Source organism: Yoonia sp. SDW83-1 (genome assembly GCF_046762885.1).
In the GTDB taxonomy this organism is placed as follows: domain Bacteria; phylum Pseudomonadota; class Alphaproteobacteria; order Rhodobacterales; family Rhodobacteraceae; genus Yoonia.
This window is the reverse complement of record NZ_JBKQXO010000016.1, coordinates 1-81,341: the sequence shown is the minus strand read 5'-3', so window position 1 is coordinate 81,341 and position 81,341 is coordinate 1. Positions and strand designations below refer to the sequence as shown.

The 81,341-nt window shown below is 59.2% G+C and carries 88 protein-coding genes, 3 tRNA genes and 2 pseudogenes; 50 read left to right on the top strand and 43 right to left on the bottom strand.

Annotated elements, in window-relative coordinates; translation table 11 throughout:
* Positions 1-77 (bottom strand) — tRNA-Asp (locus ACFWW4_RS18540).
* 281 nt (positions 78-358) lie between these two features.
* Here ACFWW4_RS18540 and ACFWW4_RS18535 point away from each other — a divergent pair.
* A complete protein-coding gene (locus ACFWW4_RS18535; RefSeq protein ID WP_411892216.1) occupies positions 359-1,198 on the top strand; it encodes a LytTR family DNA-binding domain-containing protein in 840 nt (279 codons plus the stop codon).
* Here the strand turns inward: ACFWW4_RS18535 and ACFWW4_RS18530 are convergent, their stop codons facing one another.
* The 6 genes from ACFWW4_RS18530 to lon form a co-directional block, all read right to left on the bottom strand.
* Entirely contained in the window at positions 1,199-2,137 is a 939-nt protein-coding gene (locus ACFWW4_RS18530) for a pirin family protein (RefSeq protein ID WP_411892215.1), read from the bottom strand. It abuts the gene before it with no gap.
* Between the two features lie 98 nt (positions 2,138-2,235).
* Positions 2,236-2,311, bottom strand: a tRNA-Val gene (locus tag ACFWW4_RS18525).
* A 42-nt stretch (positions 2,312-2,353) separates the two neighbouring features.
* Entirely contained in the window at positions 2,354-2,914 is a 561-nt protein-coding gene (locus tag ACFWW4_RS18520) for a histidine phosphatase family protein (protein ID WP_411892214.1), read from the bottom strand.
* Between the two features lie 52 nt (positions 2,915-2,966).
* A tRNA-Val gene (locus ACFWW4_RS18515) sits at positions 2,967-3,041 on the bottom strand.
* A 13-nt stretch (positions 3,042-3,054) separates the two neighbouring features.
* Positions 3,055-3,399, bottom strand: coding sequence for an HU family DNA-binding protein (locus ACFWW4_RS18510; protein WP_411892213.1), 345 nt, complete (start codon positions 3,397-3,399; stop codon positions 3,055-3,057).
* 132 nt (positions 3,400-3,531) lie between these two features.
* Entirely contained in the window at positions 3,532-5,937 is a 2,406-nt protein-coding gene (gene lon, locus ACFWW4_RS18505; RefSeq protein ID WP_411892212.1) for an endopeptidase La, read from the bottom strand.
* A gap of 411 nt (positions 5,938-6,348) precedes the next feature.
* On the opposite strand from lon, the gene ACFWW4_RS18500 reads away from it, so the two are divergent.
* Complete coding sequence (locus ACFWW4_RS18500; protein ID WP_411892211.1) at positions 6,349-7,287, top strand: hypothetical protein; 939 nt, start codon at positions 6,349-6,351, stop codon at positions 7,285-7,287.
* Here ACFWW4_RS18500 and tgt read toward each other — a convergent pair.
* The gene (gene tgt, locus ACFWW4_RS18495) at positions 7,248-8,378 is read right to left on the bottom strand and encodes a tRNA guanosine(34) transglycosylase Tgt (RefSeq protein WP_411892210.1); all 1,131 of its coding nucleotides are present in this window, start codon (positions 8,376-8,378) and stop codon (positions 7,248-7,250) included. The two genes, ACFWW4_RS18500 and tgt, sit on opposite strands and share 40 nt — an antisense overlap.
* A 109-nt stretch (positions 8,379-8,487) precedes the next feature.
* Between tgt and ACFWW4_RS18490 the strand changes: the two genes are divergently transcribed.
* Entirely contained in the window at positions 8,488-9,417 is a 930-nt protein-coding gene (locus ACFWW4_RS18490; protein ID WP_411892209.1) for a hypothetical protein, read from the top strand.
* A gap of 36 nt (positions 9,418-9,453) precedes the next feature.
* Here ACFWW4_RS18490 and ACFWW4_RS18485 read toward each other — a convergent pair whose 3' ends face one another.
* Complete coding sequence (locus ACFWW4_RS18485; RefSeq protein ID WP_411892208.1) at positions 9,454-10,290, bottom strand: CPBP family intramembrane glutamic endopeptidase; 837 nt, start codon at positions 10,288-10,290, stop codon at positions 9,454-9,456.
* A gap of 116 nt (positions 10,291-10,406) precedes the next feature.
* Here ACFWW4_RS18485 and ACFWW4_RS18480 point away from each other — a divergent pair, with 116 nt between their 5' ends.
* From ACFWW4_RS18480 to tpiA, 9 genes are all read left to right on the top strand, one after another.
* Positions 10,407-12,665: a pentapeptide repeat-containing protein gene (locus ACFWW4_RS18480; protein WP_411892207.1), complete on the top strand. Its 2,259-nt coding sequence runs from the start codon at positions 10,407-10,409 to the stop codon at positions 12,663-12,665.
* Between the two features lie 153 nt (positions 12,666-12,818).
* On the top strand, positions 12,819-13,181 hold the full coding sequence (locus tag ACFWW4_RS18475; RefSeq protein ID WP_393926131.1) for an SUF system Fe-S cluster assembly protein: 363 nt from the start codon (positions 12,819-12,821) through the stop codon (positions 13,179-13,181).
* 33 nt (positions 13,182-13,214) lie between these two features.
* Positions 13,215-13,742, top strand: coding sequence for a sugar O-acetyltransferase (locus tag ACFWW4_RS18470; protein ID WP_411892206.1), 528 nt, complete (start codon positions 13,215-13,217; stop codon positions 13,740-13,742).
* Between the two features lie 98 nt (positions 13,743-13,840).
* The gene (locus tag ACFWW4_RS18465; RefSeq protein WP_411892205.1) at positions 13,841-15,043 is read left to right on the top strand and encodes a glycerophosphodiester phosphodiesterase family protein; all 1,203 of its coding nucleotides are present in this window, start codon (positions 13,841-13,843) and stop codon (positions 15,041-15,043) included.
* Positions 15,044-15,171: 128 nt separating this feature from the next.
* A complete protein-coding gene (locus ACFWW4_RS18460) occupies positions 15,172-15,828 on the top strand; it encodes a hypothetical protein (protein WP_411892204.1) in 657 nt (218 codons plus the stop codon).
* A gap of 52 nt (positions 15,829-15,880) precedes the next feature.
* The gene (locus tag ACFWW4_RS18455) at positions 15,881-16,582 is read left to right on the top strand and encodes a DUF3307 domain-containing protein (protein WP_411892203.1); all 702 of its coding nucleotides are present in this window, start codon (positions 15,881-15,883) and stop codon (positions 16,580-16,582) included.
* A gap of 45 nt (positions 16,583-16,627) precedes the next feature.
* Entirely contained in the window at positions 16,628-16,990 is a 363-nt protein-coding gene (locus tag ACFWW4_RS18450; protein WP_393926125.1) for a HesB/IscA family protein, read from the top strand.
* Positions 16,990-17,286: a TfoX/Sxy family protein gene (locus ACFWW4_RS18445; protein WP_411892202.1), complete on the top strand. Its 297-nt coding sequence runs from the start codon at positions 16,990-16,992 to the stop codon at positions 17,284-17,286. Before ACFWW4_RS18450 ends, ACFWW4_RS18445 begins: the two co-directional genes overlap by 1 nt.
* A gap of 11 nt (positions 17,287-17,297) precedes the next feature.
* Positions 17,298-18,029 carry a triose-phosphate isomerase gene (tpiA, locus tag ACFWW4_RS18440; RefSeq protein WP_411892201.1) on the top strand — a complete coding sequence of 244 codons (732 nt, stop codon included), beginning with the start codon at positions 17,298-17,300 and terminating at the stop codon, positions 18,027-18,029.
* Between the two features lie 83 nt (positions 18,030-18,112).
* Here the strand turns inward: tpiA and ACFWW4_RS18435 are convergent, their stop codons facing one another.
* The 6 genes from ACFWW4_RS18435 to ACFWW4_RS18410 form a co-directional block, all read right to left on the bottom strand.
* Positions 18,113-19,591 (bottom strand): TRAP transporter large permease, encoded by a 1,479-nt coding sequence (locus tag ACFWW4_RS18435; RefSeq protein ID WP_411892200.1) that lies wholly within the window; start codon positions 19,589-19,591, stop codon positions 18,113-18,115.
* 4 nt (positions 19,592-19,595) lie between these two features.
* A complete protein-coding gene (locus ACFWW4_RS18430; RefSeq protein ID WP_393926117.1) occupies positions 19,596-20,282 on the bottom strand; it encodes a TRAP transporter small permease in 687 nt (228 codons plus the stop codon).
* 63 nt (positions 20,283-20,345) lie between these two features.
* Positions 20,346-21,362, bottom strand: coding sequence for a DctP family TRAP transporter solute-binding subunit (locus ACFWW4_RS18425; protein ID WP_393926115.1), 1,017 nt, complete (start codon positions 21,360-21,362; stop codon positions 20,346-20,348).
* 219 nt (positions 21,363-21,581) lie between these two features.
* Entirely contained in the window at positions 21,582-22,412 is an 831-nt protein-coding gene (locus ACFWW4_RS18420) for a B12-binding domain-containing protein (protein WP_411892199.1), read from the bottom strand.
* A gap of 131 nt (positions 22,413-22,543) precedes the next feature.
* Positions 22,544-23,773, bottom strand: a complete 1,230-nt coding sequence (locus tag ACFWW4_RS18415) for a sigma-54-dependent transcriptional regulator (RefSeq protein WP_411892198.1) — start codon at positions 23,771-23,773, stop codon at positions 22,544-22,546.
* Positions 23,770-25,539 carry an ATP-binding protein gene (locus ACFWW4_RS18410; protein ID WP_411892197.1) on the bottom strand — a complete coding sequence of 590 codons (1,770 nt, stop codon included), beginning with the start codon at positions 25,537-25,539 and terminating at the stop codon, positions 23,770-23,772. The genes ACFWW4_RS18415 and ACFWW4_RS18410 overlap by 4 nt, the downstream gene beginning before the upstream one ends.
* Before the next feature lie 59 nt (positions 25,540-25,598).
* Between ACFWW4_RS18410 and ACFWW4_RS18405 the strand changes: the two genes are divergently transcribed.
* Complete coding sequence (locus tag ACFWW4_RS18405) at positions 25,599-26,765, top strand: cytochrome P450 (protein WP_411892196.1); 1,167 nt, start codon at positions 25,599-25,601, stop codon at positions 26,763-26,765.
* On the opposite strand, the gene ACFWW4_RS18400 is transcribed toward ACFWW4_RS18405, so the two are convergent.
* On the bottom strand, positions 26,762-27,703 hold the full coding sequence (locus tag ACFWW4_RS18400; protein WP_411892195.1) for a helix-turn-helix transcriptional regulator: 942 nt from the start codon (positions 27,701-27,703) through the stop codon (positions 26,762-26,764). The genes ACFWW4_RS18405 and ACFWW4_RS18400 overlap by 4 nt on opposite strands.
* A gap of 134 nt (positions 27,704-27,837) precedes the next feature.
* Here ACFWW4_RS18400 and ACFWW4_RS18395 point away from each other — a divergent pair, with 134 nt between their 5' ends.
* Both ACFWW4_RS18395 and ACFWW4_RS18390 read left to right on the top strand, forming a co-directional pair.
* On the top strand, positions 27,838-28,296 hold the full coding sequence (locus ACFWW4_RS18395; RefSeq protein WP_411892194.1) for a hypothetical protein: 459 nt from the start codon (positions 27,838-27,840) through the stop codon (positions 28,294-28,296).
* A 237-nt stretch (positions 28,297-28,533) separates the two neighbouring features.
* Complete coding sequence (locus ACFWW4_RS18390) at positions 28,534-28,797, top strand: hypothetical protein (RefSeq protein ID WP_411892193.1); 264 nt, start codon at positions 28,534-28,536, stop codon at positions 28,795-28,797.
* Between the two features lie 6 nt (positions 28,798-28,803).
* On the opposite strand, the gene ACFWW4_RS18385 is transcribed toward ACFWW4_RS18390, so the two are convergent.
* Positions 28,804-29,526, bottom strand: coding sequence for a L,D-transpeptidase (locus ACFWW4_RS18385; RefSeq protein ID WP_411892192.1), 723 nt, complete (start codon positions 29,524-29,526; stop codon positions 28,804-28,806).
* A 248-nt stretch (positions 29,527-29,774) separates the two neighbouring features.
* Here ACFWW4_RS18385 and ACFWW4_RS18380 point away from each other — a divergent pair, with 248 nt between their 5' ends.
* Both ACFWW4_RS18380 and ACFWW4_RS18375 read left to right on the top strand, forming a co-directional pair.
* Complete coding sequence (locus tag ACFWW4_RS18380) at positions 29,775-30,263, top strand: twin-arginine translocation pathway signal (protein WP_411892191.1); 489 nt, start codon at positions 29,775-29,777, stop codon at positions 30,261-30,263.
* A gap of 69 nt (positions 30,264-30,332) precedes the next feature.
* Complete coding sequence (locus tag ACFWW4_RS18375) at positions 30,333-30,881, top strand: ferric reductase-like transmembrane domain-containing protein (RefSeq protein ID WP_411892190.1); 549 nt, start codon at positions 30,333-30,335, stop codon at positions 30,879-30,881.
* Here the strand turns inward: ACFWW4_RS18375 and ACFWW4_RS18370 are convergent.
* From ACFWW4_RS18370 to ACFWW4_RS18360, 3 genes are all read right to left on the bottom strand, one after another.
* Positions 30,878-31,684, bottom strand: a complete 807-nt coding sequence (locus ACFWW4_RS18370) for a DUF2145 domain-containing protein (protein ID WP_411892189.1) — start codon at positions 31,682-31,684, stop codon at positions 30,878-30,880. The two genes, ACFWW4_RS18375 and ACFWW4_RS18370, sit on opposite strands and share 4 nt — an antisense overlap.
* Positions 31,685-31,698: 14 nt before the next feature.
* Positions 31,699-32,052, bottom strand: coding sequence for a hypothetical protein (locus tag ACFWW4_RS18365; protein ID WP_411892188.1), 354 nt, complete (start codon positions 32,050-32,052; stop codon positions 31,699-31,701).
* 302 nt (positions 32,053-32,354) lie between these two features.
* Positions 32,355-32,816: an Lrp/AsnC family transcriptional regulator gene (locus tag ACFWW4_RS18360; RefSeq protein WP_393926093.1), complete on the bottom strand. Its 462-nt coding sequence runs from the start codon at positions 32,814-32,816 to the stop codon at positions 32,355-32,357.
* 135 nt (positions 32,817-32,951) lie between these two features.
* On the opposite strand from ACFWW4_RS18360, the gene cysG reads away from it, so the two are divergent.
* From cysG to ACFWW4_RS18330, 6 genes are all read left to right on the top strand, one after another.
* Entirely contained in the window at positions 32,952-34,343 is a 1,392-nt protein-coding gene (gene cysG, locus ACFWW4_RS18355) for a siroheme synthase CysG (RefSeq protein WP_411892187.1), read from the top strand.
* Complete coding sequence (locus ACFWW4_RS18350; RefSeq protein ID WP_411892186.1) at positions 34,343-34,639, top strand: DUF2849 domain-containing protein; 297 nt, start codon at positions 34,343-34,345, stop codon at positions 34,637-34,639. The genes cysG and ACFWW4_RS18350 overlap by 1 nt, the downstream gene beginning before the upstream one ends.
* A gap of 66 nt (positions 34,640-34,705) precedes the next feature.
* The gene (locus tag ACFWW4_RS18345; protein ID WP_411892185.1) at positions 34,706-36,376 is read left to right on the top strand and encodes a nitrite/sulfite reductase; all 1,671 of its coding nucleotides are present in this window, start codon (positions 34,706-34,708) and stop codon (positions 36,374-36,376) included.
* Positions 36,366-37,085, top strand: a complete 720-nt coding sequence (locus ACFWW4_RS18340; RefSeq protein ID WP_411892184.1) for a phosphoadenylyl-sulfate reductase — start codon at positions 36,366-36,368, stop codon at positions 37,083-37,085. The genes ACFWW4_RS18345 and ACFWW4_RS18340 overlap by 11 nt, the downstream gene beginning before the upstream one ends.
* Positions 37,082-37,492, top strand: coding sequence for a DUF934 domain-containing protein (locus tag ACFWW4_RS18335; RefSeq protein WP_411892183.1), 411 nt, complete (start codon positions 37,082-37,084; stop codon positions 37,490-37,492). Before ACFWW4_RS18340 ends, ACFWW4_RS18335 begins: the two co-directional genes overlap by 4 nt.
* A gap of 76 nt (positions 37,493-37,568) precedes the next feature.
* Complete coding sequence (locus tag ACFWW4_RS18330) at positions 37,569-38,417, top strand: ferredoxin--NADP reductase (protein ID WP_411892219.1); 849 nt, start codon at positions 37,569-37,571, stop codon at positions 38,415-38,417.
* Between the two features lie 74 nt (positions 38,418-38,491).
* Here ACFWW4_RS18330 and ACFWW4_RS18325 read toward each other — a convergent pair whose 3' ends face one another.
* Positions 38,492-39,151, bottom strand: a complete 660-nt coding sequence (locus ACFWW4_RS18325) for a hypothetical protein (protein ID WP_411892182.1) — start codon at positions 39,149-39,151, stop codon at positions 38,492-38,494.
* A gap of 194 nt (positions 39,152-39,345) precedes the next feature.
* Between ACFWW4_RS18325 and infC the strand changes: the two genes are divergently transcribed.
* Entirely contained in the window at positions 39,346-39,891 is a 546-nt protein-coding gene (gene infC, locus ACFWW4_RS18320) for a translation initiation factor IF-3 (RefSeq protein WP_411892218.1), read from the top strand.
* A 70-nt stretch (positions 39,892-39,961) separates the two neighbouring features.
* Here infC and ACFWW4_RS18315 read toward each other — a convergent pair whose 3' ends face one another.
* The 9 genes from ACFWW4_RS18315 to ACFWW4_RS18275 form a co-directional block, all read right to left on the bottom strand.
* A complete protein-coding gene (locus ACFWW4_RS18315) occupies positions 39,962-41,704 on the bottom strand; it encodes an OmpA family protein (RefSeq protein WP_411892181.1) in 1,743 nt (580 codons plus the stop codon).
* Positions 41,705-41,830: 126 nt separating this feature from the next.
* Positions 41,831-42,622 carry an FAD binding domain-containing protein gene (locus ACFWW4_RS18310; protein WP_411892180.1) on the bottom strand — a complete coding sequence of 264 codons (792 nt, stop codon included), beginning with the start codon at positions 42,620-42,622 and terminating at the stop codon, positions 41,831-41,833.
* Between the two features lie 12 nt (positions 42,623-42,634).
* Positions 42,635-45,001 (bottom strand): xanthine dehydrogenase family protein molybdopterin-binding subunit, encoded by a 2,367-nt coding sequence (locus ACFWW4_RS18305; protein ID WP_411892179.1) that lies wholly within the window; start codon positions 44,999-45,001, stop codon positions 42,635-42,637.
* A 71-nt stretch (positions 45,002-45,072) separates the two neighbouring features.
* Positions 45,073-45,558 carry a (2Fe-2S)-binding protein gene (locus tag ACFWW4_RS18300; protein ID WP_411892178.1) on the bottom strand — a complete coding sequence of 162 codons (486 nt, stop codon included), beginning with the start codon at positions 45,556-45,558 and terminating at the stop codon, positions 45,073-45,075.
* Between the two features lie 102 nt (positions 45,559-45,660).
* Entirely contained in the window at positions 45,661-46,644 is a 984-nt protein-coding gene (locus ACFWW4_RS18295; RefSeq protein WP_411892177.1) for a molybdopterin-binding protein, read from the bottom strand.
* A complete protein-coding gene (locus ACFWW4_RS18290) occupies positions 46,641-47,612 on the bottom strand; it encodes an XdhC family protein (protein ID WP_411892176.1) in 972 nt (323 codons plus the stop codon). The genes ACFWW4_RS18295 and ACFWW4_RS18290 overlap by 4 nt, the downstream gene beginning before the upstream one ends.
* The gene (locus tag ACFWW4_RS18285; RefSeq protein ID WP_411892175.1) at positions 47,609-48,079 is read right to left on the bottom strand and encodes a DUF1203 domain-containing protein; all 471 of its coding nucleotides are present in this window, start codon (positions 48,077-48,079) and stop codon (positions 47,609-47,611) included. The genes ACFWW4_RS18290 and ACFWW4_RS18285 overlap by 4 nt, the downstream gene beginning before the upstream one ends.
* A 74-nt stretch (positions 48,080-48,153) precedes the next feature.
* Positions 48,154-49,407 (bottom strand): vWA domain-containing protein, encoded by a 1,254-nt coding sequence (locus ACFWW4_RS18280; RefSeq protein ID WP_411892174.1) that lies wholly within the window; start codon positions 49,405-49,407, stop codon positions 48,154-48,156.
* Between the two features lie 69 nt (positions 49,408-49,476).
* Positions 49,477-50,382 (bottom strand): AAA family ATPase, encoded by a 906-nt coding sequence (locus ACFWW4_RS18275; RefSeq protein ID WP_393926065.1) that lies wholly within the window; start codon positions 50,380-50,382, stop codon positions 49,477-49,479.
* Between the two features lie 113 nt (positions 50,383-50,495).
* On the opposite strand from ACFWW4_RS18275, the gene ACFWW4_RS18270 reads away from it, so the two are divergent.
* Positions 50,496-51,719, top strand: coding sequence for an acyl-CoA dehydrogenase (locus ACFWW4_RS18270; RefSeq protein ID WP_411892173.1), 1,224 nt, complete (start codon positions 50,496-50,498; stop codon positions 51,717-51,719).
* 105 nt (positions 51,720-51,824) lie between these two features.
* Positions 51,825-52,754 (top strand): phosphoadenosine phosphosulfate reductase, encoded by a 930-nt coding sequence (locus ACFWW4_RS18265; RefSeq protein WP_411892172.1) that lies wholly within the window; start codon positions 51,825-51,827, stop codon positions 52,752-52,754.
* On the opposite strand, the gene ACFWW4_RS18260 is transcribed toward ACFWW4_RS18265, so the two are convergent.
* A complete protein-coding gene (locus ACFWW4_RS18260) occupies positions 52,751-53,038 on the bottom strand; it encodes a hypothetical protein (RefSeq protein ID WP_411892171.1) in 288 nt (95 codons plus the stop codon). The two genes, ACFWW4_RS18265 and ACFWW4_RS18260, sit on opposite strands and share 4 nt — an antisense overlap.
* A gap of 118 nt (positions 53,039-53,156) precedes the next feature.
* Between ACFWW4_RS18260 and pyrC the strand changes: the two genes are divergently transcribed.
* The 4 genes from pyrC (at position 53,157) to ACFWW4_RS18240 (ending at position 57,230) form a co-directional block, all read left to right on the top strand.
* Positions 53,157-54,209 carry a dihydroorotase gene (gene pyrC, locus ACFWW4_RS18255; RefSeq protein ID WP_411892170.1) on the top strand — a complete coding sequence of 351 codons (1,053 nt, stop codon included), beginning with the start codon at positions 53,157-53,159 and terminating at the stop codon, positions 54,207-54,209.
* A 16-nt stretch (positions 54,210-54,225) separates the two neighbouring features.
* Positions 54,226-54,894 (top strand): orotate phosphoribosyltransferase, encoded by a 669-nt coding sequence (locus ACFWW4_RS18250; protein WP_411892169.1) that lies wholly within the window; start codon positions 54,226-54,228, stop codon positions 54,892-54,894.
* A 230-nt stretch (positions 54,895-55,124) separates the two neighbouring features.
* Positions 55,125-56,618 carry a replicative DNA helicase gene (locus tag ACFWW4_RS18245; protein ID WP_411892168.1) on the top strand — a complete coding sequence of 498 codons (1,494 nt, stop codon included), beginning with the start codon at positions 55,125-55,127 and terminating at the stop codon, positions 56,616-56,618.
* An 84-nt stretch (positions 56,619-56,702) separates the two neighbouring features.
* On the top strand, positions 56,703-57,230 hold the full coding sequence (locus ACFWW4_RS18240; RefSeq protein ID WP_411892167.1) for a hypothetical protein: 528 nt from the start codon (positions 56,703-56,705) through the stop codon (positions 57,228-57,230).
* Between the two features lie 480 nt (positions 57,231-57,710).
* Here ACFWW4_RS18240 and ACFWW4_RS18235 read toward each other — a convergent pair whose 3' ends face one another.
* Positions 57,711-58,748, bottom strand: coding sequence for a hypothetical protein (locus ACFWW4_RS18235; RefSeq protein ID WP_411892166.1), 1,038 nt, complete (start codon positions 58,746-58,748; stop codon positions 57,711-57,713).
* 179 nt (positions 58,749-58,927) lie between these two features.
* Between ACFWW4_RS18235 and ACFWW4_RS18230 the strand changes: the two genes are divergently transcribed.
* Positions 58,928-59,305, top strand: a complete 378-nt coding sequence (locus ACFWW4_RS18230) for a MerR family transcriptional regulator (RefSeq protein ID WP_393926049.1) — start codon at positions 58,928-58,930, stop codon at positions 59,303-59,305.
* Positions 59,298-60,290 (top strand): aldo/keto reductase, encoded by a 993-nt coding sequence (locus ACFWW4_RS18225; RefSeq protein WP_411892165.1) that lies wholly within the window; start codon positions 59,298-59,300, stop codon positions 60,288-60,290. The genes ACFWW4_RS18230 and ACFWW4_RS18225 overlap by 8 nt, the downstream gene beginning before the upstream one ends.
* An 89-nt stretch (positions 60,291-60,379) precedes the next feature.
* On the opposite strand, the gene ACFWW4_RS18220 is transcribed toward ACFWW4_RS18225, so the two are convergent.
* Positions 60,380-61,531, bottom strand: a complete 1,152-nt coding sequence (locus tag ACFWW4_RS18220) for a sterol desaturase family protein (protein ID WP_411892164.1) — start codon at positions 61,529-61,531, stop codon at positions 60,380-60,382.
* Between the two features lie 282 nt (positions 61,532-61,813).
* On the opposite strand from ACFWW4_RS18220, the gene alr reads away from it, so the two are divergent.
* From alr to ACFWW4_RS18170, 10 genes are all read left to right on the top strand, one after another.
* Complete coding sequence (alr, locus tag ACFWW4_RS18215; protein WP_411892163.1) at positions 61,814-62,851, top strand: alanine racemase; 1,038 nt, start codon at positions 61,814-61,816, stop codon at positions 62,849-62,851.
* A gap of 45 nt (positions 62,852-62,896) precedes the next feature.
* Complete coding sequence (locus ACFWW4_RS18210) at positions 62,897-63,334, top strand: paraquat-inducible protein A (RefSeq protein WP_411892162.1); 438 nt, start codon at positions 62,897-62,899, stop codon at positions 63,332-63,334.
* A gap of 58 nt (positions 63,335-63,392) precedes the next feature.
* Complete coding sequence (radA, locus tag ACFWW4_RS18205) at positions 63,393-64,757, top strand: DNA repair protein RadA (RefSeq protein WP_411892161.1); 1,365 nt, start codon at positions 63,393-63,395, stop codon at positions 64,755-64,757.
* Between the two features lie 22 nt (positions 64,758-64,779).
* Positions 64,780-65,358, top strand: coding sequence for a CvpA family protein (locus tag ACFWW4_RS18200; protein WP_411892160.1), 579 nt, complete (start codon positions 64,780-64,782; stop codon positions 65,356-65,358).
* 382 nt (positions 65,359-65,740) lie between these two features.
* A complete protein-coding gene (locus ACFWW4_RS18195; protein WP_411892159.1) occupies positions 65,741-65,995 on the top strand; it encodes a LytTR family DNA-binding domain-containing protein in 255 nt (84 codons plus the stop codon).
* A gap of 136 nt (positions 65,996-66,131) precedes the next feature.
* The gene (gene purF / locus ACFWW4_RS18190) at positions 66,132-67,592 is read left to right on the top strand and encodes an amidophosphoribosyltransferase (protein ID WP_411892217.1); all 1,461 of its coding nucleotides are present in this window, start codon (positions 66,132-66,134) and stop codon (positions 67,590-67,592) included.
* Positions 67,589-67,996, top strand: coding sequence for an arsenate reductase (glutaredoxin) (gene arsC, locus ACFWW4_RS18185; RefSeq protein WP_411892158.1), 408 nt, complete (start codon positions 67,589-67,591; stop codon positions 67,994-67,996). Before purF ends, arsC begins: the two co-directional genes overlap by 4 nt.
* Positions 67,997-68,115: 119 nt before the next feature.
* Entirely contained in the window at positions 68,116-68,376 is a 261-nt protein-coding gene (locus ACFWW4_RS18180) for a hypothetical protein (RefSeq protein ID WP_411892157.1), read from the top strand.
* Positions 68,377-68,407: 31 nt separating this feature from the next.
* Positions 68,408-69,049, top strand: a complete 642-nt coding sequence (locus ACFWW4_RS18175; protein ID WP_411892156.1) for an SDR family NAD(P)-dependent oxidoreductase — start codon at positions 68,408-68,410, stop codon at positions 69,047-69,049.
* Entirely contained in the window at positions 69,046-69,603 is a 558-nt protein-coding gene (locus ACFWW4_RS18170; RefSeq protein WP_411892155.1) for a uridine kinase, read from the top strand. Before ACFWW4_RS18175 ends, ACFWW4_RS18170 begins: the two co-directional genes overlap by 4 nt.
* Positions 69,604-69,607: 4 nt before the next feature.
* Here the strand turns inward: ACFWW4_RS18170 and ACFWW4_RS18165 are convergent, their stop codons facing one another.
* On the bottom strand, positions 69,608-70,168 hold the full coding sequence (locus ACFWW4_RS18165; protein ID WP_411892154.1) for a TetR/AcrR family transcriptional regulator: 561 nt from the start codon (positions 70,166-70,168) through the stop codon (positions 69,608-69,610).
* A 78-nt stretch (positions 70,169-70,246) separates the two neighbouring features.
* Here ACFWW4_RS18165 and ACFWW4_RS18160 point away from each other — a divergent pair, with 78 nt between their 5' ends.
* The 4 genes from ACFWW4_RS18160 (at position 70,247) to ACFWW4_RS18145 (ending at position 73,376) form a co-directional block, all read left to right on the top strand.
* Positions 70,247-70,633 carry a hypothetical protein gene (locus tag ACFWW4_RS18160; RefSeq protein ID WP_411892153.1) on the top strand — a complete coding sequence of 129 codons (387 nt, stop codon included), beginning with the start codon at positions 70,247-70,249 and terminating at the stop codon, positions 70,631-70,633.
* A gap of 54 nt (positions 70,634-70,687) precedes the next feature.
* Positions 70,688-71,473, top strand: coding sequence for a 5'/3'-nucleotidase SurE (surE, locus tag ACFWW4_RS18155; protein ID WP_411892152.1), 786 nt, complete (start codon positions 70,688-70,690; stop codon positions 71,471-71,473).
* A complete protein-coding gene (locus ACFWW4_RS18150; RefSeq protein ID WP_411892151.1) occupies positions 71,470-72,111 on the top strand; it encodes a protein-L-isoaspartate(D-aspartate) O-methyltransferase in 642 nt (213 codons plus the stop codon). Before surE ends, ACFWW4_RS18150 begins: the two co-directional genes overlap by 4 nt.
* Positions 72,112-72,173: 62 nt before the next feature.
* Positions 72,174-73,376: a peptidoglycan DD-metalloendopeptidase family protein gene (locus tag ACFWW4_RS18145; protein WP_411892150.1), complete on the top strand. Its 1,203-nt coding sequence runs from the start codon at positions 72,174-72,176 to the stop codon at positions 73,374-73,376.
* Positions 73,377-73,411: 35 nt separating this feature from the next.
* Here ACFWW4_RS18145 and ACFWW4_RS18140 read toward each other — a convergent pair whose 3' ends face one another.
* The 4 genes from ACFWW4_RS18140 to ACFWW4_RS18125 are packed head-to-tail and all read right to left on the bottom strand — an operon-like array spanning position 73,412 to position 75,757.
* Positions 73,412-74,254: an ATP-binding protein gene (locus ACFWW4_RS18140; protein WP_411892149.1), complete on the bottom strand. Its 843-nt coding sequence runs from the start codon at positions 74,252-74,254 to the stop codon at positions 73,412-73,414.
* The gene (tatC, locus tag ACFWW4_RS18135; protein WP_393926015.1) at positions 74,251-75,120 is read right to left on the bottom strand and encodes a twin-arginine translocase subunit TatC; all 870 of its coding nucleotides are present in this window, start codon (positions 75,118-75,120) and stop codon (positions 74,251-74,253) included. Before tatC ends, ACFWW4_RS18140 begins: the two co-directional genes overlap by 4 nt.
* A complete protein-coding gene (gene tatB, locus ACFWW4_RS18130; protein WP_411892148.1) occupies positions 75,117-75,521 on the bottom strand; it encodes a Sec-independent protein translocase protein TatB in 405 nt (134 codons plus the stop codon). Before tatB ends, tatC begins: the two co-directional genes overlap by 4 nt.
* 23 nt (positions 75,522-75,544) lie before the next feature.
* Entirely contained in the window at positions 75,545-75,757 is a 213-nt protein-coding gene (locus ACFWW4_RS18125) for a twin-arginine translocase TatA/TatE family subunit (RefSeq protein ID WP_411892147.1), read from the bottom strand.
* Positions 75,758-75,961: 204 nt separating this feature from the next.
* Here ACFWW4_RS18125 and ACFWW4_RS18120 point away from each other — a divergent pair, with 204 nt between their 5' ends.
* On the top strand, positions 75,962-76,648 hold the full coding sequence (locus tag ACFWW4_RS18120; protein WP_411892146.1) for a helix-turn-helix transcriptional regulator: 687 nt from the start codon (positions 75,962-75,964) through the stop codon (positions 76,646-76,648).
* Here the strand turns inward: ACFWW4_RS18120 and ACFWW4_RS18115 are convergent.
* From ACFWW4_RS18115 to dusA, 3 genes are read right to left on the bottom strand one after another with little or no spacing between them, the layout of a single operon-like run.
* Complete coding sequence (locus ACFWW4_RS18115) at positions 76,623-77,360, bottom strand: hypothetical protein (protein WP_411892145.1); 738 nt, start codon at positions 77,358-77,360, stop codon at positions 76,623-76,625. The two genes, ACFWW4_RS18120 and ACFWW4_RS18115, sit on opposite strands and share 26 nt — an antisense overlap.
* Complete coding sequence (locus tag ACFWW4_RS18110) at positions 77,357-78,175, bottom strand: sulfite exporter TauE/SafE family protein (protein WP_411892144.1); 819 nt, start codon at positions 78,173-78,175, stop codon at positions 77,357-77,359. Before ACFWW4_RS18110 ends, ACFWW4_RS18115 begins: the two co-directional genes overlap by 4 nt.
* A gap of 12 nt (positions 78,176-78,187) precedes the next feature.
* Positions 78,188-79,174, bottom strand: coding sequence for a tRNA dihydrouridine(20/20a) synthase DusA (gene dusA, locus ACFWW4_RS18105; RefSeq protein ID WP_411892143.1), 987 nt, complete (start codon positions 79,172-79,174; stop codon positions 78,188-78,190).
* 372 nt (positions 79,175-79,546) lie between these two features.
* On the opposite strand from dusA, the gene ACFWW4_RS18100 reads away from it, so the two are divergent.
* From ACFWW4_RS18100 to ACFWW4_RS18090, 3 genes and pseudogenes are all read left to right on the top strand, one after another.
* Positions 79,547-80,050: a hypothetical protein gene (locus ACFWW4_RS18100; protein WP_411892142.1), complete on the top strand. Its 504-nt coding sequence runs from the start codon at positions 79,547-79,549 to the stop codon at positions 80,048-80,050.
* A gap of 111 nt (positions 80,051-80,161) precedes the next feature.
* A complete protein-coding gene (locus ACFWW4_RS18095) occupies positions 80,162-80,368 on the top strand; it encodes a tyrosine-type recombinase/integrase (RefSeq protein ID WP_411892141.1) in 207 nt (68 codons plus the stop codon).
* 100 nt (positions 80,369-80,468) lie between these two features.
* Positions 80,469-80,648: pseudogene (locus ACFWW4_RS18090) on the top strand (DUF932 domain-containing protein); the annotation flags it as partial.
* A gap of 11 nt (positions 80,649-80,659) precedes the next feature.
* On the opposite strand, the pseudogene ACFWW4_RS18085 reads toward ACFWW4_RS18090, so the two are convergent.
* A pseudogene (locus ACFWW4_RS18085) lies at positions 80,660-80,941 on the bottom strand (TRAP transporter small permease subunit); the annotation flags it as partial.
* 15 nt (positions 80,942-80,956) lie between these two features.
* Positions 80,957-81,124 carry a hypothetical protein gene (locus tag ACFWW4_RS18080; protein WP_411892140.1) on the bottom strand — a complete coding sequence of 56 codons (168 nt, stop codon included), beginning with the start codon at positions 81,122-81,124 and terminating at the stop codon, positions 80,957-80,959.
* Positions 81,125-81,341: the final 217 nt, after the last annotated feature.

Sequence of the window (81,341 nt, the reverse complement as noted above, 5' to 3'; positions counted from 1 at the left end):
TGGCGCGGTTGACGGGGCTCGAACCCGCGACCCCCGGCGTGACAGGCCGGTACTCTAACCAACTGAGCTACAACCGCGCATCTGTTCGCCCGGCCACAGGGCCGGAATACCCTGCTTCTAGGTGGCGGACCGGATCAGGTCAAGCGCTCAAAACAGCAAAAAGCTGACGTTAGGGCAACCTGCAGCATTGCCACAATTCAACACCATTATGTCGCAAAAAATGCGGCAAGGGCGCACAAATTAACCACGTTACCCGATCAAACTGCCCCTGCCGCAGACCATTACAGTCTTTTTGTTACCTATTGATTATCACCACGCGGAACGCAGACAGAAACCAATAAATAATGCAGGCCCATCTTTGACACGACCCCACGCGATTGCCGAAGCCTTTTGTCATGAAGTGACCATATATGACGTGTTTTTCGGCAAATTCACCCTCAGTCTTTCACGCTTCGTGAAAATGATCACCGATCCAAGGGGCCTTGTTTTTCTGGCGCTGGGATGTGTGCTGCTGTTTGCGGCCGATCCCAATAATGTGCGCGTCAATCTGGGGCCGATACTCGCCCTGCTGATCTGGATCGGATCTGTCGCGCTTTATGTCAGCACGATTTTTGCGATGATCGCGCTGTTTTCGTTCACACAGCACCATTTCGGCCCCTACCCGATCTACACGCCGGTCACATCGACGATCGGCCTGCTGCTGGTCTTCATCTGTGCAAGGGCCGCCATTTCTTTCATCACCGGTGATCCACCGCCCGATAACGCGGCGCCCTTGTTTTTTAACCTTCTGATCGCGGGCATGATGCTCGAGACATTGTTCATTCGCTTTGCCATGCCGGGCATATTTGCGGATGAAAACAAGCCGCGCCACGGCCCCGATGTGATCCGGATCGGTGACCAGCAGTTTCCGGTCCAACGGATCAGGCACATGGCCGCGCAAGAGCATTATATCAACATCGCCGGACCGACAGGTACGGTGCTGGTCCGGGCGCGGCTCAGGGATGCGGTGGCGCAAACAACGCCCGAACAGGGCCTGCAGCCGCACCGGTCATGGTGGGTGTCAACAGCAGCCAAACCCAAGCTGGGCCACCAAAACGGCAAGCCCGTCCTACAATTGGACGACGACACGATTGTACCCATCGCCAAAGCGCGGATGGATGATGTACAACGCTGGATCAACCTGCATGGCGACTGGTAACTACCTGTCGGGCAACGGAATAAATTCGGCATCATCATTGGGCGGCAACTGGAACCGGCCATTCTGCCAGTCGCCCGCGCGCCAGGCCTCCTTGGCTTCCTCGATCCGCTCCTTGCTTGAAGCGACGAAGTTCCACCAGATATACCGCTCACCTTCCAGCGTCGCCCCGCCCAGCAGCATGACACGCGCCCCTTGCGGTCCGGCCTTCATGCTGACGCGGTCGCCGGGGCGAAATACCATCATCCGGCCTGCGTCGTAATCCTCGCCCGCGATCGTCACGCTGCCTTCCAACACGTAAGCGCCGCGATCCTCGTGATTGTCGGGCATGGGCAGGGCCGCCCCAGGCTCCAGGATCGCATCAAGATAAAACATCTCCGACGGTGTCTCGACCGGCGCGCGACTGCCATAGGCATCGCCAATGATCAGGCGCACCTGCTTGCCTTCACCATCCATCAACGGCAGATCGGCCTTGGGCGCATGGATAAACGCGGCCTCGCGATCCTCGGCCCCTTTGGGCAGGGCAATCCATGTCTGGATGCCGAACAGGCTTTGTGGTTTTTGGCGCGCCTCACCATCCATACGTTCGGAATGGGTGATCCCGTGACCGGCAATCATCAGATTCATCGCCCCCGGCTCGATCCACTGATCGGTGCCAAGGCTATCGCGGTGATGGATCGCACCGCGATGCAGATAGGTCACCGTCGCCAGCCCAATATGCGGATGCGGGCGCACATCAATCCCCTGCCCGGTCACAAACTCCGCCGGTCCCATCTGGTCAAAGAAGATGAACGGGCCGACCATCTGGCGACGCGGGGCCGGCAAGGCACGGCGCACCTCGAACCCGCCCAGATCACGGGCGCGGGGAACGATTACGGTCTCAATGGCATCCACGGCATCTTCGGTCGGGCAATGCGGGTCGAGGGCTGGATTCCAACTCATCAGGACTCTCCTTTCAGGGTTATCGAAAAGATAAGGCAGCAGCACAGCAATGAAAGCCAAAGCCGCGCACATCACATCTGCATGAAAAGAGAGAGGAGTGGTGGGTGATGAGAGGCTCGAACTCCCGACATCTTCCGTGTAAAGGAAGCGCTCTACCAACTGAGCTAATCACCCGATCCCGCGTCGTTTAGACCAGCCGCGCAGGCAGTGCAAGTGTCATTCCAACAAGGTCTGAACACCATCTTTCAAATGGTAAACGCAGCCCTGACCGCCACCCAGCGTGGACACGCTCAAGGCAGGATCGCGGGTCACCAGCGACCGGATCATGCGGCTCGTGATCCCATGGGTGACCAGCACGGCAGGCTCGTCCAGATCGGCCAGAAACGCGCGGCAGCGGGCCTCAAGCCGGGCAAACCCCTCGCCATTGGGGGCGATATCGTATTGCGCCAAAAACGGGTCCAGGGCCTCAGGCGTCGGCAAACTGTCACGCAACAAGCCGGACCAGTCACCAACGCCAATCTCGCGCAACCGGTCATCAGTGCGGACATGGCGCGCCACACGGGCCAGCGCAATACCGGCCGTCTGCACGGCACGGCCCTGCGGACTGGTCAGAAACACGAACCCTGTCAGATCGCGCCATTGCAGGATTTCACCCTGCCGGGCGGCGTCCATCTCACCTTTGGGGGTCAATGGCGAATTCAACTCGCCCTGCATCCGGTTCTCGGCATTCCACTCGGTCTCGCCGTGGCGCAGCACGTAAAGCTCTGGATGTGACATCGGGGACCCCCGCCAAGGAAAAGCGCGCCACAATGGGCGCGCCGGGAAATAGTGGTGGGTGATAAGAGATTTGAACTCCTGACATCTTCGATGTGAACGAAGCGCTCTACCACTGAGCTAATCACCCGTTGAGGGATGATTTAGTCGCCATCGTCCGTTGCTGCAAGCCCAGATTGCGCGGCACGTGTGGCATCTTTCTGGGTCCGCAGCTTGAGCGTCATGACCTGCGCCCCACCGTCCAGATCCTTGCTGCGCACCACCCGCAGCTTGCCCAGGGGCGGCAGGTTTACATCCTCTCCTGCGGCGAGCGCTTCACCCAGCACCGCAAGTGCTGTTTCGATGGCCGGTTTGGCATCGCGCTTCTTCACATCGGTCCGGGCAATGACGCGCTCCAGAAACTCCGGCTTTTTCAACTGGTCCGCTGCCGGTTTCTCGGTGGCGGCGGGTGCCGTGGCACCACCCTTTGCTTTGCTTTTCAATGCCATCACAAATCCTCGCTTTGTTGCAGCCTAGCGGGTCGGCAGCAGTGTTCCCACAGCTAAATGCGATCCGGCAGCATCAGAATCAAAAAGGCGCGCCCGGATCGGACGCGCCTTCTTGCGATTATATTCGGGGGCTTAATGCGCCCGCGCCGCCTCACCTTCCGAACCGGATTTCAGGGCAGCCGCCGCCGCTTCTTCTGCGGCCTCGTCCCATTCAATCGACTCTGGTTTGCGGACCAGCGCATGTTCCAGCACCTCTGACACGTGCTTGACAGGGATGATCGTCAGCCCCTCTTTCACGTTATCCGGAATTTCCGGCAGGTCCTTGGCGTTGTCCTGCGGGATCAGCACGGTCGTGATTCCACCCCGCAATGCGGCCAGCAGTTTCTCCTTCAAACCACCAATCGGCATCGCATTCCCGCGCAACGACACTTCGCCCGTCATGGCGATATCCTTGCGGACCGGGATCTGCGTCAGCACCGACACAATGGATGTGACCATCGCCAGACCAGCCGACGGCCCATCCTTCGGTGTCGCCCCATCCGGCACGTGGACGTGAATATCCAGCGTGTCGAATTTCGGCGGCTTCACCCCGATCTCCGGTGCAATCGAACGGACGTAAGAAGACGCCGCATCAATCGACTCCTTCATCACATCGCCCAGCTTACCCGTGGTCTTCATCCGGCCTTTGCCCGGCAGACGCAGCGCCTCAATGTTGAGCAACTCACCACCGACCGATGTCCAGGCCAGACCGGTGACAACACCAACCTGATCCTCTTCCTCGGCCAGACCAAAGCGATGCTTTTCCACGCCAAGGAAGTCAGACAGGTTTTCCGCATTCACTTCAATGCGTTCCGCCTCTTTCTTCACAAGTTTGGTCACCGCCTTGCGGGCCACCTTGGCCAGCTCGCGCTCCATGTTCCGGACGCCAGCCTCGCGGGTATAGACCTGCACAATCGCGGTCAGCGCATCATCGGCAACGCTGAACTCCTTGTCGCGAAGCCCGTGGTTTTTCATGACCTTGGGCAGTAGGTGCTGCTTAGCAATCTCGACCTTTTCATCCTCGGTGTAACCCGACAGCGAAATGATCTCCATCCGGTCCAGCAAAGGCCCCGGCATGTTGTAGCTGTTCGCCGTGGTCAGGAACATCACGTTCGACAGGTCATATTCGACCTCCAGATAGTGATCGACGAATGTCGAATTCTGTTCCGGATCCAGCACTTCGAGCATCGCCGACGCCGGGTCGCCCCGGAAATCCTGACCCATCTTGTCGATCTCATCGAGAAGGATCAGGGGGTTCGTCGTCTTTGCCTTTTTCAGCGCCTGAATGATCTTGCCGGGCATCGACCCGATATAGGTCCGACGGTGACCGCGGATCTCGCTTTCATCACGCACACCACCAAGGGAAATGCGGATGAACTCGCGCCCCGTCGCCTTGGCAACAGATTTGCCCAACGATGTCTTACCAACCCCCGGAGGGCCGACAAGGCACATGATCGGGCCTTTCAGTTTGCGCGAACGCTGCTGCACGGCCAGATATTCGACGATCCGTTCCTTGACCTTTTCAAGCCCGTAATGGTCGTTGTCCAATACCTCCTGCGCATTGGCGAGGTTCTTTTTGGTGCGCGATTTCACGCCCCACGGAACCCCCAGAACCCAATCCAGATAGTTGCGCACAACCGTTGCCTCGGCGGACATGGGCGACATGTTCTTGAGCTTCTTCAACTCCGCATCGACCTTTTCGTGGGCTTCCTTGGACAGCTTGGTCTCAGCAATCTTGGCTTCCAGTTCGGCGACCTCGTTCTGGCCTTCCTCACCATCACCCAATTCCTTCTGAATGGCCTTCATCTGCTCATTCAGATAATATTCGCGCTGGGTCCGCTCCATCTGTGTTTTCACACGGGTCTTGATCTTCTTCTCGACCTGCAGCACAGACATTTCGCCCTGCATCAAGCCAAACACTTTTTCCAAACGCTCGGACACAGACAGGGTTTCAAGCAGGCCCTGCTTCTGGTCTACCTCAATGCCCAGATGCCCGGCCACAAGGTCGGCCAGTTTCGCAGGCTCGGTCGCCTCACCCACGGCGGCCATCGCCTCTTCGGGGATGTTTTTCTTGATCTTGGCGTAACGCTCAAACTCGGCTGATACGTTCCGCACCAGCGCCTCAACCTCGGTACCCTCGCCGGGGATTTCGGTCAGATATTCGGCGGAGGCTTCAAAGAACTGGTCATTCTCGATGAACTTGGTGATGCGCACACGGCTGCGACCCTCGACCAGCACCTTGACGGTGCCATCGGGCAGTTTCAGCAGTTGCAGCACATTGGCCAGCACACCAGCCTTATAGATACCTTCCTGATCAGGATCGTCCTGACCGGGGTCAACCTGGCTCGACAGCAGGATCTGCTTGTCGTCCTGCATCACCTCTTCAAGCGCGCGGACAGACTTTTCCCGGCCCACAAACAGCGGCACGATCATATGTGGAAACACCACGATATCGCGCAACGGTAGGACGGGATATGATGAACTCAACGGTTCTTGCATGCTCTTTTCCTTTTTTGGCAAGACGCACCGGTCCCGCTTGGCGGCAACATGGGGCATCTCCTCTTGGCATCAACATGTGGGGTTGATTGAAATACGTTTCAACCAGACATGCGCGTGGCGTTTTGCGCAGAGTGCCTGCCCTTCGTCTGCTCCGCAAGTAAACAAACATCAAAAGGTGAACGTTTGGCTGAAATCGGGACGGTTTATCGCAGGGATTTGACGAAAACCCAAAGAATTGAGGCGGCCAGCATAGCACCAACCGCCCCATATCGTTGAAAATAACAGCTACTCAACACACCGTTACACGTGAGTGATAATGCATTGACCATGCGTCAGGCGGCTGCAAAACGTTAGGTCAGGAAATCCTGACCACGCCCAAATTCTTGCACAATCCAGAGGTATGCGCAGGGCATGTCCGAACTGATCTATCGCCAAAGGCGGCGGTTCATCCTGATCGCCCTGCTCACCTGCCTGCCAATGACGGGCATGGTGATCTACTCGGCCTATCTGTCAATGCAGTTCGTATCATTCTCCTACTTTCTGTCCGAACCCGTAATGCTTTTGTGGATGTATCTGTTCTATGCGTTGATGATCAGCGTGATGAACGCAGCGATCCTGTTTTTTCCCGCGCTGCTGATCGTCTTTGCCCCGCGTTGGCGCGGCATTATAGAAGGGGCCACTTTCGGCATCGGCCTTGCCTTGCTGATCGCTTGGATCGTCGACCTCATTGACCATAATTCGCTTTTGGCTCAATCCAGATGGCTGCTTACATGGGTCATATTCCTTGCCGCAATGTATTTTCGCGTGCATGACCGCATCCTGCCAAAACTCCGCTACAAGGCGCGCGTCAGCTATCGCTCCAGAAAACCGATCACGCAGCTATGGTCGGAACTGGTCCCAATCCCCGAACATACCGACCAACATTGGAATGTGGCCTTGGTCGACATCACCGCCGATCCCGACGATCCGACAAAGCTACACGCTGTCTATGACCTGCCGAAATGCCAACTGCACCAGACCATGCAGATCAGGCAAAGCAACGCTCCTGTTCATTTCGCCTATCGTTATGAAAACGCCTCGATCAAAAATGCACACGCAACAGCTGGCAATTACGCAATCAGCATCGAAGATCTGGACTTCACCCGCAAGGTCACGCTTGAATTGATCACCGACAAACTGCCCTTCAGCCAATGGATGGGGCATTGGTTCGGCGACGTTCTGGGGGATCAGGCCGATTATCTGGTGACGCAAGAAACCGGCAAGCGCGACTACACCACCACCGGGGCCATCATGCGCAAAGCCGCAGGCCGTCAAACCGGTTCAATATCGCCCAGCGCACGCGCGGCGTGAAAATCCGCCTCCCACTCCGCAAACCGGCCCGCCCCAATGGCCTCCCGCATCCCCTGCATGATTTCCTGAAAATAATGCAGGTTATGCCATGTCAGCAACATGCCCGAGATCATTTCCTGCGCGCGGAACACATGATGCAGATAGGCGCGGGAATAGCTGGCACAGGCCGGACATGTGCAAGCCTCATCCAGTGGCCGGGGGTCATCGGCATGGCGCGCATTCTTGATATTGACCACACCGCGCCGGGTAAACACCTGCCCCGTCCGGCCAGAGCGTGAGGGCAGCACGCAATCCATCATATCAATGCCGCGCTTGACCGCCCCCACGATATCGTCAGGCTTGCCCACCCCCATCAGGTAACGGGGCTTGTCCACGGGCAACTGATCAGGCGCAAAATCCAGACAGCCAAACATCGCCTCCTGCCCTTCACCCACGGCCAGACCACCAATCGCATAGCCGTCAAACTCAATCGCCCGCAGCGCCTCGGCGGATTGCGCGCGCAGATCCTCCTCAAGGCCCCCCTGCTGAATTCCGAACAAGGCATGGCCGGGGCGATCACCAAACGCATCCCGCGACCGCTGCGCCCAGCGCATCGACAACTCCATGCTTTCGGCGATGCGCTTGCGATCGGCAGGCAGCGCCGGACATTCATCAAAACACATCACAATATCAGCCCCCAGCAAACGCTGGATCTCCATCGACCGTTCCGGCGTCAGATGGTGGCGCGACCCGTCGATATGGGATTTGAAGGTCACCCCTTCCTCGGTCAGCTTGCGCAGATCGGACAGGCTCATCACCTGAAACCCGCCACTATCGGTCAGAATCGGTTTGTCCCAGTTCATGAACCTGTGCAGGCCGCCCAACCGGTCAATCCGCTCCGCCGTGGGGCGCAGCATCAGATGATAGGTATTGCCCAGCAGAATATCGGCACCCGTCGCCGCCACACTCTCCGGCAGCATCGCCTTGACCGTGGCAGCAGTCCCCACAGGCATGAAGGCAGGCGTGCGAATATCGCCACGCGGCGTCGAAATCACCCCGGTGCGGGCCTTGCCATCAGTGGCTTTGAGTTTGAAAGAAAATCGGTTCTCCATGCGGTTCTCTTCGTCGATTAGACACGGATTGCCAAGAGGTGAACCGTATCATTGCATACGCCACGGCACGCCATTACCAACTTAGACATCTCACCAGGAAAGTTTTTCCATGCAAAAGACATTTGTAGTTTTCGCACTCTTACTCTTGTGCACCAGCGCCTACGCAAAACCATGGGACGAGGTCATCAGCGACGTGAAGGCGCGCACGGCTGTCCTGCAACAGGAAGGCAGCCGCCTGAACATGCCTGACCCCGGCAATCATTCAATCGATGTTATCGGGCTGCGGCACACATGCGCCATTCTGGGCCGCATGCTCGGCCAGGCAGACAAAATTACACCGCTCGAGGCGTTGGCAGTCCCCGAACCACGCAATCAGATGACTGACGAACAACTTCTTGATCTCAGCGAAGGGATAAAATCGCTCTATATCTGGATCAATGTGGCCGAAAACATGGTTGATCTGACAACCGCGGAACGAAAGGTCCGCTGGAACAGCGATTGCGCAGGACAGACGGTTTTGACCGAAACGGGCAGCGGCATCCTGATTTCTCCTGACGCTGCTTTCCAGCTCCCCGATCAGACCAAGGTGGCGCTATTGTCCGAGTGTATCGACAGCAACATCGCGCTTGGGACAAATCCGACCGACTCCTGCGCAGGTCTCATCTACCAGATCTGCACTCGCGAAACGGCCGGTCGCGCATCGGGATGCAACGCCGCAGAAAACGATGCATGGTATGCAACGATGGACCAGATCTACGCGGATCAGCGCGACATTGCGAAACTACTGGACGATCGCAAGCTTGATCCGGAAACCGATTACGAAGCGGCTTTTCTGGATGGCAATTTGAAATATCTGGACTTGGTGCGTGACAGTCAAAGCGCGTGGGAGGCCTACAAGGATGCCCTTTGCAGAAAGGCACAGTTCAATGGACGATTGGGCAACCTTGGTTTTGAAGAAAGCCGCATGACCTGCGAACGCCACCAATTGATTTTGCGCGTTGAAGCACTCTTGCTCTACGCCTTTGAACGTCCAAAATAGGCTGACGGCACGACGGCCATCGTAACGGACAGCCATTCATTCCTTCGCGGGCAAAGGCAAAGGGATCACCACCGTCACCCCTTGCCCGCGCGTAAACATCGTCGCACGGTTCAGCCAGACCACCACAACCGCAGCCAACGCAAAGAACCACGTGTCATAAGGCTGCGCATCCGGCCACAGCGGATTATTCAGCTGGAAATGAAACAGCAGTGGCAACAGGATACTGCCCCGCGCGGCGTTGAACATCGGCGTGATGATGAGGCTTAGCGACACGGCCCCGATAATGAACGGGGTAAAGCTCCAGGCGCTTTGCGGCGTGCCCGATAAGAGGAAGGCAGGCAGATGCCACACACCCCAGACAATGCCCAACAGCACCCCGGCCCAGATCGGAGCCATCCGGCGCTGCAACAAAGGTAAGGCCAGACCGCGCCAGCCGATCTCCTCCATCGGACCAAGGATCAGCATGAAGCCCATCGCCACCAGAAACGGGGCCACACCATCAAATGGAAACTCCCAGGTCGCACCTTTCACCGCAGCCCCGGCGGCAAATAGCAGCGGAATGGCCAGCAGCAAAAACGCATACCACCACACCGAACACCGCCACAGGAACAGACGAGACAGGAACCGGCCCAGCCCTGCCAACCCGCCACGGATCACAACCAGCAGCATGGCCGCAATCGCTGGGGCATAAACCGCCAGAATAAACAGCGGATGTGCCGCGCTCACCTCGCCAAAGATCCGCACCATGGCGTCTGTGTAAACCAAAAGAAGACCAACAGCGCCCCATGCCAAACCAAAGGCGATCAGCAGGAACGGCAACAGCGCCTCGAACGGCACAGCGGGCGCGGTGTCGGTTGAACGAACAGGCATCATGACATGCATCTCCCCTCATGTTTTCGCCATGCATCTTACCCGAACCGCAACCGGACCGGTTGAGGCAAATCAACCGCGCCCGTCCGTTGAAACCCCACGGCGGCAGGACACAACGCTTGCCAAAACCATGCCGGCAGGTCAGCCTCACCAGCATGAACAGCCCATCGCCAGCCGACACACAGGTCAGCGCTGATGATGCCGTCAAACGGATCGGCGAACTGACCAGAAACACCAGAACCACGTGGTTTTCACTGCTGGGTGTGCTGCTTTTCGTGGGCATCACCCTGCTGGGTTTCCAGCATATCGATTTCTACGGCTACGGGCGGCAGACAAACCTGCCGCTGATCGGGGTGTCGGTCCCAACCCGGTTCTTCTTTCTGACTGCGCCCTTACTGGTGGCGGCCAATTTCATCTACTTCCACCTCTACCTGATCAGGCTTTGGGACGCGCTGGGGGACGCACCGGCAAAAGTGGACGGTATGCCCTTGGGCCGGGCCATTCCACCTTGGTTGATCACCGATGCCGCACTCTGGCTGCGCAACCGGATACGGCAGGACGGCTGCATAGACGCCCGCCCGCTCGAAGGGGTGACAGCGATCCTGAACTTTGCCCTGACATGGGGGTTAGGGCTGCTTGTCGGGGCCATGTCATGGTGGCTGTCGGCCGTCGCACGCGACGGCATGATGACCGGGCTTGCGGCGCTTGCCCTGTCGGGGATGATCCTGACGGCGATGACAAGCCTTGTGGCCCTGTGGCACCGAATGGTCAGCAACCGGGCACCGGGGCAGCCATTGCTGGCCACCGCAATGGCCGTGGTGACCGTGGCCTGTCTGGCAGCACCCAGCTATTTCCGGACGGTCGAACCAGCACCCTGGACCGCAGAAACCGAATGGCTGAGTGTCTGGAACGAAGAAACCGGACGGATGGAACAGCAACAAATCGCGGTCCCTGAATTCGCCGACAGGGACACCGATCTGTGGGAACGGTTCTGGACGCTCGCGGAAATCAACCTCGAAGGGGAAAACATCGTCGAACGCCCCGCCAACTGGCTGCCCTACGATCTGGTGCGCACTGATTACGAACGGCAATGGTGCGCCCGCGAGGCGATCAGCAACTGCGATCTGACCGGCGACGATCTGGACCGGCTCAGCGATGAATTCTGGGATAGGCAGGATTCAGCAATGGCGTTGCTGCAACGCCCGGACTGGCATCTTCCCGGACGCAAAAAGCCCGATTTCCGCGGCGCAAACCTGCGCGAAACCTTTCTAGCCGACATCGATCTTGCAGGGGCACGGCTGCAAGGCGCCGACCTCAGCGAAGCAGACCTGCGGGGGGCCGACCTCAGCGGCGCCAACCTGCAATGGGCCGAACTGGAAGAGGCTGAAATGCAAGGCACCGACCTGGAAGAAGCAGCGTTACAATGGGCCGGCCTCGGCGAAGCCAAATTGCAGGAGGCGAACATTGAACAAGCAAAGCTACAGATGGCCTCGCTGCAGGGGGCATCCCTGCAAGGCGCTTCGCTAAAGGCTGCGACCGCGCAAATGGCAAACCTGAGGGGCGCAAACCTTCAGAGGGCAGACTTCACCGGCGCTGAACTGCAAGCAACAGATTTTCGCGACGCCGCAATGCAAGATACAGAACTTGGCTTGGCCAAATTGCTGGGCGCAAATCTCAGCAAAGCGGGGTTGGAAGGGGCCAACCTCGCTCTGACGGGTCTGCAATTGGCCAATTTGGACGGGGCCAATCTGCAACATGCAGACCTTTACGCGGCGAACATGGCTGGCGCGCAGCTGGTGACCGCATTGCTTCAAGACGCCAATCTCAGTGGTGCCAAGCTGACGGATGCAAATCTTGATCGCGCCCAATTCGAAAACACAAAACTGGACGGGTCAACCATGTCAGGCGCGAATTTAAGTTACTCATTCATTCAAGGCGTTTCCATTAAACCTTTTGATATCTTGCGTTCAGAATTCGGCATTGGGTGGCCGCAAACAGACATCCTGCAGCATTTCCATTCCTTCAATGGCACGATCAACAACGGGGGCGCTGTCAGGGATGTTGATTTGACGCAAGACACGGTTGTGTCCCAACTTGATTGGCGAAACGCCTTTTTGGATGCCAGCGTTGTCGGGCAAGAAGGCTTGTTGGACGCCATGAAACTGACGTCCCCGCCGTGCCAATGGGCAGATGAAAAACTGGACGACGTTGCCTTTTACGGCCGCTGGCGCGGATGGCTTGATCTGAACCCGGACCCGGCAAGTGAAATTGTGTACCATTGGACGGGGCTGGTTCCGACAGCGTGGAAAGACGTGACCCCAATTCCACCTCCACCCGGCTGCGTCTGGGCCACTGGCACGCTGCCATCAAACCCCTAACAATACCCTAATACGCGCCGCGTTGGGGTCCGACGTTTTGCCGACGCATATCCGACGCGATGCCGACCGCCATTTTCTGCGACATCCACAACCCTTTACGCCATTCATTCCAAACCCTATATGTTTGCTCAGGAATAAGGGAAAGCGGATGCCATGACCAATACGAATGCCCAGCTTGAAGGCGCGCCGATGATTGCGCCATCGACCACAGATCATCCGCTTTACGAAGATGTCGTGAAGGCCTGTCAATCCGTCTATGATCCCGAAATTCCGGTCAATATCTACGATCTCGGCCTGATCTACACCATTGATATCAAAGACGATAATGCCGTGAACGTGATCATGACACTGACCGCGCCCGGCTGCCCCGTGGCAGGCGAAATGCCCGGCTGGGTGGCTGACGCCATCGAACCCCTGCCCGGTGTTAAACAGGTCGACGTGGAAATGACGTTCGAACCGCAATGGGGCATGGACATGATGTCGGACGAAGCGCGGCTCGAACTGGGCTTTATGTAGCCCTCCGTGGCGCCCACCACCCAAAAACAACGCATGATCGCTGGTGATCTTTACGACGCGGGCGATCCCGAACTGGTGGCCGACCGCAAGCGGGCGCAGCGGCTGATGCGGGACTACAACGCAACCGTTTATGGTCAGGATGAAGAACGGCATCGCATCCTCGCCGATCTTCTGGGCAGTAATGGCGGCGCGGTAATCAGACCGCCCTTCTATGTGGATTACGGGAGCAACATCCACCTCGCCAAGGACGTTTTCCTCAACTACGGCTGCGTGCTGCTGGATGTTTGTCCGATCCGCATCGGTGCCGACACCCAGATCGGACCGGGCACGCAGATCCTGACAGCCGACCACCCGCGCGACCCGGCGGTCCGCGTCCAAGGGCTGGAAATGGGGCGGCCCATCAGTATCGGGTCCAATGTCTGGATCGGGGGCGGCGCGCTCTTGTTACCCGGCGTTACCGTCGGCGATGATGCCGTAATCGGCGCTGGGGCGGTCGTGACTCGCGACGTGGCGGCTGGCAGCACCGTCGTCGGCAATCCGGCGCGGCCTGTTGGACGCTGACCACTTTCTGCGCCATGTCGTGTCTTCGTCATTAATCTGTTAGCCTGTCGTTACAAACACCGCGCATCTCCGCCTCATAATCATATGATAGAGCACCCATGACACGGCTTTCCCTGACCCTCGCAACTATCCTTGCAGCCAGCCCGGCCTTTGCTGATGGGCACCTGACCTATGGCCCACGCCCCGCTTTCCTGATCGGCCAGATGGATGACAGCCCCCTGAAAGACAGACTGCAGTCCTGTCTGGGTCAAGCACCGGCCCGGTCCGATTTCTCCATCGGACACCGGGGCGCGCCGCTGATGTTTCCCGAACACACGGTCGAATCCAATGTGGCGGCGGCCCAGATGGGCGCCGGTATCCTTGAATGCGACGTGACCTTTACTGCGGATCATGAACTGGTCTGCCGACACGCCCAGAACGACCTGCACACGACGACCAACATTGTCGTCAGTAATCTGGCAGACAAATGCACAACACCGTTTTCGCCCGCCTCAGGCAACACACCCGCCAGCGCGGAATGCCGCACAAGCGATCTCACCCTGGCGGAATTCATGACACTTGAACCCAAAATGGATGCCGCCGACACCGGCGCGACGACGCCCGAGGAATATCTCGGCGGCACCGCCAACTGGCGCACCGACCTCTATGTCGACAACACCACGCTGATGACGCACGCAGAGTCGATCACCCTCTTCCGCGATCTGGGTGCGAAATTCACACCGGAACTCAAAGCCCCGTCGGTCGAGATGCCCCATAACGGGTTCAGTCTGGCGGATTATGCCCAGAAACTGGTGGATGAATACAAGGCCGCAGATGTGCCAGCATCCGATGTCTGGTTGCAGTCCTTCAACCTCGACGATGTGCTGTACTGGACTGAAAACGAACCGGAATTTGGCGCGCAGGCGGTCTATCTGATGGATGAATACGATATCGACGGCTATTCACCGCAAGACCCCGCCACATGGCCCAACACGATGGAGGAGCTCAAGGCGATGGGCATCAACTATGTCGCCCCGCCGCTTTGGATGCTGATCACGCTGGAAAATGGCGAAATGGTGCCATCTGCTCTGGCCGTTGCCGCGAAAGCGGCCAATCTCAATATCATCACCTGGACGCTTGAACGGTCTGGCCCTCTGGCGGGCGGTGGCGGCTGGTACTACCAGACCGTGACCGAAGCCATTGATAATGATGGCGATTATTTCGAGGTGCTGCACATTCTTGCCCAGGATGTCGGCGTGGTGGGTGTCTTTTCCGACTGGCCAGCCACCACCACATATTATGCAAACTGCATGGGGCTGTGACCCTGCACACCCCAGGCGGCAAAACAGCCGCCTCGGGTTTTATTGAATAAAGCAAGACAATACACCGTCTTTGACATAAGCAAATAAATATCATTGCTTTTAACCAAAGCAAGCTTTAACACTTGCTTATGCACAACCTACACCTCCATGCCGTTCTCACCGGGGACCTGATCAAATCAAGGCAGGCCAGCACGGCTGCCGTCGATGCGACGTTGAATGCGCTGAGCGATGCGGCGGCGACCTTCGGCACCGTCTGGGGGCTGGACCTGCGTTTCACGCGCTTCCGTGGCGACGGCTGGCAGGTCGTGCTCTCCAATCCCGGGCTGTTGCTGGATGCGGCACTTTATTTCATTGCGCGCCTGCGGGCGGGCCAGACAGGTATCGCCACACGCATATCTATCGGCGTCGGCCCGATTGAAAGCCTTGGCTCTCACGACCTTGCAGATGCCACAGGGCCAGCCTTTTTCATCTCCGGCGATCACCTTGGGCATATGGGGCGCAATCGCATGATCACCCTCTCCGGAACGGGGATCGGTGCCGCACAGGTCGCAATCATCGACCTCGCAGAATGCATCGCCACCGGCTGGACCGCAACGCAGGCCGAAGCAGTCGCCCTGCATCTCGAAGGGGACGTGCCGCGGCACGAAGATATCGCAGCAAAGCTCGGCGTCACCCGACAGGCGATACAAAGCCGGCTGTCCGGGGCGGGGCTACCCTATTTCGACACCGCGCTCTACGCTATGCGCAACCACGATTTCTCGCTACCGGTTCAAGGCCCGCCATGATGGAAATAATCTCAGTCAACACCATCGCTGAACGGCAGACAGACGGTAACCCATGCTGACCACCGCCCTCGCCCTTGTTCTGGCCCATCTGCTGGCCGACTACCCATTCCAGAACCGTTGGATCGTCGCCAACAAGAAAAAGCCAGAGGCGATGGCCGCCCATATCGGTGTGGTTTTCCTGCTGACGCTGCTCGCCCTGCGCGGCGAAATCGCCCCGGCGCTGACGATCACCGCCATCCATCTGGCCATCGACCTGATCAAAACCCATCTCGCCCCGGAACGGCTCTGGGCTTATACGTCCGATCAACTCGCCCATTTTGCCACCATTGCCGGGGTTCTGTGGTTCTGGCCTGACCTGGCCCTGCTCTGGCCAGAGGCTACGCCATGGGCGCAATACCTGCTCGCTGTCAGCGCGGGCCTGATCCTCTGCGTGCAGGCAGGCGGGCCAGCCGTTGGCCTGCTGATGTCCGATTTTGAGGAAATTCAGCATGTGGGCCTGCCCGCCGCGGGCCGGACGATCGGGCTGCTGGAACGTGCGCTGATCTATCTGATGGTACTGGCAGGCCAACCCGCAGGCATCGGGTTCCTGATTGCGGCCAAATCCATCCTGCGCTTCGACACCGTTTCAAAGGACCAGCGCACCAGCGAATACGTGATCATCGGCACGCTGGCCTCGTTCGGCTGGGCGCTTCTGGTCAGCTATGCGACATTGTCACTCATCACAATCACCGGCATCGACCCCACCCCATCTTGAGCGGCCGACACATCTGCCCTACATGTGTAATCAAAGGAGCAATTCATGTTCGGTATTCCAGGCAAACAGGCGGTTACGATCACTGACAAGGCGGCTGCACAAATCGCCAAGCTGATGACCAAAGACGGGCATCAGGGGCTGCGCATCGGCGTCAAGAAAGGCGGCTGCGCGGGGATGGAATACACCATGGACTACGTGACCGAGGTCGACCCCCATGACGAGGTCGTCGAACTGGGCGGCGCGCGGGTCATGATCGCCCCCATGGCGCAGATGTTCCTGTTCGGAACCGAGATCGACTATGAAACCTCGCTGCTCGAATCCGGCTTCAAGTTCCGCAACCCCAACGTGGTTGATGCCTGTGGATGTGGCGAGTCGATCAAGTTCGACGACAGCATCGCGGCCAAGTGATGGCGGTCGGCGACGCCGATATCGCCTTCGCCACCGACCTCTTCTCTGATCTTGGGCAATTGACCACCCGCAAGATGTTCGGGGGCATGTGCCTTTACTATCAGGGGATCGTCTTTGCGCTTCTCAGCAGCGAAGGGCGGCTTTACCTCAAGGTCAAGGGCGATCTGGCCCGCGAACTGGCCGATGGCGGCAGCGCCCAGTTTCACAACATGCCCTACTGGTCGGTCCCCGAACAGGCCCTTGACGACGCTGACGAGGCCTGCACATTGGCACGACGTACCCTCGCCATGTTGTAAAAGGATCCGCCATGCCCCGTAAACTCGCCGCCGGCAACTGGAAGATGAACGGGCTGCGCGCCAATCTGGCAGAGTTGGAGACGCTGGAAGCACGGCACGGGGATGCAGGCGTTGATATCCTGATCTGCCCACCGGCGACCCTGATCAGCGCCTGCGAGGACACGCCGTTTGATATCGGCGGACAGGATTGCCACGTGAGCGAATCCGGCGCCCATACCGGCGATATCAGCGCCGAAATGCTGGCCGATGCCGGGGCCAGCTACGTGCTGACCGGCCATTCCGAGCGACGCACCGATCACGGCGAAACCGACGCCATGGTCGCTACCAAAACGCAGGCCGCCTATGATGCGGGGCTGATCGCAGTCATCTGCATCGGTGAAACCCTCACCGAACGCGAGGGTGGCACGACACTCACCGTCATCGACACCCAGCTCAACGGATCGATCCCCGACGGAGCCAATGCCGAAAACACGGTCATTGCCTATGAACCAGTCTGGGCCATCGGCACCGGCAAGGTCCCGACGCTGGAACAAATCGGTGAGGTGCATGCCCATATCCGCGATCAACTGGCCAATCGCTTCAGCGACGGGGCAGAGATGCGCATCCTCTATGGCGGTTCCGTCAAAGGCAGCAACGCGGCCGAAATTTTCAGCGTCGCCCATGTCGACGGCGCACTTGTCGGCGGGGCCAGCCTCAAGGCGGATGATTTCTCACCCATCATCACCGCGCTGGAAAACAGCTAGAGCCTCAGCGCAAAGTCTTCGTCACGAAGACTTTGCCAACGCGCAGACTTTTCGTCACGAAAAGTCTGCCGCCGCACATACCGTCATTTCACCACAATCTCCGGCCCCATAAAGTAGGTCGGCAGGAATGTGGATATGGCCGGGATATAAGTCACCATAATCAGGAAGATGAACAGCACGCCCAGGAATGGCAGGGCGGCGCGCACAACAGCCATCATCGGCATACCGGCAACCCCGGACGTGACAAACAGGTTCAGTCCCACCGGCGGCGTGATCATCCCGATCTCCATATTCACCACCATGATGATGCCAAGGTGAATGGGGTCGATGCCCAATTCAATCGCGATGGGAAACACCAACGGGGCCACGATCACGATCAGGCCTGACGGCTCCATAAACTGACCGCCGATCAGCAGGATCACATTGACCATGATCAGGAATGTGACTGGGCCCAACCCTGCATCCAGCATCGCCCCGGCAATATGCTGCGGGATCTGCTCATCGGTCAGCACATGTTTCAACAACAGCGCGTTGGCGATGATGAACATCAGCGTGATGGTCAGCTTGCCGCCTTCAAACAGCGTGTGGCGGGTGTCCTTGTGGAAAAACGCCGTGACCAGCGCCCATGGTTTCTGCAACAGGCTGAACTTCTGCGGCACCACAGCAGCCGACAGGCTGACGGCCTGACCCTGAAACAGGTTGCCTTCGCTGTCGCGGGCAGCCAACGGACCCATATCGCGATAGATAAAGGTCGCCACGATAAAGGCATAGACGGCTGCAACCGCCGCAGCCTCGGTCGGTGTAAAGGCGCCCCCTTTCCAATAGATCAGGCTCAGCCCTTCCTCGAACCGGACCCATGGATGGCCATAGATACCGCCCATGATAATCAGGATCAGCAGCAACCCCCAAAGCGCATCGCGGAAACTGTCGAAAATCTCGCCCCAGCCGCGCCACTCGCCTTTCGGCATGTTTTTGATCCGGGCAATGATGTAGATTGTGATCATCAGCATCACACCGGCCATGATCCCCGGAATGACGCCCGCCAGAAACATCCGGCCCACAGATACATCCGTGGCCGATGCATAGACCACCATCACGATGGACGGCGGGATCAGGATACCCAGCGTGCCCGCATTACAGATCACGCCAGCGGCAAATTCCTTGGTATAGCCAACTTGCGTCATTGCCGCGATCACAATGGTCCCGATGGCCACCACGGTGGCCGGTGACGACCCCGACAGGGCCGCAAACATCATGCAGGCAAACACACCCGCAATCGCCAGCCCACCCTGCAAATGGCCGACACAGGCAATGGCAAAACGGATGATCCGCTTGGCCACACCACCCGTGGACATGAAGGACGACGCCAGCACAAAAAACGGAATGGCCAGCAACGTGTAATGCCCCGCCATCGCCAGATAAAGCGACTGGGCGACAGCCGCCAGCGACGTGTCGGAAAACGCCAGTTGAAAAACGATCGAACTGACACCCAGTGCGACCGCAATCGGCACGCCCAGCAAAAGAAGCCCGATGATCATCAGGAACAGAAATGCAACTTCCATGGCCTCAAGCCTCCTTCTTCAGCTTGCTGGCGGCTTCTTCGACCGCTTCTTCGGCTTCATGGCTGACGATCAGGCTCTCGGCCTCATCGGTCCAGACACGCCAGACGGCCTGACAGATGCGAAACAGGATCAGCACAGCGGCAATCGGCAGGATGGTATAGGGGATCATACGGGGCATCTTGGAATAGCGATCACCGTAATTGATCCAGTCCTCCAGAAACCGCAGCCATTCAGGCATCGGGATCTGGTCGGTTTCGAAAAAGCTACGCCCGCGCGCGTCAAAATCAAATCCGGTCGGAAACCACTTACCGGTGGTAGGCGGCAGATCAGCAAAAGGCGCCCATTGATCCCATGCGCCTTTCAACAGCATCACGCCATAGAAAATCGTGACCGCTCCGGCGATCAGGGCAATCACCTTGCGCGGTCGTGGGGGCAGCAGGTTCGTAATGGCATCGACACCCAGATGGGCGGTCACCTTGAACCCGTAAGCCACACCAAACAGGACCAGCCATGCAAACAGGACCAGCACAACCTCAAGGCTCCAGATGATCGAACTGTTGAACCCATATCGCAACACCACATTGGCGAATGTCAGCATGGTCATCAGACCCAGCAGCACAGCGATAACATTTTCCTCAAACCCGTGAACGGCACGGCCCACCGGCCCCTTGGGCGTATACTTGCTGCTCATTGTCCCCTCCCCCGGGATGGCAGAAAGGCGGCCCGGATGCCCGGACCGCCCAGATCGTGTGACTTACATCGAGTCGTTGATCGCCTGTGCGGCGTCGATGTTTTCCTGACCCACTTCGTCAGCAAACTGCGCCCAGACAGGTTTCATCGCTTCAACCCATGCGGTGCGCTGCTCTGGCGTCAGCTGGCGCACTTCGCCGCCGGCATCAATGATCGCCTGCTTGGCTTCGGCGTTCACGCGGGCGGATTCACCGTTCCGGGTCTGGGTGACCTCGTCAAGGATGGTCAGGAACTGGTCGCGCACTTCTGGCTCAAGGCTGTCCAGCCAGTCCACAGATGCAACAACCAGATAGTCGATGATACCGTGATTGGTCTCGGTAATACCGTCCTGCACCTCAAAGAACTTCTGGCCATAGATGTTCGACCATGTGTTCTCTTGGCCATCCACAACGCCTGTCTGCAGCGCGCCGTACACTTCCGAGAATGACATCGGCTGCGGGGACGCGCCCAGCGCTTCCATCTGGGCCACCAGCACATCGGATGGCTGGACACGGAACTTCAGGCCATTGGCATCGGTTGGCGCTTCCAGCGGTACATTGGCGCTGATCTGCTTCATGCCATTGTGCCAGAATTGCAGGCCCTGCAAACCACGACGCTGCATCGCATCCTTCATCGCCTGACCGGCATCAGATGCCTGGAACGCATCCACAGCTTCGATGTTTTCAAACATGAAGGGCAGATCGAACAGACGATAAGCCTTGGTGATCGACTCAAACAGCGACAGCGACGGTGCTGCCAGTTGCACGTCACCGCGCAGCATCGCCTCGATCACCTGCTCGTCGGTGTAAAGGGTCGAGTTGGGGAACACTTCCATGCACATGGTGCCGTTCATCTCGGCATTCACGCGCTCTGCCAGAAGGCTCGCCGCAATCCCCTTGGGGTGACGGTCGGTATTGGTGACGTGGCTGAACTTGACGACGATTTCACCATCATCGCAGCCAGCGCCATGCGCATCAGCCAGCGCCGATGTCGCCATGACAGAGATTGCAGCCATTGCGGCTGCCGCTTTCAAAAAGGTCATAATTTTTCCTCCCTCGAGAATCTTGCCGCCTGTTTTCAGGCGCACACCCAGATCAAATGCAGCGGCGGGGATTGGCGCAAGCACCATGATGAGCTATAAAGATCGCCTCACAAACCACTGAAAACAAAAGGTTCAAAGGAAAACCCAATTTTCGTGAAATCGCAACCGGGCGGAAAACCACACAGTCTGCAGCGCTAACAGTGCGAAAATCCGCACATCCTAGGATGCATCGCTTTCCAGAACGGTACGCACGGTTTCGGTGGCCGTTTCGATATCCTTGACCACAGCATCGGCGCCAACCAGATCCTTGATATCGGGGAAATGCGTCAAGATGTTCCCGGCCACCAGAACATGCGCCAGCGGCTGACTGATACGCAAGGCCAGGATCATGCGGGCAAGCGGCTCAATCATCCGGTCGGAATGGGCGACCAGGACAATCGCCTGATACTGATGGGTTTCACTGCGTTGCACGATCTCATCATGGCTCTGGCCGACAGCCAGATCGACCTCCCAGCCTTCGCGACGGAACAGATCGGTCGCCATCTCGATACTCAGCGTATGGGTCTCGCCCGGTACCAGCGCAAACAGGGCCGGATATTGCTGCCGGTCCTCGCCAAGGGTACGGGCCACCACATGGCGCAATCCGCGAATGACGCGGTACAACCGGCCCGAGGCCAGGGTCACCTCGACAAACGACACACAGTCGTCTTCCCACATCTCACCCAGTTGGCGCGCGGCACCAGCGACGTAACCCAGATAGATCGTATCGATGGTCACACCGTCGCGGCGGGCCGACAGAATGATCTTGTCCGCGGCCTGTTCATCCGAAGACAACAGGGCAGCACACAGCAAATCAATCTCTGACGGTGTGGGCAGATCTTCTTTTCTGACAGTGCGCGGCATTCGAAAGGCCAATCGTCTCACGACTTCTTGCGCAATGGCCTCTACGGCCGTTGCGGGTAACTTTTGCTCCGCCAATCGGAATTGCTGATCAGCTCTGTCATATTCGGAGCGGTCGAATGCTCCAGCGTCCATTGGCGCGCGGGCCATGAACGTCCCTCCCTTGCTGGCATATCAGACGCCATCCCAACGCTTGCGTGGTCAGGTTTTTGGTGTCCAATCGCATGCAGATTAGCATAGGGGCGCATTGACTCGGGCGCGGCAGAACGTCGCGGTAGCAGCTATTGATTGCGGAAATCCTCGGCGCGCAACCCATGCTTGTTCAACTTGTCGTAGAACGTCTTGCGTGGCAGCTGCAGATCACGGGCCACTTCGGTCGCCCGGCCATTGTGACGCTGCAAAGCCGCGACCAGCAATGACCGTTCAACCTGCGCCATCTGGGCTGACAGACCCAGCCCTGCACTCACATCCCGCTCGTCCAGCCCCATGGCAAACCGCATGGCCACATTCATCAGCGCGCGTGCATTGCCGGGCCAATCCTGCGCCATCAGACGGGCCGTGTGATCCGCCGTGATGATCGGCATCGGCAGGTTCGCCTGTTCGCAAGCTTGCGCGACATAGTGCTGAAACAACACCGGAATATCCTCGGGGCGTTCGCGCAGCGTCGGGATGCGCACCCGCATCAGATCAAGCCGGTAAAACAGCTCCGCACTCAAATCCCCCGCACTCATCGCCTCTTTCAGATCACGGGTCGATCCGGCCAGCACGCGGGCCACACCGCCCGCCTCCAACCGGTCCAGCAGATGCAACTGTGCAGCAGGGCCAAGGCCAGCCACCTCATCCAGATACACTGTCCCGTCCAGCGCCTCTGCGAGGGCCGCGTCAAGCCCGGCCGCGTCCAGCGAAGACGCCGCGCATTTGACAAAGGGCCGGGATGCCGCCGCCGACACCAGATGGATCACCTCGGCCACCTTCGATGTGCCGGACCCCGGCTCACCCACAATCAGGGCCTCGGTGCCCGCCCGCGCCACCGCACGGGCCTGCTGGCGCAGATCCTCGGCCAGCCGCGACTGACCAAACAGCATCCGCGATGCGGCATCGCCGGCTTCCAGCTCTGATTTCAGGCGACGGTTTTCCAACACCAGCGCCCGCGCCTTCAGCGCCCGTTCAATCACCGCCACAAAAGCCTGCGGCGCGCAGGGCTTTTCCAGAAAATCATAAGCCCCCGCCGACATGGCCCGCACGGCCATCGGGATATCCGCCTCACCGGTCAGCAGGATCACAGGCAGTTCCGGGTCAGTTTCCCTTACAAAATCAAGCAGATAGAACCCGTCCCGCCCCGGCATCCGGATATCGGACACCACGACCCCCTGAAACGCGGGCGTCAGATGATCCTTGGCCTCAACAAAAGACCCGGCAACAGTCGGCGCCAGATCCGCCAATTCCAGCGTCTGGCCCAGCGCCTCGCGGATATCGCGATCATCATCCACCAGCAGCACACGGGTCGTCATGCGGCAACCTCCCGCGCGACCGCGTCCAGTTCAACGGTAAACACCGCCCCGCCATCTGGATGATTGCGTCCCCGGATCGCGCCGCCAAAGCTTTGCACCAACCCATAGGAAATCGACAGGCCCAGCCCCATGCCTTCCGCCGCGCCGACCGCCTTGGTGGAATAGAACGGATCGAATATCTTTTCAGGCTCCGCAATCCCCGGCCCTGTATCACGGACCGACACCGTGGTGCGGCTACCTGCATGCCCTACCGCAATCGTTACGACCTTCGGATCACTCTCTTCCATCGCGTCCATGCCATTCGACACCAGATTCAGGATCACCTGCTGCAAACGCACCTCGCCTCCGCGCACGATCACGGGCGTCGCCGGTGCGTCCCATTCCAGCGCGATCCCGTCCCGGGCGGCGCGCGGCGCGACAATCTCCAGCACGGCATCAATCACCGCAATCAGATCGACATTCTTGGGCGGTTCGTCCTCCTGCCGGGCAAAGGCGCGCAGATTGCGGATGATCCGGCCCATCCGGCGGGCCATCTCGGATATACGGCCCAGATTCTGCGCCGCAATCTCCGGCTTGCCCCGGTCCAGAAACCCTTGCGCATTCTCGGCAAAAGACCGGATCGCGGTCAGCGGCTGGTTCAATTCGTGGCTAATACCCGCTGACATCTGGCCAAGGGCCGACAGCTTGCCCGCCTGCACCAGATCATCCTGCGCCTTTTGCAATCGCGCCTCGGCGGCGGTCCGTTCAGCCACCTCGCGGCGTAGATCCTGGTTCAACGCCGACAACTCCGCCGTGCGGTCGCGCACCCGGCGTTCCAGCCTTGCATTCAACGCAGCCAGCGTGCGGCGGCGCTGGGTCGCAACAAACAACAGCATCCCGAACACCAGACAAACCGCCGCCACCACAGCCGCCTGCAACGCAGCCAACTGGCGCGCCGGGGCCACATCTACCAAAACCTCACCCGTCATCCCGATCACCGGCAAATCCAGCGCCAGATGCAAGGCGCGTTCCGGCAGATAGCGGCCCCCATCCACATCCCAAATCTCGTACCCGCTGACCAGTCCTTCGGTATAGCGCACAAACGGGGCCACCCGGTCAGCCGGATACTCCGCCTGCGGCAACGGATCACCCAACCGGGACCGAAACACCAGTTCCGACCGGTTCGACAAAAAGATCACGCCACTGCGGTCGGCAAAATAGACCGCCGGGCGGGCACCCCGCCACGCCGCCTCGACCTGCTCCACATCGGCATAAACGACCAGGGCACCGGTCACAGGGCCAGCCTCGGAAAACACGGGCGCTGCAAAGACAAACGCACGCCGCCCGTAAGCCTCGCTGTAAAGATGCGAAAACCCAAGGGCGCCATCCATCGCCCGCTCAAAATAGGCGCGTCCCTGATGATCGACATTGGGCGCATCAACGGTCGCCACAATCACCGCGCCACCCGGATCAACCAGCATGATATCAAGCGCGCCAGTCTTGTCGGCAATCTCCTGAAGGACGGGGCGCACCGTCTCTGCCGTTGTCTCACCTGCCATCAACGGGCGCAGATGGGGATGATCCGCCGTCAACACCGCCAATTCACGATAGCGGCGCAATTCGCTCGTCAAACTGTCCGACGCAAGGGCAAGGTCGGTCCGTGCCCGCTGATCCAGCTGGGCCAGCGCCGCTACATAACCATACCACCACACCCCCCCGGCAAAGGCTGTAACAGCCGCCAGAAACGAGACAATAACCAACAGGCGGGGACGAAGCAGAACGCGCATGACCGTCAACTTACCCAGCCTCACTTGCATTGACCAGATGGCTGCGCCAAACCTGCCAAATGCAACGCTTTTCCCAGTCCCCGACCGACCCCGGCTTCGTCCAGAATCCCTACCCGTTCTACGACCGGGCGCGCGGCGCGGGCGATTTCTTCTGGTGGGACGATTACAACCTGCCCTGCGCCGTCAGCCACAAATCCGTGCACGCGGTCCTGCGCGACAAACGCATGGGGCGCGAATGCCCACCAGAACTGGCCCCCGATATCCCCGCCCATCTGCGGCCCTTCTACGCGGTCGAGGCGCATTCCATGCTCGAACTCGAACCACCCCGGCACACGCGGCTGCGGTCGCTGGTGCTGCGGGCCTTCACCAGCCGGACCATCAGCGCTCTCACCCCCGATATGACCCGGCTTTGCCATGACCTGATCGACCGGTTTCCCGACGCACCCTTCGATCTGCTCGACGCCTATGCGCGGCCCGTACCGGTGATCATCATCTGCCGTCTGCTCGGCGTGCCCGAATCCCACGCCGATGACCTGCTGCGCTGGTCCAACGCCATGGTCGCCATGTATACCGCCGGTCGGACCCGGGCGATCGAGGATGCCGCCGCCACCGCCGCGGGCGATTTCACCGGTTTCATGCGCGACTACATCAACCAGCGGCGCAAGACACCAGGCGACGACCTGATCTCGACCCTGATTGCGGCCGAAGAACAGGGCGAAAAACTCAGCGAAGACGAACTGATCACCACATGCATCCTGCTTCTGAATGCAGGGCACGAGGCGACAGTGCACACACTCGGCAACGGCGTCAAAACCCTGCTCGATCACAATGTGCGCGACATCACCGATGTAGGGGTCGAGGAAATCATCCGCTACGACCCGCCCCTGCACATGTTCACCCGCTGGGTCTACGAAGACGTGACCATGGGCGACCACAGCTTCAAACGGGGCGACCAGATCGCCTGCCTGCTCGGCGCCGCCAATCGCGACCCAGCGGCCTACGCCAACCCCAACCAGTTCGACCCGGCCCGCAAGGGGCCGCAAAACACCAGCTTCGGTGGCGGCATCCATTTCTGCGTCGGGGCACCACTGGCACGGCTGGAACTGCGGATCGCACTGGAAACCCTCCTCACCCGCTGCCCCGAGCTACACATCAGCGAAAGCCCCAACTACGGCAACGTCTACCACTTCCACGGGTTGGAACGGCTGATGGTGGACATATCCTAATCATTGGCAAGATGTGGACGCAGTTCAGCAAGATGCATCTGGATGTAAGCCAGCGCGCGCCGTCGCTTTTCCGGCCCACGACGAACGGAATTGCCTTCGGGACTTGCAGATTGCAGCACGTCCGGCACCCGGGCATCCATCCGGCCATAGATCACCTGCCAATACTGCTTCACAGCGTCACGCGAAATGCCGATGCGCCCGGCAACCTCCACATCAGTCAGTCCTGACAACGCGAGGGTGCAAATCTGCTGCTCGCGTGGCAATAAACCCAAAATGGGTGGCACATAATGCAAAACCACGTTGGCATGTCCGGTGATGTTGTGCCTGTCAATCATCCGGCGCGACAGGCCAAACATTGCACGAGGTCCGTGTCCGGCGGCCGACATGCTGAATGGATGTTGAATCACAAGGTCACAAAGTTTCTGGTTTCCACCGGAATACTGCACATTAGCGTATTTCAGTTCGGTCTCATGCAAATGACGCTTGACGTTGAAGCCATCATGAACCCGATGATAGGCCGGTATGATTGCGTTTATCAGATCATAATCAATAATCTCGTGCCCGGTTTTAGTGTTGCCGCAACCTTCCAGGATCAATAGCTCAAGACCGTCGCCACTGTTGCCGCTGGCTTGCCCCTCACGATCCAAAAACATTGATTTGTCACCGTCTTTCCATCGCCTCAAGAGTCGGTCATTCAGGTACGGCTCAGCTTCAGCCATGAACGCTTCAGCAATGTGATCGGGTATGAATGCGCTTAAACCAAAGCCGGCACTTATCCCGGCATCCAGAACCATCGCCCCCCGGAATACTCCGTCTTCACAACCCGCGTCGATGACCTCAGCCAACCACGCACGACGATTTGGGTCAGGCGGCAGATATGGCTCCCATATCTCTGCTGCGATCTGACCATCACCGGGTTTCAACTCGCGGGCAAACATTGGCAAGCCATCACGCCTCAGACTGTTCTGCTCCCCAAAAAGGGGATCAGAATCTCATGCTACAACCGTTATGCTCAACTCATAAATACTGAATTCTAAGAACCAACCATCATTTTGCAGCATAGGAATTACGAATGGCACAGAAAACGTCTGAAAATACACACGGTCCCTCTCACTACGAACTCATGCCAGTGAAGACCATCATTGGCTATATATTTGGCTTTATTGCTCTTGTGCTTGTCGGGAACGTCATTTCCAATGACCCGGCACAGGAACTCGTCCTTCTCATCGCAGTGGCCTCTGGATTGGGCGGTTGGATCACCGGTATCCTGTTGTCACCCCGGCCAAGCGAACGGCCCGAATTTGCCAAGATGCGTGCCGCGATCGTGACTTTCGCAAGCGGCTATGGCTTGGCAAAGCTGGATATCGTCATCCAGATGCTGCTAAGCCCCGAGAATTTCACCGATATGAATTTCTTACGTCGCCTGCTGATTGCCATCATCATGGTCCTGCTGGGCTTTCTGTTTACCTTCATTGGCCGCCGTTCCGGCAGATTGCGCAAACCACGCGGCGAAACCCAGAAAACTGCCTAGCCGAGCAACCGGCCTCAGGTATCATCAGCACCGCAAGCCTGATCACTAACGACTGATCGTCCGTCGCCCCCGCGCAGGGGGCGACATTCGGCGTGTCCGGATCAAAGGTCCTCTCCAACAAACGGGGAAACGGGACATCAGGCGACACTCGCCCAAAAAATGTGCCCGGTACGGCACAGCGTATTGCCAGACCGGCGTCGAAATGCTTTGGGGACCCCGCGAACAGGGAGAATTATCATGAGTATCCGCGCCAGCCTTGCCCCATTGGCCTTACTTGCGCTAGCCGCATGCGACATCCAGACCACCCCGCCCCTGCCCGAAGGCGTGGCGGCCATGGCCGCCCCCTATCAGGACCTGCAAACCGCCGTCCTGCTGCCCGAGGATAACTGCTACTGGTACAGCCACGCAGGACCGGTCGAAACCACCCTGCTGCCGCTTAGAACAACCCAAGGGCGGCCGATCTGCCTGCAAGCCGCCGAAACCGCCCCCGCGACCCAGTAACCCGGGTCAGCTGCGGGCGGTAATCGCATCCTCGGCAGGATACAGGATCGCCGACGATCCGGTCTCAACCTGATCATAAAGCCCGATGATATGGGCCATTACCATGCGCACGCAGCCGGAACTGGCGCGGCCACCGATGGACCGGGGCGACGGGGTGCCATGGATACGCAGATACGTGTCACGGCGACCCACATAAAGATACAGCGCGCGTGATCCCAGCGGATTGCTCGGGCCGCCATCCATACCATCCTTGAACCGCTCGAAAGAGCCCGGATCGCGCTCGATCATCGCATCGGTCGGGCGCCATGTGGGCCAGCGGGCCTTGCGGCGGATCGTATAGGTACCCGGTTCGTACAGTTTGCCGGTGGCAATCGCCACGCCATAGCGCATCGCGGTGCCATCAGCGCGGATGTGATAAAGATAGCGGGCTATCGCATCGACATGGATATCACCGGGGCGCAGGTTCGGGTTCGCCTCAACGATGGTGGGCAGAAACCGAGGGTGAAAACCCCAGGGGTTCGACGTGAACGGATCATAGTCGCGCGGCGTGACGCGGCGGTCCCATCCGGGCCAACGTGACGGGGGCGATACCGGCGGGCGCGGCGGCACAACCTCTTCGACCGGGGACAGCACGGCGTCGGTCTCGACCTCCTGAGCCAGTGCGGCACCTGCGATGGGTGGCGAAAACAACGCCGCCGTTGTCATGATGAAATGACGTCTGCTTAACATGGTCCGGCCTCTCCGCCCTCAATCAACAGCAAAAACAAGAAATTTCGGGTTAGGCGAAAAACAGCCTTACGGCAAGGGGAGTGACGGTTCAGGCGGCTCACATCCCTGTGCGGTGCGGCGATAACGCACCAAAACGGGCACCTCACGCATCTGTGAGCCGTCTTTACCGCTCAATTACCATCGCCAATTCGGATTTCTGCGCAGATGCGCTACAATCTCAAAAACCACGGCCAAAGGGAGACCGCGACATGACTGACAAGCGCACCAACCGGCGCACGCTTCTTGCCACTGCCGGGGCCGTCATGGCCACCGGGCTGTCGGGTCTTATCGTCCCTGCGCAGGCTCAAGGGCTGACCCCCACCACATCCATGCGCGGTGGGTCCAACAATTACCGGCCTGGCGCACCAATCGTTGACCGGATCGGCGGCGGTGGGTTCTGGATGACCGGCACGGTGCGGCGGGCAGGTGATGGTCAACCACTCGAAGGGCAGCGGATCCAGATCTGGGCGCACACGACCGAAGGGCATGAACGCGACCCGCAAAGCCATGGCGCCATATTAACCGACGCCAACGGCATGTTCCGGCTTGAAATGCCGCAGATTGTGCCAGCCTTCGGGCAACCCCACGGGCACCTCGCCTATGACAGTGGGGATTTCGAAACGGTCTTTCTGCGCCCCGTCATGGCAAGCGCCAGCGATACCACACTTCACGCGGATTTCGTGTTGCAACCGGCCTGATCCAGGATGGGGCCGAACCGGGCGACACGCGCGCGGGGCGCTCTGATCTGGGGCGGCCTGATCGCAGCCATGGCTATACCCATCGCCGCCGCCGCCGCCAGCCCTCTGCTGGCATGGCGCGAGCCAGTCTATATTCTGGCAGGCTTTGCCGGGATCATCGGAATGGCTCTGATGTTGCTACAGCCGCTTTTGGCGGGTGGACGCCTGCCGGGGCTGCGGGCCATGCGCGGGCGACAGGTGCATCGCTGGATCGGTGGCATTCTGGTGACCGCGGTAATCATCCATGTGGCCGCCCTCTGGGTTACCAGCCCGCCGGACGTGATCGACGCGCTGCTTCTCGCCTCCCCCACCCCTTTTTCAATCTGGGGTGTGGTCGCCATGTGGGCGATCTTTGCCACCGCTCTTCTCGCAGCGCTCCGACGGCGGCTGTCCCCACGGACATGGCGGCGGGCGCACACCGCGCTGGCACTGGTGATCGTAAGTGGCACCGTGATCCACGCCTTGCTGATCGAAGGAACCATGGAAACCATCACAAAGGCCCTCCTTTGCGCCTTTGTGATGGGTGCGACCATCAAGGTTGTGATCGACCTGAAAACATGGGCACGCCGCCCGCGTTAACCCGCGAACCCGACCACACGGTCCGGTGTGACGCGATACACCTGCGACGCCAGATCATTGGCGCGCATGAACCGGGCAATCGACCCAAACGTCGCCGTTTTCACCTGCGCACCATGGTCCGCCGTGGTCAGCGCCTGCGACGCGGCAGGGGCAAACAGGCGTTGCAACCCGTTCAGGCGCACATTTTGCGGTTCAAAATAGGCCGCGATATTGGCCTTGATCCGGCGGGGATCGCGCGTGTCGTAAAGCGCGGCCATCAACACATCCAGCGTATGCTCGGTACAGTTCTGGAATTGTGACGATCCGGGGTTGGCCAGCACCGAATAGGTCGGATTATGCAGGGCCGCATAGGTGGGGCTGGCGATCACCTCCAGCAGTTTGCGCTGCAATCGGGGGTCAGGAATGATCACCCCCGCATCCAGCACCTGCGCACCCGCAAAGAAATCAGCCGGACTGTCCTGGATCAACTCGCTACGGGTCAGATTTCCCTGCTCCTGATAAAGGTTGTAAACCCGATACCCCATTCCGGTACTGCCATCAGCACGCGTAATCCGGGAATAGACCCAGAAACCCACATGGGTATAGCGAATGCCATCTGGCAGCATGGACGGATCACGACCCACCCGGGCCACAATTGCCACACTGGCCCCGCGTGCGGCCAGATCCTGCTGCACACGGTTGGCGAATGTGGCCACTTCGGCCACGGGCAATAGCGACTTGCCCGCCGCACTGCTGCCTGCACCTGCCTGCAAGGGCAGACATGCGACCAGCATCAGCATGATCAGCGATATCAAACGTTTCATGATCTCACTCCTGATCAGTTCAGCCGCGGCGGACCATCGGGGGTCACACAGTCCGGCTGTCGCGGCGTTGTCCCGCAGGTGGCAGGCGGACGTGCGCCAATACCGGCCTCAAACACCTCAACCCCTGCATTCAATGACCCGGTGCCCACCTCTTCAATCGCGGCACCTGTGACGGCCAGAACCGACCCTGCCGCCATCACCGGCACCGCGCTGACCGTCGCCGCACCAGAGGCGACGGCGCTGACCCCATGGCCCGTGGCCTGCGCACTGTGATCGGCGGATTGGGTGGCGTGTTGAACACTGGGGCTCGCACAGGCACCAACAAGGAAAAGGGCCGCAAACCCGGCTGTAAGCTCTACAAATCGCATGACATCTCTCCATTCATGAACAATGCTCACGTTCGTAGATCGCCACTTCACATCGGTCAACCAATTAATGAACTACGTTCACAAATGGTAGGGAAAACCCGACCAAAGTATGAAGATCATCTTCACCTTTTAACCGCACGCCGCATTAATCGGCCCAACCGTGCGGTGGGGTCCGACGAAACGCCGACGCAATGCCGACGCATCGCCGACAGGCCAAATCGCCTTGCCGCCTTGCGTTAACTGATGATTCGCGGGGTCTCGCGCGCCGACCACAGCGCGCACCCCACCGAACGTTGCGTCCGTCACAGCGGCAACGCCACCGTCGACTTGATCTCTTCCATGGACAAAAGCGCGGTAACGTTATGCACCTTCACCTCTGAAATCAGCGCTTGATAAAAGGTGTCATAGGCCCGCGCATTCTGCACCCGCACCTTCAGGATATAATCGATATCCCCCGCCAGCCGATGCGCCTCCTGCACTTCCGGTCGTGATTTCAATGCCTTAAGGAACCGTCCTTGCCAGTCCGCATCATGCTCCGACGTGCGGATCAGAACGAAAAAACACGCCTCGAACCCCAACGCCTCGGCATCCAGCAAAACGGTCTGCTGCCCAATGATCCCGGCCTCGCGCATCTTGCGAATCCGGTTCCATACAGGGGTCTTGGACGACCCGATATTCTTGGCAATTTCGTCCAGCGACTGCGCCGCATCCGCCTGTAAAGCCGCCAAAATCTTCCGATCCGTCGCATCAATCCGCACCGACATTCTCAATTCTCCATTTTGGCAGGACAGACGGTCCAAATTCATCTCGACTTGGAACAAGCGTCCTTAACTACCTTCTAGGGGAGGCAAATAGCAGAACGATATTCTATATTGAACCCAAGAAATTCGAGGGTCATCATGAAGCACTTCCCCATCTTCCTCGCCGTCGCAGGCCGCCGCATCGTCGTCTCAGGCGGTGGTGACGCCGCCATGGCCAAGCTGCGGCTTCTGATGAAAACAGAGGCGCATCTGACTGTAATTGCTTCCGAAATCGCCCCCGATATCCAGAAATGGGCGGCGCAAGACAAGCTGACAATCATCAATCGCGCCATGGAACCCGGGGACGCGCTCTGCGCTGCCCTGTTCTATGCCGCCAACGAAGATGACGCCGAAGACGCGCGCGCCGCCGCCATCGCCAACGCCGAAGGTGTGCTCGTAAATATCGTTGATAATCTGGCAGATAGCCAGTTCATCACCCCCGCCATCGTGGACCGCGACCCGGTCACCGTCGCCATCGGCACCGAAGGCGCGGCACCGGTCCTTGCCCGCACGATCAAGGCCGATCTGGAAGAACGGCTGCCCACCTCGCTCGGCATCCTCGCCCGCATCGGCAAAACCTTCCGCCACGCCGCCGATGTGCTGCCCATGGGCCGCAAACGGCGCGATTTCTGGTCTGCCTTCTATTTCAATACCGGCCCCAAAGCCATTGAAGACGCTGGCGAAAACGGCGTGCTCCCCGCACTCGAAACCCTGCTCGACACCCACATCATGACCAAGGCGCGGGAAGGCCATGTCGACCTTGTCGGCGCTGGCCCCGGCGATCCGGAACTGCTCACGCTCAAGGCGCGCAACGCGCTCGACACCGCCGATGTAGTAATCCACGACCGGCTGGTCACCCCCGAAATCCTCGAACTCGCCCGGCGCGAGGCGATCATCATCGACGCCGGCAAAACCGGCTTCGGCCCGTCGATGAAGCAGGAAGATATCGACGCCCTAATCGTGCAGCACGCCCAGGACGGCCACCATGTGGTCCGGCTGAAGGCGGGCGATCCAACTATCTTCGGGCGGCTTGACGAAGAAATCGAAGCCCTTGAAAACGCGGGCATTTCCTATCGGATTATCCCCGGCATCACCGCCGCCTCCGCCGCTGTCGCCAATATCGGGCAAAGCCTGACCCGGCGGCAGCGCAACTCCTCCGTCCGCCTGATCACCGGGCATGACACCAAAGGCTATGCCGATCACGACTGGCGTGCGCTGGCGCGGGCCGGTGAGGTTGCGGCGATCTACATGGGCAAGAAATCCGCCCGTTTCATCCAGGGCCGCCTGCTGATGCACGGCGCCGATCCCGCCACCCCCGTGACCATCATCGAAAATGTCAGTCGGCCCGACCAGCGCATCATCGCAACGACATTGGCCGAGATGGAACCGACCATGACCAACGCGAACCTGACCGGCCCCGCCATCACATTCTACGGCCTCGCCCCGCGCGACGCACAGGCCAACGCTTTGAAACTAAGGGAGTTTGCATAATGGCACGAAGCTTCACACCCAAAGTCGTCACCGCCAACGCCCTGCTGGAAGGTGACGCCGTTTGGCTGACCGAGGACAACAGCTGGACCCGCGACATCCACGAGGCCGAACTGATCACCGACGAGGCCCACGGTGACTTGCGCCTGCTCGAAGCGATGGCGCATGCCGACCTGATCGCCGGCGCCTATCTAGCCGACGCCAAGGAAGGCCCGGACGGCCCCGAACCCACCCATTTCCGCGAGGCGTTCCGCACGCGCGGCCCCTCCAACTATTTCCACGGCAAACAGGCAGAGTGACCCCCAAGACTTTTCGAAAAGTCTTGGCAAAATCCTTCAAAGGATTTTGCGGCGAAAGGAAAAAAGATGTACCAATACAATGACTTCGATGAGGCTTTCGTGCGCGCCCGCGTGGCCCAATTCCGTGGCCAGGTCGAACGCCGCATCGATGGATCGCTGACCGAGGATGAATTCAAGCCCCTCCGCCTGATGAACGGGCTTTACCTGCAACTGCACGCCTACATGCTGCGCGTCGCCGTCCCCTACGGCACGCTGAACAGCGCCCAGATGCGCCAACTGGCCTATATCGCCGACCGCTGGGACAAGGGTTATGGCCATTTCACGACCCGCCAGAACATCCAGTATAACTGGCCGAAACTGCAAGACGTGCCCGATATGCTCGACGCGCTCGCCGATGTGGGCATGCACGCGATCCAGACCTCCGGCAACACGATCCGCAACGTGACCGCCGACCATTTCGCCGGTGCGGCGTCCGATGAAATCGAAGACCCACGCCCTATCGCGGAACTGCTGCGCCAGTGGTCCACCGACCACCCGGAATTTCAGTTCCTGCCGCGCAAGTTCAAGATCGCCGTGACCGGGGCCGAAGAGGACCGCGCCGTCACCCGCGCCCACGATATCGGCCTGCGCATGGTCCGCAACGCCGCTGGCGAACCGGGGTTCGAAGTCATCGTCGGTGGCGGTCTTGGCCGCACCCCCATGGTGGGCAAGGTCCTGCGGGATTTCCTGCCAAAGGCGGACCTGCTGCCTTATGTCGAGGCGATTGTCAGCGTCTACAATCTGCTGGGCCGCCGCGACAACAAATACAAGGCACGGATCAAGATCACGGTCCACGAAAACGGCCTGGAAAAAATCCAGCAACTGGTCGAGGATCGGTTTACAGCCATCCGCGCCGGCTTCTCCGGCCACGATCAAGCACTGCTGGCCCAGATCGAAACCGCCTTCGCCCCACCTGCCTTTGTGACCAAATCCACTGACGGTTACGAGGCCGCGCGCCTCGCCAACCCCGCCTTCCGGTCATGGACCGACACGAACCTCGCCGAGCACAAGGCCCACGGCTACGCCATCGTCTCGATCAGCATCAAGAAACACGGGTCTACCCCCGGCGATGCGACATCCGACCAGATGCGCATCATGGCGGACCTTGCCGAAACCTATGGCCACAACGAATTGCGGATCAGCCACGAACAGAACGTGATCCTGCCACATGTGCATAAATCCGACCTGCCAGCGGTCTATCAGGCGCTGCGCGCGGCCGATCTTGCCACTGCCAATATCGGGCTGGCCTCTGACATCATCGCCTGCCCCGGCATGGATTACTGCGCGCTGGCCACGGCCCGCTCGATCCCCATCGCACAGGAAATCGCAACGCGGTTCGATGAGCTGAAGATCGAACACGATATCGGCCAGCTGAAAATCAAGATCTCCGGATGCATCAACGCCTGCGGGCACCATCATGTGGGTCATATCGGCATCCTCGGCCTCGACCGGGCGGGCGTCGAAAACTACCAGATCACGCTGGGCGGTGACGGCACCGAAACCACCACCATCGGCGAACGCGCCGGCCCCGGCTTCAGCGCTGATGAGATCGTGCCCGCCATTGAAAGGCTGGTCACGGGCTACATGGACCTGCGTGCGGACGAAAACGAAACCTTCCTTCAGGCCTATCGCCGTCTCGGCATGGAGCCGTTCAAAGCCATCCTTTATCCAGTCGAGGACAAAGCCAATGCCGCTTAAAGAGCTCGCCGAACGTCGCAACATCCTGCACCGGAAATCCGACGCCCAGACCATCCTGCGCCACGCGCTTGACGATGTGCAGATCGGGCCGATTGCGCTGGTGTCATCCTTTGGCGCCGAAAGCGTCGTGCTGCTGCACATGGTGGCCCAGATCGACCCCGCGACACCGGTGATCTTTCTGGACACCGAAATGCTGTTCCCCGAAACCCTGACCTACCAGCGCGAGGTCAGCGAACAGCTTGGCCTGACCGATCTGCGGGTGATCACCCCCGACAGAAACGCGGTGCTGGTCGAGGACGTGGACGGCATCCTGCATCAGGCCGATACCGACGCTTGCTGCGACCTGCGCAAGACACGGCCACTGGAAAACGCGCTGCGCGATTTCGGCGGCTGGATCACCGGGCGCAAGCGGTTCCAGGGTGGGCAGCGCGCAGCCCTCCCGCTGTTCGAAAAGGAAGGCCGCAAGATCAAGATCAACCCGCTTGCCGACTGGACCCCGCAAGACATCTCCACCTACATGGATCAGCACGCTCTGCCCCGGCATCCGCTGGTCGCCCAAGGTTATCCCTCCATCGGCTGCATGCCCTGCACCACACGCGTTAGCGCGCATGAGGACCCCCGGGCCGGCCGCTGGCGCGACAGCGATAAAACCGAATGCGGAATTCACTTTGAAGACGGCAAGGCCGTCAGACCGGGAAAAGCAGCATGAGTGTGATTGTAAACGATAGCGGCTTTGTCGCGGATGATTTCGCATGCGGGTTCGTCGCCCATGATGCTGCCGCTGCAAATGACTGCGACTACGGCATCGACCTGCCGTCCGATACAGCGCCCGAGGCGCTGGCTGGGTTGAATAACGCACCCATGATCCGGATCGACTTTCCGTCATCCGCCGACGGGCGCGGCTTCACCCTCGCCGCCATGCTGCGGCGCGCGGGCTACAAGGGACGGCTGCGCGCGCGCGGCCATGTCCTTGCCGATCAATACGCGATGGCACGCCGCTCCGGCTTTGATGAGGTCGAAATCGACAATGCCCTCGCCGCCCGCCAGCCCGAAGATCAATGGCTGGCCCGCGCCGACTGGCAAAACCACAACTATCAGGCCCGCCTGCGCGGCTAGGACCAAAGCACCCTTTCCCTGATCCAGATCAACGACTAAGACGGAGGGCGGCCGCAAAACGGCTGCCATGACACATATGACCGAGCAGAGACCTGTGACCCTAGACACCGCCAAAGCCGTCCCCACCCTGCCCGATGCGCAGACGGTCACGGACGTACAACACTACACCGACCGGCTGTTCAGCTTCCGCTGCACCCGCCCCGCCAGCTTGCGGTTCCGGTCGGGCGAATTCGTGATGATCGGCCTGATGGGCGACCCGCACCCCGAAACCGGCAAGCAGAAACCGCTGCTGCGCGCCTATTCCATCGCCTCGCCTTCATGGGACGAAGAACTGGAATTCTACTCCATCAAGGTGCAGGATGGCCCGCTGACCTCCAAACTCCAGCACATCAAACCCGGCGATGAAATCATCCTGCGGCCCAAACCGGTTGGCACTCTGGTCCACGACGCGCTCCTGCCCGGCAAACGGCTCTGGTTCTTTGCCACCGGCACCGGCTTTGCACCTTTTGCCTCGCTCCTGCGCGAACCACAAACCTATGAAGACTATGATGAAATCATCATCACCCATACCTGCCGCGAAGTGGGCGAACTGACCTATGGGCGCGACCTGATCGAAGCGCTGAAAACCGACGAATTGCTGAATGACGTCATCGGCGAAGGCTTCTGGAAAAAGATCAAATACTACCCAACCACGACCCGGGAAGAGAGCCCCAAGATGGGGCGGATCACCGATCTGATGCGGTCCGGCGAAGTATTCACCGATCTCGGCCTGCCGCCCCTGTCACCCGAAACCGACAGGGCGATGATCTGCGGCAACCTGGCGTTCAATCTGGAACTGAAAGACATGCTCGAAGAATACGGGCTCGTCGAAGGGGCCAATTCAAATCCACAGCATTACGTGGTTGAAAAAGCGTTCCTCGACTAAAACGCATCCAAGAGAAATGAAAAGGGCCGCGCCATGATGGACGCGGCCCTTTTTCTGTTTGGCAGCTGCGGGGTTCAGAGCCCCAGCACAGCCTGAATGTTCTGCAATACCGGCTCCAGCAAGGCAGGATTATCCTGCGCTGCATTCAGCGCGTTACCCAAGGTGGTTTTTTCCAGGGTCGAGATGTCAGCGCCATCCAGCAGCGTCATGACCTTGTCGATGTCGAAGCCCTCCACGGTCAGCAACTCGCCGGCAATCGCCATCAGGTCCTCACCTGCAGCAGCGGCGTCCTCCGTGGCCCCTTCAACGGCCTCAGCGGCCTGATCCAGTGCTTCGGTTGCTTCTTCCTGTGCGGCGGCAGCAGCGGCTTCCGCTTCTGCAGCGACCTCAGCGGCGGCGGCTTCTGCAGCGGCAGCTTCTTCGGCAGCAGCAGCGGCCAGCGCTTCGGCTTCCGCTTCAGCGGCAGCGGCGGCCTCTTCTGCGGCGGCAACGGCTTCCGCAGCTGCGGCCTCGGCTTCTGCGGCAGCCTGAGCCTCTGCTTCAGCGGCAGCTTCGGCGGCGGCCTGGGCTTCGGCTTCGGCAGCGGCTTGTGCCTCAATCGCTGCTTGTTCGGCGGCCTGTGTTGCACCCGTCAGCACACCAACAGCCTCGCCCGGACCACGTCCCTCGACAGCATATTGGTATCCAAAAAAGCCGAGCACGGCCAAAACTATTAAGATCGCAATTGCTCTCATTGGTCTCATCCTTCCAAAAGATCGCATTTGGGCCCCCCATGGACCTTGGCGCCGATATGTCAGATGGCCGGGAAAAGGTGAAGGGCGATGCAACCACAAATTGGCTGAAAACCGCACCTTTTGCGGGTTGAAGACGGCAAGGCTCGGGTTTACCTTCACGGCTACGAAACCGAAATGATTCAAGGATAAAGATCATAGGACGCAGACCCCACAACGCGCCGCCACAGCGCGATACTGGCCCCCGGGTAAACGAACGTATTCGCGAAAGCGAAATCCGCCTGATCGGGGCGGACGGCGAAAATGTCGGTGTTGTCACACCGGAACGCGCCATGATGATGGCAGACGAAGCCGGGCTTGACCTGGTAGAGATTTCGCCGAACGCAAAACCGCCGGTCTGCAAGATCATGGACTTTGGCAAGTTCAAATACGAGACACAGAAAAAAGAAGCCGAAGCGCGCAAGAAGCAAAAGATCATCGAGATCAAAGAGGTCAAGTTCCGCCCGAACACCGACCAGCACGATTACGATGTGAAAATGCGCAACGTGTTCAAGTTTCTGGAAAACGGCGACAAGGTGAAGATCACCCTACGCTTCCGTGGCCGCGAAATGGCCCACCAGGAACTGGGTCGGCAATTGCTGGAACGGGTGGCAGAAGACACCAAGGAAACAGGTAAGGTAGAAAACTTCCCCAAGATGGAAGGCCGCCAAATGGTCATGCTCATCGGGCCATTGCCCAAGTAGTTTCCATCACAGAGTTACAAAAGAAAACGGGCACCTTTCGGTGCCCGTTTTTTTGTTCCATCCAGACGGCTTAGCGCAGCAACGACGTGATATTGCGCACCGCCGCGCGGCGGTTTTCACGCTCTGCCCGTAATGTCGGCACTTTCAAAATGCTCTCACCATATCCTTGCGTGATCAGGTTCTCCGGCGGCACGCCGAAATACTCAGTCAGTGCCAGCGCCACGGTCTCGGCCCTGCGGTCCGACAAGGCGAGGTTATACCCGGCATCGCCCACGGCATCGGTGTGTCCTTCGATCAGGAACATCTGACCGGGGTCTTCCTGGATGATATCCACAATTGCGATGCCCAGGCTGGTCAGCTCTTCCGCTTGGCTAGGTTCAATCGCGGCCGACCCGGTGGCGAATGTCACGGTATCCAATTCCACTTGCGGGGCTAAATCGCGAACCTCGCTTATCGTGCGGATCTGACGCAGCGAATAGCTCCGGTCGAACTGCCGGTTCTGGTTGGCCAACAACGCCGCCCGCAACGCAGCGGTGTCACCGCGCGATACATCAACGTCGACCGCTGCCTCTTGCTCGCGAGGTATTTCAGTGACCACAACAGGCGCTGATGCCTGCGTGTCATCGAACAGAACGATCTGGGTACCATCTTCAAGGATCCGCGCACGGCGCAGCACGCGTCCGTCATTGCCGCGTATTGTCACAATCTGCGTGCCATCTTCACGCAAAACACTGGTCCGCGTAGACCCGTCATCAAAGGTGCGTGTCTGAACCTCGGCACCGGGCTGTCGCAACAGCACATCGTCATCCTTCAGCACGACCAGTTCGCCATCGCGTTCCACGATCACCCGGTCGCCGCTGTTGGAAACCACTTCGTCACCATTATTCAGCACCGAACCGACCACAGCCGCACCCAGACCCAACAACAAAGCCTTCTCAAAGTTGCTTAGACCATCATTACCGCTATCACTACCGGCCCGCGCCTCTACCTGGGCTTCACCCGTAGCAGTCGTTTCGAAATCCTGACTGCTGCTGCGCACGTCATCCTGAGTCAGCGTTTCAACCTGAACATCAGCCGTCGTATCCGCGTCCGCATCGGCAGAGGCCGCAGCCGCCGCAGGTGGTTCATCCGCTTCCACCGTTTCAATGGCGATCTCTGCCTCATCGGGGGTTTCATCTGTCACCGTCGGCAGATCAGCGACGGCAGCGGCGTCATCGCCCTCAGGCATACCTTCGGACTCCGGCAATGCTTCATCCTGCGTCGCTTCAACCGCAACATCCGCTTCGGTCGTCGCCTCAGCCTCAGCCTCCGCTGCAACATCGGCCTCCGCCTCAACGGCCACATCAGCGTCCGACGTCTCGGGCGTCTCGGCAACCTCTGGCGCTGTTTCGACCTCGGTCGTCACAGTCTCTTCCGGAGCAGGCTCAGCAGGCTGTTCTTCCGCCACATTCTCTTCCGGTGCGGCCTCTTCCACAGGCACCTCAAGCGTCGCAGTCCCTTCGGTTGTGGTTTCCGCATCCGCTGGTGCCGCAGTCACCTCCGGGGTCTCGACCAGCTCCGCAGGTTCTACAGGACCATCATCAACCTGCGTCGCAATCGCGGTTTCCAATGCAACCTGATCGACAACCACCTCACCATTCTGATCCACGCAAGGAAAGGTCGGCTCCAACAGCGGCTCACCGGCCACGATGTCTGCCGCAGGCTCCAGCCCAACACAGATTTCCAGCGTTTCGGGATCAACATCGGTTTGCTGGGCCAAAACGGGGCTGGTGGCCACCGCAAAACTCAGCACAAGCGATGTTGTTGATTTCAAAGTAGATCTTCGCATGACGTCCTCGCGATTTGATAGCAAGCTCATTGTCTGAGCGTATGTCATCTAACATATGAGGCGTCGTTTGGTTCCGCCCGGCCAGCAGCCGGGCGAAACCATGCGCAGGGCTCAGCCGGAAGCCGCCACCGCGCGTTTTGTCATCACCTTGACCAGATGGGCACGATACTCCGATGTCCCGTGCAGGTCCGAAATCATGCCATCCGCCGACACCGAAAGGCCATCAACAGCACCGCCGTCGAAATTGCCTGACAGGGCCTCTTCGGCTTCCGTCCAGCGGAACACGCCTTCCTCTGACGCGCCGGTCACGGCAACGCGGACGCCATCGGCATATTTCGCTACAAACACCCCAACGAGCGCAAAGCGTGACGCAGGCTGCAGGAACTTCTGATAGTTCGCCTTTTCCGGCACCGGGAAACGCACCTCAGTAATCACCTCGCCTTCGTCCAGCGCCGTTGTGAACATCCCCTCGAAATAGTCATCCGCCACGATTTCACGGCTGTTGGTGATGATCGTGGCTCCTGATCCAAGAGCGGCTGCAGGATAACAGGCTGACGGGTCGTTATTGGCGAGCGAGCCGCCAATTGTGCCCCGATTGCGCACCGCAGGATCACCGATATGGCTCGCCAGATCAGCCAGCGCCGGATAATGCGCAGTCGCCTCTTTGGACACGGTTGCATGGGTGGTCGCCCCACCAATGCAAACCTCACCCCCATCGCCAAGACACACGCCCTTCATCTCACCGATATCAGTCAGACTGACGAGCTTGGACGGCATTGCCAGCCGCTGCTTCAGCGTTGGGATCAGGGTCTGCCCGCCTCCCAGCGCCTGCGCATCCTCGCCTCTTAACGCATTGACCGCATCCGCAATCGTGGAGGGCCGTTCAATTTCAAAAGCATACATGAGCGTTCTCCCTTACGCGTTGTTCATTGCATTCCAGACGCGGGATGGCGTCAGGGGCATATCGATATGAGCGACGTTCTTGCCACCCGATTGCAGGGCATCGATGACGGCGTTGACGACCGATGGTGGCGATCCAATCGCCCCTGCCTCGCCGCAGCCTTTCACGCCCAGCGGGTTGTGCGTGCATGGCGTCTGGCAGGAATGGTCCACACTGTAAAACGGCAGATCATCCGCACGCGGCATGGTGTAATCCATATAAGATGCGCTTAGTAGTTGCCCGTTCTCATCATACGCGCAGTTCTCCAGCAGCGCCTGCCCGATCCCCTGGGCAATCCCGCCATGCACCTGCCCTGACACAATCATCGGGTTGATGATATTGCCGAAGTCATCCGCAGCACTGAACCGTTCGATGGTCACCTTGCCGGTATCGGGGTCCACCTCGACCTCGCAGGCATAGGCCCCCGCAGGATAGGTAAAGTTGGCGGGATCATAAAACGCCGTCTCTTCCAGACCCGGCTCGATATCCTCCAGCGGATAGTTATGCGGGACGTAGGCGGCAAGGGTCACGTCACCCCACGCCACGGATTTATCCGTGCCAGCAACACTGAATTGGCCGTCCTTCAATTCGATATCCGCGTCAGAGGCTTCCAGCAGATGTGCCGCAATCTTCTTGGCCTTATTGATCACCTTCTCGGCGGCCCGCACCATGGCGGAACCACAGACAGCCAGCGAACGCGACCCGTATGTGCCCATCCCGAACGGGATCTTGGACGTATCGCCATGGACAATGTCGATCTGATCCTCGGGGATTCCGATCATCTCGGAAATCACCTGCGGGAACGATGTTTCATGGCCCTGCCCGTGGCTATGGGCACCGACCATGACGCTGATCGACCCGGTGGCATTCACCCGGACGGTCGCGGCGTCATAAAGCCCGGCCCGCGCACCCAACTGCCCGACAAGGTTTGACGGCGCGATGCCGCAAGCCTCAATATAGCAGTTCACACCAAGACCGCGCAGCTTGCCGTTCTTTTCGCTTTCGGCGCGACGGGCGGCGAAACCACCCATATCGGCGATCTCTTCCAGCTTGGCCATCGTCGCTTCGTAATCGCCGGTGTCATATTCTACGGCCACCGGGGTGGCATAGGGAAACTCCGTGACAAAGTTCTGACGGCGCAGCGCAATCGGATCAACACCGCGTTCACGCGCGGCCATGTCAATCACCCGTTCCAGCTGGAACGTGGCCTCCGGGCGCCCCGCACCGCGATAGGCATCGACAGGCACGGTATTGGTGAACACCGCCTTCACATTCACATAGATCAGGGGGGTCTTGTAGTTCCCCGCCATCAGCGTGCCATGCAGCCATGTGGGAACCGACGGGGCAAAGGTGGACAGATAAGCCCCCATATTGGCGTAGGTTTCGGTGCGGATGGCGGTAAAGTTGTTATCCGCATCCATCGCCAGTTCGATCTTGGTGACATGGTCGCGACCATGGGCGTCAGACATGAACGCCTCTGACCGGGTCGATGTCCATTTGACCGGACGGTTCACCGCCTTGGCGGCAAAGGTGCAGAACGCTTCCTCGGCATAATGGAAAATCTTGGTGCCGAAACCGCCGCCAACATCAGGAGCAACAACGCGTAGCTTGTGCTCCGGAATGCCCAGCACGAACGCACCCATCAGCAGGCGGATCACATGTGGGTTCTGGCTGGTGGTGTGCAGCGTGTGCATATCGTCAGAGCGGGAGTATTCCCCCACCGCCACACGCGGCTCCATCGGATTGGCCACCAGACGGTTGTTGACCAGTTCAAGCGTCGTGACATGGGCGGCGTTCTTGATCGCCTCATCCACGGCATCCTTGTTTTCCTCAACAAAGCCCCAGTCGTAACAAAGGTTGCTGGTCAGGTCGTCATGTACCTTGGTGGTGCCATCAGCGACGGCGGTTTTCATATCCACCACCGCTGGCAGTTCGGTCAGGTTCAGACCGATCGCCTCGGCGGCATCACGGGCCTGGGCAAGGCTTTCGGCCACCACGGCCGCGACAATCTCGCCCACATGGCGGATCTTGCCATGCGCAATGATGGGATGCTTGGGTTCCTGCATCGGTTCGCCATGCTTGTCAGTGACCTGCCAACCGCAGGGCAAACCGCCCACTGGCTCAAAATCGGCCCCCGTAAAGATGCGCAAGACACCGGGCATCTTTTCGGCATCTGCCAGGTCAATGCCGTTGATCGTAGCATGGGCCACATCTGCGCGCAGAAAGTGCACATGGGCCTGACCGTAAATATTGATATCGTCCGTATAATTACCGGCACCTGTCAGAAACCGCAGGTCCTCGCGCCGCTTCGTGCTGGCGCCAATTCCACTATCTTTTGGCATTTCATTCCTCCCTCTCGGGGGACAATTTTTCTCGAAAAATTGTAAACCCCCAAATTTTCTAGAAAATTTGGTTACTCCGCAGCGATGGCCGCCACATCCTGACCGGATGCCGCCATGATCGCCTTGACAATATTGTGGTAGCCGGTACAGCGGCAGATATTGCCCTCCAGATACTCCCGTATCTCGCCCTCGGTCGGCTTGGGATTATCTTTCAGCAGAGCCGCAGCGGACATCACCATCCCCGGGGTGCAGAAGCCGCATTGCAAGCCGTGGTGATCCTGGAACGCCTGCTGAATGACGGACAGCGATCCGTCGGCATTGGCCTGCCCTTCGATGGTGGCCACATCAGCGCCGTCAGCTTCAGCCGCGAACATCGCGCAGGCCTTCACGGCCTCACCATTCACATGGACCACGCAGGCCCCGCATTGCGACGTATCGCAGCCCACATGGGTGCCGGTCAGGCGCAGATCATTGCGCAGAAAGTCGACCAGCAATGTGCGGCCTTCCACATCGCCAGACACGGACTTGCCGTTCACGGTCATTGTTACCGATGTCATCATTTCCTCCCGATATCATCTTTGCTTTGGACCAAGTTAAGCACGCCGATGCATTCAAGAGAACAGGTAAACTGGCCTCAACCCGCCTACAGACCACCGACCTTAGTCTATGTCGGCGCGTGGTTTAGGGCGGGTCGGGATTTCCTTGAGCAAACCACCGACCCCCATTTCGGCAAAATCCGCAGGTGTCAGATCAACACCACAAATCACCCGCTCCAGTACCCAATCGGCCCCATTCAACGCGGGCGAGCGGGCACATCCGGGCAGGCCGATCACCGGTTTCTCACCCAGTTTTCCAAGGAATAGCAGATTGCCCGGATCAACGGGCATGCCGAACTGTGTGACCGTGCCACCGGCCTGCCGCACGGCTTCTGGGCCTATGTCATGCGGGTCCGATGTGGCCGAAGCGGTCAGGATAAACACGACATCCCCTTGTGCCGCCTTCAGTGCGCCGGACAGGTTGGGCACGTCATGATCTGTCATGACCCGGTCATCCAACGCCATCTGTAACCGGTCCAACCGCCCCTGCATCGCCGCGCGTCCCCTGGGCGATGGTGCCACATCTGTCTGCGTCTCAATCAGTGTGGCGGTGCGATATCGGGGCTTTAGCACACCGATGGCTTCGCGACCGGCTTCTGCTGCCTTGGCAACATCCTCACCCGGCACCCCGTAGGAAATGATCTTGACCGTTGCGACCATCGTTCCCTGATCGAGCCGATGATATTGCGGCACCGTGGCAACCGTGATCATCGGATTGACCGCATTAAAGGCCGCTATCGCCGCCACATCAATCAGCGCAATCCCCGGCCCTTCGGCAAAGATGTTCACGCGACCCGTGGCCGCGTTGCTCAGCCGCATGCCATCGCGCGCGAGTGCGGCGGCCAGTTTCGCGGCGGCGCTATCCTCGTCCAAATCGCCGGGTTCAAGCCGGGCCACAGTCACGCGCTGATGCCCGCAATCAGACAGCCGACCGATATCGGCAGATGTCAAAAAATGCCCTTTGCGCAGCCGTCCGCCTTTCAGCGCGAGCGAATGGGCCAGCACGGCCCCCTCAGCCTCGGCAACCGGAACTGCACCGAATTTCATACCGCTTTCCGCAAGGCCTGCGTCACCTCAGCTATAATGCTGACGGCAATCTCGGCAGGCTGCCGGCCGCCAAGGTCCAGGCCGACAGGGGCATGAATGCGCGCGATATCATCCGGCGAAAACTCAGCCTCTTCCAACCGGGCCACCCGTTTGGCATGAGTGCGGGTCGAGCCAAGACAACCCAGATAAAACACATCCGACCCAAGGGCGGCGATGATCGCCGGATCATCCAGCTTCGGATCATGGGTTAGCGTCACCACGGCGGTGCGAGCATCAGGTTTCAGCGCTGCCATCGCCTCATCCGGCCAGTCATCCATGATCACCTCACCGGGAAAGCGGGCCTCCGATCCAAAGGCCCCGCGCGGATCAATCAGCGTCGGGGCGTAGCCGCAGGCACGGGCCATGGTGACCAGATGCTGCGCGATATGCACGGCCCCCACGATGATCATGCGCAAGGGCGGGTTGTGGATGGCGACAAAGGTTTTGCCATCTTCCTCCACCCCTGACCGATCGAGGCGAAAGCGGTCGGGATAGGCGGATTGGGCCGCCAATCTGGGGCGACCGGCCTCCAGATCAGTCACATAGGCGACGGGTTCCGCTCGCCCGCGCGCATCAACAAGCCGCTCCAGCACTTCGACAGGCAAGGCAGACCCGACAGGCTCCACCAGCACCTTGATTTCACCACCGCAGGCCAATCCCACGGCAAACGCCTCATCATCGCTGACCCCGAATTCCAGCACGCGCGGCTTGCCATCCTCCAACGCCTCCAGCGCCTCTGTGATCACCGCCCCTTCGACGCAACCGCCAGACACCGACCCTTCCATCGCGCCATCGGCGTCAATCACCAACTGGCTGCCGACGGCGCGCGGGGCCGATCCCCAGGTCTGCACGACCGTCGCGACCGCCACACCGCGCCCGGCGCGATGCCATTCCAATGCCAATCCAGGAAGATCGATGATATCTGTCATGGTGTCTGCACAATCCTTGTCAGAAAACAATTGTTCCGGGCCGAGCGCACATCAACATAAGCCACCCCGTCCCGTTCGAAAAGCCGGGTCGCATATGTGGCGATATCCGCCTTTGGCGTGATCTGCCCGGTGCCATAGATGATCCGATCCCTCGCGTCATAGGCTTTCACCAGATAATCCGGCGATGTTTTCAGGATCGGCGGTGCATCCTGACCATCGTAAGGGGCGCAGTCATCGGCACAAAAGAAGACCGGGCCGGTTTCGGCATAAGGCTGCAAGGCCGCAAATGGGCGCGCGGCACAGATCAGCATCTCTGCATCCTTGGGCACATTGTGCAAACAGCAGCGGCATGGCGTGCCAACGCCAGAGGAAATCGCCCGTTCCGCCGGGTTGCCGTAAACATCCGGACCCCCTGCGCGCAGTTTTGCGATTTCTGCGACATCATAAGGCAAATAAGTCAAAGTCATTATGTTCTCCTTGGTTGATGATGGGCAGCTAAGCGCCCGGCAACCAACCAATCGACCCGAAACCTGCGCATCCATTAACCGCGCATCATCGCCATCAAGCGCGCCTTCTGACCGCTGTCATCAGGCCGCGACAAGGCCTGCGCCAACCCCTCTAGGGAGGCAATGTTATGTCCGGCCCGAAAGCTCGAACAATGCGGCAGCATCTGCATGATCCCCTTGGCCTTCGGCGCAAACCCTTCCCACCGCAACAGCGGGTTCAGCCAGATCAACTGGCGAGCCGTCAGGCTCAGCCGCTCCATCTCGCGCCCCAGATCAGCATCCTTGTCCCGGTCCAGCCCGTCGGTGATCAACAGCACCACCGCCCCCTGCCCCATGACCCGGCGCGACCAGTCGCGATTGAAGTCATGCAGACACGCCGCAATCCGCGTGCCGCCTTCCCAATCCTGCGCTTCCGCCCCTGCGGCGGCCAAAGCCGCGTCCACATCCCGCGTCCGCAAATGACGTGTGATATTGGTCAGCCGGGTGCCAAATGTGAACGCATGGACCTGCGCCCAACCCTGTCCTTCACGGTTCGCAACTGAATGCAGGAAATGCAAAACAGCACGCGAATACTGAGCCATTGACCCCGAGATATCGCAAAGCACCACAAGATTGGGGTAGCGCACACGCCGCCGCTTGGTCGCGAAATCCGTCACCTCGCCACCCCGGCGCATCGCCGCACGCATGGTCCCTTGCCAATCCGGCAGATGGCCCGGCAGGCCTTGGGTCCTGCGGCTCTGGATCGGTGGCACAGGCAGACGGAGCGTCGCCAGCATCCGCTTGGCCGCCGCCATTTCCGCCCCGTTCATCTGCTCGAAATCAAGGCTGCGCAGCCGTTCCTCGGTGGAAATCGTGCGCGAGGCGTCAATGGAAATCTCCACCTCCTCGCCCGCATCCTCCGGTGCTGGCAAATCGCGATCATGCCCATCCAAAAGCGCCTCTGCCGCTCGCTTCTCAGCCGCTTGCGCGCGGCGCTCTTCCTGTACCCCGCGCACCATCGGCGTCAGGAACGACATCATCTGTTCCAGATAACGCGGATCGCGCCAATACAGGCGAAAAAGCTGTGCAAACACCTGCCGTTCCTCTGGCTTGGACACAAAACAGGCATGCAATGTCCAGTAAAAATCCGCCCGCTCCGTGAACCCCGCCGCCTGCACCGCCCGGATCGCATCAATTACCCGCCCCGGCCCCACCGCCAGCCCCGCCTTGCGCAACGCCCGTGCAAAATGAGTGATGTTATGGGCCAACTTCGGATCGTCAGGCAGTTCCAGATCGGCAAGTTCAACCATGGCCGAACCGCCGGACCGGGGATTTCACATCCCCGGACCCCTGTGAGGTATTTTTGAACAAAAGAAGCATCAGACGGTTTCGAGTTCGGCCTTCGCCTCATCCAAGATCCGCTTCGCCTCGGACCCTTCCAGTTTCTGGATGTCATCCTGGTATTTCAGGATCGCCCCCAGCGTGTCGGCAATCACCGCTGGCGACAGGTTGATCACGTCGAGGGCCAACAGGCATTTCGCCCAGTCGATCGTCTCGGCCACGCCAGGTTTCTTGAACAGATCCTCGGTCCGCAGTTTCTGCACGAACGCCACAACTTCACGGGACAATGCCTTCGACGCTTCTGGCGCGCGGGCCTGCAAAATCTCCATTTCACGTTCGAAATCGGGGTAATCGACCCAATGATAAAGACAGCGCCGCTTCAACGCATCATGCACCTCGCGAGTCCGGTTTGAGGTCAGGATGACGATTGGCGGCTCCGGCGCCTTCACCGTCCCAAGCTCCGGGATAGTCACCTGAAAATCGGACAATGCCTCAAGCAAGAACGCCTCGAACGGCGCATCGGTCCGGTCCAACTCGTCAATCAGCAGGACCGGCGCACCACCCGGCTGGGGCCGCATCGCCTGCAACAAAGGTCGCTCAATCAGGTATTCCTCGGTGAACAACTCGGTCTTCAGCACATCCCGGTCCGCGCCACCCGAAGCCTCTGCCGCACGGATCGCAATCATCTGCTCGGCAAAATTCCATTCGTAAACGGCCGAGGCCGAATCCAAACCCTCATAACACTGCAACCGGATCAGCCGACGCCCCAGCGCGGCCGCAATCGCCTTGGCAATCTCGGTCTTGCCCGTGCCCGCCTCGCCTTCCAGAAACAGGGGCCGCCCCAGCTTCAGGCTCAGAAACACCACCGTGGCCAATGCCCGCCCGCAGACATAGTCCTGTCCGGCCAGCGCGGCCTGCACCTCATCAATACTGCCAAATGCCATGCAAATCTCCCTTACGGGTCATAGCTGCATCCCGGCGCACGCGCGTCAACCCGTCCATTGCCCCCGCCCGACCAAAGTCATACCCTGCGCCCAAGCAGCGAAAGGATCCAGCCATGAACGAAGCGACCCCCATCAAGACAACAGGTTTCGGCCCAGATCTGGGACCATTCGACTGGGCCGATCCCCTGCGCCTGGAAGATCAGCTGACCGAAGACGAACGGATGCTGCGCGACGCGGCACATACATTTGCGCAGAACACGCTGCAGCCCAAGGTGACGGACGCCTATCGCGAAGCGACCGTCGATCCCGGCATCTTCAAGGAAATGGGCGATGCGGGCCTGCTGGGCATCACCATCCCCGAAGAATATGGCGGGCTGGGGGCTGGATACGTCACCTACGGCCTTGTCGCGCGCGAGATTGAGCGGGTCGATAGCGGCTACCGCTCCATGATGTCGGTGCAATCGTCCTTGGTCATGTATCCGATCCACGCCTACGGCTCTGACGCCCAGCGCCAGAAATACCTGCCCGGCCTTGCCGCAGGAACCCTGATCGGCTGCTTCGGCCTGACCGAGCCGGACGCAGGCAGCGATCCGGCCGGCATGAAGACAACCGCAAAGAAAACGGCGAACGGCTATGTCCTGAACGGCTCCAAGATGTGGATCAGCAACGCGCCCATCGCCGATGTCTTTGTCGTCTGGGCCAAATCCGAAGCGCATGACGGCAAGATCCGCGGCTTCGTGCTCGACAAGGGGACCCCCGGCCTGACCGCGCCCAAAGTTGGCGGCAAACTCAGCTTGCGCGCCTCTGTCACCGGCGAAATCGTGATGGATAATGTAGAGGTCGGCGAAGACGCGCTCCTGCCCGGCGTCCAGGGCCTCAAGGGACCGTTCGGATGCCTCAACCGCGCCCGATACGGGATCGCATGGGGTGTGATGGGCGCGGCAGAGGCGTGCTGGCACGCCGCACGCCAATACGGGCTGGACCGCAAGCAATTCGGCAAACCGCTGGCGCAGACCCAGCTTTTCCAGAAAAAACTCGCCGACATGCAGACCGAAATCGCCCTTGGCACCCAATCCGCCCTGCAGCTTGGGCGCCTGATGGAAGCAGGCAACGCCGCCCCCGAAATGATCAGCCTGATGAAGCGGAACAATTGCGGCAAGGCGCTCGATATCGCCCGCGCGTCCCGCGACATGCATGGGGGCAATGGAATCAGTGAGGATTTCCAAATCATGCGCCACATGGTCAACCTCGAGACGGTAAACACCTATGAAGGCACGCATGACGTGCATGCACTTATTCTCGGGCGTGCACAAACCGGACTACAGGCGTTCTTTTAAGATAAAATCGCGCCAATCATCGGCGGCAATGCGCCAAGTTCTGCCTTAAAGGGCATGTATTTCTCGCTCCAATAACCGGGGATAAACCCGGGAAGGAGCGCGACGATGCAAGACCCACAATTGACGATTGAGACAGAGCTGAAAGAACTGGAACCCAATGCGTGGTTTTCCCAGATCGATGATATCTGCGATGATCTTGGGTTCTTTGAACAGCTGGGTGCCGACCACTTTGCGGGTTTCCTTGAAGCGGGAAACAACCTGCTCGTCACCTTTGAAAACGCCGAAACGATCCGGGCGCACAATGCCGATGCCGAACCGCGCGGTTTTGCCTATGCCCGCCATGACGGCTGGTCACATCTGGCGCTGATGTCAAAAGGGCAAAGCTGGTTTCGCGACCCTGCCATCTATGATTTCTTCGATCGGCTGACCGATGACGGGTTCTTTGACGATTTCGAAACGATCCTGTTTCACGGTGCACATGAAGGCGCATATGCCGCTGCCGCTTTTTCGGTGGCCGCCCCGGGTGCAACCGTCATCGCCCTGCGCCCGCAGGCCACGCTGGACCCCAAAATCACAAGTTGGGACCCCCGCTACAAGGCCCACCGGCAAATCAACTTCAATGACCGCTACGGCTATGCGCCTGACATGATCGACGCGGCGGAAGCAGTGTTCGTGGCCTATGACCCGTCCCAGCATCTGGACACGATCCATGCCATGCTGTTCAAAAACCCCAATGTCACCCTGCTGCCCTGCCCGCTCATGGGCACGCAGCTTGACCGGGCCTTTGACCGGCTGGGCATTCACGACGTGATGATCAAACTGGCGATGGACGGATCGCTGGACGGCAAACGCTTTGCCCAGCTTTTGCGCGCCCGGCGGTATGATCACACCTATGCGCGATCACTGGTGACGCATCTGATGCGCACAAACCACCAACGGCTTGCCGTGATCATCTGCACCTACATGCTGCGGCGCGGTCAGAACGAGTTTTTCAGCAAAACCCTGCAAAGATTGACAGAAACGCAGGCCGCCTAGCTATCACCGTTTCGGGCATCCACGGCCTTCTTGCCGGCCTCGAACAGGCGCGTGCCGAAATAGCCCAGAACACCCCCCAGAATGACCCAGAATGGTGTGCCGCTGTTCAACAGGGCAGCAGCGATGGCCGCGGCCAACATGGCAACCATGAACGCAATCAGGCGTTTCTCGGCTGGTTCAACGGCTATATGCCCTTCCATCGCTTTCACGATGGGGCCCGCAACAGGCGTCTCAAGCTGCGGTGTCAAAAAGCCTGCGACGGCGGCAATAAGAAAGCCAAGCATGGGGTTCTCCGGCTGTTAGATCTGCTCAATGGTTAATATCGGAATGCTGGCACAGAACTGCAAGGGGTCGGGTCCGGCGGCTATGGTCACCGGGCACGCAAAGGTGTAATCGAGCAACATGAGCGAAAAACACCCGACCCGCCTGACCATAAGGCGCCCTGACGATTGGCATTTGCACCTGCGTGACGGCGCCATGCTGCAAGCGGTGCTGCCGGAGACGGCCCGGCATTTCGCCCGCGCGATCATCATGCCAAATCTGGTCCCCCCTGTGGTGACTGCACAACAAGCCAGCGCTTACCGCGACAGAATCATGGCGGCTTTGCCGGATGGCGCGAATTTCACCCCGCTGATGACGCTCTATCTGACCGAAGACACCGATCCGGCCGATGTGGCCCACGCCCATGCCAGCGGGATCGCAACAGCCGTCAAACTCTACCCCGCCGGGGCCACCACAAACTCGGCATCCGGGGTGAAAAACTTTGACAAGGTCCGGCCGGTTCTGGAAACCATGGCCGATATCGGCATGCCGCTTTGCGTGCATGGCGAGGTGACAAACAGCGATATCGACATCTTTGACCGCGAGGCGGTGTTCATCGACAAGGTGTTGAAACCACTGCGGAAAAAGGTGCCCGATCTGCGGGTCGTGATGGAACATGTCACCACCGAGGACGCGGTCGACTATGTGCGCGACAACCACAAGAACCTGGCCGCGACGATCACAACCCACCACCTGATCATCAACCGCAACCACATCCTCGCAGGCGGGATCAAACCGCATTACTACTGCCTGCCCGTCGCCAAGCGTGAGGCGCACCGGGTCGCACTGGTACAGGCCGCCATCTCCGGCGACAAACGGTTCTTCCTGGGGACTGACAGCGCCCCCCATACCGACCCGGCCAAGCTGCAGAGCTGCGGCTGCGCGGGCATCTTCACCGCGCCCAACACGCTGTCCTGCCTCGCCGAAGTATTCGAGGCCGCAGGCAAACTCAAAAAGCTGGAAGCGTTCACCTCGCTCAACGGCCCCGACTTCTACCGGCTGCCCGCAAACGAGGACATGATCACCTTGGGAAAAGGCGATCCGGTGACCTATCCCGCCCAGATCGAAACGGCCGATGGGCCTGTCACGGTCTTCGACCCCGGTTTTGACCTGCATTGGCGGGTTGTCGACTAAAGAGCAGAGAACAAGAATGATCCCCACTTCCTTTCCGACCAAAGATGAAATCGCCCGGCTGACGGCAGGCATGCTGATCGAAGCAGGGGCAATCGACTTCAACGCCAAAGAGCCATTCACCTTTTCTTCGGGCCGAAAGGCACCAACCTATGTGGATTGCAGGCGACTGATCAGCTTTCCCCGTATCCGGACGACGCTGATGGATTTCCTCGCCGCAACCATCATGCGCGAGGGGGGTTTCGAAGCGTTCGACAATATCGCCGGTGGCGAAACGGCTGGCATCCCGTTTGGTGCCTATATCGCGGAGCGGCTCGCCCTGCCGATGACCTATGTGCGCAAGAAACCAAAGGGTTATGGGCGCAACGCACGGATTGAGGGGATCATGACAGAAGGCCAGCGGGTGCTGCTAGTCGAGGACATGACAACCGATGGCGGGTCAAAACTGTCCTTTGTCGACGCGATCCGCGACACCGGCGCCACTTGCAACGCGACCGCCTTGATTTTTTTCTACGACATCTATGAAGGCGTCAGGGAACGACTGGATGAGCACGGCGTGCAACTCATCTCGCTCTGTACCTGGTGGGATGTGCTGGCCGAAGCCAAGGCGCGCAAGGCCTACGACACGGCTACGCTGGACGCGGTCGAGGCTTACCTGAACGACCCTAACGGTTGGCAGCCGACTTAACCAAAGGGTCAAAAAAACTTACACACAGGTCTGTGCACAAACCGTCCCCAGAATCGCCGGTGCAATGCGCATGTCGTGTTTGTTTTGGCGATCACCACAATTTGTGGTAGGACCGACTCCCGATCAAAATTGTCCACAGGGTTATCCCGCTGCCTGTCCACCATCATTTCCAGATGGCCCCGCGCGCAGACCACCTGTTAAGAGGCACGCGGGAAAAGTGAGGTAGGCCAATGAACGAAATTACCGCATTCAATGCGACCGGTGTGGAAGAAGCAGGCGCAGACCTGATGCCGCATTCGATTGAGGCTGAACAGCAGCTTCTGGGCGCGATTCTGACCAATAACGATATCTTTGATCGCGTCGCCTCAATCATCGGCCCCAAGCATTTCTACGACCCTGTCCATGCTCGGATTTTCGAAACCGCAGCGACCCGCATTTCCAAAAATGCGCTGGCATCGCCTGTGACCCTCAAGACCTTCCTCGAAGATGACGAAGGGCTGAAGGAGCTTGGCGGCCCTGCCTATCTCGCCCGCCTTGCAGGTGCCGCCATTTCCGCCTTTGCCGCCCGCGACTACGCCCAGATGATCTATGACCTCGCGGTCCGCCGCGAACTGATCACCGTCGGTCGCGACATCGCCGACAAGGCGGCCAAGGTCGATGTGGACAGCGAACCCAAGGAACAAATCGTCGAAGCCGAACAGGCGCTTTACGCACTCGCTGAACAAGGCACCGCCGAAAGCGGCTTTCAATCCTTCCTGCGTGCGGTCACCGATGCAGTCAACGTCGCCAACGCCGCCTATCAGCGCGATGGCGGTCTTGCGGGGGTGTCCACCGGCCTGGTCGATATGGACAAAAAACTGGGCGGCCTACACAAATCCGACCTTCTGATCCTCGCCGGTCGCCCGTCGATGGGGAAAACCTCGCTGGCCACCAATATCGCCTTCAACATCGCCAAGGCCTACAAGAAAGGCGTGCTACCTGACGGCTCCGAAGGGGCCGTCAATGGCGGTGTCGTCGGTTTCTATTCACTTGAGATGAGCGCCGAGCAGCTCGCCGCCCGGATCCTGTCAGAGGCAGCAGAAGTGCCCAGCGAACAGATCCGGCGCGGCGATATGACCGAAACCGAATTCCGCCGCTTCGTCGACGCAGCCAAATCGCTGGAGGCTTGCCCGCTTTTCATCGACGACACGCCTGCCCTGCCCATCGCCCAACTTGCGGCCCGGGCCCGGCGGCTAAAACGGACACACGGGCTCGACGTGCTGATCGTCGACTACCTGCAGCTTGTGCGCGGTTCTGGCCGCTCCGAAAACCGCGTTAATGAAATCTCGGAAATCACGATGGGCCTCAAGGCCATCGCCAAGGAACTCAATATCCCTGTCATTGCCCTCTCGCAGCTCTCTCGCCAGGTCGAATCCCGCGAAGACAAACGCCCGCAACTGTCAGACCTGCGCGAATCCGGTTCGATCGAGCAGGACGCCGATGTGGTCATGTTCGTCTACCGCGAGGAATACTATAAAGAGCGGGAGAAACCCGGCGACCACGAGATGGAAAAGGTGGCCCAATGGCAGGAAGAGATGGAGCGTCTGCACGGCAAGGCCGAAGTCGTCATCGGCAAACAGCGCCACGGCCCCATCGGCACGGTCGAACTCAGCTTCGAAGGGCGCTTCACCCGCTTCGGCAACCTTGTGAAACCGTGGCAGCAGGGCGACGACACGCAATTCTGACAGCCCGATCATCCGTCCCCAAACGCCAGGATTCCGCAATAGCCGATGCCCCGTGAAAGCAACCAGACGAACCCTCAGATGACATTGCGCTACGATTTCGACATCGTTGATATTTTTCCCTCGGACGTCTTCGGTGACGCCCGCATCGCTCAGGCACTGGGTGATATCGGCATTGACGGGAATGCGGCTGGCAACAAAAAGGCGTTGTTTCGTGATCAGGCGACCGTTGATGCAATCCTTGCAGGTCCGCCGGCGCTGAGAGACTATTTGGAGGCTAGCGGATTTGGATTTACGACTTATGACAGTGGTGCACCGGCCGGGCGTTACCCGGCCAAGGATGGGCCGATGATCGTTCATGTCGTCGAGCGGTTATCGCAAAACAGATCAGATTTTGACTTCGCGGCCTCACGATCGGGCGAACCGCTGCCAGGCGGTTTCAATTTCGGACACTTCGAGCTGCACCTCGCCAGTATCAAACCCATCGACATGTCGCTCGTAAGAAAATCTGAGCTGGCACGGGACGGCGAACTGCCGCGCTGGCTGGTCATGCTGATATCGGCAGGTGCGGTCGCTCTCGGTGGTTACTATTACTTTTTTGGGTTCGGCCTATAGAGCCTCGAACACGTCGCTTGATGTGGTTGCAGGCGAATAGACTAGCGATTTCAGCACGTGGATAAACGACTATCTGACGGTCTCATGGGCGACGGCTTTCCGGTCCTCGATCCAACTGTAGTTTTAGGGTGTGAAGCCCATCGGAAAGCTGCGGCTCTCCCAGCTCTATGCACCGACACCAACCACCACAAAGAGGATGAGATATTTGAGCGTGACGCCTCTGCGTCACGAATACCAGCGCAAGAACAAATCAGTACGGGCCAACAGGCGATGTAAGCCTGGATTGAAAGGCAGCGGCAGCGTGCCTTCAGTGTCGATTCTCCCCAGTCAATTACTCCCTTGACCTGGAGTCACTCCAATAGGCTACGTAAGAGCCTCAAAGGAGACACCCGATGCGAATCAACGAAGCGTCCGCGCGCTTCGGCAACCTGTTGAAGCCATGGCAACAGGGCGACGACAGCAGCTTCTCATGACATCGCGCTACATCTTCACTGGCGTCGCAAGAAATGGGATCGTCTTTTCGTAAAAGCTGAGCGGCGGTCGTGTATTCAGATCATCATACCATACCGTGCGGGGGTCCACACCATTCTTCAAAAAGAAATACTCGGTAATGAGCTGGGCCTGAGCCTCTACACGCAGATCAAAAAAACCTACCGTACCAGGTTTTTTGAGCATGTAGTTGTAGTCAAGAAAGGACGCGTTTGATCCGTCGTCCTCATGGGCGTTGCATTCCAGATACAACCTTAGATTTGACTTCGTGCCAAAGGCCTCTTTGATCTCGGCCTGGCGCCACATGAAATCGGACAACCGTTCATTCGGAAGCGGTTTCGCGTTGGCGAAAGACAGCGAAGGACCGGCATTGCTTGTCCCAAACGCGCCATTGACATGTGACTGCCGACTTTCGAATTCGTCCAGGGGTCCAACCGTTGTGAGGATGGGATCATAGGCCTCCTGCGACAGATACGACGCCTTGTCAGTAGCAATACGGGCACGCGCCCTGCTTTCGACCCCTATCAGACTATCACGCTTGTTATAAAGTTTTTGCAGAACCGAAGAATGGTACTGACGCAACGCAGCTTTTACAGCCGGTAGCTGGGTCCGTGGGGCCCTTTCCATCTCGTCTTTCAGCTGATCTGACCAATCAAGGATCGCAGCTTCAATTTGCCGTTGAACCATAATCGCGTGTTCGAGCCATGCATCATAAGCTTTCTGTTTGAAATGCGCATCTCGGTCCTTTTGCCCGCTGCAATACGCTGTTTTTTGGAATTGCCACGCATGGGCAACTTCATGAACCAGGGTTCCCTTCTGCTTCATCGTCCCCTTTGAGATGTCGTCGGCATAGTCGCCACCCAGCAGATAAATCATATTTTCGGATTGATATGATCGCGTTCTCTGGGGATCATCAGGATCGGTTTCAAAAATGCGGATCAGGTCATAATTCACAGCGCCATTGAAAACACGTTCGAGCAATTCGCGCTCGGCAATCTTCAGTTTACGGCCAGTGGACTGTTCCGCCATCTATTGCTCCTCAATTCTTTTATGTGACACGGCCAAATGCCCGGTCGTTACAATGATCGGACGCTAGTCAATTATGTATACGCTGGCAACAGACGCATGACTGATCGCACACCCTGATAACTTCGCTTGACCTGGAGTCGCTCCAATAGGCTACGCAAGACCCTCAAAGGAGAGACCCGATGCGAATCAACGAAGCCTCCGCCCGATCCGGCCTGACCCAGGACACCATCCGGTTCTACGAAAAATCCGGTATGCTGCCCCAGATCCGGCGCGACGGCCGTGGCTGGCGGGTGTTCAGCGCCGATGATGTCAACTGGCTCACCACGCTGGAACGGCTGCGCGCCACCGGCATGCCGCTGGATGACATCAAAAGCTTCGCAATTTCGGCCCATGCCCCCGATCAGAACGCACCGGAACAACGGGCGAAACGGCTTGACCTGTTGCAACGGCATGCCGTCACGCTGGCCCACCGCGAGGCTGAACTTCAGGCCTGCAAGCAATTCCTGAACCACAAAATCTCTCTCTACCGCACTTCATTGGAGACGACAAATGGCTGATTTCAAACATATTCCCGCAAAACCCACCCTTGGCCTTGGCTGCTGGGCCATCGGCGGCCCTTTCTTCATGGACGGCCGCGCCGTCGGCTGGGGCGAGATTGACGATAACGTCTCAAATGCGGCCATCGCAGCAGCGCTTGACCATGGAATCGCGCATTTCGACACCGCCCAGGCCTATGGCTGCGGGCATTCAGAAACCGTGCTGGGTGAGGCGCTGAAAAACCATCCCGACGTGGCCATCGCCACCAAGATCGGTCTGGAAATCAACACCGAAACCAAGCAGTTGATTGGCCCCATCAATGACCCCGAGGTGATCCGGCAGACCATCGACGCCTCACGCAAACGGCTGGGCCGCGACCGGATCGACCTTGTTCTGCACCACAACAACGAACTCCCTGTGGAAGAGGCGCAGCCGACCTTCGACATGCTCGCCACGCTTTATGATCAGGGCATCATCGGGGCCTATGGCTGGTCCACGGACTTCCCCGACAGCGCCCGCGCCTTTGCCGACCACCCAGGTTTCACAGCGGTGGAACATGCGATGAATGTCCTGAAACCCGCTAGCCATATCGTGCCCGTCATCGAAGATCTGAACCTGCTCTCCCTGATCCGCTCCCCCCTCGCCATGGGGGTCCTTGGCGGCAAATACGACGCCAAGACGCAATTCAGCAAGGATGAAGTCCGTGGCAGCAACCCCGGCTGGCAGGACTATTTCAAGGACGGCAAGATCACCGATGCCTATCTGGCGCAACTCAACGCCACGCGCGACATCCTCACCTCGGGCGGACGGACGCTCGCCCAAGGGGCGCTCGCCTGGCTCTGGGCGCGCACGCCCAACGCCGTGCCCATCCCTGGCTTCCGCACACCCGAACAGGTCAACGATCTTTGCGGCGCGCTCGCCAAGGGACCGCTGACGCAAGCGCAAATGGAAGAGATCGAAACCATCCTCGACCGGCCAGAAGAAGGGCCGCCAAAAGCGAGTTAGGGTAGGACACGGCCCCAATGTCTGACACAGACATTGGGATCAAATCCTCTTCGAGGATTTGAAGGCAGACTTTCGCCGAAAGTCTGCTTCTACTCCGCCGGTTCCTTCTTCTCCGACTTCAGAAACGGATAGACAAACTGCCGCCAATACCCGCGCGGCACGGTATCGCCCACAACCCCGTAATTCTCCGGCCACTCCGTTTCCGGCAAATGATGCGTCCCGAACAACCAGTCGTAAATCGGGAAATGGCTGGCATAGTTGATATCAATGGCGGCCCGGTCAGATCCGTGGTGCCAGTGGTGAAAGCGCGGGGTGACAAAGAACCGCTCAAGAAAGCCCAGCTTCCAGCCGATATTGGCGTGGATGAAGCTGGAGTAGAAATAGACGATCAGCAGATAGGCCTGAATGGCCGCCGGATCGAACCCAAGGGTAAACATCGGCACCGCCGTCAGGCCACGCAGCACAGCGATCTCCACGAAATGCATGCGGGCGCCCGCCAGCCAATCCATCTTTTTCGTCGAATGATGGATTGCATGAAAGCGCCATAACAAAGGAAACGTATGGAAGGCGCGATGCACCCAGTACTGCACAAAATCCGTGGCCATCATGATGATCACCACCTGCAACCAGAACGGCAGATTGACGATGTAGATACGCACATCATCCAGTGGGATCTGCGCGTTCACATAATTGGACGGGGCCAGCGTGATGAAACCCAGCACCTGCACCAGCATCGAACTAACAAGATAGTAGAACATGTCCTCCTGCCATTCGGCACGGAACACCGTCTGGTCGCCCCGGGCCGGGAAAAACCGCTCCAACGGGACAAAAAGAAACCCGACAACCAGTACGTTGATGATGAAGTAATCAAGGCCGAAATAGAAACTCTGCGGCGCGTCTGACGCGATCTGCGGCTGCGTCGTGGCCATCAGAGATGCGACGACCGACATCGCCAGCGCCGTCCAGCCCAGCGATTTGTGCCGGCTTAAGATCAGGCTGAGCAGCGACAGCGCATATCCCGACAACAACACGAAACGCAGGAAAGCCGTGACAACACCGCTATCCTGAATAAACGCGATTTCGGGATAGGAAAACGTTTCCGGAAACCAGCGCAGCAACACGATCAGAAAGCCTGCAATGGACGCCAACAGTGCCAGCGAACCCGACAGCCAACCACTGCCCAAAGGGCGCTGATCGCGGGGCGTTTCCAACTGCGTGATGACTTTTTTCAGAATACCCAAATCAACCTCGTCAATATCTCGGATGCTCTTAAAGAAGAACATTCCGGCAAGAAGAAGGACTTTCTTAACGAACAGGCACCGAACGCCCCATTAATCCGCAAATTGTGCCAAACTTGCCATACGCAAGTCCGACGTTTGTCCGACGCGATGCCGACAGCCAAAAACGCCGCAAAACAACAGGATTCATAATCATTGCAAGGATATCACTGTTGCGCCCGCAGAAAACGGCGCGCGGCCCGTTAACCTCTTGCCGCCCTGTCCTGCCCCTGCCAAAAGGTGCGCATGAGTACCGGACGCCTGACTATCGACCTTGACGCCGTCGTCGCCAACTGGCGCGCTTTGGACGGCATGACCAATTGCAAGACCGCCGCCGTGGTCAAGGCCGACGGCTATGGTCTGGGCGGGGCCAATGTGGCCAAGGCGCTGTTCAAGGCAGGCGTGCGCCAGTTCTTCGTCGCCGTTGCGGAAGAGGCCGTGGCGATCCGCGAGGAACTGGGAGAAAAGCCAGATATATCAGTGTTTTCCGGGCATATGAAAGGCGACACGGATCTGATCCGCGAGCTGAAACTGACGCCCATGATCAACTCGGTCGATCAGCTGACGCATCATTTCGAAACCCTGCCAGGGCATCCATTCGGCATCCAGCTTGATACCGGCATGAACCGGCTGGGCATGGAAGCACAGGAATGGGCGGCCATCGCTGAACTGGCACTGGCCCAGAACCCCACACTGGTCATGTCACATCTGGCCTGTGCGGACGAACCTGACCATCCGATGAACGCCTACCAGCTTGATAACTTTAAACAATTGACCGACGGGATCAGCGCACCCCGCTCGCTTGCCGCAACCGGCGGCATCCTCCTCGGCCCGAATTATCATTTCGACCTGACCCGCCCCGGCATCGGCCTTTATGGCGGCCTCCCGTTTGAGCAGGCAACACCAACCATCGAACTGGACCTGCCGGTCATTCAGGTTCGCGATGTGGCCGAAGGCGAAGTTGTCGGATACGGCAATAGCTGGCAGGCGGAACGCCCGTCAAAAATCGCAACCGTATCAGGTGGTTACGCTGATGGCATCTTTCGTATGCTGTCAGACAAGGCCACCCTTTACCATGGCGATATCCCCTGCAAACTGGTCGGGCGGGTTTCCATGGACCTGCTGACAATTGACGTAACCGACCTGCCCGAGACACCGACAAAACTGACACTGATCGGCCCGCAACAGAGTGTTGACGATCTGGCAAACCAAGCCAGAACAATCGGTTACGAGGTGCTGACCCAGCTTGGCGCACGCTACAATCGCAAGACCTTTGGCAAATAAGGCGCGCCGCCCTTACATGGCCCTAAGGTTTCATTAAGGGTCCCCATGTTAAATATTCTGCGTATCGCGAACCTCTCGCTACTGATCCTGTTTCCCATCGCGTGGTTTGCCCCATTGATGCGCGCAGGTCTGCTACCGCTCTTTGGTCTGAACGAAATCAGCGTGATCACCGGCATGCAGGCGCTATGGGAAAGTGACGTGGCTCTTGCCCTTCTGGTCACCGCTTTTGCGCTCTTTGCGCCCTATCTCAAAACCATTGGCCTCGCGCTGATCCACTTCAACCTATTGAGACGAAAGGCTTTACCGGCACTCTCCTGGCTCGGCAAACTGGCTATGGCCGATGTCTTCCTCGTCGCGCTCTACATCGTGGTCGTCAAGGGCATTGGCATCGGAAAGGTCGAAACCGCCTGGGGCCTTTACCTTTTCACTGCCTGCATCCTGGCCTCTATCGTGATCTCAACCCTGACCGCCAAAAAGACGTAGGGTGGAGTTCCACCCCACCGCCCTTGCCCTGCCGCCGCAATTGGTCCAAAAGGTGAACATGGCCAAAGATCTTACTTTTTCCTGTAATGAATGCGGCGCAAGTTTTGGCAAATGGTCCGGGCGCTGCGACGGCTGTGGCGCGTGGAATTCGATCACCGAAGACAAGGCGCTGTCGTCCGGCCCCAAAGGCAAAACACTGGGCGGGGCACGCGGGAAAGCCATCACGCTGACCGACCTTGAAACCCAGGAGAAGGAACCACCCCGGACCGAAGCAGGCGTCGGCGAATTGGACCGCGTCTTGGGCGGCGGCCTTGTCAAAGCCTCTGCCCTACTCGTCGGCGGCGATCCGGGCATCGGCAAGTCCACCCTGCTCCTTCAGGCCGCTGCAAGATTTGCCCGTAACGGTCTGAAAGTCATATATATTTCCGGCGAGGAATCCAATGCCCAGGTCCAGATGCGCGCCCGCCGTCTGGGGCTTGAAAAAAGTCCGGTCATGCTCGCCTCCGAAACCAACCTGCGTGATATCCTGACAACGCTGGAGGCTGAAAAACCCGACCTCGCCATCATCGACTCGATCCAGACGATGTGGGCGGACAATGTCGACAGCGCCCCGGGCAGCGTGTCACAGGTCCGCTCATCCGCCCATGAACTGACCACCTTTGCCAAACGCAACGGCATGTCTGTCATCATGGTCGGACATGTGACCAAAGATGGCACAATCGCCGGCCCGCGCGTTGTCGAACACATGGTCGACACCGTCCTTTATTTCGAAGGCGAACGCGGCCATCAGTTTCGTATCCTGCGCAGCGTCAAGAACCGGTTTGGCCCAGCGGACGAAATCGGTGTCTTCGAGATGACCGGTAAAGGGCTGGCAGAAGTCAAGAATCCCTCTGCCCTGTTCCTGTCAGAACGCGGCACCCCTGCCCCCGGGTCGGTGGTCTTCGCGGGCATCGAAGGCACAAGGACCATGCTGTGCGAGATCCAGGCACTTGTGGCACCTTCGCCACACAGCCAACCCCGCCGCAGCGTCGTCGGATGGGATGGCGGACGGCTTGCCATGATCCTCGCGGTGCTCGAATCCCGCTGTGGTGTGCCCTTCACCGGATTGGACGTTTATCTCAATGTAGCAGGGGGTTTGCGCATCTCTGAACCTGCCGCAGACCTCGCCGTCGCGGCGGCCCTTGTCTCTGCGCGGGAAGACGCCGCTTTGCCGGCAGAGGCCGTCATTTTCGGGGAAATCAGCCTATCGGGCGCGCTGCGTCCGGTGGTTCAAACCGAAAATAGATTGAAAGAGGCCCAGAAACTTGGTTTTACCTCTGCGATCATACCGCAACAGGCGAAACAGCCAGCGGTGACCGGTCTGGGTCTGCGCAACGCGACCGACCTTGCCGGATTTGTTGAAGAGGTATTTGGCGCACGTTAGCGTCATCGGCAGGAGACGGACCATGGAAGGCTTCACACTCGTCGACGCAGGCGTCGCGGTCATTATCGTACTCTCGGGCGTACTGGCCTACAGCCGGGGGTTTGTGCGCGAGGCGATGGCAATTTTGGGTTGGATCGGTGCCACCATCGTGGCCTTCATCTTTGCCGATCAGGTTGAACCACTAGTGCGGCAGGTGCCGATCATTGGTGATTTCATCGGTGACAGCTGCGAATTGGCCATTATTGCTGCGTTTGCTGCCGTTTTCGCGGTGGCCTTGGTTGTCGTCTCGATCTTCACACCGCTGTTTTCCAGCGTGGTGCAGCGGTCTGCCCTTGGTGGGGTCGATCAGGCGCTTGGCTTCCTGTTTGGCGTGTTCCGTGGCATCCTGCTGGTCGCTGTGGCCTTCTTTGTCTACGACACCGTATTTGCCAGCCAAGAGGTGGCCATCATCGACGACAGCCGCTCGGCCCGTGTCTTTGCCCAGCTGACGGGCCAGATCGAAGAACAAAACCCCGAACAGGCGCTTGGCTGGATCACTGAACAGTATCAACAGCTGGTCGGAACATGTGGCGCACCAGCCGACACCGCGCCAACCGAATAATCAAAGACATCTGACAGAATGAAGGCCGCGACACTTTTGTGCGCGGCCTTTGCTTTATTCTACCGTCATCGTACCGCTCGATGGCGATTGACATAGGCATACCATGCCAACCCTGTGCCGGTCAGTCCCGCCATCAGCCAAAACCCTTGCAGCGGCGCGTCGGCAAAGAACACCGCATTCATGCGTCTGCCCGGCAAGAAGGTGAACAGGCCCGCCACATTCGTGCAACTGCTGGAGCTGTTTGGCGTCGTGACATTGATCGCGGGCGTCGTTGAAATTGGCAGCTTTATGTTGCGGACCGGTCCGGGAACAGGCGCAACTGCGCCACCCACTGTTCTGGCCCGACTGCCACTGGAACAGCGCGGCGCTCTGATAGCGCTCAGTGCCGAAGACCACGACCGCCGGGACAGAGCTGGTTCTGATGCGCCTGTCGGACGCGATGGCGGAGGTCGGCCAGACGCAGGGCCTGCAAGTGCATCGATCCCATTGGGTGGCTCTGGATCAGGTCGTCAAAGTGATCCGCATCCGCGACGGTGGTGAATTGACACTGTCGGATGGCAGCACCCGCCCGATCAGCCGGGGTTTCATGCCTGCGGTGCGGGCCGCAGGGCTGCTACCCAAAGGGCGCGGCGCCTAAGGAACGCCCGTTATCGGGACGAAACAGTGTTTCCCTGCCGCTGGTCATGATCGTTTGGTGACAGCACGCCCCCGACCCGCTAAGACCGGGGCAGACCAGTGCAAACGGATTCGGAGCTGCCCCCTTGTCCACCCAGATGCCCCCCGCCCATCCATTTGACGACGATAAATTACGAGAGGAATGTGGCGTTTTCGGCGTTGTGGGCGTCACCGATGCGGCCAACTTCGTGGCCCTAGGTTTGCACGCCCTGCAACATCGCGGGCAAGAGGCAGGCGGGATCGTCACCCATGACGCCGAGACCGGTTTCAATCAGGCCCGCCGCATGGGGCTGGTGCGCGACAACTTCACCAGCGCCGATACGATGCAGATCCTGCCGGGAACGATCGGCATCGGGCACGTGCGCTATTCCACCGCAGGCTCAAAGGGGCAGACCGCCATCCGCGACGTGCAGCCTTTCTTTGGCGAGTTTTCCATGGGCGGGGCCGCGATTGCCCATAACGGTAATATCACCAACGCCATGTCGCTGCGGCGGGAGTTGATTGAACGTGGCTCGATCTTTCAAAGCTCTTCGGACAGCGAATGCATCATCCATCTGATGGCCCGTTCCATGGGGCGCACCATCCCTGACCGGATGGAAGAGGCACTGCGCAAGGTCGAAGGCGCGTTTTCCATTGTCGCCATGACACGCACCAAGCTGATCGGCTGCCGCGACCCCTTGGGCGTGCGTCCGCTGGTGCTGGGCAAAATCGGCGACGGCTGGGCGCTGGCGTCCGAGACATGCGCCTTGGACATCATCGGGGCCGAATTCGTCCGCGAAATCAAACCGGGCGAGATGGTGGTGATCACTGCTGAGAAGGGTGTGGAAAGCCACTTCCCCTTCCGCCCGAACCGCGCCCGGTTCTGCATTTTCGAGCATGTTTATTTCAGCCGCCCGGACAGTATCCTTGGTGGCCGCTCCGTCTACGAAACACGCGAAAACATCGGGCGGGAACTGGCAAAAGAAGCACCCGTAGACGCCGATCTCGTCTGCCCCGTCCCTGACAGCGGCACGCCTGCGGCCATCGGCTATTCGTTGCAATCGGGCATCCCCTACGCCATGGGCATCATCCGCAACCAGTATATGGGCCGCACCTTTATTGAGCCGACCGAACAGATTCGCAACATGGGTGTGCGTCTGAAACTGAACGTCAACCGGGCGCTCATCAAGGGCAAGCGGGTCATCCTTGTCGATGATAGCGTCGTGCGCGGAACCACCAGCCGCAAGATCAAGGAAATGATCCTGGATGCGGGTGCGGCAGAGGTCCATTTCCGCATCGCGTCACCCCCAACGGCATGGCCCTGTTTCTACGGGGTGGACACACCGCAGCGGGAGAAACTGCTCGCCGCCACGATGTCAGAAGAAGAGATGCAGACGCATCTGGGCGTGGACAGCCTGAAATTCATCAGCCTCGACGGGCTTTATCGTGCCGTGGGCGAGGCAAAGGGTCGCGACAAGAACGCGCCGGCCTATTGCGACGCTTGCTTCTCGGGTGAATACCCGGTGGCCCCGTCCGATATGATCGAGCAGGGGTTCCAGGCAAAGACAGCGGCGGAATGACCACGGTTATCCACCACAACCCGGATTGCGGTACATCCCGCAATGTGCTGGCTATCATTCGTGCGTCGGGCACGGAACCCGTCATCATCGAATACCTCAAAACCAGCTGGACCCGGCCGCAATTGCAAGCGCTTTTCGCTGCCGCCGGCCTGACCCCACGCGCCGCGCTGCGCACATCGAAATCGCCAGCAGAAGAGCTGGGCCTGCTTGATCCTACCGTCAGCGACGACGCACTGTTGGATGCGATGGTCGCTCATCCGATCCTCGTCAACCGGCCGATTGTCTGCACGCCGAAGGGTGTTGCCCTGTGCCGACCGTCCGAGGCTGTGCTGCCGCTTTTGGAGAAACCACTGACTGAACCGGTCTACAAAGAAGACGGCGAGCCCCTGTTCACGCCAATTTGACCGGATTAGGGCAGGAATGCGACTGAATACCTCACGTCATGCCCATATTGTTGCCTGTTTATTAACAAGAGCATCTGGCATGACACCGCTCAAACAAGAACCTGAGCGGTATTCACCAGATGACAGAAACGACACCGGCCCATGTGGCCGCCAAGGCAACGATTGCCGATGCCATTGATCTGAGCCAATTGACCCTGATTGGGGTGATGCAGGCCCATGATGGGCCTGCAGCCCTGCTGCGCTCGCCTCGCGGTCGGATCGAGCGTGTCCAGATGGGGGCGCGTGCGTTCGGCTATACCGTGGCCGCTGTTGGCGACAGGCAGGTCCAACTGACCGACCGGCGCGGCACAGTGTATTCGCTGACGCTTACGACCTCTTGACCTTGCCAGCGGTTCGGCACATGTCCGGGCCATGACACAGACTGCATTGATCACCGGCGCCTCGCGCGGTTTAGGCGCGGCCCTGGCCAAGGCGCTTGCCCCCACACATCACATCATCGCCGTTGGCAAAACCGTCGGTGCGCTGGAAGATCTGGATGACGCCATTCAGGCCGCTGGCGGACAGGCCACCCTGGCCCCCATGGATATCACCATTGATGCGGCCATGCAGCAGTTATGCCGCGGCATCTTTGATCGCTGGGGCAAGCTGGATGTGTGGTTGCATGCGGCTGTTCATGCAGCCCCGTTGGCCCCTGCGGGTCATATCGGCCCCAAGGATCTGGCAAAGTCGATCAGCGTGAACATCGACGCCACCGCGCGCCTGATCAGCTATGTCGCCCCGCTTTTGGGCCAGACCGGACAGGCCGTGTTCTTTGACGATCCACGCGGAGGAGAGCAGTTCTTTGGTGCCTATGGTGCGACAAAAGCGGCGCAAATCGCGCTTGCCCGCTCCTGGCAGGCTGAGACAACCAAGACAGGCCCCAAAGTGCACATTCTAACCCCGGCGCCCATGCCAACGGCCACACGGGCCCGGTTTTACCCCGGCGAAGATCGCGCAGCGCTCACTGATCCAAATGCAGAGGCTGCCCGGCTTTTGCCTGTCATTCTGGGATGAGCAACCCGCCCCTGCAGGTCATCGCTGATCAAATCATGGCAGCGGAGCGGCCCAAGGGTATGGTTACGCGGATCGTCGGCATTGACGGATGCGGCGGTTCTGGCAAGTCGACCTTGGCCCGAAATCTGGCCAAGCGTCTTGCGGCGCCGGTGATCCACACAGATGATTTTGCCACACCCGAAACGCCACTGGACTGGTATGGCCGTTTCATGGCGCAAGTGATCAATCCCTTACGCCAGAACAAGCCAGCCAGATATCAAAGATATGCCTGGGGGAAGCATGCATTGGCAGAATGGCATGACGTTCCCGCCGGCGGAACGGTCATTATCGAAGGGGTCAGCGCAACGCGCGCCCAATTTCGGCCTGCATTAACATTTTGCCTTTATGTAGAAACACCGCGCGACATCCGACTGCAACGCGGATTGGCACGGGACGGGGCAGAAGCGTTAACGCTTTGGCAGAGTTGGCAGGAGGAGGAGGATCAATATCTGGCGGAAGAAGACCCCGCCACCCACGCGGATATGATCATTGATGGCACATGTCCGGTCGCGTGAGTCGCTATGTTTTTTGCAATTCTCTGACCATGCTGACGAAGCGCATTAACGTTTTGAGAGGATCAACGTCAGAATGCATCGACAATTGTTCCAGCCCCAAATGGGCGGCGTAGAACAAGGCTGGCAATTCGGGCGTATCCACATCCATATCGGCCAGGCAGTCCGCAACAAAGGCCAGTCGCTGCGCATCAACCCGCGCCACCGCCGCGCCCGCCGGGGTAAAGGTGCGACCCCAGGCACGCAATGCAGCCTCGGCACCGGCTCCGCCTTGCGCCTCATGCGGCATATTGGCAGCCTGCGCCAGTGCCTCCAACCGTGGCAGACCACGCGGCAGTTCCTCCAGCCGCGCAATGATGCGATGGGTCGCTGCGTCTTCCCAATAGGTAAGCATGGATGTCTGCAGCTCCGGCAAATCCTTGAAATGCCAATAAAATGAACCTTTTGTCGTCTTAAGCTCACGCGCAATCGGTTCAACCCGTAGCCCCTCGGGGCCCTTGAGCGCCAGCGCGCGAAAGCCCGCATTGATCCATTCCTGTCGCCCAAGGCGTTGCTTTCTTTGTACCATTCAAAAACCATACGCACCCGTATTGACATCGGCAAGCCATCACGCAACCATACGCATACGTATGGAAAGGATTTAATGATGAACATTCCCCTTACAATCGCCGGTGCAATCATGGTTCTGACCACGGCGGTCCATATTTTCGCGGGTGGCCCCGAATATCACGATGCCTACCAGACCGTGCTGCCAACAGCCCATCTCGCGTCAATGGCGGCGGTGTTGTGGCACGCGATCACAATCAACCTGATTGTCTTTGCGGTTGCGTATTTCTGGCTGGCGCAGCATCCATCCCGCCCGCTGATGATCGCGCTTGCCGCAATGCAAATCGGCTGGATCGGGCTGTTTCTTTTCTATGGAACAACCATGCTCGGCTCACTCTGGCCGATGCCGCAATGGGTTATCTTTGCGGCGACAGTGTTGCTGACGATCTATGGTGCCCGGCAACGTGACGTTGCCCTTGTAACCTGACTTGCCGCGCCCCGCCCCCTCGCTTAGGAACAAACCAACAGCGAAGGGGCGGTTATGCGCATTCTCATCACCAATGACGACGGTATCAACGCCCCCGGGCTGCAGGTTCTGACTGACATCGCCCATGAAGTTGCCGGCGCCAATGGTGAGGTGTGGACAGTTGCGCCGGCCTTCGAACAATCCGGCGTCGGCCACTGCATCAGCTACACCCACCCCACCATGATCGTGCAGCTTGAAGACCGCCGCTTTGCCGCAGAAGGCTCTCCGGCTGATTGCGTCATCGCGGGTTTGTACGATGTGATGAAAGACAACCCGCCCGACCTGATCCTTTCCGGCGTGAACCGGGGCAACAACGCAGCAGAGAATACGCTTTATTCTGGTACGATTGGCGCGTGTATCGAAGGTGCGCTGCAAGGCGTGCGGTCAATTGCCTTGTCGCAATTCTATGGCCCCGGCAATGCCGATCTGGATAACCCGTTTGAGGCTGCGGCGCACCATGGCGTGGCGACAGTGCGCGCACTGATGGATGATGCGCTGTGGGATGATGCAGACTACAAGGTGTTCTACAACGTGAATTTCCCGCCCGTGCCGGGGGCCGACGTCAAAGGTATGGCGGCCACAACACAAGGGTTTCGATTAAATACGCGCTTCCGGGCGGAAGCGCAGACATCGCCCACCGGGCGCAAGTTTCTCTGGGTGCGCGGCGGACCGCAGCACGAACCTACAGCGCCGGGAACAGATGCTGCGGCCAACCTTGATGGGTATATCTCGGTCACGCCGATGCGGGCGGACCTGACGGATTATGATATGGTTGCGACGCTTGAGGATGTGCTGAAGTGACCTTTGACGGCCCCACCAAGATGCAGTTCCTTTATGCCCTGCGCAGCAAGGGCGTGACGGATACGCGCGTGCTGACAGCTATGGAACAGGTAGACCGCGCCGATTATGTGAAGGGCACCTTCGCCGACCGAGCATATGAGGATATGCCCCTGCCCATTGCCTGCGGGCAAACGATCAGCCAGCCCTCAGTTGTCGGGCTGATGACACAGGCCTTGCGGATCAGCCCGCGTGACAAGGTGCTAGAGATCGGCACGGGCTCCGGCTACCAGGCCGCCATCCTCAGCAAATTGGCGCGGCGGGTTTATACCGTGGATCGGTATCGGCGTCTTGTTCATGCAGCCCGCGCGGTGTTTGAGGCGCATGACATCACGAATATTACCACTTTCACCGCCGATGGCAGCCACGGGTTTACGGAACAGGCCCCCTTTGACCGGATCCTTGTGACGGCCGCAGCAGAGGATCCACCTGGTCCATTGTTGGCACAATTGCGGGTTGGCGGTATCATGGTGCTTCCGGTCGGACAGTCGGACGCCGTGCAAAGCCTTATCCGCGTCACACGGCTCGAAAATGGTTACGAATACGACGAATTACGGCCTGTTCGCTTTGTTCCCTTGCTAGAAGGGCTCGGAACAGACTAAAAAGGCACAAGATATAGTACGACCCCGGCAACAAGGGGCGACTTGGCAAGAGGAGCGGTATGATGTCCCAGCAGCGGACCCCAGCACGACGTGTATTGATGGCAGGTGTGGCACTGGCCGCACTTGGTGCCTGTAACGAACCTTTCGATTTCGATCTGCGCGACAATGCCAACGGCTTTGATACAAGCCGGGCGGTGCAGGACCTGCCCGGGCGGCCACGGCCGGATGATCGAGGTATTATCTCGTACCCCAACTATCAGGTAGTTGTAGCCCAGCAGGATGACACAATCCGTGGCATCGCGATCCGGCTTGGTCTCGATGCGAATGAACTGGCGACCTATAATGGGATTGAGCCTGATGTGATCCTCCGGCGGGACGAGATCATCGCCCTGCCCCAGCGTGTTGCAGACCCATCAGCCGCAACCGGTGCTGTCACCGGTCAGCCGCTGGATGTATCCGCCATTGCGACAGGCGCGCTTGATCGTGCGGATGCGACCAATACGGTCACGACCACACCACTTGATCCGGCGTCTCCTGTTACAACGCCGATTGCAGCACCAGCGCCTGCAGCACCGGCAGGTGCGGAACCCATCCGACATCAGGTTGTACGCGGCGAAACGGTCTTTGCGATTTCAAGGCTTTATAATGTGCCCGTTCGTAGCATCGCTGAATGGAACGGGCTGGACGCGGAATTTACAGTACGTGAAGGGCAATTCCTTCTGATCCCGCAGGCTGGCGCCGTACCTGTGGCAGCAGCACCGCAGGAAGTGACCGCACCGGGCGTCGGGACGCAAACACCAGTGCCGCCAAGCGCGGCTGCCCCATTACCCGCCGAGACACCATCGGTGCCACTGCCAGCATCGGCTACTCCAGACACACCAGATATCGGTGCCACCACGCCAGCATCATCATCTGATGCCCGGTTCAGCCGCCCGGTTGAAGGTAGCATTATCCGGGCCTACGCGCCCGGTCGAAATGAAGGGATCGACATTGGTGCACCGGCCGGCACCAATGTTAAAGCGGCGGACGCTGGTAGCGTCGCCGCAGTGACCAACAATACCAGCGGCGTGGCGATTGTCGTGATCAAGCACAGCGACGGGCTACTGACGGTCTATACCAATATCGACAGCCTGACGGTCTCGAAGGGTGACACCGTGACACGCGGCCAAACGATCGGCAAAGTACGCGCCGGTGATCCGTCATACCTGCATTTCGAAGTCAGGCGCGGCCTGCAAAGTGTCGATCCAGCTGATTATCTGCCCTGACAGACGCCACACCGTAAGATGGGTTTAAACCCATCTTACGACAGTTGAACGCCGCGCCTCCCGGCAAGGTCGATAAAGTATTGCCACGCCACGCGTCCGGAGCGGCTGCCGCGTGTGGCCTGCCATTCGATCGCCTCTACCTTCAGGGTCGCGTCATCAATTGCGACCCCATACGCATCGCAATAACCGCGGATCATCGCCAGATATTCATCCTGATCGCAGGGATGAAAGCCAAGCCACAGGCCAAAGCGATCTGACAACGACACCTTCTCTTCAACTGCTTCGGAAGGCGAAATCGCCGTTGAACGTTCATTCTCGATCATATCGCGTGGCATCAAATGGCGACGGTTTGATGTGGCATAAAGCACCACGTTCTCCGGGCGGCCCTCAATCCCGCCATCCAGCACGGCCTTGAGTGATTTGTAGTGCGCATCATCATGCCCGAATGACAGGTCATCACAAAACAGGATGAAACGCGCATCAGCCCCGCGCAGCAGATTCAGGCAGCGCCCGATGGTCGGCAGATCCTCGCGTTGGACCTCGACAATCTTCAGCTGCGGATGGTCGGTGGAAAGAGCGCCATGCACTGCTTTGACAAGGCTGGACTTTCCCATCCCCCGCGCGCCCCAGAGAAGCGCGTTATTCGCGGGCAACCCACGCGCAAACTGTGCAGTGTTTGCCATCAATGTATCACGAGACCGGTCTACACCAACCAAAAGCCCCACATCCACGCGGTTCACCCGTGCGACGGGTTCCAACCGGTCCGGATCGGGGTGCCAGACAAAAGCGCACGCTTGGGAAAAGTCCGGCGCGGGCGCCGGTGGTGCACTCATCCGCTCCAGCGCATCAGCGATCCGGCGCAACGCCTTTTTGGTCACGCTTTGGTATCCTCGTCATCCATGGCGGCTTCGCCATGCAGATCGTCATCCCACAGCCCTTCGGCGCGCAATTTGGCTTCACGCTGGCGCTCCACCCTGGCCACCAATTGGATCGACACTTCGTAAAGACCATAGACTACAACGAACAGAATAACCTGCGAGATCACATCAGGCGGTGTCGCAAGGGCGGCAACGATCAGAATGCCCACGACCGCGTATTTCCGTGTGCCGCGCAGACCGCGTGCCGATACAAGCCCCGCCTTGCCCATCAAGGTCAGCAGGACAGGCAGTTGGAAGCAAAGCCCGAATGCGACGATGAATTTAATGGTCAGGTTGAGATAGGCCTTGGCCGACCCCTGAAACAGGATACCGGCGGCCTGTGTGCTGCCTTCGGTCCCGCTGACCAGGCTGCCGGGTTGCTGAAAGCCCAGGAAAAAACCAAAGGCCAGTGGCGTGATCACATAATAGGCAAAAGCCGCGCCCAGAAAGAACATGAAAGGCGATGCGATCAAGAATGGTAGAAACGCCCCCTTCTCGCTTTTGTAAAGGCCCGGGGCGACGAACCGCCATAATTGATAGGAGATAAACGGGAAGCCAAGAACCAGACCGCCCAATAGCGAGATGGAAATCGCAACAAAGAAACCTTCTTCAAGCGCGATGAACTGCAGGTCACATTCCTGTCCGCGGGCCGCCAATGCGTCGCACAAAGGAAAGGTCAGGAAATTGAAAACCGGGTTCCAGACCGTGAAACAGATCACCATGCCAACGATAAAGGCGAGGACCGACCGGATCAGCCGGGTCCGCAGTTCCGTCAGGTGCTCGAGCAGCGGGGCAGAGCTGTCATCAATTTCATCGGTGGCGCTCATGTGTCCGCCTCGGGCTTGGCTGCGGGGGCTGCTTCGGTCTCTCCTGCCTTACGCTCAATGGGTGCCTTGGCGATGGCTTCGCTCATCTTTTCCTTGGCGGCCTGACGTTCCTCGGACAGCGCCTGTGTCGCGGGGCCCTTGGTCATGCCAGTGGCTTCCTTGATCTTGTCCACGCCGAACTGCTGCGGGTTTGCCGCGGCCTTGATCGTGTTGGATACATCCTTGACCCCGGCTTCATCCGCCGCTGCCTCCATCGCCCGCGAGAACTCGCGCGCCATACCACGGGCCTTGCCAGTGAACTGGCCCAACGCACGGAACATGCCCGGCAGGTCCTTTGGCCCGATCACGATCAGGGCCACGATGCCGATCAGCACCATCTCACTCATGCCAAGGCCAAACATCAGGTGCGGTCCTTTTCAGGCAATCAGGCTTTGTCTTTTTCTTCTTCGGGCGTGACATCCTTGGCGCTGGCCATGCTGTCATCAATCTCTTTCTTGCCATCATCCACCCCCTTCTTGAAGGCGGTGATCCCTTTTCCGACTTCGCCCATAAGGCTAGAAATCTTGCCGCGCCCAAACAGGACCAGCACCACAACCGCGATCAGTAGAAGGCCAGGAAGGCCGATATTGTTGAGCATCTCATTCTCCTTTGGCGGAGGTCTGTTCCGCACGGATTGACTGTCTGGCTCACAAATAGGGCCGTATTGCGGTCAATGGAAGCACCAAATCGGACAAACCTCATGCCACAATGTCCTTTTTCATAAGGGATTTTGTAATATCGTGACAAAAACTTGTCAGTTGTCAGAAAATTGGCAAAACTCTCTCGAATCGAAAGGATTTTCATGCGACGCGCCGACCGCCTCATGCAGCTGGTTCAGATCCTGCGTGACGGGAGCTTGCACAAGGCTGCCGATCTGGCCGCAGCGACGCAGGTCTCCCTGCGGACCATCTATCGCGATATGGAAACGCTCGCGGCGTCCGGCGTGCCTATCGAAGGCGAACGGGGTATCGGCTACCGGGTCATTGCGGCGATCACCCTGCCCCCGTTGAACCTCACCATGACGGAGGTCGAAGCACTGCATCTGGGCCTGAGCGCGGTCGGACACAGCGATGATACCGAACTATCAGCAGCGGCCCGTGCCCTGTCGGCCAAGCTGGACGCGGTGATGCCAGAAGACCGCAGCCGCGCCCCGGCAAGTTATGGCTTTGCCGTTTATCCGTTTGCCGACGCCGCCCGCGGGTTTCAGCATCTTCCTGTGATCCGGCAGGCCATACGCACCCGCCAGAAACTTGAGGTGGTCCTGAACGATCAACACCTGACGGTGCGCCCGTTGCAATTGGATTACTGGGGCCGCCTTTGGACCTGTGTTGTCTGGTGCGAGACCAGCAAGGAATTTGACGATATTCGCGTCGATCAGATTGCGAAGATGCGCATTCTGCCTAGCCTGTTCGTCGATGAACCTGGCAAATCCTTGACGGATTACAACACGCGACGGAGCGCCGCTAAAGCCAGTCCACCGGTGAAATGACCGGCCTGAAATAGGCGATCATGCGGGGCATCATGGTGCGCGTTTCCCCCCAGGAGGCGACGCCGTGCAACAGGTGCCGGTGTAACAAGACGACCTGCCCAGGCGCGACCGCGAGAGGCTGCCTGTGACACGCGGCAAAAACCGTGCGACGGGTCTGCTGATACACATCCGTCACGTCAATATCGCCCCAATGCTCAGGTTCGACCCCGGCGAATTTCGCCCGAAATGCCGATTGCATAATCGCATGGCTCCCACGCCAAACGACCAGCGGGCTGGCCGTCACCGTATTGAGGGGCAAGCCTGCGACAAACCCATGTGGTTCACGCAGATGTCTTCTGCGATCCGGCCCTTCCGGCAGCAAACCGTCTACATGTGCCGCATCCCTGTCGCGCCGATATCGATGTGCGGCTTCGCTTTCATCGGCATCACGCTGTGGATAGCCGGGAAACACCACCGATAATTGGGCGCGGTGCCACTCTGCCGGCCGATTAATATGATCAAGCCAGCTTCCGGCCAGCGGAATGCCGGATATTGACCCGTCGGGGGCATTAGGCAGTGCATCAACGCCGACAAACCATGTACCTCCATGTCGCCGCTCACCCGGACCATTTAGAACGCTATGCGCAACCTCGTGCGCTGCTTGTGCCCAGCGCAGAACAGTATCCTCCACCGGAAATACGATATAGCCATCCCGCACAAGGGATGGCGTCATAGTCCGACCGCCTGCCGCAGCATGTTCAAGGCAACCAATGTCAGAAAAATCCCGAATATTTTTCGCAACGGCTGCGGATCCATCCTATGCGCCAGGGTGGCGCCCCATGGTGTGGTTATCAGCGTCATGGCCACCACTAAGGCGAAGGCAAGCAGGTTGACTGACCCAAATGTGAAAGGGGGCGCATCGGGGATGTCGACCATGAGAAAGGCAAGAACGGAGGGAACGGCAATGATCACGCCGAAACCCGATGCGGTCGCAACGGCCTTGTGCATGGGCACATTGTACAAGGTCATGACGGGAACCCCGAACGACCCACCCCCGATCCCCATCAAAACAGACAGAAAACCCACCACGGGTGACAAGACAGCACGTGTGATGCCCGTCGGCATGCGCCGCCCGAGCCGCCAGTGACTTTGCCCGAAAATCATATAGACACCGACTACGGCCACCAGAATGCCAAAGATCATTTGCAGCGCGGCCGATCTGAGCAGGGACGCAACAAAGACTCCCGCCAACGCGCCGATGACAATGCCAATGGCCCAGGTCCTGAGGATCGACCAATCCACCGCCCCTTTTCGGTCATGTGCAAACACCGATCTGAGCGAGGTGACAATGATCGTTGCCAGCGATGTCGCTAGGCAAAGCTGCATCAGTTGTGGACTGTCATATCCCAATGCGCTGAAGGCATAAAAGAACGCCAGAACAAGAACGATGCCGCCGCCAACGCCCAGTAGCCCTGCCAGAATGCCGGCGATGGCACCGATGACCAGAAGCATCGCGCCCATGGTCAGCAAAAGCATCATGTCTTCCATCAACGGGATCCTTTAAGCAGCCAGAGCGGTGATCTGACGCAACGCCTGAACCACGACCTCTGCCCCCGCGCCATCCGCATGCGCATTTTCAGAAAGGTAGCGGCGCCAGGCCCGCGCGCCGGGTCGCCCTTGAAACAACCCCAGCATATGACGGGTGATCTGATGCAGACGCCCTCCGGTCGCAATGTGGTCTTCGATGTAAGGCAACATCAGAGCCGCCACATCCTCAGCCGATCGATCCATCGGATCCCCGAAAATGCGGGCGTCGGCATCGCGCAGGATATCCGTCGGCGCATGGTATGCCGCGCGCCCGATCATCACACCGTCCAAACCCTGGGACAGAAACGCCTCGGCGGCATCAAGACTTGCGATACCTCCATTGATCGACAGATGTAGATGCGGGAAAAGACCCTTTATTTTTAGGACCAGGTCATAATCCAGCGGCGGAATATCGCGATTTTCCTTTGGCGACAGACCCTGCAACCAGGCCTTGCGGGCGTGGATCGCAAAGCGGTCGACCCCGGCTGCACTGACGCGCGACAAAAAATCAGGCAGCACCTGATGTGGATCTTGATCGTCAACCCCAATCCGGCATTTGACGGTGACAGGAATGTCCACCGCAGCGATCATCGCCGCACAGCAGCGGGCTACGAGGTCCGGGTCCTCCATCAGGACCGCGCCAAAGCTACCCGACTGCACACGGTCAGAGGGACAGCCGCAATTCAGGTTAACCTCATCATAGCCATAATCCGCTGCAATTCGGGCGGCTTCGGCCAATTGCGCCGGGTCGGATCCGCCAAGTTGCAAGGCAACAGGATGCTCTGCCGGATCAAAGCCCAAAAGCCGATCGCGATCCCCGTGGATCACCGCGGGTGCGGTCACCATTTCAGTATAGAGCAAGCAGTGGCGCGACATCAGGCGATGCAGATACCGGCAATGACTGTCCGTCCAATCCATCATAGGGGCAATAGAAAGTCTAGCGTGTTGATTTAATTTCATTTTTTTCAAACAATTGCGGGGCAAAGTTGCTGCGCTGGAATAAGCCACAATATCCCCCGATTTGCCCCTTTTCGACGACTCATTGCACACTAAGCGCACAGAACATAGCCACTATAAGCAAGCTTCCCTCCGGTGGATACCGGGTCCAGGTCAGACGCAAGGGCCGCTGGCCGTGCTGCGACCTTTCACCGTCGTGACGACGCCCACAAATGGGCCGGTTAGGCGGAGACACGTGTCGATCAGGGCCTGTCACCTACAAGCGCGTCCGCCGCCCGCCTTGCGACGTTTGGCGATATCATTGACCTGCATATAGACGACATGTGCGCGGTTGGGAAACCACCCCGCAGAAGTAAAGCCGCGACCCTGGCCACGATGAAGAACGACCTCGGCAAGGAGCGCATTGGCCATATCGATCGCGCGATGCTGATCGAGTATGGTCGCTGGCGTGCCAAGAAAGGGGCCGGTCCCGTGACGCTTGGCATCGATATCGGTGTGATCAAGATGATCATCACGCACGCTGAAGCCGTGCACGGGCTCGGTATCTCTTCGGAACCGGTTGACCTCGCCCGCATTACCTTGAAGCGGCTGGGTCTGATTGGCAAAGGCACGGAACGCGACAGACAGCTGACAAGGGACGAACTGAACCGCCTGTTCCGCTGCTTCGATGACAACGCTCGCCTGACCCTACCGATGACACGGATCGTGAAGTTCGCCGTCGCGACCGCCATGCACCTCGATGAAATCTACCGCGTTGAATGGCGCGATCTGGATGTCAAACGTCGGATGCTCCCCATCCGGGATCGCAATGACCCGCGCAACAAGACCGGAACTGACCAGCGCATCCCGCTGTTTGATGCCACGGGATTCGATGCCTAGTCTCTTGTCATAGCGCAGGGCAAGCATCTGGGGAAGCTTGAGGGCAAGATATTCCCCTATCACTCTCGATCTGTTGGCACCGCCTTCCGGCGTGCTTGCATAGAAGTCACGGTGAAGGACCTGCATTTCCACGATTTGCGTCACGAGGGCACAAGCCGCATGTTTGAGGCGGGTTTCGCCATAGAACAAGTCTCTCTCGTAACGGGCCACAAGGATTGGAAAATGTTGCGCCGCTACACCCATATCCGGCCGGAAACGCTGCATCGCCTTCACGACGCGCGCCGCCCCTCCCCGTCCGACAATCTCGCGGTCGAGTGACCAGAGAGCGAGAGGCGTGCCGCCTGTTCCCGTGACGGGTTTGGAGGTCGAGAGAGAGGCTCCCGGCCGCCCGTCGCGGAGGTTTCCTCATGAATACCGAATTATCGATGCCCGTCCTGACGCCAGCGGCGGCTACAAGGTTGATGTGTCGCGCGGCTAGAATGTGGATCGCGTGTCGTCCGAATGGTTCTCGCACCCGGATGACGAGCGGTATCTATCTCTGGACGATTTGTTCGCCTCGGTGACGCAAAGCAGCAGAAACGACAGATTGAGAGCGGTCTTCAGGATCCAGAGATTGTGCAGACCGTTCGGGCTGTCCGAGCCTTCATCGGAAACGACCGAGGAAATCGCGTAGCCGAGCGTCACGTCCCAGCACAGGATCGCGAAAGGCAGAAGGCACCAGACCAGCGCGAAGACGTCGACCCGCGCCTTACGCCGCGCATCGAAGCGGTCATAGAAGATGTCGACACTGACATGACTGTTGGTGGTGACCGCATATGCGATACCTACAAGTACCGCCGCCCCGTAGAGCCACCACTGGAAATCGTCCAGCCAGGCCTGATTGTGACCCATCTGGCGCTGCACCAACTAGCAACAGATGGCAACCATCAGCACCGGAAAGAGCCAGGCAAAGGCATTCGCCATGTGCACCACGAGGCGGTCCATCGGCCCGTGCTCTGCACGGCCGATCTCGCCGGTGCCGGTGATGGCCACGGTCGGCTCTGGTCCGGGGGTCACGGTTTCGTCCTGTTGCATTTCTTACCTCTCCCCTTCGAAATCGCGGTGGCCGGCCCGGCGGGCTTTGGGTTGGACAGGCCCCGCAGGGCCTGCCTCGTTCTCAGTCGACACGCTCATCAGTTGCACGGACGCGGCAGGTATGCGGCGCGATCTGACGATCGACCAACCAGCCCAGCAGTGGCCCGGTTCCGTAGGCCGTATCGGCGATTAGCCGTTCTGGATGCAGATCGAACTT

Bases quoted from the DNA above. Each gene is read 5' to 3' on its own strand.
- ACFWW4_RS18265 (WP_411892172.1), top strand. From the start codon at position 51,825: ATGCAAGACCCACAATTGACGATTGAGACAGAGCTGAAAGAACTGGAA.
- ACFWW4_RS18375 (WP_411892190.1), top strand. From the start codon at position 30,333: ATGGCTATACCCATCGCCGCCGCCGCCGCCAGCCCTCTGCTGGCATGG.
- ACFWW4_RS18100 (WP_411892142.1), top strand. From the start codon at position 79,547: ATGAAGAACGACCTCGGCAAGGAGCGCATTGGCCATATCGATCGCGCG.
- ACFWW4_RS18270 (WP_411892173.1), top strand. From the start codon at position 50,496: ATGAACGAAGCGACCCCCATCAAGACAACAGGTTTCGGCCCAGATCTG.
- ACFWW4_RS18345 (WP_411892185.1), top strand. From the start codon at position 34,706: ATGTACCAATACAATGACTTCGATGAGGCTTTCGTGCGCGCCCGCGTG.
- ACFWW4_RS18275 (WP_393926065.1), bottom strand. From the start codon at position 50,382: ATGGCATTTGGCAGTATTGATGAGGTGCAGGCCGCGCTGGCCGGACAG.
- ACFWW4_RS18235 (WP_411892166.1), bottom strand. From the start codon at position 58,748: ATGGCGGAACAGTCCACTGGCCGTAAACTGAAGATTGCCGAGCGCGAA.
- dusA (WP_411892143.1), bottom strand. From the start codon at position 79,174: ATGAAATTAAATCAACACGCTAGACTTTCTATTGCCCCTATGATGGAT.
- ACFWW4_RS18305 (WP_411892179.1), bottom strand. From the start codon at position 45,001: ATGCCAAAAGATAGTGGAATTGGCGCCAGCACGAAGCGGCGCGAGGAC.
- ACFWW4_RS18380 (WP_411892191.1), top strand. From the start codon at position 29,775: ATGACTGACAAGCGCACCAACCGGCGCACGCTTCTTGCCACTGCCGGG.
- ACFWW4_RS18145 (WP_411892150.1), top strand. From the start codon at position 72,174: ATGTCCCAGCAGCGGACCCCAGCACGACGTGTATTGATGGCAGGTGTG.
- ACFWW4_RS18365 (WP_411892188.1), bottom strand. From the start codon at position 32,052: ATGCGATTTGTAGAGCTTACAGCCGGGTTTGCGGCCCTTTTCCTTGTT.
- ACFWW4_RS18160 (WP_411892153.1), top strand. From the start codon at position 70,247: ATGAACATTCCCCTTACAATCGCCGGTGCAATCATGGTTCTGACCACG.
- ACFWW4_RS18460 (WP_411892204.1), top strand. From the start codon at position 15,172: ATGCACAACCTACACCTCCATGCCGTTCTCACCGGGGACCTGATCAAA.
- ACFWW4_RS18445 (WP_411892202.1), top strand. From the start codon at position 16,990: ATGGCGGTCGGCGACGCCGATATCGCCTTCGCCACCGACCTCTTCTCT.
- ACFWW4_RS18420 (WP_411892199.1), bottom strand. From the start codon at position 22,412: ATGGCCCGCGCGCCAATGGACGCTGGAGCATTCGACCGCTCCGAATAT.
- surE (WP_411892152.1), top strand. From the start codon at position 70,688: ATGCGCATTCTCATCACCAATGACGACGGTATCAACGCCCCCGGGCTG.
- ACFWW4_RS18465 (WP_411892205.1), top strand. From the start codon at position 13,841: ATGACACGGCTTTCCCTGACCCTCGCAACTATCCTTGCAGCCAGCCCG.
- purF (WP_411892217.1), top strand. From the start codon at position 66,132: ATGCCCCCCGCCCATCCATTTGACGACGATAAATTACGAGAGGAATGT.
- ACFWW4_RS18350 (WP_411892186.1), top strand. From the start codon at position 34,343: ATGGCACGAAGCTTCACACCCAAAGTCGTCACCGCCAACGCCCTGCTG.
- ACFWW4_RS18210 (WP_411892162.1), top strand. From the start codon at position 62,897: ATGTTAAATATTCTGCGTATCGCGAACCTCTCGCTACTGATCCTGTTT.
- ACFWW4_RS18425 (WP_393926115.1), bottom strand. From the start codon at position 21,362: ATGACCTTTTTGAAAGCGGCAGCCGCAATGGCTGCAATCTCTGTCATG.
- ACFWW4_RS18485 (WP_411892208.1), bottom strand. From the start codon at position 10,290: ATGATGCCTGTTCGTTCAACCGACACCGCGCCCGCTGTGCCGTTCGAG.
- ACFWW4_RS18405 (WP_411892196.1), top strand. From the start codon at position 25,599: ATGCAACGCTTTTCCCAGTCCCCGACCGACCCCGGCTTCGTCCAGAAT.
- ACFWW4_RS18390 (WP_411892193.1), top strand. From the start codon at position 28,534: ATGAGTATCCGCGCCAGCCTTGCCCCATTGGCCTTACTTGCGCTAGCC.
- ACFWW4_RS18385 (WP_411892192.1), bottom strand. From the start codon at position 29,526: ATGTTAAGCAGACGTCATTTCATCATGACAACGGCGGCGTTGTTTTCG.
- ACFWW4_RS18250 (WP_411892169.1), top strand. From the start codon at position 54,226: ATGATCCCCACTTCCTTTCCGACCAAAGATGAAATCGCCCGGCTGACG.
- ACFWW4_RS18455 (WP_411892203.1), top strand. From the start codon at position 15,881: ATGCTGACCACCGCCCTCGCCCTTGTTCTGGCCCATCTGCTGGCCGAC.
- ACFWW4_RS18260 (WP_411892171.1), bottom strand. From the start codon at position 53,038: ATGCTTGGCTTTCTTATTGCCGCCGTCGCAGGCTTTTTGACACCGCAG.
- ACFWW4_RS18360 (WP_393926093.1), bottom strand. From the start codon at position 32,816: ATGTCGGTGCGGATTGATGCGACGGATCGGAAGATTTTGGCGGCTTTA.
- ACFWW4_RS18470 (WP_411892206.1), top strand. From the start codon at position 13,215: ATGATCGCTGGTGATCTTTACGACGCGGGCGATCCCGAACTGGTGGCC.
- ACFWW4_RS18295 (WP_411892177.1), bottom strand. From the start codon at position 46,644: ATGAAATTCGGTGCAGTTCCGGTTGCCGAGGCTGAGGGGGCCGTGCTG.
- cysG (WP_411892187.1), top strand. From the start codon at position 32,952: ATGAAGCACTTCCCCATCTTCCTCGCCGTCGCAGGCCGCCGCATCGTC.
- ACFWW4_RS18125 (WP_411892147.1), bottom strand. From the start codon at position 75,757: ATGCTCAACAATATCGGCCTTCCTGGCCTTCTACTGATCGCGGTTGTG.
- ACFWW4_RS18500 (WP_411892211.1), top strand. From the start codon at position 6,349: ATGTCCGAACTGATCTATCGCCAAAGGCGGCGGTTCATCCTGATCGCC.
- ACFWW4_RS18280 (WP_411892174.1), bottom strand. From the start codon at position 49,407: ATGGTTGAACTTGCCGATCTGGAACTGCCTGACGATCCGAAGTTGGCC.
- ACFWW4_RS18330 (WP_411892219.1), top strand. From the start codon at position 37,569: ATGACCGAGCAGAGACCTGTGACCCTAGACACCGCCAAAGCCGTCCCC.
- ACFWW4_RS18520 (WP_411892214.1), bottom strand. From the start codon at position 2,914: ATGTCACATCCAGAGCTTTACGTGCTGCGCCACGGCGAGACCGAGTGG.
- ACFWW4_RS18340 (WP_411892184.1), top strand. From the start codon at position 36,366: ATGCCGCTTAAAGAGCTCGCCGAACGTCGCAACATCCTGCACCGGAAA.
- ACFWW4_RS18120 (WP_411892146.1), top strand. From the start codon at position 75,962: ATGCGACGCGCCGACCGCCTCATGCAGCTGGTTCAGATCCTGCGTGAC.
- ACFWW4_RS18410 (WP_411892197.1), bottom strand. From the start codon at position 25,539: ATGCGCGTTCTGCTTCGTCCCCGCCTGTTGGTTATTGTCTCGTTTCTG.
- tatC (WP_393926015.1), bottom strand. From the start codon at position 75,120: ATGAGCGCCACCGATGAAATTGATGACAGCTCTGCCCCGCTGCTCGAG.
- ACFWW4_RS18510 (WP_411892213.1), bottom strand. From the start codon at position 3,399: ATGGCATTGAAAAGCAAAGCAAAGGGTGGTGCCACGGCACCCGCCGCC.
- tgt (WP_411892210.1), bottom strand. From the start codon at position 8,378: ATGGAGAACCGATTTTCTTTCAAACTCAAAGCCACTGATGGCAAGGCC.
- arsC (WP_411892158.1), top strand. From the start codon at position 67,589: ATGACCACGGTTATCCACCACAACCCGGATTGCGGTACATCCCGCAAT.
- ACFWW4_RS18115 (WP_411892145.1), bottom strand. From the start codon at position 77,360: ATGACGCCATCCCTTGTGCGGGATGGCTATATCGTATTTCCGGTGGAG.
- ACFWW4_RS18475 (WP_393926131.1), top strand. From the start codon at position 12,819: ATGACCAATACGAATGCCCAGCTTGAAGGCGCGCCGATGATTGCGCCA.
- ACFWW4_RS18335 (WP_411892183.1), top strand. From the start codon at position 37,082: ATGAGTGTGATTGTAAACGATAGCGGCTTTGTCGCGGATGATTTCGCA.
- ACFWW4_RS18395 (WP_411892194.1), top strand. From the start codon at position 27,838: ATGGCACAGAAAACGTCTGAAAATACACACGGTCCCTCTCACTACGAA.
- pyrC (WP_411892170.1), top strand. From the start codon at position 53,157: ATGAGCGAAAAACACCCGACCCGCCTGACCATAAGGCGCCCTGACGAT.
- ACFWW4_RS18170 (WP_411892155.1), top strand. From the start codon at position 69,046: ATGAGCAACCCGCCCCTGCAGGTCATCGCTGATCAAATCATGGCAGCG.
- ACFWW4_RS18430 (WP_393926117.1), bottom strand. From the start codon at position 20,282: ATGAGCAGCAAGTATACGCCCAAGGGGCCGGTGGGCCGTGCCGTTCAC.
- ACFWW4_RS18180 (WP_411892157.1), top strand. From the start codon at position 68,116: ATGACAGAAACGACACCGGCCCATGTGGCCGCCAAGGCAACGATTGCC.
- ACFWW4_RS18110 (WP_411892144.1), bottom strand. From the start codon at position 78,175: ATGGAAGACATGATGCTTTTGCTGACCATGGGCGCGATGCTTCTGGTC.
- ACFWW4_RS18435 (WP_411892200.1), bottom strand. From the start codon at position 19,591: ATGGAAGTTGCATTTCTGTTCCTGATGATCATCGGGCTTCTTTTGCTG.
- tatB (WP_411892148.1), bottom strand. From the start codon at position 75,521: ATGTTTGGCCTTGGCATGAGTGAGATGGTGCTGATCGGCATCGTGGCC.
- ACFWW4_RS18415 (WP_411892198.1), bottom strand. From the start codon at position 23,773: ATGACGACCCGTGTGCTGCTGGTGGATGATGATCGCGATATCCGCGAG.
- radA (WP_411892161.1), top strand. From the start codon at position 63,393: ATGGCCAAAGATCTTACTTTTTCCTGTAATGAATGCGGCGCAAGTTTT.
- ACFWW4_RS18230 (WP_393926049.1), top strand. From the start codon at position 58,928: ATGCGAATCAACGAAGCCTCCGCCCGATCCGGCCTGACCCAGGACACC.
- ACFWW4_RS18325 (WP_411892182.1), bottom strand. From the start codon at position 39,151: ATGAGAGCAATTGCGATCTTAATAGTTTTGGCCGTGCTCGGCTTTTTT.
- ACFWW4_RS18225 (WP_411892165.1), top strand. From the start codon at position 59,298: ATGGCTGATTTCAAACATATTCCCGCAAAACCCACCCTTGGCCTTGGC.
- ACFWW4_RS18285 (WP_411892175.1), bottom strand. From the start codon at position 48,079: ATGACTTTGACTTATTTGCCTTATGATGTCGCAGAAATCGCAAAACTG.
- ACFWW4_RS18165 (WP_411892154.1), bottom strand. From the start codon at position 70,168: ATGGTACAAAGAAAGCAACGCCTTGGGCGACAGGAATGGATCAATGCG.
- ACFWW4_RS18450 (WP_393926125.1), top strand. From the start codon at position 16,628: ATGTTCGGTATTCCAGGCAAACAGGCGGTTACGATCACTGACAAGGCG.
- ACFWW4_RS18300 (WP_411892178.1), bottom strand. From the start codon at position 45,558: ATGACATCGGTAACAATGACCGTGAACGGCAAGTCCGTGTCTGGCGAT.
- ACFWW4_RS18400 (WP_411892195.1), bottom strand. From the start codon at position 27,703: ATGTTTGCCCGCGAGTTGAAACCCGGTGATGGTCAGATCGCAGCAGAG.
- ACFWW4_RS18310 (WP_411892180.1), bottom strand. From the start codon at position 42,622: ATGTATGCTTTTGAAATTGAACGGCCCTCCACGATTGCGGATGCGGTC.
- ACFWW4_RS18200 (WP_411892160.1), top strand. From the start codon at position 64,780: ATGGAAGGCTTCACACTCGTCGACGCAGGCGTCGCGGTCATTATCGTA.
- ACFWW4_RS18490 (WP_411892209.1), top strand. From the start codon at position 8,488: ATGCAAAAGACATTTGTAGTTTTCGCACTCTTACTCTTGTGCACCAGC.
- ACFWW4_RS18290 (WP_411892176.1), bottom strand. From the start codon at position 47,612: ATGACAGATATCATCGATCTTCCTGGATTGGCATTGGAATGGCATCGC.
- alr (WP_411892163.1), top strand. From the start codon at position 61,814: ATGAGTACCGGACGCCTGACTATCGACCTTGACGCCGTCGTCGCCAAC.
- ACFWW4_RS18175 (WP_411892156.1), top strand. From the start codon at position 68,408: ATGACACAGACTGCATTGATCACCGGCGCCTCGCGCGGTTTAGGCGCG.
- lon (WP_411892212.1), bottom strand. From the start codon at position 5,937: ATGCAAGAACCGTTGAGTTCATCATATCCCGTCCTACCGTTGCGCGAT.
- tpiA (WP_411892201.1), top strand. From the start codon at position 17,298: ATGCCCCGTAAACTCGCCGCCGGCAACTGGAAGATGAACGGGCTGCGC.
- ACFWW4_RS18245 (WP_411892168.1), top strand. From the start codon at position 55,125: ATGAACGAAATTACCGCATTCAATGCGACCGGTGTGGAAGAAGCAGGC.
- ACFWW4_RS18370 (WP_411892189.1), bottom strand. From the start codon at position 31,684: ATGAAACGTTTGATATCGCTGATCATGCTGATGCTGGTCGCATGTCTG.
- ACFWW4_RS18080 (WP_411892140.1), bottom strand. From the start codon at position 81,124: ATGCAACAGGACGAAACCGTGACCCCCGGACCAGAGCCGACCGTGGCC.
- ACFWW4_RS18530 (WP_411892215.1), bottom strand. From the start codon at position 2,137: ATGAGTTGGAATCCAGCCCTCGACCCGCATTGCCCGACCGAAGATGCC.